This is a genomic window from Psychrobacter halotolerans (assembly GCF_039680845.1).
Classification (GTDB): domain Bacteria; phylum Pseudomonadota; class Gammaproteobacteria; order Pseudomonadales; family Moraxellaceae; genus Psychrobacter.
The window spans coordinates 609,210-724,552 of sequence record NZ_JBDKWD010000001.1 but is presented as its reverse complement, the minus strand read 5'-3'; the positions used below and the strand labels follow the sequence as shown (position 1 = coordinate 724,552).

107 protein-coding genes and 1 tRNA gene (2 of these 108 cut by a window edge) are annotated in these 115,343 nt (G+C 43.8%); 68 read left to right on the top strand and 40 right to left on the bottom strand.

What is annotated here, in order from left to right; all coding sequences use genetic code 11:
• The 4 genes from AAJP47_RS03150 to AAJP47_RS03135 all read left to right on the top strand — a co-directional run.
• Positions 1-25, top strand: the 3' portion of a protein-coding gene (locus AAJP47_RS03150) for an imelysin family protein (RefSeq protein WP_346716441.1). It extends 1,127 nt beyond the left edge of the window; 25 of the gene's 1,152 nt are visible here — the last part of the coding sequence; its start codon lies beyond the left edge, outside the window; it ends in the stop codon at positions 23-25.
• 3 nt (positions 26-28) lie between these two features.
• Entirely contained in the window at positions 29-1,651 is a 1,623-nt protein-coding gene (locus AAJP47_RS03145; protein WP_346716440.1) for a DUF1513 domain-containing protein, read from the top strand.
• 194 nt (positions 1,652-1,845) lie between these two features.
• The gene (locus tag AAJP47_RS03140; RefSeq protein WP_346716439.1) at positions 1,846-2,517 is read left to right on the top strand and encodes a M48 family metallopeptidase; all 672 of its coding nucleotides are present in this window, start codon (positions 1,846-1,848) and stop codon (positions 2,515-2,517) included.
• A gap of 200 nt (positions 2,518-2,717) precedes the next feature.
• A complete protein-coding gene (locus tag AAJP47_RS03135) occupies positions 2,718-3,323 on the top strand; it encodes a methyltransferase domain-containing protein (RefSeq protein WP_346716438.1) in 606 nt (201 codons plus the stop codon).
• Here the strand turns inward: AAJP47_RS03135 and AAJP47_RS03130 are convergent.
• Positions 3,298-3,972: an HD domain-containing protein gene (locus tag AAJP47_RS03130; protein ID WP_346716437.1), complete on the bottom strand. Its 675-nt coding sequence runs from the start codon at positions 3,970-3,972 to the stop codon at positions 3,298-3,300. The two genes, AAJP47_RS03135 and AAJP47_RS03130, sit on opposite strands and share 26 nt — an antisense overlap.
• 291 nt (positions 3,973-4,263) lie before the next feature.
• Entirely contained in the window at positions 4,264-5,172 is a 909-nt protein-coding gene (locus AAJP47_RS03125) for a hydrogen peroxide-inducible genes activator (protein ID WP_346716436.1), read from the bottom strand.
• 322 nt (positions 5,173-5,494) lie between these two features.
• Between AAJP47_RS03125 and ahpC the strand changes: the two genes are divergently transcribed.
• Positions 5,495-6,061 carry an alkyl hydroperoxide reductase subunit C gene (ahpC, locus tag AAJP47_RS03120; protein ID WP_346716435.1) on the top strand — a complete coding sequence of 189 codons (567 nt, stop codon included), beginning with the start codon at positions 5,495-5,497 and terminating at the stop codon, positions 6,059-6,061.
• Positions 6,062-6,479: 418 nt separating this feature from the next.
• On the top strand, positions 6,480-7,352 hold the full coding sequence (locus tag AAJP47_RS03115; protein WP_346716434.1) for an SDR family oxidoreductase: 873 nt from the start codon (positions 6,480-6,482) through the stop codon (positions 7,350-7,352).
• A gap of 141 nt (positions 7,353-7,493) precedes the next feature.
• On the opposite strand, the gene AAJP47_RS03110 is transcribed toward AAJP47_RS03115, so the two are convergent.
• Positions 7,494-7,745: an HP1242/YdcH family protein gene (locus tag AAJP47_RS03110; protein WP_346716433.1), complete on the bottom strand. Its 252-nt coding sequence runs from the start codon at positions 7,743-7,745 to the stop codon at positions 7,494-7,496.
• A gap of 495 nt (positions 7,746-8,240) precedes the next feature.
• On the opposite strand from AAJP47_RS03110, the gene ahpF reads away from it, so the two are divergent.
• Entirely contained in the window at positions 8,241-9,821 is a 1,581-nt protein-coding gene (gene ahpF / locus AAJP47_RS03105; protein WP_346716432.1) for an alkyl hydroperoxide reductase subunit F, read from the top strand.
• A 97-nt stretch (positions 9,822-9,918) separates the two neighbouring features.
• Here the strand turns inward: ahpF and AAJP47_RS03100 are convergent, their stop codons facing one another.
• Positions 9,919-10,662: a glutathione S-transferase gene (locus AAJP47_RS03100; protein WP_346716431.1), complete on the bottom strand. Its 744-nt coding sequence runs from the start codon at positions 10,660-10,662 to the stop codon at positions 9,919-9,921.
• Between the two features lie 186 nt (positions 10,663-10,848).
• Here AAJP47_RS03100 and AAJP47_RS03095 point away from each other — a divergent pair, with 186 nt between their 5' ends.
• Positions 10,849-11,709, top strand: coding sequence for a hypothetical protein (locus AAJP47_RS03095; RefSeq protein WP_346716430.1), 861 nt, complete (start codon positions 10,849-10,851; stop codon positions 11,707-11,709).
• Positions 11,710-11,730: 21 nt separating this feature from the next.
• On the top strand, positions 11,731-12,564 hold the full coding sequence (locus tag AAJP47_RS03090) for a hypothetical protein (RefSeq protein WP_346716429.1): 834 nt from the start codon (positions 11,731-11,733) through the stop codon (positions 12,562-12,564).
• A 160-nt stretch (positions 12,565-12,724) separates the two neighbouring features.
• On the opposite strand, the gene AAJP47_RS03085 is transcribed toward AAJP47_RS03090, so the two are convergent.
• The 3 genes from AAJP47_RS03085 to AAJP47_RS03075 form a co-directional block, all read right to left on the bottom strand.
• On the bottom strand, positions 12,725-13,057 hold the full coding sequence (locus AAJP47_RS03085; RefSeq protein WP_346716428.1) for a protein tyrosine phosphatase family protein: 333 nt from the start codon (positions 13,055-13,057) through the stop codon (positions 12,725-12,727).
• A gap of 220 nt (positions 13,058-13,277) precedes the next feature.
• Complete coding sequence (locus AAJP47_RS03080; RefSeq protein WP_346716427.1) at positions 13,278-13,604, bottom strand: protein tyrosine phosphatase family protein; 327 nt, start codon at positions 13,602-13,604, stop codon at positions 13,278-13,280.
• A 249-nt stretch (positions 13,605-13,853) separates the two neighbouring features.
• Positions 13,854-15,563 (bottom strand): SulP family inorganic anion transporter, encoded by a 1,710-nt coding sequence (locus tag AAJP47_RS03075; RefSeq protein WP_346716426.1) that lies wholly within the window; start codon positions 15,561-15,563, stop codon positions 13,854-13,856.
• Positions 15,564-15,991: 428 nt separating this feature from the next.
• Here AAJP47_RS03075 and AAJP47_RS03070 point away from each other — a divergent pair, with 428 nt between their 5' ends.
• Both AAJP47_RS03070 and trxC read left to right on the top strand, forming a co-directional pair.
• The gene (locus AAJP47_RS03070) at positions 15,992-16,861 is read left to right on the top strand and encodes an MBL fold metallo-hydrolase (RefSeq protein ID WP_346716425.1); all 870 of its coding nucleotides are present in this window, start codon (positions 15,992-15,994) and stop codon (positions 16,859-16,861) included.
• A gap of 45 nt (positions 16,862-16,906) precedes the next feature.
• The gene (gene trxC / locus AAJP47_RS03065; protein WP_346716424.1) at positions 16,907-17,344 is read left to right on the top strand and encodes a thioredoxin TrxC; all 438 of its coding nucleotides are present in this window, start codon (positions 16,907-16,909) and stop codon (positions 17,342-17,344) included.
• 169 nt (positions 17,345-17,513) lie between these two features.
• Here the strand turns inward: trxC and AAJP47_RS03060 are convergent, their stop codons facing one another.
• From AAJP47_RS03060 to AAJP47_RS03045, 4 genes are all read right to left on the bottom strand, one after another.
• Complete coding sequence (locus AAJP47_RS03060; protein WP_346716423.1) at positions 17,514-17,915, bottom strand: hypothetical protein; 402 nt, start codon at positions 17,913-17,915, stop codon at positions 17,514-17,516.
• A gap of 143 nt (positions 17,916-18,058) precedes the next feature.
• Entirely contained in the window at positions 18,059-18,418 is a 360-nt protein-coding gene (locus AAJP47_RS03055) for a SirB2 family protein (RefSeq protein ID WP_346716422.1), read from the bottom strand.
• Positions 18,419-18,518: 100 nt separating this feature from the next.
• Entirely contained in the window at positions 18,519-18,839 is a 321-nt protein-coding gene (locus AAJP47_RS03050; RefSeq protein WP_346716421.1) for a BolA family protein, read from the bottom strand.
• Positions 18,840-19,268: 429 nt separating this feature from the next.
• Positions 19,269-20,081 (bottom strand): M48 family metallopeptidase, encoded by an 813-nt coding sequence (locus tag AAJP47_RS03045; RefSeq protein ID WP_346716420.1) that lies wholly within the window; start codon positions 20,079-20,081, stop codon positions 19,269-19,271.
• Positions 20,082-20,723: 642 nt separating this feature from the next.
• Between AAJP47_RS03045 and AAJP47_RS03040 the strand changes: the two genes are divergently transcribed.
• The 5 genes from AAJP47_RS03040 to AAJP47_RS03020 all read left to right on the top strand — a co-directional run bounded on the left by AAJP47_RS03040 (position 20,724) and on the right by AAJP47_RS03020 (position 23,774).
• Positions 20,724-20,798 (top strand) — tRNA-Gly (locus tag AAJP47_RS03040).
• 734 nt (positions 20,799-21,532) lie between these two features.
• Positions 21,533-21,892, top strand: a complete 360-nt coding sequence (locus AAJP47_RS03035) for a hypothetical protein (protein WP_346716419.1) — start codon at positions 21,533-21,535, stop codon at positions 21,890-21,892.
• Between the two features lie 190 nt (positions 21,893-22,082).
• A complete protein-coding gene (locus tag AAJP47_RS03030) occupies positions 22,083-22,823 on the top strand; it encodes a BLUF domain-containing protein (protein WP_346716418.1) in 741 nt (246 codons plus the stop codon).
• Positions 22,824-22,827: 4 nt separating this feature from the next.
• Positions 22,828-23,361, top strand: coding sequence for a GTP-binding protein (locus tag AAJP47_RS03025; protein WP_346716417.1), 534 nt, complete (start codon positions 22,828-22,830; stop codon positions 23,359-23,361).
• An 8-nt stretch (positions 23,362-23,369) separates the two neighbouring features.
• Positions 23,370-23,774 (top strand): roadblock/LC7 domain-containing protein, encoded by a 405-nt coding sequence (locus AAJP47_RS03020; protein ID WP_346716416.1) that lies wholly within the window; start codon positions 23,370-23,372, stop codon positions 23,772-23,774.
• Positions 23,775-23,838: 64 nt separating this feature from the next.
• Here AAJP47_RS03020 and AAJP47_RS03015 read toward each other — a convergent pair whose 3' ends face one another.
• Positions 23,839-24,744 carry a LysR family transcriptional regulator gene (locus tag AAJP47_RS03015; protein ID WP_346716415.1) on the bottom strand — a complete coding sequence of 302 codons (906 nt, stop codon included), beginning with the start codon at positions 24,742-24,744 and terminating at the stop codon, positions 23,839-23,841.
• A 204-nt stretch (positions 24,745-24,948) separates the two neighbouring features.
• Between AAJP47_RS03015 and AAJP47_RS03010 the strand changes: the two genes are divergently transcribed.
• The 5 genes from AAJP47_RS03010 (at position 24,949) to AAJP47_RS02990 (ending at position 28,979) form a co-directional block, all read left to right on the top strand.
• The gene (locus AAJP47_RS03010; protein ID WP_346716414.1) at positions 24,949-25,194 is read left to right on the top strand and encodes a hypothetical protein; all 246 of its coding nucleotides are present in this window, start codon (positions 24,949-24,951) and stop codon (positions 25,192-25,194) included.
• Positions 25,195-25,231: 37 nt separating this feature from the next.
• Entirely contained in the window at positions 25,232-25,963 is a 732-nt protein-coding gene (locus tag AAJP47_RS03005; protein WP_346716569.1) for a YoaK family protein, read from the top strand.
• 247 nt (positions 25,964-26,210) lie between these two features.
• The gene (locus tag AAJP47_RS03000) at positions 26,211-26,924 is read left to right on the top strand and encodes a pirin family protein (protein ID WP_346716413.1); all 714 of its coding nucleotides are present in this window, start codon (positions 26,211-26,213) and stop codon (positions 26,922-26,924) included.
• Between the two features lie 309 nt (positions 26,925-27,233).
• Entirely contained in the window at positions 27,234-28,172 is a 939-nt protein-coding gene (locus tag AAJP47_RS02995; protein ID WP_346716412.1) for a pirin family protein, read from the top strand.
• Between the two features lie 195 nt (positions 28,173-28,367).
• Entirely contained in the window at positions 28,368-28,979 is a 612-nt protein-coding gene (locus AAJP47_RS02990; protein ID WP_346716411.1) for a nitroreductase family protein, read from the top strand.
• 108 nt (positions 28,980-29,087) lie between these two features.
• Here the strand turns inward: AAJP47_RS02990 and AAJP47_RS02985 are convergent, their stop codons facing one another.
• From AAJP47_RS02985 to nadR, 3 genes are all read right to left on the bottom strand, one after another.
• Positions 29,088-29,531, bottom strand: a complete 444-nt coding sequence (locus tag AAJP47_RS02985) for an Mpo1 family 2-hydroxy fatty acid dioxygenase (protein ID WP_346716410.1) — start codon at positions 29,529-29,531, stop codon at positions 29,088-29,090.
• Between the two features lie 373 nt (positions 29,532-29,904).
• The gene (pnuC, locus tag AAJP47_RS02980) at positions 29,905-30,645 is read right to left on the bottom strand and encodes a nicotinamide riboside transporter PnuC (RefSeq protein ID WP_346716409.1); all 741 of its coding nucleotides are present in this window, start codon (positions 30,643-30,645) and stop codon (positions 29,905-29,907) included.
• 43 nt (positions 30,646-30,688) lie between these two features.
• Positions 30,689-31,789: a multifunctional transcriptional regulator/nicotinamide-nucleotide adenylyltransferase/ribosylnicotinamide kinase NadR gene (nadR, locus tag AAJP47_RS02975; RefSeq protein WP_346716408.1), complete on the bottom strand. Its 1,101-nt coding sequence runs from the start codon at positions 31,787-31,789 to the stop codon at positions 30,689-30,691.
• A 538-nt stretch (positions 31,790-32,327) separates the two neighbouring features.
• Between nadR and AAJP47_RS02970 the strand changes: the two genes are divergently transcribed.
• The 4 genes from AAJP47_RS02970 (at position 32,328) to AAJP47_RS02955 (ending at position 36,684) form a co-directional block, all read left to right on the top strand.
• On the top strand, positions 32,328-32,540 hold the full coding sequence (locus tag AAJP47_RS02970) for a PspC domain-containing protein (RefSeq protein WP_346716407.1): 213 nt from the start codon (positions 32,328-32,330) through the stop codon (positions 32,538-32,540).
• A 426-nt stretch (positions 32,541-32,966) separates the two neighbouring features.
• Positions 32,967-33,956, top strand: coding sequence for a glycine--tRNA ligase subunit alpha (gene glyQ, locus AAJP47_RS02965; RefSeq protein ID WP_346716568.1), 990 nt, complete (start codon positions 32,967-32,969; stop codon positions 33,954-33,956).
• A gap of 9 nt (positions 33,957-33,965) precedes the next feature.
• Positions 33,966-36,059, top strand: a complete 2,094-nt coding sequence (glyS, locus tag AAJP47_RS02960) for a glycine--tRNA ligase subunit beta (RefSeq protein WP_346716406.1) — start codon at positions 33,966-33,968, stop codon at positions 36,057-36,059.
• A gap of 292 nt (positions 36,060-36,351) precedes the next feature.
• Positions 36,352-36,684 carry a hypothetical protein gene (locus tag AAJP47_RS02955; RefSeq protein WP_346716405.1) on the top strand — a complete coding sequence of 111 codons (333 nt, stop codon included), beginning with the start codon at positions 36,352-36,354 and terminating at the stop codon, positions 36,682-36,684.
• A gap of 78 nt (positions 36,685-36,762) precedes the next feature.
• Here AAJP47_RS02955 and AAJP47_RS02950 read toward each other — a convergent pair whose 3' ends face one another.
• Both AAJP47_RS02950 and AAJP47_RS02945 read right to left on the bottom strand, forming a co-directional pair.
• Positions 36,763-37,224, bottom strand: a complete 462-nt coding sequence (locus tag AAJP47_RS02950; RefSeq protein WP_346716404.1) for a cell division protein ZapA — start codon at positions 37,222-37,224, stop codon at positions 36,763-36,765.
• Positions 37,225-37,439: 215 nt separating this feature from the next.
• Entirely contained in the window at positions 37,440-37,880 is a 441-nt protein-coding gene (locus AAJP47_RS02945) for a hypothetical protein (RefSeq protein ID WP_346716403.1), read from the bottom strand.
• 212 nt (positions 37,881-38,092) lie between these two features.
• On the opposite strand from AAJP47_RS02945, the gene AAJP47_RS02940 reads away from it, so the two are divergent.
• The 7 genes from AAJP47_RS02940 (at position 38,093) to AAJP47_RS02910 (ending at position 45,049) form a co-directional block, all read left to right on the top strand.
• A complete protein-coding gene (locus AAJP47_RS02940; protein ID WP_346716402.1) occupies positions 38,093-38,746 on the top strand; it encodes a UPF0149 family protein in 654 nt (217 codons plus the stop codon).
• A gap of 200 nt (positions 38,747-38,946) precedes the next feature.
• Positions 38,947-39,429 carry a deaminase gene (locus tag AAJP47_RS02935; protein WP_346716401.1) on the top strand — a complete coding sequence of 161 codons (483 nt, stop codon included), beginning with the start codon at positions 38,947-38,949 and terminating at the stop codon, positions 39,427-39,429.
• 34 nt (positions 39,430-39,463) lie between these two features.
• Entirely contained in the window at positions 39,464-40,699 is a 1,236-nt protein-coding gene (argE, locus tag AAJP47_RS02930) for an acetylornithine deacetylase (RefSeq protein WP_346716400.1), read from the top strand.
• A 153-nt stretch (positions 40,700-40,852) separates the two neighbouring features.
• Positions 40,853-41,611, top strand: coding sequence for a LysE family translocator (locus tag AAJP47_RS02925; protein ID WP_346716399.1), 759 nt, complete (start codon positions 40,853-40,855; stop codon positions 41,609-41,611).
• A 795-nt stretch (positions 41,612-42,406) separates the two neighbouring features.
• Entirely contained in the window at positions 42,407-43,621 is a 1,215-nt protein-coding gene (locus tag AAJP47_RS02920; RefSeq protein ID WP_346716398.1) for an RtcB family protein, read from the top strand.
• 133 nt (positions 43,622-43,754) lie between these two features.
• Complete coding sequence (locus AAJP47_RS02915; protein WP_346716397.1) at positions 43,755-43,991, top strand: hypothetical protein; 237 nt, start codon at positions 43,755-43,757, stop codon at positions 43,989-43,991.
• Positions 43,992-44,209: 218 nt separating this feature from the next.
• Complete coding sequence (locus tag AAJP47_RS02910) at positions 44,210-45,049, top strand: SDR family oxidoreductase (RefSeq protein WP_346716396.1); 840 nt, start codon at positions 44,210-44,212, stop codon at positions 45,047-45,049.
• Positions 45,050-45,122: 73 nt separating this feature from the next.
• On the opposite strand, the gene miaB is transcribed toward AAJP47_RS02910, so the two are convergent.
• Positions 45,123-46,616, bottom strand: coding sequence for a tRNA (N6-isopentenyl adenosine(37)-C2)-methylthiotransferase MiaB (gene miaB / locus AAJP47_RS02905; protein ID WP_346716395.1), 1,494 nt, complete (start codon positions 46,614-46,616; stop codon positions 45,123-45,125).
• 355 nt (positions 46,617-46,971) lie between these two features.
• Between miaB and AAJP47_RS02900 the strand changes: the two genes are divergently transcribed.
• From AAJP47_RS02900 to AAJP47_RS02885, 4 genes are all read left to right on the top strand, one after another.
• On the top strand, positions 46,972-49,158 hold the full coding sequence (locus AAJP47_RS02900) for a lytic transglycosylase domain-containing protein (protein ID WP_346716394.1): 2,187 nt from the start codon (positions 46,972-46,974) through the stop codon (positions 49,156-49,158).
• Between the two features lie 653 nt (positions 49,159-49,811).
• Positions 49,812-50,432: a T2 family ribonuclease gene (locus tag AAJP47_RS02895; protein ID WP_346716393.1), complete on the top strand. Its 621-nt coding sequence runs from the start codon at positions 49,812-49,814 to the stop codon at positions 50,430-50,432.
• A gap of 334 nt (positions 50,433-50,766) precedes the next feature.
• Positions 50,767-51,756 carry a malate dehydrogenase gene (locus AAJP47_RS02890; RefSeq protein ID WP_346716392.1) on the top strand — a complete coding sequence of 330 codons (990 nt, stop codon included), beginning with the start codon at positions 50,767-50,769 and terminating at the stop codon, positions 51,754-51,756.
• Positions 51,757-51,990: 234 nt separating this feature from the next.
• Entirely contained in the window at positions 51,991-52,236 is a 246-nt protein-coding gene (locus AAJP47_RS02885; RefSeq protein ID WP_346716391.1) for a DUF2789 domain-containing protein, read from the top strand.
• Between the two features lie 86 nt (positions 52,237-52,322).
• Here AAJP47_RS02885 and ribF read toward each other — a convergent pair whose 3' ends face one another.
• A complete protein-coding gene (gene ribF, locus AAJP47_RS02880; protein WP_346716390.1) occupies positions 52,323-53,366 on the bottom strand; it encodes a bifunctional riboflavin kinase/FAD synthetase in 1,044 nt (347 codons plus the stop codon).
• Positions 53,367-53,555: 189 nt separating this feature from the next.
• Between ribF and AAJP47_RS02875 the strand changes: the two genes are divergently transcribed.
• Positions 53,556-54,194 (top strand): GNAT family N-acetyltransferase, encoded by a 639-nt coding sequence (locus tag AAJP47_RS02875; protein WP_346716389.1) that lies wholly within the window; start codon positions 53,556-53,558, stop codon positions 54,192-54,194.
• Positions 54,195-54,230: 36 nt separating this feature from the next.
• On the opposite strand, the gene AAJP47_RS02870 is transcribed toward AAJP47_RS02875, so the two are convergent.
• The 3 genes from AAJP47_RS02870 to ampD form a co-directional block, all read right to left on the bottom strand.
• Complete coding sequence (locus AAJP47_RS02870) at positions 54,231-54,857, bottom strand: hypothetical protein (RefSeq protein WP_346716388.1); 627 nt, start codon at positions 54,855-54,857, stop codon at positions 54,231-54,233.
• Between the two features lie 143 nt (positions 54,858-55,000).
• The gene (gene murJ, locus AAJP47_RS02865; protein WP_346716387.1) at positions 55,001-56,551 is read right to left on the bottom strand and encodes a murein biosynthesis integral membrane protein MurJ; all 1,551 of its coding nucleotides are present in this window, start codon (positions 56,549-56,551) and stop codon (positions 55,001-55,003) included.
• 136 nt (positions 56,552-56,687) lie between these two features.
• The gene (gene ampD / locus AAJP47_RS02860) at positions 56,688-57,278 is read right to left on the bottom strand and encodes a 1,6-anhydro-N-acetylmuramyl-L-alanine amidase AmpD (protein ID WP_346716386.1); all 591 of its coding nucleotides are present in this window, start codon (positions 57,276-57,278) and stop codon (positions 56,688-56,690) included.
• A 243-nt stretch (positions 57,279-57,521) separates the two neighbouring features.
• On the opposite strand from ampD, the gene AAJP47_RS02855 reads away from it, so the two are divergent.
• From AAJP47_RS02855 to lpxC, 12 genes are all read left to right on the top strand, one after another.
• Positions 57,522-59,648: an Lnb N-terminal periplasmic domain-containing protein gene (locus AAJP47_RS02855; RefSeq protein WP_346716385.1), complete on the top strand. Its 2,127-nt coding sequence runs from the start codon at positions 57,522-57,524 to the stop codon at positions 59,646-59,648.
• Positions 59,649-59,848: 200 nt separating this feature from the next.
• Complete coding sequence (locus AAJP47_RS02850) at positions 59,849-60,688, top strand: SDR family oxidoreductase (protein ID WP_346716384.1); 840 nt, start codon at positions 59,849-59,851, stop codon at positions 60,686-60,688.
• A 44-nt stretch (positions 60,689-60,732) separates the two neighbouring features.
• The gene (locus AAJP47_RS02845) at positions 60,733-61,728 is read left to right on the top strand and encodes a hypothetical protein (protein WP_346716383.1); all 996 of its coding nucleotides are present in this window, start codon (positions 60,733-60,735) and stop codon (positions 61,726-61,728) included.
• 61 nt (positions 61,729-61,789) lie between these two features.
• Positions 61,790-62,512 (top strand): orotate phosphoribosyltransferase, encoded by a 723-nt coding sequence (gene pyrE, locus AAJP47_RS02840; protein WP_497198670.1) that lies wholly within the window; start codon positions 61,790-61,792, stop codon positions 62,510-62,512.
• A gap of 266 nt (positions 62,513-62,778) precedes the next feature.
• Positions 62,779-63,750: a glutathione synthase gene (gene gshB / locus AAJP47_RS02835; protein ID WP_346716566.1), complete on the top strand. Its 972-nt coding sequence runs from the start codon at positions 62,779-62,781 to the stop codon at positions 63,748-63,750.
• A gap of 338 nt (positions 63,751-64,088) precedes the next feature.
• Complete coding sequence (gene murG, locus AAJP47_RS02830; RefSeq protein WP_346716382.1) at positions 64,089-65,174, top strand: undecaprenyldiphospho-muramoylpentapeptide beta-N-acetylglucosaminyltransferase; 1,086 nt, start codon at positions 64,089-64,091, stop codon at positions 65,172-65,174.
• A 97-nt stretch (positions 65,175-65,271) separates the two neighbouring features.
• On the top strand, positions 65,272-66,708 hold the full coding sequence (gene murC, locus AAJP47_RS02825) for a UDP-N-acetylmuramate--L-alanine ligase (RefSeq protein WP_346716381.1): 1,437 nt from the start codon (positions 65,272-65,274) through the stop codon (positions 66,706-66,708).
• A gap of 30 nt (positions 66,709-66,738) precedes the next feature.
• Positions 66,739-67,671 (top strand): D-alanine--D-alanine ligase, encoded by a 933-nt coding sequence (locus tag AAJP47_RS02820; protein WP_346716380.1) that lies wholly within the window; start codon positions 66,739-66,741, stop codon positions 67,669-67,671.
• Between the two features lie 674 nt (positions 67,672-68,345).
• Complete coding sequence (locus AAJP47_RS02815) at positions 68,346-69,140, top strand: cell division protein FtsQ/DivIB (RefSeq protein ID WP_346716379.1); 795 nt, start codon at positions 68,346-68,348, stop codon at positions 69,138-69,140.
• A gap of 217 nt (positions 69,141-69,357) precedes the next feature.
• Positions 69,358-70,650: a cell division protein FtsA gene (gene ftsA / locus AAJP47_RS02810; RefSeq protein ID WP_346716378.1), complete on the top strand. Its 1,293-nt coding sequence runs from the start codon at positions 69,358-69,360 to the stop codon at positions 70,648-70,650.
• Positions 70,651-70,903: 253 nt separating this feature from the next.
• A complete protein-coding gene (gene ftsZ, locus AAJP47_RS02805; RefSeq protein ID WP_346716377.1) occupies positions 70,904-72,103 on the top strand; it encodes a cell division protein FtsZ in 1,200 nt (399 codons plus the stop codon).
• Between the two features lie 351 nt (positions 72,104-72,454).
• Entirely contained in the window at positions 72,455-73,372 is a 918-nt protein-coding gene (gene lpxC, locus AAJP47_RS02800) for a UDP-3-O-acyl-N-acetylglucosamine deacetylase (RefSeq protein ID WP_346716376.1), read from the top strand.
• A 298-nt stretch (positions 73,373-73,670) separates the two neighbouring features.
• Here lpxC and AAJP47_RS02795 read toward each other — a convergent pair whose 3' ends face one another.
• Entirely contained in the window at positions 73,671-74,186 is a 516-nt protein-coding gene (locus AAJP47_RS02795) for a DciA family protein (RefSeq protein ID WP_346716375.1), read from the bottom strand.
• Between the two features lie 249 nt (positions 74,187-74,435).
• On the opposite strand from AAJP47_RS02795, the gene AAJP47_RS02790 reads away from it, so the two are divergent.
• Positions 74,436-75,164, top strand: coding sequence for a CHAP domain-containing protein (locus AAJP47_RS02790; protein WP_346716374.1), 729 nt, complete (start codon positions 74,436-74,438; stop codon positions 75,162-75,164).
• 266 nt (positions 75,165-75,430) lie between these two features.
• On the opposite strand, the gene AAJP47_RS02785 is transcribed toward AAJP47_RS02790, so the two are convergent.
• Together AAJP47_RS02785 and AAJP47_RS02780 are read right to left on the bottom strand one after the other, a co-directional pair.
• Entirely contained in the window at positions 75,431-76,180 is a 750-nt protein-coding gene (locus AAJP47_RS02785; protein ID WP_346716373.1) for a DOMON domain-containing protein, read from the bottom strand.
• A 238-nt stretch (positions 76,181-76,418) separates the two neighbouring features.
• On the bottom strand, positions 76,419-76,730 hold the full coding sequence (locus tag AAJP47_RS02780) for a YhbY family RNA-binding protein (protein WP_346716372.1): 312 nt from the start codon (positions 76,728-76,730) through the stop codon (positions 76,419-76,421).
• 631 nt (positions 76,731-77,361) lie between these two features.
• Here AAJP47_RS02780 and AAJP47_RS02775 point away from each other — a divergent pair.
• The 7 genes from AAJP47_RS02775 (at position 77,362) to AAJP47_RS02745 (ending at position 85,229) form a co-directional block, all read left to right on the top strand.
• Positions 77,362-77,994 carry an RlmE family RNA methyltransferase gene (locus AAJP47_RS02775; protein ID WP_346716371.1) on the top strand — a complete coding sequence of 211 codons (633 nt, stop codon included), beginning with the start codon at positions 77,362-77,364 and terminating at the stop codon, positions 77,992-77,994.
• Positions 77,995-78,392: 398 nt separating this feature from the next.
• Entirely contained in the window at positions 78,393-80,285 is a 1,893-nt protein-coding gene (gene ftsH / locus AAJP47_RS02770; protein WP_346716370.1) for an ATP-dependent zinc metalloprotease FtsH, read from the top strand.
• Between the two features lie 164 nt (positions 80,286-80,449).
• On the top strand, positions 80,450-81,346 hold the full coding sequence (gene folP, locus AAJP47_RS02765) for a dihydropteroate synthase (RefSeq protein WP_346716369.1): 897 nt from the start codon (positions 80,450-80,452) through the stop codon (positions 81,344-81,346).
• A gap of 330 nt (positions 81,347-81,676) precedes the next feature.
• Complete coding sequence (locus AAJP47_RS02760) at positions 81,677-81,958, top strand: FAD assembly factor SdhE (RefSeq protein ID WP_346716368.1); 282 nt, start codon at positions 81,677-81,679, stop codon at positions 81,956-81,958.
• Positions 81,959-82,146: 188 nt separating this feature from the next.
• Positions 82,147-82,605 (top strand): hypothetical protein, encoded by a 459-nt coding sequence (locus tag AAJP47_RS02755; protein WP_346716367.1) that lies wholly within the window; start codon positions 82,147-82,149, stop codon positions 82,603-82,605.
• Positions 82,606-82,775: 170 nt separating this feature from the next.
• Positions 82,776-83,489: a YidB family protein gene (locus tag AAJP47_RS02750; protein WP_346716366.1), complete on the top strand. Its 714-nt coding sequence runs from the start codon at positions 82,776-82,778 to the stop codon at positions 83,487-83,489.
• Positions 83,490-83,771: 282 nt separating this feature from the next.
• Positions 83,772-85,229: an anion permease gene (locus AAJP47_RS02745; protein WP_346716365.1), complete on the top strand. Its 1,458-nt coding sequence runs from the start codon at positions 83,772-83,774 to the stop codon at positions 85,227-85,229.
• Positions 85,230-85,418: 189 nt separating this feature from the next.
• On the opposite strand, the gene AAJP47_RS02740 is transcribed toward AAJP47_RS02745, so the two are convergent.
• From AAJP47_RS02740 to trmB, 3 genes are all read right to left on the bottom strand, one after another.
• Entirely contained in the window at positions 85,419-86,486 is a 1,068-nt protein-coding gene (locus AAJP47_RS02740) for a regulatory protein RecX (protein ID WP_346716364.1), read from the bottom strand.
• 40 nt (positions 86,487-86,526) lie between these two features.
• A complete protein-coding gene (gene recA / locus AAJP47_RS02735) occupies positions 86,527-87,585 on the bottom strand; it encodes a recombinase RecA (protein WP_346716363.1) in 1,059 nt (352 codons plus the stop codon).
• Positions 87,586-88,662: 1,077 nt separating this feature from the next.
• Positions 88,663-89,520 carry a tRNA (guanosine(46)-N7)-methyltransferase TrmB gene (gene trmB, locus AAJP47_RS02730; protein ID WP_346716362.1) on the bottom strand — a complete coding sequence of 286 codons (858 nt, stop codon included), beginning with the start codon at positions 89,518-89,520 and terminating at the stop codon, positions 88,663-88,665.
• 256 nt (positions 89,521-89,776) lie between these two features.
• Here trmB and AAJP47_RS02725 point away from each other — a divergent pair, with 256 nt between their 5' ends.
• Positions 89,777-90,706: a DUF2628 domain-containing protein gene (locus AAJP47_RS02725; RefSeq protein ID WP_346716565.1), complete on the top strand. Its 930-nt coding sequence runs from the start codon at positions 89,777-89,779 to the stop codon at positions 90,704-90,706.
• 233 nt (positions 90,707-90,939) lie between these two features.
• Here AAJP47_RS02725 and AAJP47_RS02720 read toward each other — a convergent pair whose 3' ends face one another.
• The 8 genes from AAJP47_RS02720 to gmk form a co-directional block, all read right to left on the bottom strand.
• On the bottom strand, positions 90,940-92,826 hold the full coding sequence (locus AAJP47_RS02720; protein ID WP_346716361.1) for a monovalent cation:proton antiporter-2 (CPA2) family protein: 1,887 nt from the start codon (positions 92,824-92,826) through the stop codon (positions 90,940-90,942).
• 111 nt (positions 92,827-92,937) lie between these two features.
• A complete protein-coding gene (locus tag AAJP47_RS02715; protein ID WP_346716360.1) occupies positions 92,938-93,642 on the bottom strand; it encodes a hypothetical protein in 705 nt (234 codons plus the stop codon).
• Between the two features lie 215 nt (positions 93,643-93,857).
• Positions 93,858-95,072, bottom strand: coding sequence for a cation diffusion facilitator family transporter (locus AAJP47_RS02710; protein WP_346716359.1), 1,215 nt, complete (start codon positions 95,070-95,072; stop codon positions 93,858-93,860).
• A gap of 329 nt (positions 95,073-95,401) precedes the next feature.
• Positions 95,402-97,699, bottom strand: coding sequence for a primosomal protein N' (locus tag AAJP47_RS02705; protein ID WP_346716358.1), 2,298 nt, complete (start codon positions 97,697-97,699; stop codon positions 95,402-95,404).
• 143 nt (positions 97,700-97,842) lie between these two features.
• Positions 97,843-98,223, bottom strand: a complete 381-nt coding sequence (locus AAJP47_RS02700; RefSeq protein WP_346716357.1) for a RidA family protein — start codon at positions 98,221-98,223, stop codon at positions 97,843-97,845.
• A gap of 191 nt (positions 98,224-98,414) precedes the next feature.
• Positions 98,415-100,613, bottom strand: coding sequence for a RelA/SpoT family protein (locus tag AAJP47_RS02695; RefSeq protein WP_346716356.1), 2,199 nt, complete (start codon positions 100,611-100,613; stop codon positions 98,415-98,417).
• Positions 100,614-101,002: 389 nt separating this feature from the next.
• The gene (gene rpoZ / locus AAJP47_RS02690) at positions 101,003-101,263 is read right to left on the bottom strand and encodes a DNA-directed RNA polymerase subunit omega (RefSeq protein ID WP_062845329.1); all 261 of its coding nucleotides are present in this window, start codon (positions 101,261-101,263) and stop codon (positions 101,003-101,005) included.
• Between the two features lie 339 nt (positions 101,264-101,602).
• Positions 101,603-102,229 carry a guanylate kinase gene (gene gmk / locus AAJP47_RS02685; RefSeq protein ID WP_346716355.1) on the bottom strand — a complete coding sequence of 209 codons (627 nt, stop codon included), beginning with the start codon at positions 102,227-102,229 and terminating at the stop codon, positions 101,603-101,605.
• A gap of 366 nt (positions 102,230-102,595) precedes the next feature.
• On the opposite strand from gmk, the gene ispH reads away from it, so the two are divergent.
• The 3 genes from ispH (at position 102,596) to AAJP47_RS02670 (ending at position 104,780) form a co-directional block, all read left to right on the top strand.
• Complete coding sequence (gene ispH, locus AAJP47_RS02680) at positions 102,596-103,552, top strand: 4-hydroxy-3-methylbut-2-enyl diphosphate reductase (RefSeq protein ID WP_346716354.1); 957 nt, start codon at positions 102,596-102,598, stop codon at positions 103,550-103,552.
• Between the two features lie 55 nt (positions 103,553-103,607).
• A complete protein-coding gene (locus tag AAJP47_RS02675) occupies positions 103,608-103,853 on the top strand; it encodes a hypothetical protein (protein WP_346716353.1) in 246 nt (81 codons plus the stop codon).
• Between the two features lie 111 nt (positions 103,854-103,964).
• A complete protein-coding gene (locus AAJP47_RS02670; protein WP_346716352.1) occupies positions 103,965-104,780 on the top strand; it encodes a thioesterase family protein in 816 nt (271 codons plus the stop codon).
• Positions 104,781-105,151: 371 nt separating this feature from the next.
• On the opposite strand, the gene AAJP47_RS02665 is transcribed toward AAJP47_RS02670, so the two are convergent.
• The 4 genes from AAJP47_RS02665 to AAJP47_RS02650 all read right to left on the bottom strand — a co-directional run bounded on the left by AAJP47_RS02665 (position 105,152) and on the right by AAJP47_RS02650 (position 108,294).
• Entirely contained in the window at positions 105,152-106,042 is an 891-nt protein-coding gene (locus AAJP47_RS02665) for a DMT family transporter (RefSeq protein ID WP_346716351.1), read from the bottom strand.
• A gap of 289 nt (positions 106,043-106,331) precedes the next feature.
• Positions 106,332-106,598, bottom strand: a complete 267-nt coding sequence (locus AAJP47_RS02660) for a cupin domain-containing protein (protein WP_346716350.1) — start codon at positions 106,596-106,598, stop codon at positions 106,332-106,334.
• Positions 106,599-106,850: 252 nt separating this feature from the next.
• Entirely contained in the window at positions 106,851-107,444 is a 594-nt protein-coding gene (locus AAJP47_RS02655) for a LysE family translocator (RefSeq protein WP_346716349.1), read from the bottom strand.
• A gap of 19 nt (positions 107,445-107,463) precedes the next feature.
• Positions 107,464-108,294, bottom strand: a complete 831-nt coding sequence (locus AAJP47_RS02650) for an AraC family transcriptional regulator (protein ID WP_346716348.1) — start codon at positions 108,292-108,294, stop codon at positions 107,464-107,466.
• A gap of 367 nt (positions 108,295-108,661) precedes the next feature.
• Between AAJP47_RS02650 and htpG the strand changes: the two genes are divergently transcribed.
• The 7 genes from htpG to AAJP47_RS02615 form a co-directional block, all read left to right on the top strand.
• Complete coding sequence (gene htpG / locus AAJP47_RS02645) at positions 108,662-110,623, top strand: molecular chaperone HtpG (RefSeq protein WP_346716347.1); 1,962 nt, start codon at positions 108,662-108,664, stop codon at positions 110,621-110,623.
• Between the two features lie 308 nt (positions 110,624-110,931).
• Positions 110,932-112,416, top strand: a complete 1,485-nt coding sequence (locus AAJP47_RS02640) for a C13 family peptidase (RefSeq protein ID WP_346716346.1) — start codon at positions 110,932-110,934, stop codon at positions 112,414-112,416.
• A 119-nt stretch (positions 112,417-112,535) separates the two neighbouring features.
• A complete protein-coding gene (gene fghA / locus AAJP47_RS02635) occupies positions 112,536-113,426 on the top strand; it encodes an S-formylglutathione hydrolase (RefSeq protein WP_346716345.1) in 891 nt (296 codons plus the stop codon).
• Positions 113,427-113,714: 288 nt separating this feature from the next.
• Positions 113,715-113,963, top strand: a complete 249-nt coding sequence (locus tag AAJP47_RS02630; protein WP_497198677.1) for a TIGR03643 family protein — start codon at positions 113,715-113,717, stop codon at positions 113,961-113,963.
• 124 nt (positions 113,964-114,087) lie between these two features.
• The gene (gene rpe, locus AAJP47_RS02625) at positions 114,088-114,780 is read left to right on the top strand and encodes a ribulose-phosphate 3-epimerase (RefSeq protein WP_346716344.1); all 693 of its coding nucleotides are present in this window, start codon (positions 114,088-114,090) and stop codon (positions 114,778-114,780) included.
• A gap of 58 nt (positions 114,781-114,838) precedes the next feature.
• Positions 114,839-115,177 carry a hypothetical protein gene (locus AAJP47_RS02620; protein WP_346716563.1) on the top strand — a complete coding sequence of 113 codons (339 nt, stop codon included), beginning with the start codon at positions 114,839-114,841 and terminating at the stop codon, positions 115,175-115,177.
• Positions 115,178-115,299: 122 nt separating this feature from the next.
• On the top strand, positions 115,300-115,343 hold the beginning of the coding sequence (locus AAJP47_RS02615) for a hypothetical protein (RefSeq protein ID WP_346716343.1). It continues 268 nt past the right edge of the window; the window shows 44 of its 312 coding nt (coding positions 1-44); the start codon lies at positions 115,300-115,302; its stop codon lies beyond the right edge, outside the window.

The window sequence follows — 115,343 nt, the reverse complement described above, 5'->3', positions numbered from 1 at the left end:
CTTTAATAGTACTGACGGCGATTAAAAAATGCAGACTCCTAAAACAAATTCCGCCGCATCAGTGAACAATCCTACTGCTCATGAGTCTAATTTAACGAGTGGGCGCGGCGTAAAAACCTTAACTCATGAACTACTGGTGACGTCTGTGTGGACGGCCATGGGGACGGCGGCATTGGTTAGCATTCATCATTGTTATCGCAAACAGCGGCAGCATGATGCAAGTGTGCAAGACTATGTGACTGGCATTCGCTCACAGCTCCCTCCAATGGCGTCAGCGTCTAAGCGAAGATTAACGCGCTTTCAGTATGCGTGTAGGCAAGCAACGACAGCGTGGCAACGCGCTTATGATACTGATTCGTTAGCGGACAACGGTAACGGTAGCGACAATAGTGTTGTTAACAATGACGTTATTGGTGTTAGCGCAATACAGTCCATCATTATAGCGCCGCGCCCTGTCTGCTGGGTCAGTGGCGTGGCTGCTATGCCAAAAAACAATGCAATGCCACAAGCTAAAAACGCTAAAAAAGCGAAAGACGACAATAGTGTAAACGAGTTTGGAGTCGTTGGTATCGATGCGGATCGGCAAATCGTTTGGCAAGCGACCATGCCAGAGCGTGTGCACGATATTGTTGTGCAGCCGACCAATATTCAAAAAGAGTATAGCCACAACAAGCATAGCCCCAACAAGTATAGTCACAATAACGATAAAACTCAAAGCCGCGACATCGTGGTCATGGGTCGTCGTCCCAGTGAGAAGTTTTGGGTATTAGAGGCCGCCTCAGGACAAGTGCAAGCTGCGATCAATGCTTCGGACAATCGCCATTTTTATGGTCATGCTTGCTACAGTCTCGATGGTAAATGGCTCTATGTGACCGAGAATGATACGATAAGCCTAGAGGGTAAAATCGGTCTTTATGATGCCAATCTCGGTTATAAAAAAATAGCAGAATTTGATTCGCACGGTATTGGGCCACATGAGTTGATCATGCATCCAGATGGCAAGACATTGATTATTGCCAATGGCGGTATCAAGACCGAGCAAGCCTCGCGTGAGGAGCTGAATTTAGATACCATGCGCCCATCGCTGGTTTATTTAGACCGTTACGATGGCACTTTACTTGAGCAAATCATACCTGAACACAATCAGATGAGCGTGCGTCATTTGGCGCTGCACGATAATGGTACCGTGATGATTGGCATTCAGTTCCAAGGAGATAAGCACATCAACGTGCCACTCGTACTGACTCATCAGCGCGGTGAAAGAGCATTTCGACCCTTAACCATGCCAAACAACCAGTGGCAACGCTTTCATCAATACATTGCCAGTGTGGCGGTGGATAGCGAGCATAACCAATTATGTGTGACCACACCGATAGGGGGCTGTGCCGCAACTTTTGATTTAAACACGTATGCTCTAATCGAGACGGTCAGTCTGCCAGATTGTGCAGGCGCTGCGGTGATATGTAAGACAAGCTATAATAATGAAACGTCAGGCTTTATTGTCAGTGATGGACAAGGTCAATTAACCACATTATCTGTGCGTAACATGTCAACGACCTCATCAAATTTGAGTAACGATAAAGGGCGTATACAGGTAGATAGCCTGCAACATAGCATGTCTTTTGATAACCATTTGCAAGCGTTACTATAGTCGATTCTAAATAAAACAGAACCATGATGTTGCAACGCGGAACTGGTATAAATTTTTCTTGCTTGCTGTGCCTGCGCAGACAGAGGCTGCGAAAAACCCATTCCAGTCCCGCTGTATTACTTCTATACTGAACTCACTATAGCAAACGAGACTGTGACAAGCACAGCAGGAGCAGCCAAATTAGGGAAAAGATGATGTTACAGGACAAGACCTCGATATTGACAGATGCCAAAGCGCGTCTTGCGCAAGCAGGTATTGAGTTGCAGCTGAGCAAAAAGCGCGTCAAAAATATCAATTTTCGTCTCAAGCCTTATACTTTGATGGTCTCTGTACCGAGATTTATCAGCAGCGCACAGATTGGACAAGTGGTTGCGAAACGTGTGCCGTGGGCGATTGCCAGCCATCCGCAAGTATTGGAACAATATCAACGCAAACAACAGCGCTCATCTGATGCTTTAAATGACGCTGCAAATAACGACAATCCATTGCTGTTATGGGGCAAGGCGCAACCTTTTGTGTTAAACCATGAGGAAAAAATAACGTACTATCGGCAACAGCTTTCTGACATCATGCCAGCACTGTTTGAAAAATGGCAGCCAATCGTTGGCGCTAGTGCCAATGAGATACGCTTGAAAAAAATGCACACACGCTGGGGCAGTTGTAATACGCGTGCGCGACGAATTTGGTTGTCCGTCTATCTGCCTGCTTATCCAATTGAATGCACCGAGTACGTCATCGTCCATGAGCTGTGCCATTTGCATCATGCCAATCACAGCCGCGCGTTTTGGCAAACGGTAGCGACAGCGATGCCTGACTATCAACGCTGGCATAATGTGCTGGCAGGTAAAACGGGGCAGTTAGATTAAAGGCAGTATCAGTATATAGTCAGTCCCAAATAAAAAGAGCACACCTATTATAACGCGCTACTGCAACAAATTTTTCTTGCTTGCTGTGCCTTCGCAGACAGAGGCGAGGCAAAATTTATCTCAGTAGCGCTGTATTTATTTTATGGTGGATCAACTATATAACTCATTTAAAATAAGATTTAATAAGACAAGGAGGTCGTATGGAGAAGGTCAATCAAGCCGAGTTTTGGCAGCAGCGCTATGAAACGGACAGCATTGGCTGGGATATGGGCGAGGTGTCGCCGCCGTTAAAAGCCTACATCGACCAATTGCCTGAGTCGGCTAAAGCACAAGCCATTTTAGTACCGGGCGCGGGCAACGCTTATGAAGTTGGCTACTTGCGTGAGCAAGGGTTTACCAACGTCACATTGGTTGATTTTGCGCAGTCGCCGATTGAGGCTTTTGCCAAGCGTTATCCTGACTTTCCCGCTGAGCATTTGATTTGTGCCGATTTTTTTACCTTATCGCCTGAGCAATATCAGTTTGATTGGATACTTGAGCAAACATTTTTTTGCGCGATAAATCCGCTCCGCCGTGATGAGTATGTCGAACAGATGGCGGCGCTACTGAAACCCAATGGCAGGTTAGTAGGTTTGCTCTTCGATAAAGCATTCGGACGAGATGAGCCACCGTTTGGCGGGACGAAAGAAGAGTACCAGCAGCGTTTTCAGCCGCATTTTGAGATTGAGATTATGGAGACCAGCTATAACTCCCATCCAGCGCGGCAGGGGAGTGAGCTATTTATTCAGATGCGCGTAAAAGCATGATTTCACGTTCGATATTTGCTCGAGCCTGTACGTCTAAGCGCTGATGGTAGTAATCAGTTAAATAAAGTGGTGAGTGCGCTAATAAAAATTTTAATACCTTGGTTCGACCGACTCGATAATCGGCGATAGGCACATGCGTATACTCGCAGCGTACCGCTTGCGCATAGCGTTCATACTCAGGCCAAGGCGCGCCTAAAATACTCAAATCCATATCCAACAAGTAAGCCGCATCACGCCGTCTTTGATTATTCGTTAATTCGCCAAGTTGATGCGTGGCGGTCATCATGATAAGCGCATAGACATAATGACATTGGTCATCTGACAAATAGCAATTTAGCTTATCTAGCATATAGTCGGCGCTTTTTTGCTCATTGTCTGAGCGTAGCGGATTGTATATGACATCATGATAGTACAGAGCCAAGGCTATCAAGTGCGGCTCACAAAGGTACTGGGCAATTTGTTCAAACTCTACCAACAGCTGCTGGAGATGGCGCAAGCTATGGTAAGCACGCTGGGTTTCGTTGTAGCGAGCAGCGATATCCAGCCACAGCGCTTGCGCTTCTGCTGGCGTGATCTCACTGTTCAACGCAAGCAGATGCTGCGCAAAACGATTGCCCAGATCGTTACTGATTTGCGAAGACTTGTTCATGACATACCTGTTTTTTTGTAACCCACCAGTAGAACCTGATAACCGTATGTACGGCTTTTATTTTGGCTCAACTATAACAGCGCGGTACATCCAGTTTTAAATAAAATAGATACGTTAATAATAACGTGAGACTGGTATAAATTTTTCTGGCGTGCTGCTAATACAGAGGCTGCGGAAAATTCATCCCAGTCTCACGGTCTCTCTTTCAAAGTGCATTGACTATAGTGTTTCTATAGTAAATCTACGCTGCCTTTTGAATAATTATAACTTACAACCATCTTTCATCTTATATCAACCGTTAGCCGCAGCCTCTTCAAACGCCTGTTTGAATACCTTGCCGAGTAAATTGACATCATCAACGCGGGCATAGTTCAGACGAGTGACAAAGGCAATGTGGCGGTGTGGCCCTTCTTCTGCCAGTGGCACGGCAACGGCATTTTGATTTTGCAAATGCAGTTGGTTCAGCGCCATTTCAGGCACTAATGTCGTGCCCATGTTGGCAAGCGCCATCTGAATCAGCGTATTGAGACTGGCATCAGAAAAGCTGGATTTCATTTGTGTGCGATCAAAGTGACAGACGGACAGCGTTTGGTCAGTCAAGCAATGACCTTCACCCAGTAGCATCAGATTGGCCGTTGCCAGCTCATCCGCATTAATGGTTTCAAGCGTTGCGTGGACGTCGTTCTTTGGAAAAACGGCAAAAAAGTCTTCATTCCAAAATTCAAAGCTGTGTAGACCATCGACTGGATAAGGCAGAGCGATAATAGCCGTGTCAATATGACCGTAACGCACCTGTTCGAGCAAGCGCTCCGTTTGCTGCTCAACGATGGTCATACGAAATTCAGGATACTGCGCTCGTAGTGCTGGCAATACTTTGGGCAATAAATACGGGGCAATAGTGGGAATAATTCCAACCGTCATCGGGTAAGCAAGCGGCGACTGATGACTGTGCGCGCGCGTGGTCAAGTCGTTCACTTCTGAAAACACCCGCTGCGCCCGCGTCAGAATATCTTCACCTATTGGTGTGATTAAGACCTGCTTGTTGTTACGCTCAAAAATCTGAGTGTCTAGTTGCTTTTCAAGCTCGGCGATACCTAAGCTCAAGGCAGACTGCGAGATATTGCAGTCTTCTGCTGCCCGTTTAAAATGACGGTGTTTGGCAACCGCTAATGCAAATTCAAGTTGACGTAAAGTAATCATAAGACCTCTTCTATTAATGGGCTTCCGATGCCATGTGTTATACGGGATATACGGGATATACGGATTTATTCGAGATATGCAGACGCTACCATGCGTGATCAAGGCTCTTAATAAAACCGTCATTTACCTGTAGTAAACTGATGATAAAAAGCTGAGATAATAGTTTAACAAGTTTAATAAAACAAAACATCACATTAAAAAGTTTTAACTGGATTAACCATGGAATTCGCGTATAGTTTGTCAGGTAGTCCAGAATACTAAAGGCTTTATAGTAATAGCCTAAAAATACATGACAATTAACTCAATTATAAAGGAGCCAATCATGGCGTCTATTATCAATCAAGAAATCCCAGAATTTTCAGCAGATGCGTATGTTAATGGTGAGTTCAAAACCATCACTTCAGAAGACGTGAAAGGTGGTTGGGCGATTTTCCTATTTTACCCAGCTGACTTTACTTTCGTTTGCCCAACTGAGCTTGAAGATATGGCCGCTCATTACGACGAGCTAAAAGGCCTAGGCGTAGAAGTATACTCAGTATCAACTGACACGCATTTCACGCATAAAGCATGGCATGATTCTTCAGATGCCATTGGTAAAGTAAACTACCCAATGATCGGTGATCCTACTGGTAAAATCACTCGTGGCTTCAACGTCATGATTGAGGAAGCAGGTTTGGCTGAGCGTGGTACATTCCTAGTAGATCCAGACGGTCTGATCCAAGTCGCTGAAATCCATGCAGGCGGTATCGGCCGTAGTGCAAAAGATATGCTACGTAAAGTAAAAGCAGCCCAGTACGTTCGTGAAAACGACGGCGAAGTTTGCCCAGCAGCTTGGGAACAAGGCGGCGATACGCTAAAGCCAAGTCTTGACCTAGTTGGTAAAATCTAAGCAGAAGAATACAAATAGCGATTCTGTAAAGATAGCTTTTGAAACTTAGATTTAAAGTATAAAAAAGACCCTATCAGTCATTACTGGTAGGGTCTTTTTTTTGATTCATTAAATAATTTTTTGTATACAAACTTACTCACATTACATAAATGACGTTAGTTATTAACATTATTTACTGTTCGTTTTATCTGGTTGTATTAATTACATCACTGTCACAATCTGTCACGCAAGACTATTCGAGTTTTTTTATCGTACCGCTATGCTATTAACAAAGGTTGATAAGAACGCCTTGGTTGTTTGAAAACGAAACAATCAAAAGCGCATAAAGGATATGAGAAATAAAACAACGCATATTTTTTTCAACGAGGCCTTTATGTAAATATCGATAATACAATCATGTTAATAAAAAGGAGTTATTATGAGTAATAATACGTCATCTCAGAACGATCGTCCAAAAGATCAGCAGCAGTCACTGCCTGGAACCCAGCAAGCGCAAATGCCAACCCCTGAAACCTTACCGCGTGACTACCCAAACGGTAAGCTGGCTGGAAAAGTAGCCGTTATCACTGGTGCTGACAGTGGTATCGGGCAAGCGGTTGCTATCTTATTTGCCAAAGAAGGCGCGGACGTCGTGGTCAGCTATCTATGTGAAGACGAAGATGCCAATAAGACCAAGCAGCATGTCGAGTCTTATGATCGACGCTGTGTTTTAGTGGCCTCAGACCTATCAAAAGAAGCCAATTGCAAAGACCTCATCGATAAAGCCATCTCTGAATTTGGTAAAATTGATATCTTGGTCAATAATGCAGCGTTGCAGATTGAGCAAAAGTCACTGACGGACATTAGTACCGAGCAGTTCGACAAAACCGTTCACACCAATTTTTACCCGCATTTTTGGTTAAGTAAATTTGCCCTGCCGCACATGAAAGCAGGAAGTAGCATTATTAATACCACATCGATTACTGCTTACCGCGGCGTCGCTTATTTAATGGATTATGCATCGACTAAAGGCGCAATTTTATCCTTTACTCGTGCATTAGCAACCAATTTGACCACTGAGAAAAAAGGCATTCGCGTCAACGGCGTGGCACCGGGGCCAATCTGGACACCCCTCATTGTGGCCTCATTCACGCCTGATGAAATCGAGAGCTTTGGGAAAGACAATCCGATGGGACGTCCCGGTCAGCCGTATGAGGTTGCGCCTGCCTATTTATACCTAGCAAGTGATGACGCAAGCTATGTCACAGGGCAGGTTATTCATGTGAATGGTGGCGAGATTATCGGGGGCTAAGTAGTCGATAGCTACATAGACAGTTATTGATTGACCGAAATTAATGAAAGATGAAAACAGCCGCTTATGTGTCAGTTAATGATTTAACGACACACATAAGCGGCTTTTTATTTAATGCCATATATATAAAAGGAGGAGAAGTTACTGGTTTAAGGCGTGAGATTTATTTTTTTCAATGGCTCTATAGATCTCATCTTTAAGATGCAACTTGCGCCATTTCATTTGTTCTATTTCTTCCTCACGGCTGGCATGTTGTATCACATCTTTTTCGAGCTGATTGATTTGCTGATCAAGCTGAGTATGCTCATCAAAAATGCTCGCAAAATGGCTGTCTGTTTGTCTAAGCTCAGCAATGATCTCTTTATTGTCTTGAAAGGTTTCTGTCTTTCTCATCTGGTCATCCTTGTTATGAGGCGCAGCGTTATGAGGCAGGGATCTGCGATAACGGATCGCGCATAGTCATTAAGATTTTTATGATTGTAAGACTTACCGTTTACTGAACCAAAAGACGACTTGGTTCAATAAGATACCGCTTTATGGCAGCAGAAAAAACGCTTATAAAAGCCCATCTGCCACCCGACTGACAAGGGGATTTTCCCAGCGGTCTCACTCGATTGTAGCGAAAAAATTAGCTAGATACTATGGCAATAATCAGTTAGTAAGTTTATATTTAATTAATTATACCTATTTATGATTGGTTTTATAAAACGTAAGATTTGAGTTTCTCAGCTTGCTCAAAGGCTTCCAACCTATGATAATAGTGACATTCAAGGGCATTATGTAGTTGCCTACAGAGTTTTAAACAAAACCATTAATAAGAAAGAATTCGCATTTAGGCGTGCAACATGACAGTTGCCGTTACATATCCAGTAATGAAGAGGAACAAACATGATAGATCAAGGTTTATTAGACGCGGTAAAGAGCTATAGCGAAAATATGACTCGTCCCATTACTTTTGTATTGGGTAGCGGTGAGCACAGCAAGCGCGCTGAATTGATCGACTTTTTGACTAAAATCGCCGGTACAACCGACAAAATCAATTTTGATAGTGCAGCAACCGATGACAGCTTACCAAGCCCAATTAGTTTTGCCGTTCGTAGTCATATCGATGGCACGCTGACGGATACCGGCATTGTCTTTAGTGGTATTCCAGGCGGTCACGAGTTTACGTCATTGATCTTGGCAATACTGCAAGCGGGTGGTCATACACTAAAGCTGGATGAAGGGGTTCAAAAGCTCATCAAACGCTTTAATAAGCCGCTACAGTTTCAGACGTATGTGTCATTGTCTTGCCATAGCTGTCCAGAAGTTGTGCAAGCCCTAAATCAATTTGCGCTACTTAACGACGATATCAGTAACGAGATGATCGATGGCGCGTTGTTCCAAGAACAAGTGGACGCCAATAACATTCAAGGCGTGCCAGCCGTATTCCTAAACGGTAAGCCGTTCGCTAATGGTAAAATTGACACCGCAAAATTGATTGAAAAGTTACAAGATCAATATCCTGACTTGTTAAGCGAAGCCAGTGAAGACGACGCTGAGCAATTAGAGCAACAAGATGTGACCATCATTGGTGCAGGCCCAGCAGGTGTGGCAGCCGCTATCTATACGGCTCGTAAAGGTCTAAAAGTGACCATGGTTGCTGATCGTATTGGTGGACAAGTAAAAGACACGCAAGACATTGAGAACTTAATCTCTGTGACGCTAACCACAGGTAGCGAGTTGTCTAACAACTTTGAAAAACACTTGCGCGAATACAACATCACTTTTAAAGAACACGTCAGCGTGAAAGAGATTGGTGAAACCAAAGATGAAAACTATCGCATTCATCTAAATACGGGTGAGACGTTTGAAACGCGCAGTATTATTCTAGCGACCGGGGCACAGTGGCGTAAGCTTGGTGTGCCGGGCGAAGAAGAAAACATCGGTCAAGGCGTGGCTTACTGTGCGCACTGTGATGGTCCATTCTTCAAAGGCAAAGAAGTTGCTGTCGTGGGCGGCGGTAACTCAGGTATCGAAGCGGCGCTTGATCTGGCGGGTATTGTCAAACATGTCACCGTGTTTGAGTTCGCAGAAGACCTAAAAGCAGATCAGGTGTTGATCAATAAAGCCAAAGAAAAGGCCAACATTGATATCATTACCAGTGCAGCAACGCAAGAGATCAAAGCCACGGACAATAAAGTCAGCTCTATTGTCTATGAAGACCGCAACACCAGTGAGACCAAAGAGCTTGAGCTGGCAGGGGTATTTGTCCAGATCGGTCTAGTGCCCAATACTGGATTTATCAAAGGGTTTGTCGATCTAAACCGTTTCGGTGAGATTGAGATTGATGAGCGCTGCCGTACAGATCGCAGAGGTATCTTTGCTTGTGGTGACGTGACCACGGTTCCATTTAAGCAAATTAATATTGCGATGGGCGAGGGTTCAAAAGCCGCATTATCAGCGTTTGAATACTTGGTTATGCAGTAAGTTATTTGTTTTTAGCTTTGATTTAGACTAAGAAGCCACCTCGTTTGAGGTGGCTTTTTTATTGTTCGCTATTAAAAAAAGGATTTTAGGCTACTGTTTAATCAGCCAACACACCTGTCACAGATACAATCTCACCAGCTTCATCTTCTGTAATAATTCGCGTCTCTTTTAACGCCGATTCAATCCAAACCTTCATGTGCGGATTATTTATCATCGTTTGGCAGTACTGCTGCGTCGTTGGTTGTAATGTCAAACCAGAGGCATTGGCGTAAGTTTGTAGTCGCAGTACCACAGGGGCGAAGAAAGCATCAGCAGCTGTGAACGCGCCAAACAAATAGCTGTCCGCTGAACGTTGTTTTAAACAATCAGCAAAGATGGCTTCAATACGAGCAATATCCGCTAAGCAAGCGTTACTTGGCTCTATTTTGGCCGCCGCTCGAATGTTCATTGGCATCTCATTACGAATACCTGTCATTCCTGAATGCATCTCTGCCACGATACTTTGACAATAGGCACTGTCTATTCTATGACGATTGTCGTCCTTATTTGCCTCTGATTTGAGATTACCTGTCCAAATGTCTTTGTCTGTCAAAAAACCATTGGCATATATAGCAATTGCTAACGTATCCCAAACGGTGACTTTGTGCTCGCCTTCACCGCACACGAGGACAGGGACTTTACCTATTGGCGTATGCTCTTTAAGTATTGGCAGTGCCGATGCATCAAACAGCTGGATGGGCTGCTCGTCAAATTCAATCTCAAAGGCTTTTAAGAGTAACCAAGCCCGCAACGACCAAGAAGAGTAGTTTTTATTACCAATAATCAAGAGAGGGGTTTGCATCGTCGTATCCTATATTTTTGCGAGAGTAGCGTTGTAGTATGCCGTCAAACTTGTTTGGAGGCTACGAGAAATATGGTATTCATTTTAGGAGGAAAGTAATTTTTCTAGGAAAAAAAATTTACAGCTTGTTAATTTATAAAAATTTACTTATGTTTGCTAATAAAATTATATAAGATAATTGAAAAAATGAAAATTACAGATAATTACTTCAATAGTAAGCTGAAAAACTTAACCAAATACCTAGTCTTTATACTGCTAATATTAAGTGTCAACAACGTTTATGCTGCGACTGTCGATGAAATTCTAGATAAATACTATCCCATCTATAATGAGATTAAACAGTGCCGAGGCATTGTTGCTAATAAAGGCTCTACAATCGATGAAGGTGTCTACCTAAAAAGTGGATACTGCATTGAAGTGGATAGACAATTACAAGTACAAACGAAGCAAGGCAAACGTTTATATCTATTAGTTATTGGAAATGTATCATTTGATAAAGAAGGCGGAAATGATTCTGGCTCTCATGCTGACACTGGACTGGTCGGTATGTTAGTCTTGAAGCCACAAGATGATGGCTGGGAAGTTGAGTATGCCAATCCTACAATGAATGCAGGCAGCTTTGGTAACGGATTAAAGGAATGGAAGCTGATACAAGTCGGCCCTGATCTGTGGGGGTTTATTAATATTCATAGTGACTCCCATTACATTCAGTCGTTTTCTGAGTATGTATTATTAGCGCCAGATCCCAAGTCAAAAAAAGTGATAGACAGTCATATTACAGCCAAAGTAACCATGGAAAACAATCCATTCGCACTATCGGGCTGTAGCAAAGATAAGAATATAGATTACTGTGCATGGATTAAAGCCAAACTCGGTATTGATAAGACGACAGTAGTTAATGGTTTTTACCCATTGGAAATAACGGTTAATGGCTATGAATATAACCATGACGGAACGAAAAAAAAGACCTATAACAATCAGGTCTACAAAATAAACTATAAACCAGAAAAAGGCTATCAAGTGCCTAAAGACTATCCAGTACAGTGATGTTATTCAATTGAGGTATGTATGGCGTACGCTAAATTACGTAGATCAACAATCAGTTTAAGATTACTTTTTAGTTTTGGATCATTAGGCTTTGCCACTCATACGGTTGCGGCTGATAGCGTGATGGATGTCTTAAAGCCTTATTACCCACTTTATAATGAAGCGTTACAGTGTCATGGTGTGATTGCACCGTCAGGTTCAGTAAATGGCTTAACAAATGAGCCAGACATGACAGGTTATTGTATCGATATTGATAGGCAGAAAGTGGTAGAAACTGATAAAGGTAAGCGGTTATATGTACTGGTAACGGGCGATATAAGATTTGATGATAATGGTAAAGGGCTAGAGTATGACGATATTCGATTTGATAACGGTTTAGCTGGCATGTTTGTATTAAAACCAAAAGGTAGTGGCTGGCAAGTTGAGTCAGCAAAACCTACTATAAGTGTTGGCAGTTTTGGTCGGGGGCTTTCTGACTGGCGCTTACAGAAACTCTCTCCTAACGCTTGGGGCTTTTTGAATCAACACAGCAACGCACTTCAAGGTTACTATAGTGATAGTCTTGTCATACTGACACCAGATGGACGCGATATTAGAGAGAGTTGGATAGGCACTCAATATAACAACGAAGACGCTGGAAAATGCGAAGACGATCTTTCCGAGTGCGATATTGTTAAAACGGTTTTTGCTATTGATACCAGTAAGACAATTAATGGGTTTTACCCACTAACAATGATTATTGATGGGCGAGTAAGAGGTAAGGTTTATAATAATGCTGTTTATCGTATCAACTATCAAAAGGATAAAGGCTATACTAGGCCGGAAAATTACCCTTTGAAAAATATGGGTTATTGATCTGAGATTAAACATAGAAATTCATTTAGCGGTCTACTAGCGCTATGTAACATAAAAATATCTAAGATCGTTATCGACTTGTTTATAACGAAAAACGCCCATCCAAAATCTGGACGGGCGTTTTTGTTTTTTAGGCGGTAAGACATTTTTTAGATTCGTCTTAGTCGTCTAACAAATCCATTTGCTTGGCGGCTTCATAAATACCATTTGAGCGATTGCCCGTACGGCAAAAGATTAACATGGGCTGCTCAGCTTGATTAAAGAAATCAGCAAATTCTTCGACGTGGGTTTGATTCAGCTCATTACCAGCAAAAGACACTTCTTTATAAGCAAGGCCTGCTTCTTTAGCAGCCGCTTCGATATCAGCGCTGGTCGGTTGATTTGGTTCTTCACCATCTGGACGATTATTGATAATGGTTTTAAAACCGTTTTCGGCAATCATCGGTACTTGGTCTGGGGTGATTTGTCCGGTAAAACTGACTTGATGACTCATAAGCGATCCTTGTTATGTTCTATGCTAAGCATTTTTTATATGAAAAAGAGATAAGTGGGTGCAACAGCACACTGTTTAAGCGTAATTTAAATACACCGTTTTCTAAAGACAAAGAACGTAAGTAATGTCACATAAACATTTTCACACAAGCATTGTCGCATAAGTATTTTCACATAAACATTGTCACGTGCATATTTTTAACTGAGTATGGTCGCTGTCTTTAGATCAGTCCTTGCATCAACGCACTTTGATAAAGCAGCTTGGCGCGTGCGCCTGTGCCGCAAAACATTAAGATGGGTTTGGGCATCGTACGATAAAAGTCGGCGAATTGCTCGACAGTTGCCATGCTTAAACGCTCATCGTCAAAAGGCAGATGATGGTAGGTCAAATTGGCTTCTTTAGTAGCGTGAGTAAAGTCACCGCTATTAGGCTGGGTTTCTGTCTCAGCATCAGGACGGATATTGAGTACAGAACGATAGCCAAGCTCAGCAATCTTGACACATTGGCTTGGATAAATTTGCTTGTATATGGTTAGATTATCGGTCATAAGTAAAGTCAGTTGCGTATATTAAAAGGCGTTTGGATATAGAATTAGATAGCTGATGGTAATTTTTAGAATCGCTTGTTTTTAAAACGATTTATCTTAAAAAGTTATCAAGTGCTATTTTTTTAAGTCTATTATGTTTAAAGCTTATAGTAATTTAGCATAACACAGCTTTCAACGTATCTGTATTTTGTCACAGACAACAATAATTATTATTGATTTAACCGCCTATCGTTATTCAAGTTACAAGTGTTAGGTCTCTTTTAACGCATTTACGGCATCCATGGTGCTCAAATACACATGCCCTGAAAGCTCAGTGATGATGGGGGTATTTTCAATAATGTCCATGACCGGGCCTTTGATAAAGCTAAAGTTTAAATACTTGTCTTGGCTCAAAAGCTCTTGGTTGAGGCTAATCAGCATCTCTTGTCCGGTGAGATCAATGTGATTAACTGCTGACATAATGAGGACAACCTCACGCGCTTTTGGATATTGCTGAGTAGCTTGCACCACGCGGTGATGAACAGATTCACTATTGCCAAAAAAGATACTTTCATCGACGCGCAGCATCAATAGATTGCTAAAGGTCACCACGTCATGACGGTTGATATTGCGAAAATGGCCAGTACCTGCCAGTTGACCAACGATAGCGACGTGCGGTTTGCTCGACTGCCAAATCAAGCTGGCGAATGACACCATAAGACCGATGACCAACCCTGTATTCAGCCCAAATATCAACACACCCACGAATGCTGACACAAAGCTGGCTGCATCTAAGCGGTCACGTTGCCAAGCGGCGCGCAAGGTTGTGATATCGATGAGACTGATAATAGAGGCCATGATGGTAGCACCCAGCAAGGCATAGGGCAGTGGTGCTAGGGCATTACCAAAGGCGATTAAAGCGGCGATCATGACCAGTACCGTGACCAGACTTGCCACGGGCGTTTTGGCACCTGAATCTGAATTAATCGCCGTTCGTGAAAATCCACCAGCGATGGTAAAGCTTTGAAAGAAACCACCCGCCATATTGGCCAGCCCCAATCCCGTCAGCTCACGGTTGGCATCAAATGTCTCACCGCGTAAGCGCGCATAGTTGTTGGCAACCGAACTACTAGATACAAAGATAATCAGCGCCATCAGTCCAGCACTCGGCAGCAAGTCTAGCGCTTCACCAAAATCTGGCACATAGGGCAGGGTAAAAGTCGGTAGTCCCTGCGGAATACCGCCAATCGTCGCCACACCATTCATAGTCCAATGTAAAATCACGCTAAGGATAATGGCGACAACAAGTAAAATCAGTGGAAATAAGCGCTCTGCCCATTTAGCATACGATGGAGATAACCAAGTCTGCCAAACCCATTGACTGCCGTAGCGATTGGCTACTAACAGCGCAAACGCAACCACGCCAATTAGTAACGTCAGCGGATGTAGCTGTCCGGCGTACCTTTGCATACTCGATAAATAACCGATCAAACCATTTCCTGCGATAGGAATAGCGGTCAGATATTTAAGCTGACTGACAAAAATCAAAACGGCGGCACCACTGATAAAACCTGCGGACACACCGCGGCTAATGAACTGCATGATCCAGCCAAGTTTTAGCCGACCTGCCAGCCACAATAGCATACCCACCATCAGCGACAGCAAACTTGCCATGAGCGCGTACTGCTGAACGCCTTGAGAGGCATAGGGATGCAAGCTGCTGGCCGTCATAATGGCAGTGATGGCGACAGGGCCTACCGCTTGGACATTGCTTGAGCCGATCCAAGCATAAACCATCACAGGTACGATGGCGGCATACAGTCCGTAGACAGGTGGTAACCCGGCCAGTACTGCATAACCCAAGCTTTGCGGAATGACCAGTACCCCAACCACCAAGCCTGCGATGACATCCGTTGGCAAGGATGACAACTGGTATTGACGTAACCAAGCGGGAATCAAACGGGTGGTAATAGAGGGCATAACAGGGTGTCTTCACAATAAAAAAAGGTTAACTACAACTACTCATAAAACCGATCAGCTTTTTGTCCGTCTTGGTATCGAAGGGCTAATAAAGCTAAGCCGTCATCTAGACAAAAGTATCTTAGCGTCAGATCATCCTAGCGTTAGAGTATCTTCAGTTAACATCGTTACTTAACACGCTTTAGGGCATCATCGCTTAGATGTTATAGTGGCGTTGCACGCTTTTAGAGAAAACAACGTGAACTATCCAAGATATTGACCTTCGTCGCCATTGACTGTCTTTTACATTATATAAATTGATAGCCCGTTTATCGATGCTTATATTGATTTATATCTATAAAAAAGCAAAAAGCGCGATTTAAAGGGTCATAGGGTAGGTCAGCATCTCTTAAATAACCAACATTTTATCTAAACGCAAAGAGGCCATCATGCAAGTTCATAGTTTCTTACATAGCGACACAGAAACCTATAGCCATGTACTCGCAGATGTACAACAACAAGTCTGTGCGATTATTGATCCAGTATTGGACTTTGATGCAAAATCAGGTCATACCAGCACTACTAGCGTTGATGAAGTCATTGCGTTTGTGCGCGAACATGGCTGGTCGCTGGCGTATATCATAGAGACCCACGCGCACGCCGACCATTTGTCCGCTGCTATACATGTAAAAGAAGCGCTGGGCGGTCAACTGGTTATCGGTCAGCATATCACTGACGTACAAAAAACGTTTAAGCAAATTTTTAACTTTGATATGAGTTTTCGCACCGATGCAAGCCAGTTCGATATTTTAACAGATGACGGCGACATATTGATGTTGGGTGATATTACCATCACTGCCATGTACGTACCTGGTCACACTCAAGCTGATATGGCGTATCTGGCGGTTGATGACAAAAAATCAGCGCTCTTTGTTGGTGATACCTTATTTGCGCCTGACGTTGGCACGGCTCGCTGTGATTTTCCAGGTGGCGATGCCAAAACCTTATATCAATCCATCCAAAAACTGCTGGCGCTTCCAGAAGATACGATGATCTACCTGTGTCATGACTATCCGAGTCAGGGTCGTAAACACTGTCCGACAACCACGGTGGCTGCCCAAAAAATGGGCAACATTCATGTCAAATCAGGTATTAATGAAGCAGAGTTTGTGCAAATGCGTGAGCGCCGCGATGCGACGTTAGCGATGCCGCGTTTGATCATTCCAGCGGTACAAGTCAATATCGACGCTGGTCACTTGCCACAGCCGGAGGACAATGGCGTCCGGTATTTAAAAGTCCCGCTTAATGTCCTTGAATAGCACATTTAGAATGCCTATTTATTATATTTGTAGAGGAGTGCTCTAATGAGTGAACAAAACGCACATCTAGTCTGTCCCCATTGCCAAGCGACCAATCGAATTCCGACGGCCAAGCTGAACGCTGCACCCAATTGCGGCAAATGTGGTCAGCACTTATTAATTGCGATGCCCTATGAGCTTAACGCGCAGACGGTCAATAAAGTCATTCAAAAAAATGATGTGCTGACGGTCGTTGATTTTTGGGCGAGCTGGTGTCAACCCTGTCTGATGATGGCGCCGCAATTTAAAGCGGCCGCCACTCAGTTACCGCAGGTGGTCTTTGCAAAAATACAAACGGACCAATATGAGCAAGCAGCAGCGCCTTACAATATTCGCAGCTTGCCCACCATGGTGGCTTTTAAAAATGGGAAAGAAGTTGCTCGGCAGTCAGGCGCGCTACCCACCGATCAAATTGTTCAATGGATACGCAGCTTAAACGCTTAACGCTATATTCACGCTTAAAAGCTTCAGCTTGGACAATTTAGACAATCACTATGAAAAAAGCCAATACGCTATGAATAACGTATTGGCTTTTTTATAAACATCATAATGAAAATTATTTGGTACGTGATACAACGGCACAGGATTTATAGCGCTTATTTATTATAAATCGCTATTCACCATAAATTTTAAGGCCATTGGCAAAGCTACAGCGTTGAATACGGGCAGATTGAACGATGGCATCACGCTCACCATACAGTCTTGAGAGTTTCGCATCACGCGCTTTGGTGTCATTGCTTTTACCAACCCCAAAACTGATGTTGGGTGAGATACCCCAACGTCCTGCTGACACGCCAACACCGACACCCGACGTAGATAAGGTTGATTGCTGATTGTTTGCATCGGCTACGTAACGATTGACTCGCGCATATTCTTGGCTCAGCGCCTGACAATCATAGTTTTGATACGTGCTTGGCGGTACATATTGCGGTGCGATATTACCAGTAGAGGCGCAGCCTGAAAGGCCGAAAACGCCAGCTATTGCCAGTAGTGTGCCTGTAGTAAGAGTTTTCATAGCGCCTCCATTAAGTAAAACGATGGTGTTTATAACCCATTAAGATAAAAATAACCTGATTAAGATATCGAGAATATATCGGTTACGCCCTATCTTTCAATGCCATCACTGTGACGATTTGTGCTGCTTTAAGAGACGGCTTGTTAAAACAAGTTGGCAGGCTTGGTAATGGCTAAAATCACAATACCGATATAAGCAATTGCCGCAATAAGAATGCCTGTCTTTCTTTGTCCTGCTGTCGCATTAGGATTAAAGGCTTTTATACTGGAGCTGATAGCCGCGATCAGCAAGATGATTTTGGCAAATACCCACTGCACAGGGGCGTTGGCACTTATAAGCTGCATAAGCATCACCGCGCCTGACACGATAATCAACGCATAGATAATGTGGTTGGCTATTTTGATGGCTTTTGGTGCTTGTCGATTGGTGCTCAACACCAAGTAGCTTTGATATAAGAACAATACAATGACGAGTACCGCCATGAGCATATGTAAGTGTTTCATTGACTATCGTTTCCTCTAAAATTGCAATTTGCCAGTGTATTGATAGCATAGAATGCTTGCTGTATCAGTCAAAATGACCAAGCGATATAGCGACAACTGGTTATTTATTTTGTCCAGCACATAATGGACTATCCGGGCTTTGACCTTGCCATTCTGTTGGGGTAAAGGCATGAATGGCCAACGCATGCACTTGTCCACCTTGTGACGTCAGTAACTCATTGACCAACTCATATACTAGCTGATGACGAGCAACCAATCGTTTGCCTTCAAAGGCATCACTAACAATGGTTAGCTTAAAATGGCTCTCTTTGCCGTCAAAATAACCTGCATGATTCATAGATTCATTGATCAGTTCTAGATGCTGTGGTTGCAGGGCTTGTAGTTCTTTATTAAGGGCATTGGCGGTAGGCGTGGTACTCATAACAATCCTTCAATGTGTGTGGCTAGATGATAGTAGTCAATTCATGACCGAAATCGTGTGCTTATTATAACAGACGCGATTGATATGACGGGGCGCTATTAGCTTGGGTGTATTGTCAATAACGATCTCAACCACCAGCGCAACTACGATCTGCTATAGTCAATCCACTATAAAAGAAATACAGTAATACTGGCGTCCATTTTGCGCCGCCTCTGTCAGCAACGGCACAGCAAGCGAGGGAAATGATTGCCAGTATCGCATGAGCATATGCGTATCTTTTTTATTTAGGACTGACGATATCAACACGATAATCACGATAAAAAAAAGCAGAGCACAATTGATTATTTGCACTCTGCTATTCTTATTTACAATATTTGTCCAAACGCTGAGCCGTATTTCAATATAAAACTTGCGTCAAGACAATGCTGATTAACGACGCGCCTTTTGGTAGAGCGGCATTACTTTGGGCATCAATGATTGCAAGTTGGCAATACGATTGCTGCTGGCAGGGTGAGTGCTTAAGAACTGTGGTGGCTCACCTTGACTGGCGCGCTGCATTTTCTGCCATAAGGTAACCGCCGCTTGTGGATTGTAGCCTGCACGTGCCATTAGCTCTAGACCGATTTGATCCGCTTCAGCTTCTTGGGTACGACTGTGGGGACGACTCAAGCCTAGGTCGCCAGCTACGTTTGCTAGATCCGCTTGACCTTGCGATAAGCCAAAGATACTAGCGGCAACACCTATACCAGTTTGTGTGGCGTACTCGCGCGAGAGACGCTCACGTGAATGCTCACGTAAAGCATGCGACATCTCGTGTCCCATAATCGCTGCAATCTCATCATCCGTTAAATTCAAACGATCGATAATGCCTGTGTAAAACATAATCTTACCGCCTGGAAGTACAAAGGCGTTTAGCTCATTAGATTTAATCGTGTGTACTTCCCATTGCCATTTTGCGGCATCTGGGCGATAGACACCCACTTGACCAATCAGACGATTAGAGATGTTTTTTAGGCGATTGAGCTGAGCGGTATTGGTATCAAGTACGCGCTGGTTTCTAGCGTCCTGTATTGTTTTAGCATAGCTTTGTGCAGACATTTGCAACACTTCTTCGCTCGAAACTAAGAGCAGTTGCTGGCGATCAACGCCAATGGCACCCGTGCCAGTCGTGCTCGAACAACCTGTCAACGTTAACGCCGATAAGGAGGCTGCCATCGCTGTGGTGGTCAATAATTTTTTCATGATAAGTATCCTCGCTAGAAATGATAAAATTAAAATTAAACAAAATGGGTATTGGTACAGTAGATAAAGAGGCCGTCTTTTATTAATATTCTACTCACAGGCATTGATCTACCAAAACAGTAAAATTTTACCTGAACTGTCAGTAAGCATAAGTATAATAATGTTAACAAGTCAAAACCAAGGCAGAAATCGTAACCGCACATCGTAATTTTGCAACAAGTCGGAAATAGGCATTATAGATAGGCAGGGTAATAGTGAGTTGTTTTTGAAGAGAAGTTGATTATCGCTCTATTAACTATTAACAACGGTATTACTATAACTGGTCCAAAACAATAGTGGTAAATACCGTCATCATGTTCTATTGGTTTCAATTTTATTAGCACGTCTTATTGAGATAGCGAGCATATTTCTGTCATGACTATAAATATTTCCATGATGGTTATAAATAAAGATAAAATGAATTGAGTGTTATAGATATTGTTAAATCAATAACTTAAGCTAATTTAGCTTAAACGTATAAAGATTGAACGACAATTTTGGCAATAAATTTTAAAAAAGGTGTTGACACCCGCAGAATATTTGCTAAAATAGCCAGCCTATCGAGACGTAGTCGTTGTTAACAACGGGACGATTTGATATTAAGCGGGAATAGCTCAGTGGTAGAGCATAACCTTGCCAAGGTTGGGGTCGAGAGTTCGAATCTCTTTTCCCGCTCCAAATATGGCTTGAAAAAGCGCAAAAAGCCTCACTTCTTATATTAGAAGTGAGGCTTTTTTTTGTGCGCGAAATTTGGCTTTGGCCAAATGATATATATTGATGTCACAAAACCTTTAACTATGGGCTTATTCTTACGTTATCTTTAATACTCGAATTTAACGTCACCTCTATACTTTTAAATTAATCAACAAATTTAAATGAACCAAAAAAACAACCCAAATCCCTCTCACTATTCTTAAAGATAACTTCATTTAGGAAGCTATTATTTAACTTTTTATAAGTGCTTTGTAAAACAACCTTTCTGCAAATTAATCAAATTTTTGAATGATTTTTTGAGCCAAATTCATTGACTCCATCACGTAAAAATCTTCTCTAGCAATGCTAAATAATTGTTATTCTCACATATTTTTGTCAGTTTCCTACTCAGTGGTCGTTATTTCCTCACGAGCGGTTAGGTACAAGTGTGCTCTAGTCTGATATATCGAATATAATGATGACGGCTACAGAAGGTAAACTCAGTTTACGAGTAGGTTATATTTTACGTACCAAAAAATACACTGAGTTAATATTATTTCACTATTATGAACGGCTTACGAATTTGGCTACTGGCTTAAGGTAAACTAATAAATTGAACAGTAATTAGTGCGCCAAATTCTTTGTATAGTCGGTAAGCGCAGAATGCCTTTTTTCATAAAATTATGTTATTCAAACAAACCAGCAAATAGGAACAAAGTATGTCAAATATTAATGAAGCTTTAGAAGAATTGATGACCCTTGACGGCGCAATGGGCGGCTGTATTGTCGACTATATGTCAGGTATGGTACTAGGTACGATCGGTGGCGGTGTTGATCTAGAGTTGGCAGCAGCAGGTAACTCACAAGTCGTAAAAGCGAAAGTTGCGACCATGAAATCACTTGATATCAAAGGTGAAGTTGAGGACATGCTAATCACGCTAGAGACGCAGCTACACATCATTCGTCCTACTGCAAATCATGAAGACTTATTCATCTACTTGGTACTTGATAAGTCAAAGGCTAACCTTGCACTAGCACGCCGTAAGGTAAAATCAGTAGAAAGTACACTAGAAATCTAAAGAGCCAGTTTGGCTAGAAAATGCTAGCCAACGAGTAATTTATATAGCCATTCTTATTGCTTACGATTTATCAAATAAGACTGGTCATAAGGTCATATTCGTTATGTATATATCGTACATAACGAATCTTATTTTCTGTACAGTTATAACAACTTAACTGACCTTTAACGTCTTATTAAGTGGTGGCAAAATGAAATGTATTGCATATGTCAGTAGAACGCCTGTCAGTGATCTTAGTATGCGCATGCCTACAGGGTTATCAGACATTATTAGCGTATCTCGTAAGCACAATCCAGAGTTAAACATTACTGGTATTATCTCTTATCGTCAAGGACAGTACCTTCAAGTGCTTGAGGGTCCTTCTACAGAAGTAGATAGGTTGATGGCAAAAATAGGGGTTGATCCTAGACATCAGGATATTTGGGTTTTTTTAAATAAAGACGTAACAAAACGTAGTTTCCAAAATTGGGGTGTTAGCGTATTTGATTTTGTTGATCAAGGTATCTTCTTTGAAACTTTCATTGAAGACAACAGAGCTATTATAAATGGCTTTGATGAGCAACAAAAAAGCCGTATTAAACCCTTTATTAATGTCACAGAAACAGACTCTGTCCTTGAGAGTCGTTTTGAAGGTAAAAACTTAAAGTTGCTAGCATGGCCAGATCTAAACAATCAAAGTAATCCTCAAATGATTATGGAGCTGTGCATCAAATTGACTAAGAAACCTTACCCATTTGATTTATTGGTACGCAGCGGTGAATTTGGTACGGTTGAGGAAGTCACAAAGATACTTAAAGATTTTGAACAACTGGGCATACTGAATGTCACGGAACCAGAAGCGCTAGAACCAGTACTAGAAGAACAAACCATCAGTGAAAAGAAGCCTAATAAGTTTTATGGCGCTATCAAAAAATTATTAGGAATGGGGTGAAAAATTGAATTATCAAAAGCTAGCTATTATCGGTGAGGTGGGCGCTGGGAAGACCCAGATGGTCAAAACGCTCAGTGAAATCAGCCCGTTCGAGACGGAGGCAAAATCCAGTGTCGATATTGGTAAAGAATTTACGACAGTAGGGATTGATTACGGGCGAATTAGCCTCTCTGATGATATGGCTCTCGGCCTATATGGCGTGCCCGGTCAAGAACGATTCTCTTTTTTATGGGAGTTCGTTAACAAGTCTTTGTGGGGTTTGCTTATTTTGATTAAGCATGGCGAGACGCCCGACTATGAAAATTTAGATAAATTATTACACTTTTTTGCACCAGAAAAAAATGAGACAACTTGTATTATCGGTATTACGCACTGCGAAGGTGCTGATAAATACAGTGTCGCTGCTCTTGGCCAAGAAATAAGAGTTATGTTGATGAAGCATAACGTGGTAGCGCCAGTGATCAGCACAGATCCTAGAAGCAGAGAGGCGGCCGTTTCTCTATTATCATTATTCAATACTCTCAATAACCAAGATTAGTGGTAGATATGACGACATCAAACGAAAAATCACCAGCCAAGACCGCGCTTTTACAACATATGAAAGCATTGTGTGAAGCCAATAGAGAAATCGTATTGGCCAGTCTGTGTACCACAGATGGCTTTCCGATCAGTTGCTTTTCAATCAGCGACCTGAGCAATCAAGCTGATAAGTTTGCGGCGATGAGTAGCACCCTAGCAGCGCTTAGTGACTCATCTGCCATGCAAATGAAGCAAGGCACGTGCGATATCACGATCGTTGAGGCGACTTCGGGAAACATCTTGTTTGTCAAAACAGACTATATTGGCAAACCTTGCGTCTTGACCGTGGTCGCTCAAAGTAAAATGTCGCTGGCTGAAGCAAGATATAAGACCAAAAAGCTGATCGGAGAAATTGCTGCAATTACTGAGTAGAAAAGTAAAGCAGCTGCTCATGACATTAGCCCATGATATTGTTAAGGCTGAGCGAATTGGTTGATCAAAAATTATCCCAGTATGGATTATCACCGAAACGCTCGGCGATAGAATCGATTAGGTAGCGGCAACGCTGGGACAAAAAGCGGTTTTTTGGATAAACGGCGTAAGCGCTAAGCGTCGGTAGCTCATATTGTTGAAGGATAGACACCAGCTCACCTTTCGCCAATTTTTGATAAGCAATAAAGGTCGGTATAAAGGTGATGCCGTGACCCTTTACGGCCAGATCGACCAAAAACTCCCCATTGGTGGCTTTAACCTTGGCGTTAATCGTGTGGCTGTGCTTTTTGCCTTGGGCATCGATGACTTCAAGGGTGCTTGTCTTGCCAAGACCATATTGCAAAAATTCATGATGCTCTAAATCTTTTAACGTCTCAGGTACGCCCATTTTACTCAAGTAATCAGGACTGGCGCAGAGTGCATAACGAATGAGTGCCAAGCGTTTTGCCTGATAGCTTGAGTCTTGTAGCTCTCTAATACGAATCGCCAATTCATACCCTTCTTCGATCAGATCAACGTGCCGATCAGAAAAATCCAACTCAAAATTAAGAGTGGGGTGCTGAGTGGCATACTCATCAATCACATCATTCAAATGCATAAGACCAAATGACAAAGGCGCAGTGATCTTTAAGGTGCCCTCAATACGGGTAGGTTCGTCACTGGCTTGCTCATTTAGCGTATCGACTGCATTTAATATATTGTTTACTTGCTGATAATACTGCTCACCCGCTTGGGTCAGATGCGATTGGCGCGTGGTTCGGCTGATAAGTTGACTGCCAAGCCGCGTCTCTAACTCTTTTAAACGACGACTGACAGCAGACTTGGCAATGTTTAACTGCTCTGCCGCTTTGGTGATGCTACCTGCTTCGACAATGCGTACAAACATTGCCATGTCCTCTAACTGTCCCATGTCTACTGCCTTATTCTTCTTCTAAAATATCTAGTTAAAACACGCTGCTAAAAAATTGTTCTAAAAACAAGAACTGACAATTGTAATTATTGAGGTTTATCCTGCGATAGTCAACGCTTATACTGCAAGCACGCTTGATTAAAGCATTTACCGACATCTGGTTTTAGTGCCATTTATTATCCTAAATAAGGAATCACTATCCCTATGAGCGCATCAATAAAAATTGCCTTAATCATTGATAGTTTGCGAAAAGAAACAATCAACCGTCAGGTTGTAGCATATATCGTGTCGCAAATGCTCGCAGCACCAATGAGGGTCAGCCCAGAGGTCTATCTTAGCGACGCAACAGATAGTTTGACGGAGGGGAGATGCGTCAGCGCACGCACCCAACCGTATCTACAAAAATTCATCGATGAGTTGGTTAAATTTGTAGGAAGTGCCAGTGCCTAACTCAATATCTGACCAGACCAATAACCATCAATCCAGTATGAGCAAGAGTAATCAAAACAACACTCAGGCTAATAATGAGTCACCGCCAAGTTTTTGGCAGCGTTATCGAGCGCCTGTCCTACTGACCGTGGTTGGCGGAGCGATTGATACCATTGGTTTTATCGCTTTATTTGGGTTTTTTACGGCTCATGTCACGGGCAACTTAGTGATGGCAGGTAGTGGATTGGTTAAAGGTGAGGATGGCTTATGGATTAAGCTGGCGGCCTTGCCATTGTTTGTGTTAACTGTGATGGTGACCAAGACTTTTATTGATAAGAGTCAAAAGCGCGAATTGATATTGAGTCACTTGTTCCTTGCTGAAGCGGCTTTTTTGATGGCATTTATGATCGCAGGTCTGTACTTTCAGCCTTTTACGGATGCAGGCAGTATTACTGTGGCATTGACAGGTGGCCTTGGTTTGATCGCGCTTGCGATACGCAACACGGCGAGTAAAACGTTGATCAAACATATGAGTCCGACGGTATTGATGACGGGCAACACCACGCAACTGGGTATTAATTTGACCGATTATGTGAACAATCGCACGCCTAAAAATGCCAAAAAACTGGGACATAGCGCTGCACTGGTGTTTAGCTTTTTGATTGGGGCTTTGGTTGGTGCGCTCTTATATCTTAAGCTGAGCTTTTGGGCAGTAGGATTGTTCGTGTTGCCAGTATTGTATTTGGCGCTCTTGGCACGTGATGAGTCGTTTTTGAGTGAGATAGGTTGAGAATAATTGGCCATTTTCTATTAGCTATTAATCATTTTCTATTAACCGTTGGCCATCGCCAACGTTTTAACACATGCTAAGCGCTGGTTAGGCAAACAGAATTGTTATTGTTCTATAAGGGAGAATAGTTAATTGCAAAAATGGACGTTTATCAATTTATAAACAACAAATATAATAACGCCATGGTTCAGAGAACCTTAAATAACAAGCGGTGAGTTTTTAACTCACGCATAAAAAAGGAGTTGTTATGAAGACAATCTACCATGCAGCAGACTCTCGCGGCGATGCCAACCACGGCTGGCTCAAAAGCAAGCACACTTTTAGTTTTGCCAATTACCACCATCCTGAGCGTATGGGGTTTGGTGCCTTACGTGTCATCAATGATGATTTCGTCATCGGCGGGCAAGGCTTTGGGAAGCACTCACATCGCGATATGGAAATTATCAGTATTCCGTTATCTGGTAAGCTTGCTCATGGCGATAATATTGGTAATGAAGGCATTATTGAAACGGGTGAAATCCAAGTTATGTCGGCAGGGACTGGCATCACGCATAGTGAAATGAATGGCGATGCTAGTGAGCCTGTTAAGTTTTTACAGATTTGGGTCATCCCTAACAAAATGAGCGTCAAGCCTCGTTATCAACAAGTTTGCATGACTGACATCATGCAACCGAACGAGTTCAATCAAGTGTTGTCACCCAGCGCTGACGATGCTGGCGTGTGGATTCATCAAAACGCTTGGTTCAGTATGGGTGATTTTGATAACGGTGTGACACAGACTTATCACCTAAAAGATGCGAGCAATGGCGCTTATATTTTCGTTATCAGTGGTACGGTAGTGGTCAATGGCAGCGTCTTAGAGACTCGGGATGGTCTGGGTGTTTGGGACACTGAAAGTTTTACCATGGACGTAGAAGCAGATGCCAAGGTGCTAGTTATGGAAGTACCAATGGCGTTTTAGAAATTTTTAGATAAGTTTAAGCCTTGTTAATGGTATTGCCATGATAGTTTGCTGCAAAGATAACCTTGCTTAGCTACTGATTCAAGCCATTGGTTGAGACAGCTATTAGCCCCAATGTTATAGTTGATCCTAAATAAACTGGATACAAGAAACGATAGAGCGAGACTGAAACCAATTTTTCTTGCTTGCTTGCTGTGCCTTCGCATACAGAGACATCAAAAAATGAGTCCCATTCTCGCTGTGCCTTTTTTATATTGGATTGACTATAGCGTTATGATGTACACCATTATTGAATAATAAGAGGTAACAATGACGATCAAAACCCTAAATCCAAGGCTGGCAAGTGTTGGCGGTATTCCAATCGCTCGATTGTTACCTAACAGAGGTCACCAACCAATTGGTGCATGGTGTTTTTTGGATCATGCCGGCCCTGTAGAATTTGACGAAGATGAGTCGGGTATACAAGTGGGTCGTCATCCGCACACTAATCTGCAAACCTTTAGTTGGATGTTAAATGGCGAGGTGCTGCACAGAGACAGTTTGGGCAATGAGCAAGTCATCGCCAAAAACCAAGTCAATGTCATGACCGCCGGTACGGGCCCAGCGCAAGGCATCAGCCATACCGAGCAAAGCATTTTTCCAAAGACGGGCGGCTCACCAGATGCCGCGCGTGGTCTTAGTATGGTACAGCTATGGATTGCGCTACCGACCGATCAACAAATCGAGCGCGGCTTCCATCATTATCCACAGCTGCCTACGTGGCGTGAGGATAGCGCTGAGATGATTCTTACCACAGGTCGTTATACCAGCGTGACAGGCGAGTATTATGAAGCGCCAACCATACAGTATTCAAAAATGATCGGTATCGATGTGAATTTTTTAGCAGATGGCGAGGTCACACTCAATTTAGAGCCAAATTTTGAATACGGTCTTTTGGTCATCGAAGGGAAGGTTGAATCTGAGGGCAGTACATGCGAAAAAGATCAATTGTTTCGCTTCTATGATTCGGATATTGCCCATAGCAGTGGTATCAAGCTGGCGGCAAAAAAAGGCACAAGACTGATGGTTATCGGCGGTGAGCCTTTAAATAATAAAGTGCTACTATGGTGGAATTTTGTCGCTGACAATAAACAAGAACTCGAGCAATCTATTATCGACTGGAACAATGGTCATAAGCGTTTTGGTGAGGTTGACTCGACTATGGAACGTCTACCCGCACCAGAGCTACCTAAAGGCTTCAAAGGTTAAAATAACCAAACATGATTTATTAATTTAACTTTTATAAGTTAGACTTTGGTTAAGTTATTTTACAAAAAAAGAATATAGGTTTGCATAAATTGCTACCATAATGGAGCAAATTCAAAGCACAGCCTTAAATTAATAAGTTAATTCTAATGATTAACCCGATTTAAATAATTTATATCAACAACGTGGAGCAATACTATGTCAGATCTAAAAACACTACAGAAATTAGCAGAAAAACGTCGTTCGATCTATGCGCTAAATGGTCAGTTGCCAGTCGCTAACGAAGAGGTTATTCAACTGGTTGAGCATGCTATTTTGCACACGCCATCATCGTTTAACTCACAGTCAACGCGCATCGTTGTATTGTTTGGTGAAGATCACAATAAGCTGTGGGACATGACGGAAGAGACGTTGCGTGTCATCGTCGGTGATGAAGAAGCGTTCCAATCAACCAAAGAAAAAATCGCTGGTTTTAGAAATGGCGCTGGTACTATCTTATTCTTTGAAGACCAAGCAGTCGTTAGAGGCATGCAAGAAGCGGCTCCTCTGTATGCAGAAAACTTCCCAGTGTGGGCAACGCAGACCAATGCCATGCATCAATATGTGATCTGGACAGCGCTGGCCAGTATCGAAGTCGGTGCAAATTTACAGCATTACAATCCTGTGATTGATGAAAGAGTGGCCAACACTTGGAACATCGATGAAAACTGGGAACTAAAAGCGCAAATGGTATTTGGCGGTATTGAGCAGCCAGCAGGCGACAAATCGTTCAAACCTGTTGAAGAGCGCATGAAAGTATTTGGTGCCTAACCAAACAGCTTGATGCAAATCAAAAAGCGCCACTCAGCCATGCGTTGAGTGGCGCTTTTTGTAGTATATTATAACGGTTGCAAGGCTCTTCTTTAAGATTGACGATAACTACTGCTTAGAGCGCATAAGACTGTTAGCCACCCATGCAGGGCCAATCAATAAAAATTGTAAATCTTCAAAGAATGACGGTTTTTTTCCTTCAATCTTATGACCGATAAACTGTCCAATCCAAGCCACAATAAAAATGCCCGCCCAGATTTTAAAGCCCCACGGCAATACTGCCATGATTGATAAACAAATAAGAATGAACATGCCCATTGCCAAAAACAGCGGGGTAGACAAACGCATATAAAACAACAATACCAAAGCGCTAAGCACAAGGGTAAACCAAACAGACAGTGACATACCCATACCAAGTAAACTGACAAAGATAGTCGGCACACAGAGCCAGTGGATTTTTTTGTTAATCAAGTTTTGATGACTGACCGCATACTCGCTGAGCCACTGCTCAAGTGTGCGTTTAGATAGTCGTTGTTGACGATTGCGAGACATACTAACCTCCTTGTTAGTAGATGACATAAGAAACAAACACTCACTATCCATAGTGAAAGGGTTCGTACTATCATTTGTAGCATTAATTGAGCCAATCTACCATGCTATCTGATAGACGGCGCAGTCAAATCCTAGCATTTCACCAATATTCTTGATGCCATCATCGTAACGTTTTTTCTAATTTTCTCAGCCTTTTTATGCCTTAATTTTTTGCTATCGTCGACTAACTTTACAAGTGATCCAAAGCGACTCGAATGAAGGTCACGCTGCCTTTGTATGAGCCGCAAGCAAGGCAAATTTATGCCAATCGCTTACGGCTATTCTTGTAGCTATTGAGGTAACAGTTAAGGTATCGATTTTAACAACCGTACGATTACAATCTTTGCGCTTGCTCACTGCGCTGCCATTCATAAAGACCGATAAAGGCATTTATTTGATAAATCATGGTTTGAATGGCAAAGATGTAATTGCCAGACATCAGATTGACGATGAGCCAGACAAAGTTAACCACAATCCATAACCACCAGTTGAACGAGTAGCGCAAAATCATCGCGGCCTGCGCCGTAATGGATAAGACAAATGCGATCACATTGATCCAAAAGAAAGAAATAAAGCCTAAGAATTTACTGTTGTCGTCTTCCACGACGACATAGCCATAGCTGGCTAATAAATTATTCACCGTGGGGAAAAGGGCAAGACCAATAATAATGAATATCGCTGTGATTAGCCAAACGGCTTTGTTGGCACTTTTTGGTATCATGTCACCATTGGGATCGGTATGCTTTGACCAATAAAAAATCCCATATACGTGCGTGAAGAAGTTAAAGAGTGGCGCCAGCATTAATCCCACAGCCCCAGAAGTGGCTTGTACAATGACTTCGCCGGAAGTTGCCGCCATGCCAAGGCCATTGCCCATGACGTTTTTGCGAAATGATAGGGACACCACGCAGAGCAGACCAACAAAAGAGACGCCCAAATAAAACATATCAAGCGTGGTGTGTTCTGTGGTCAGCCAAAAACCTGTGGATAAGGCCGCGACCCCACAAATGAACCAAATGACAATCCATTGCATCGCCCATTTTCCGGTGATGTTGTCTAATAGCTGAATACGCATGGCGCTTATTTCCTAAAGATAAGTATTAATGGTATGGTCTGTTTTATAGCGTTTTACCATATATATGTTGGTCGATAAACAATAATGCTTGTCGATAGCGTGCATCATAATCGGGCTGATCAATCATATGCGGTTGGATATGGTGACGGGCAAAAATGTCAATCAATCGCTGCTCAAAACGTCCACGTGCTTCAGGTGTCCCCAAAGAGCGCATCCCATCGTCAATCCATGGCGTATTGTTATCGAGCATGATCGTGTAATCTAGACGACACTCATCAATACACGCCGCCACAAAAGGATGGGTACGACCCTCATATTCTTCACAAAATGCTTGCGTGGTGACAAAATCCGTATCAATGATGGTGACAGGAGCGGTCGCATGGGCTACCGCTTCTCGGATGGCTTGGGCGTGATTGAGTACAATCGGTCCATAGTCGCTATATTGAAGCCCAACCTCGCTGCCGCCCAAATCTGTACCGACGTACAGTCGTCCCATCTCAAGCGCAAAGCTGGCGCCGTAATAGTTCGCTAGCTTATGTACCAGCGTGGTCTTACCTGAGCTTTCACCGCCAACGATGGCGACCGTTTTTGTATAGTTGCCACGTGCTTGTGGATGAATGGCTGACCAGTGAGCGATAGGGTTGCGAGAGATAGCATAAGAGTCAAATTCAGGTTGTAGCGGGGTCGTGACAACTTGCAAGCACAGCTGATCTCTAATATCACTCTTGGTGAGTGGATGGTTATCAGCCATGAACAACACCGTATCTGCAGGCAGTGCCAAGGCTTCTATCAAACGTCGCAATTTGTCATTGCTAACAGGCACATCAATGCTCATTCTATCAATACTAATTTTATCAATGCTTCTATCGATGCTAGCCTCGTCATTCACATTATCAAAGTGCTCGTGCAGGGGTAGCGTTATCTCATTGGTGGTATGAATATGAATGAACGGTAAATCTGCACAAGCCATCTGTAGCCAACGCGCTTTGTCTTGTAAGGTGATCGTAAAGTTTGGATGCGGCGATGGGTGCGCCGTGATAACAATATGTAAGCTCTTTGCTTGTCCTGCCGCATCCAATATGCTGCGCATCTGTCCCAAATGTAGGGGCTCAAAATGCCCAATCATCAATCCTGTGTCGTACATATTTGACCTCATTGTCGCTGTATTCCCACTCAGTTTTATAGTCAATCATTTATATTCGAGTGAGTTAACAGCATGGTATAAAGGTTCGAGACGATTTACAGGTAGGTTATTGTAAACATCGGTCTTATTTCATTATTTTTTAAAGCATTTTTATGGTGAATCATTTTTAAGACATAGGGTGTTTTATTGTTCATGAGTTAAGATAAACGCCCCTTATCTATTTGATTAAACTGATAATTAAGAGGAGAGAGGTAATTATTAAGTAAGATTTGAGCAACAAAAGCCAGTTTGAAACATTTTGAAATAACTATTTAAAATCAGCAGGTTATGAGGGGCTATGATAGATTGAAGCAAGTTTGCGTAGCATAAACTCACAAAGCACGTCTACATTTTAAACAGTTAAATATAAAATGGTTGATATAATTATTTGTAAGTTGCAAAGGGTTAGTATTTTTAAGCCATAACACAGAGCAAAAACACAAAGAAAAAACCAAGAATAATAAATACCAAAATAGTAAATAATAGAGAGGTAATTGATTTGTCTAAGTTAGCAAAATTACATCGCTCAGATAACCACAAAATGATCGCGGGTGTAATGGGCGGCATTGCAGAATATGTCGGTTGGTCGCCAACTTGGGTCAGAGTGTTGTTCGTTGTGATTTCCTCATTGAGCGCAGCAGTTCCCGGTATTTTAATTTATATTATCCTATGGATTATCATGCCCAAAGCCAATAATCAGTCTTATCAGTAAGCAGTAAGTTTTAGCAAAAATTGTAGTATTCGTTCAGAAGTAAAAGCTTGACCATGCAAGTCCTTCGAAAAATAAAAAGCCTGACTCATCAGGATAACAGAGATTTACTTTTCCTCCTGCCCAGATGTTAACGCATCTGGGTATTTTTTTGCTTAAGGATTTGGCAGCTTCTTATACGGCTATATAAGGGAAAATAAGACGTATCAGCAAGCATTTATACTTATAAAGCAAATTTAGTTAACGTAAATATGGATAAAATAGTCAATTTTTAGTAAGGTGAGCAGGCAAATAGAATCGTTGCCAAATAGGCGATACGAGTGCTATCAAAGGTTTATTTATTCATTCCACAGTGGCTTTACTATGAAAACCCAAACTATGACATCCGAAGCGACCATCCCGATGACACAAGACAAAGATTCCCAGCCAATGACCTTCCAAGATTTAATTCTCACCTTACAGAACTATTGGGCTGATAAGGGCTGCGTGGTTTTGCAGCCTTACGACATGGAAGTTGGTGCAGGTACTTTTCATACCGCAACGTTCTTACGCTCGTTAGGGCCTGAGCGTTGGAACGCCGCCTATGTACAGCCCTCACGCCGCCCAACTGATGGGCGCTACGGTGACAACCCAAACCGTCTCCAGCACTACTACCAGTTTCAAGTGGTGCTAAAACCCAATCCGCCCAATATTCAAGAGCTGTATTTGGACTCTCTAAAAGCGATTGGTATCGATCCTTTGGTGCATGACGTGCGTTTTGTTGAAGACAACTGGGAGTCGCCAACGCTTGGTGCGTGGGGTCTTGGTTGGGAGATTTGGCTAAACGGTATGGAAGTCACTCAGTTTACCTATTTCCAGCAAGTGGGCGGGATAGAGTGTTTCCCCGTCACAGGCGAGATCACTTATGGTCTTGAGCGCTTGGCAATGTATGTGCAAGGCGTCGATAGCGTTTATGACTTGGTGTGGGCAGATGGCGAGTTTGGCCGCGTGACTTACGGCGATGTGTTTCATCAAAATGAGGTGGAGCAGTCTACTTATAACTTTGAGCACGCTGATGTGCCCATGACGGGGCAGATGTTCGACTTTTATGAAGCGCAAGCAGATAAATTGGTCGACGCAGGCTTGCCACTACCGGCTTATGAGATGGTGTTAAAGGCCTCACATGCGTTTAACTTACTCGATGCACGCGGTGCCATTTCAGTCACTGAGCGTCAGCGCTTTATTTTGCGCGTCCGTACGCTAGCACGTAAGGTTGCTTTTGGTTATGTCGAAGCCCGTGCCAAGTTAGGTTTCCCATTGGCCGATGAGGCGCATCGTCAGGACGCCCTTGATAAGTATTTGCCAAAAGAAGCTGCTACAGAAGGCCTAGAACTAAAAACAGAAAATACCAACAATAACCAACCGACTGACAAGCAATAGGAGCATCCCATGAGTACTATTCTATTTGAACTGGGGTGTGAAGAATTACCTCCAAAAAGCCTAAAAACGCTACGTGATGCGCTACAAGCGAGCGTCACTGAGCAATTGCAAGAAGCAGAGATCACTTTTGACAATATCAAAGCCTTTGCCGCACCGCGTCGTTTGGCGATTCAGATTCAGGGCATTGGTGATAAGCAGCCAGACCGCACTGAGCAAAAACGAGGCCCTGCTATTAAGGCCGCTTTTGATAGCGACGGCAATCCAACGCGTGCTGCCATGGGCTTTGCCAAAGGCTTGGGCATTGATGCCAGCGAGCTTATGACCATTAACACCGACAAAGGTGACTATGTGGGCTATGAGCAAACCATTCATGGTCAAGCGACCACGACACTGTTACCTGCTATCTTCCAGACCGCACTGGATAATCTGCCGATTGCCAAACGCATGCGCTCAGGTGCTAGCCGCAACGAGTTTGTCCGTCCTGTACAGTGGGTCGTCTTGATGCAAGATGAGGCGGTGATTCATGCCATTATCCAAGGTCATCAAACGGGCACGCAAACGCGTGGTCATCGCTTCCACAGTCCTGACTATCACAACATTGCGCATGCCAATGACTATGAATCGCTGTTAGCCGATTTAAAAGTCGTGGCAGATTTTGATAAGCGTCAGACATTGATTAAGAATCAAGTCAAAGCGCTGGCAGACGAGGTCAACGCTGACCCAATTGTTCCGCAAGACTTGTTGGACGAAGTGACCGCCTTGGTCGATTTTCCAGTGGCGTTACGTGCAAGTTTTGAAGTACGCTTTTTACAAGTGCCGCAAGAAGCCCTTATCTCTACCATGCAAGCCGATCAAAAGTATTTTTGCTTAACGGACAAAGCGGGTAAGTTGCAGCCTTATTTTATCTTTATTACCAATATCGAATCCAAAGATCCCCAGCAAATCATCGAGGGCAACGAAAAAGTTGTGCGTCCACGTCTGGCTGATGCTGAGTTCTTCTTCTTACAAGATCAAAAACAGCCGTTGTTTGCACTCACAGAAAGCCTAAAAACGCGCGTATTCCAAGACAAGCTGGGTACGATTTGGGATAAGTCTGAGCGCATTGCCAAGCTGGCGGCCTTCATTGCGACTTTGATGCAGCAACAAGGTCGTGATATCAGCGTGGATGAAACGGCGCGTGCAGCGATATTGTCCAAAGCCGATTTGGCAAGCTCGTTGGTTGGCGAATATCCTGAATTGCAGGGTATCGCTGGTACTTACTACGCGCGCTTAGATGGTGAGACAGAAACCATCGCGGCAAGTTTAGAAGAGCAATATTTGCCCAAATTCAGTGGTGATGTGTTACCGCAGACGCCAATTGGTATCTGCTTGGCACTGGCAGATCGCTTGGATACCTTGGTCGGTATTTTTGCCATCGATCAAGCGCCAACGGGCTCAAAAGATCCGTTTAGCTTGCGTCGTTCAGCGATTGGTATTTTACGTATTTTGATTGAAAAGCAATTACCAATCAATCTGGTGGCATTGGTCGAACAAGCCATTAAAAACTATACCAGTGTCGAAGGCAGTAAGATTGCCAAAATGGGCGACACCTTCACCCAAGTGATGGCGTTTTTGAACTCACGTTATCGTGCTATGTACACTGAGCAAAGGGTTAGCGTTGATACCATCCAAGCGGTACAAGCGATCAACCCGCACATGCCACTCGATTTTGATCAGCGTATTCGGGCAGTACAAGCCTTTAGCGAGCTGTCACAAGCCTCAAAATTGGCGGATTCGAACAAACGCGTGGCCAATATATTGGCCAAATCAGAGATAAGCGTCGCTGATACCGTGGATGAAGCGCTACTGTCCGAGCCTGATGAGCAAAACTTGTACAATAGTGTGCGTCAAGCACAGACAGCGGTCGAGCCGCTTCTCGAACGTGCTGACTATACTCAAATCCTGCAAACGCTGGCCAGTTTGGATGAGCCATTGTCGCAGTTCTTTGAGAGTGTGATGGTCAATAGCGAAGATGCGGCGCTAAAAAACAATCGCTTAGCGTTGTTAAAGCAGGTGCGCGCGTTGTTCTTAACCGTCGCCGACATCAGTGAATTGCAGATATAATCGTCAAAAAACGGCGTAGGATAAGACAATCTCTCACCTATAAAAACTGGCTTATCAAGGCCAGTTTTTTGTTTTAAATTATACTTGAGCGACAATCAGTCCGTTACCGCAAACGCCTAAGCTGCACGCTTGTCCTGTCATTGTCCTGTCATTGTGCTGTCATCTTGATTGAGGGTTGCGCTATACTGTTAACAAGCATTGTTGAAAAGACCTGTTAAAACGTTTTGAATGAGAGCCAGCTAAGTGGCGATTATGTTGTATAGCGTTTATCCATAGCCAAAGGAGCACCGTCATGTTTGGCGTTATTATTATAATTCTCATTATCTGGGCGTCAATGTGGGCGTTTTATAAGTTTATGTACCCACGTCCGCCCAAAAGCATGATGCCCCAAAAAGGGGATGTGACCACGCCGCGCCAGTGTGATTTTTGTGGCAACAGTTTGGCAGAGTACCGCGGTGTTCTTGAAACCAAACCCAGCGTAGTATCAGAAGATTTAAGTACAGACAGCTCGATAATAGATGCCGAAAAGGGTCAGGATGTTGACAGCAATAAAACATTGTTTTTCTGCAATTATGAGCATCAAGCTGACTTCCATGCCGGCAAAACTTATAAGCCTTATGCGTAAGCAGGAGGATAATTGAATATAAAAAAGCGCTTAGCTTGCTCAGCTAGGCGCTTGTCTGTTGCACACTGTCACTTAAGCTTAAAGAATGGACTGAGCGTCTTTCATGATTTTATTGAGTAAGGCTTCAGACTGTTTGTCGTTTTGCACACGATCTTCATCGCTTCTTTGATTGGCATGAATTTTTTCATATAAGTTCAAGCAGCATAGGACGAGCAGGTTTTCTTGACTCAGGCTTGGCGCATCCTGTCTCAGATCCAGCGCGTAGTTATTGATATAAGCGACGGCCGAGCGTAGCTCTTCTTGCTCATGGACAGGACAATAGATAGGATAAGTGACGCCAGCTATCGCAATATCGACTTTTTTGATTTGGGGCTCAGGTGCGCTCTTGACACTTGGTTTAGCCTGAGCGGACAGCGTCGTTCCTGGGCTATTGGTAGCGACGGATTGTGATTTTGATTCAGTGTTTTGAGCTGGTGCAGTATTTTGAACCGCGGTGTTCGACGGTGTTTTGTCTAAAGGTTTGGTCTGGTCATCGGTCATGATAAATCCTACAATGTCTGGTCAGTAAAGTGAGTAATATAGTCAATCTAAAATAAAGGTGTTAGATGCGGTCATCATGTTCTACTAGAATAAATTTTCCCATTGGCTGTTCGCAGGCGTGACAGATGTTTCAAAAAATTCACCTTAGTAGAACCGTGCTATTTGTAAAATGGGCCGACTATATAAAATATTACTAGTGTGAATAAAGCCGTTAATTAACCTTCTGCTTGGTCAATACGGGTTAAACGTTTCAATACCACCTGTGTGCGCTCAGCGGCTAACTGATTCTTCTTTTGTAAGTCGTTATTTTTCTGTTTGATATCGTGATACCGCTGTCTTAATTCATTATTATGCTGCTGCAACTCGTTATTTTGTTGTTGTAATTGGCCGATTTGTTTTTGCAGCTTATCTTGCTCTTCACCAATCATATGATGCGCTTCTGCCAGACTTTGATAACGCTTATCGAGATCGTTTAAATGCTTTTTGGCATCGTCGCGTTCTTTTTGGCTGCTATTGAGCTTGGTCTTTAAGGTAGTCAGCTCTTCGGTATCGGTAACGGGATGTTGTTTGAGGCTGCTAAGTTCAGCACTGACAAGCTGATACTGCTTTTTGATGTCGAGTATCGTTTTTTCTAATAGTCTAAGTTGATCATACATAGTCAGTTTTTATCCTTAACAAGTAAGCGTGAATGAATTTTGTTCTCTGCGTTTAATAATGCCATAGGTGACCGCATAATATCTATATCAACAAAGTAATCGCACGTATTGGGCTCGCTCTTTTTACGGTTGGTGAGTGTCCTGTTTTTAAGGGCAAAGCGCTACGACCGTTTTTATTTTATAAGCAATAATTAATCATTAGGACATCTATTATGAATGACAATATCTCAGGCTGGAATACTTGGCTTACCGCTTTTGATGACTGGACGGATGTGTCCATCAGTGAGGTACATGGCTTGATGACGGGGCTGATGACGGCTTGCAATGCGCCCGATGAAAAAGTATGGGCGAAGGTATTTGAAGAGTTGAGTTTTGCGCCATTACCGGAGCCGGCATTGACCTTGTTAGCGGAAGAAGCGGAAGACACGGTGTTCCAACTTAAAGACAAAGACGATGCCTATTCGTACACGCCACTCGTCCCTGATGATGAACACGATTTATACGAGCGCGTGATAGCATTGAAACAGTGGGCAAACGGGTTTATGACGGGCTTTGGTATTACCGACTGTGGCCTCACCAGCGAAGAGAACGAGATGCTGTCGGATTTGGCTAAGATTGGTGCCATTCGCCTTGAAGATGATGAAGATTTTGAGGGTGGTGAAGAGTCGTATTTGTATATTTATGAGTTTGCACGCATGGTACCCGTGAGCTTTGCTACTCGTAAGCGCAAACCTGTCAAAGACATTGCACTTATCTCTGGACTAGCGATTAATGCCAAAACCACCAAAGAGTTACAAGCCGAAGGCAAATTACCCAAACCTATGCCGCCTGTCATTGATATTATGAACCAAAACAATCCGTCGTAGATGACGCGTTATATAGTTAACCCAAGACAAAAGATACAGACGTCAACTAGCAGGTTACATAGATAATTTTTTCTAACTGCTGTACAAGTTACTTGTCAGTGGCTTCGAAAAATTTATCTGAGCGGCGTTAGGTTCTTTTGAAAGTGAATCGGCTATATGATAAAGGTGTTCGGTAACAATAAGGTCAAATGGAGAGCGTGATGATAACTGATAATGATAGGCAACATCTGCGCCGCTGTATTGAGCTTGCCGCTGACGCGTTAGAAGCAGGCGATAAGCCATTCGGTAGTGTGTTGGTGGACGGTGAGGGTCAGATATTATATGAAGACCGTAACCGTGTGAATACCGTCGATGCGATGTATCATCCCGAAATTGCCATTGCAAAATGGGCGGCTCAAAACCTGTCGGTTGCTGCCCGTGCAAACGCAGTGGTGTATACCTCAGGTGAGCACTGTGCAATGTGCGCGGCGGCTCATGCTTGGGCTGGTCTTGGGCGTATCGTTTATATCAGCTCTGCAAAACAGTTAAGCGAATGGATGAGAGAGATGAATGTAGAGTCTTCCTCGCCAGTTGCCACTTTATCTATTCAAGAAGTAGCGCCGAATGTATCAGTGTTAGGTCCTATTGCAGGCTTAGATGAGGACGTCAAAGCGCTACAACAGCGCTCATTCCAACAAGCCTAGCCTTTTTATTTTAATATCGTGATAAGGATGTTTTATGACTATGAACAATACCAATGATAGTGCCAGTCAAACCAAGTCCGATACGGTTTACCCTGACCAAAGTATCGATTGGCTCACGCGTCTGATTGGGTTTGATACGGTCAGTCGCCACTCAAACTTAGCGCTTATTGAGGATGTGCAAACGTACTGTGAGCAATTGGGTTTGACAGTGGATTTGACTTTTAACGACGCCAAAAACAAAGCCAATTTATTTGTGACCGTAGCAGCTGGCGAAAATGCCGATCAAGTGGATAACGGTCTTGTACTGTCAGGGCACACGGATGTGGTGCCAGTCGATGGTCAAGAGTGGACGTCAGATCCCTTTACCGCAACGATTCGTGGCGATAAGTTATACGGACGCGGCGCTTGTGACATGAAAGGCTTCATCGCTTGTGCGTTGACGCTATTACCGAAGGCGGTGCAGTTATCAAATAGCGGTCAGCTACGTCGTCCCTTGCATCTCGCATTGTCGTTCGATGAAGAAGTGGGTTGCCTAGGTGCGCCATTGATATTGGCCGATCTAAACGCACGCGGTATCACCCCTGATTATTGCATCGTTGGGGAGCCGACCAATATGGCGATGGTCGTCGCACACAAGGGCATCGCGGTTTATCGATGCCGCGTCCATGGTAAGTCGGCGCATTCATCATTGACGGCGCAAGGCGTGAATGCCATCAGCTATGCCAGTCGTTTGATTGGCTATGTTGATACCTTGGCAGAAGAAATCAGTGGCCGCGAAGACAATGATGCTTTGTTTGATGTGCCGTATTCAACCTTATCGGTCGGCACTATACAAGGCGGTACAGCGACCAATATCGTGCCCAATCTGTGTGAGTTTACCTTTGACTATCGCAACTTGCCGCACATGACGCAAGACGATATCTTGACACCAATCAAAGCAAAGGTTGCAGAGCTGAGTGCGCAAATGCAGACGCGCGCGCCAGAGACGGGCATTGAGCTTGTGCAAGAAGAGAGCGTCCCTGCCATGACCGATAATGATAGCAGCGAGCTACAAGCGCTGATAGCGGCGCTAACGGGCGATGAAGAACGTCATAAAGTGGCTTATGCTACGGAAGGTGGTCAGTTTACCAATGCGGGTATTCCAACCATTATCTGTGGACCCGGTAGTATTGAGCAGGCTCATAAAGCCGATGAGTATGTGGCACTTAATGAAATTGAGCGCTGTGATGCCTTTTTACAGAAGCTATTGACCAGCTGTACGGTCAAGTAATCTTTGTAAAAACTAGACGTTCGTTTTGAATATAAGTTACTATAAAACCTACCAAAACACACCGTCTTGATGACGGTGTTTATTTTTTCGTGAAACTATTTCTAAGCTTGGTTTTTTAAGCTCAGATTTTAACAGTAAAGTAGGGGTTGGTTGATGTCTTGGCATCTGTTTGCGGTATTTTTTGCAAGTACATTTTTTGTCTCAGCGACCCCAGGTCCGAATATGTTACTGGCGTTTCAGTATGGTATGAATTATGGCGTCAAACGTACGTTGTGGACGCTGGCGGGTCTGAGTCTCGGTTTGTTTATTTTACTGCTCTCAACCTTATTAGGATTGGATGTCATCAGCCGTCAATCGCCTTGGCTATTGACCATTATCAAGGCTGTCGGCGCTGCCTACTTAATTTATTTGGGTATCAGCTCTTGGCGGGAGGCGGGCACAGGCAGCTTAATGGAAGATGCCCGCGAGATGAGCGAGGAGGTCGCTGCTGACTATCCTAGTACGATGCCGCCTGCAGACAGCTCGTCGTTGACCCCTGTGCCTGATGCCGCGCCCAAGCCGCGCTCACTCTCTAGTGCAGCGGTCAAAACGTCTCCTAGCAATACCACACTGTTCCGGACAGGGGTTTGGGTGTCTTTATCCAATCCAAAAGCCATTTTGTTCTTCGCCGCTTTTTTTCCTAAGTTCATTAATTTTAGTGCACCGCTTTGGCCACAATATGTCTTCTTGACCATAGGACTGTTCATGAGCGAAACCATTTGGCAGATTGTGTATACGCTGGGCGGTAAAAAGCTGGCAAGCTGGCTGGATGTTGGCAATCGCTTGGCTTGGCTCAATCGTGGTTGCGGTGTTATTTTTATATTAATTGCCGCTGCTTTATTGGCGGATGTTGTCAAAGATTTAATGGTTTAAAAAATATTATTTCTTATTTAAAAGTTAATTTAATGATAATTTTATAATATTTATCTATCAACCATTAAATAAATAGTTGACATAATTTTTTAAATCGTTATTATAAGCGCACTGGTTTGTATATTTAAATATAAACCAATTCAATTAATTCGCTATTGTCGCCCTGACAGTCGCCATAACCTACGGAGGAATCATCGTGTCCTATAGAACTATCAAGACGTTTTTAAAGTTTGGATGTATGAGAAGCATGACAGCAATGATGACTTCGAAAAGGTTTGGCTGAATCTCTACCTAGCTATCGGTTGATACAACTTTTACTAAGTATCAACGAATTTAACAAGTGGCTAACTGTACTGATTCACTCTATCTCCTTCTAAGTACGTTGCATCCAAAATAGTAACGCGATGTTGTCACAGCGCTTGTCCTAACTGACTGCGCTAAGCAACTTTGTGTCTGCTATTCTGCTTTTATATACCACTCTTTTATCGTACTGACCAATCAAATTGCTTAAGCCATTATTTGGCTAAGTATTTTCTGTGCGCTTATATTTATGCGTGGGTATTTTGATACGATAAAACCTTTCCTAAAAAACGTTCATAATAAAATGACCATATTTTCTATTGATTCTAATTAATAGAAACGCGTATTTTATTGTCTAAAATTTATTATTCACAAATTTATTTCTTATTAAACGTATCGTTTAATTGAGAGGAATAAGTAATGTCTAAAATTTTAAAAATGATTTAAAAAATAGGCCGTATGGTTTTAAAAATAAAAAAATGGAATTCATAAACAATGAGTATTCAATTAGTATTAAATAAAAACAGCAAGCATGGCGTCCCTGTCAAAATTTACACCACCGATATTGAGCAAGGCGCGATACAGCAATTACGCAATATGGCGCAGTTAGAGTTTGTCCATTCGCACATTGCGGTCATGCCCGATGTGCATGTCGGTAAAGGCGCGACCGTCGGTAGCGTGATTCCGACCAAGTCCGCCATTATTCCGGCGGCGGTCGGTGTCGATATTGGTTGCGGCATGAATGCGGTCCGTTTGTCACTGACGGCAAGCGATTTGCCTGATAGCTTAAAGGCACTGCGTTCTGTCGTCGAGCAACAAGTGCCGGTCGGCTTTAACATGCATCAGCAAATTCAAGCCAAAAACTCGACCCTTGATCCGCTGGGCAAGCGGCTCAAACCTATTACCGATAAGCATCCAGGTTTACTCAAAATGCTAAGAGGGTTTGAGCGTACGTGGGCAAAGCAGCTGGGCACGCTTGGCGGCGGCAATCATTTCATTGAGCTTTGCTTGGACGAAAACAACGATGTTTGGGTGATGCTACATTCGGGCAGTCGCGGTATTGGCAATTGTATCGGTCAGTATTTTATTAACCTTGCCAAAAAAGAGCGGCAATCGCGTTTTGGTCATGTACCAGATCGAGACTTGTCTTATTTTGCTGAAGGCTCAGACAGTTTTACCGATTATGTCGAGGCGGTGGGTTGGGCGCAGGATTACGCGCTAGAAAATCGTCGCGAGATGATGCGATTGGTGATTAAGTCGTTGCAATCGCCACAAGCAAAGTTGCCAAGATTTCAGCTTACCAAAGAAGCCATCAATTGCCATCATAACTATATCAATGAAGAGGTACATTTTGGCGAGCAGGTTTATGTGACGCGCAAAGGTGCGATCAGTGCTTACGCGGGAGAGCTTGGTATTATCCCCGGTTCTATGGGCGCAAAATCGTTTATTGTGCGTGGTCTGGGTAATGACGAGTCGTTTTGCTCGTGCTCACATGGGGCAGGGCGGCAAATGAGCCGAGGCAAAGCTGTGCGCGCGTTCACCATCGATGAGCTAAAGGCGCAAACCGATGGCGTCGAATGTCGTAAAGATAAAGGCGTTATCGATGAGATACCGGGCGCGTATAAAGACATTGATGAGGTGATGGCCAATCAAGCGGATTTGGTTGAAGTGGTGCATACATTGAAGCAAGTCATGTGTATTAAAGGTTAATACCAAGCCTGCAAATCCTCTTGGCATCGTCAAACTCGCTTAATGTACTAGATGTACAATTGGCACTCGTTTTCCTTGCTAAGACGATTTTCGGCATTGGTATCTAATAAGAATTAAAAGTATAGGTAACCATATGAGCTTAAAGCAAACCTTAAAAAAGGCCAAACAGATTGAGCGACAGTTAGAACAGCAATCTGCGACAGGTGCGCAGCACTCGCTAGGCACTGTCAAACCGCGTAATTATTTGGCGCTTGATCCGCTGTTGCGAAAAGGCGGTATTCACGAAAAAGAAGACATCGATATCGTTCGAAAAAAGCGTCGCCGCGAAACCAAGCAGCAATTACGGCAAATGGATTGGTTGGCAAAATAGGCGCAAGAAAAATTTTACGAGTTGCGCATTATCATTTTAGTTATTCACTTTAAGAAGCGTACGGTTCTACTGGGATAAATTTTACGAAGCATCTGTCACGCTCGCGAACAGCCAGCGAGAAAAATTTGTACCAGTAGAACATGATAACCTTGTCTACCACTTTTACTTTAGGTTGACTACATCTAGATCAAGATTGAACACATATAAAGGAGGATTTTATGAGATTACTTAATAAAGTGGCATTGGTCACAGGTTCGGCGCAGGGCATTGGCAAAGCGATTGCTGAACTTTTTGTCAGAGAAGGCGCAACGGTCCTATTCAGTGATATTAATGATGAGAAAGGGCGGCATGCTTGTCATGATGTTAATGAAAAGCGGCAACAATGGCATGGATCAAAGCCAGCAGAATACAGGCATTTGGATGTCTCAAGTGAGTGCGATTGGCAGAAAGCGGCGCAATATATTGAGCAGCAATACCAAGGCTTAGATATCTTAGTTAATAACGCGGGTATTACTGGATTTTTGGAGACTATAGGTGCTCATGATCCTGAACATTTGGATATGGCAAGTTGGCACAAGGTACATCAAGTCAATCTCGATGGCGTAGCGCTAGGTTGTAAGACCGCAATCGCGTTGATGAAAAATCGTCCAACCGATAAAAACGGTCACTCAAGTATTGTTAATATCTCTTCTCGCTCCGGCATGGTTGGCATTCCTTTAGCAGCCGCTTACGCCTCAAGTAAGGCGGGCGTCAGAAACCATAGCAAATCCGTCGCCTTATATTGTGCGCAAAATGGCTATGATATTCGCTGCAACTCCATCCATCCCGCCGCTATCTTTACGCCGATGTGGGATGCGATGTTAGGAGAAGGCAGTGCGCGAGCAGACGCGATCAAGGCAATTAGCAAAGACATCCCGCTCGGGTATATGGGCGATGTTATGGACGTGGCTTATGCGGCACTTTATTTGGCCAGTGATGAGTCAAAATACGTGACGGGCACTGAGCTGACGATTGATGGCGGTATTTTGGCAGGGAGCACCGCGACTCCTAATTTATAAATACATAAAAAAGGCCGTTCACTATCGTAGCGAACGGTCTTTTTCTTATTGGCTGATAATTCTATGGTAATGGTTAAGCCAATACCTCGATTAACTCACCTTTCACCATATGCGGGCTGACGAAATCAGTAATACGCACGCTGACGATTTTACCGAGCAACTCATTCATTTGCTCTTCGTTATACGGGAACATCACCGTACGCGTATTGTCTGCCGTACCGATTAAGCAATTAGGATGGCGATTGGCGATTTGTTCGACCAATACGCGAGTCGTGGTGCCGACCATTTCATGCGTTTTAGCAAGGGTTGAATCGACAATGACTTTTTGAAATTCAGCCAAACGCGCTTTTTTGGTGGTAAAGCTGACATCATCTGGCAATTCTGCCGCTGGCGTACCTGGACGCTTAGAGTAGATAAAGCTATAAGAGTGATCGAAGTTCAATTCTTTCGCCAAGTTCAAAGTATCTTGGAAGTCCTGATCCGTTTCACCGGGGAAGCCAATGATAAAGTCGCTAGACAAATGAATGTCAGGACGAATGGCTTTGAGCTTATTGATCTGATTAATATAAACATCAATGGTGTGGTTACGCTTCATGGCAGCAAGAATCGCGTTCGAGCCACTTTGTACTGGCAGATGCAAGTGTGATACCAGCTCTGGCAACTGCGCATAAGCATCGATAATGTCATCGGTGAACTCTAGCGGGTGGCTTGTGGTATAACGAATGCGCTCAACGCCATCGACGTGTGAGACATAATGCAATAGCTCAGCGAAACGGCAAATACTGCCATCGTCTTTTTCACCGCGATAGCCGTTGACGTTTTGACCCAACAGATTGATTTCTCGAATACCTTGTGCGGCAAGGCTATCAATCTCAGCGAGCACGTCATCAAGCGGGCGCGATAACTCTTCGCCGCGGGTATAAGGAACGACACAAAATGAGCAATATTTTGAGCAGCCTTCCATGATAGACACAAAGGCTTTATAACCTTCTACTCTAGGTTCTGGTAAAAAATCGAACTTTTCAATGCTGGGGAATGAGACATCGATAGTACCGATACGGTTCTTCGGTGAGATATTACGCTGCTCGTTTGATTGGTCATACAACTCTGGCAGACGGTGCAAGGTTTGCGGACCAAACACCATATCGACATACGGCGCGCGTTTTTGGATATTGTCGCCTTCTTGTGAGGCCACGCAGCCGCCCACACCAATGACGAGATCGGGACGTTTTTCTTTTAACTTGCGCCAGCGACCCAGCTCTGAAAAGACTTTTTCTTGTGCCTTTTCGCGAATAGAGCAGGTATTCATTAGTAATACATCGGCTTCATCGATATCGTGCGTCACTTCCATACCATGCGAATCGCCCAGCACGTCAAGCATCTTACCTGAGTCGTAAACATTCATCTGACAACCTTGGGTGGTGACAAACACCTTTTTGATAGCGGTTGTTTGGACAGGCGATTGAGCCGAACTGGGTTCTTTGAGTGTAGTAACAGCAGGCGCGACTGCGTTTGTTTCAGCAATAGCAGCGTCATTGGTACGGGGGTCGAATACAGTAACACTCATAAGGGTAAGTCCATGATTGACTAAAAATATAGCAGGGTAGCCGATTAACAGGTGGCGTATTTTATCACAACCCTTCACCAAAGTGAAAAAATAGCATGAGCAATTAGCAGTCACTACGATTGATTATTTATAACAGTATCAATTATTTACTTGTCTGAGTAGCCCTTTTCACCAAAAAGCACTGTTACGGCCATCTCGTTATCACTTCTATGTTACACCGCACTATCGTATTTATTAGCAAAAGGTAAAGGGGATGGTTGAAAGTGCAACGATTATAGTATGATAAGTTTCATAAGCTTAGCGGTATTTAACAAATCGCTATTCACAGGTGGGAATCATAATAAAGAGAGTCAGTATGACAAAGTCGCGTGTTGCTCATAGCATCCAGCAAAAAGACAGTACTAAGAACAAAGCATCGATCAAGCAAAATGGCGATTCAAAGTGTGCCAAAGTAAGTACGCTGCGGGTCAGTGCCCTAAGTGTGGCGACTGCTGTCAGTGCATTGGGATTTTCGCAAGTGGCTTGTGCGGAATTGACATGGGGCGAAGATAAAGAAAGCTACCAGCAAGAAGGCAGTTATCAACCTGAGAGTTATCAGCAAGACAGCTATCAAACAGGCAGCTACCAACAAGACAACAGCGTAAGCTCATTTACAGCTGCCGCTATTGCCGCCGATCGCGGCGATGTCAATGCACTCTATGGTTATGAGCAAGCGATGAGTGGCGGTCTGTTTGCGATGTATCCCACGTACTGGCGTATGAATTTGGATCTTAATTCGCAAAGCCCAGCGGCCGTCTCGCAGTTTGTGCGTCAATATCCAGATACGGTCATGGCAGAAAAACTGGTCACTGACTATGCCGAGACCAAAGCGGGCGCCAATGATTATGCATCCGTACGTCAAGTGGCAAACCTGATCACCAATGCTGATGCCACCGAACGCTGCGCTATTGGGCTTGGGTTCAATAACGGCGGCGACACCATGCGCGCCATGGCAGCGAAGTCTGAGGTGTGGCTGACGACGCTCAAGCAGCCAGCCCTATGTGATCAATTAGCGATGGAGATGAATAACAACCCGCTGATTAGTAATCAAGATCGCGCGTCTCGTCTCAAACGTATGTTGCGTAAAGGCAAAACGGGCGACATTATGGCGTTATCATCGCGCCTTGGTACGCCCATTGCTTATTCAGCATTGAGTGAGATTCAGCTAAATCCTTCTGCGTATTTTAGCCGTTTTGGTCGTGAACCTGCCAATCAGATGAATCAATACCTCTACCTGTATGCGATGGGCCGCGTGGCGGATAAATCTTATCGAGAAGCAGCGTTACAGTTGGATTTTGATATCAAGCAAGACAATCAGCGTTCAGTTAAACTGTTGAATGATGAGACCCGCCGCTACGCTTATCGCATCATTGGGGTTAAGCGCATGAACTATAATACCGATGATGGCTTCAATGCAGAGGCCGTTGATTGGTTCCGTAATAGTTTAGACGATGATTTTAACTTTGAAGAAGCAGAAGACTACGCCATGGCAGCGATTCGTTTTGGTCGTTGGGACGATGTGGTGGAAGCCATCTCAAAAATGGACGCGGATACCCAAAGAGAGAGTCAGTGGCAGTATTGGTTAGCACGAGCTTATGAGCAATCAAGCGATGCTAATAAACGCAATACTGCCAAAAAAATGTATCAGAACTTGGCAAAAAGTAATGAATATTACGGTCTGATGGCAAAAGACAAGATCGGTCAGCGTTTTGATGCCAGCCGTTTGGGCGGTAATAATTTGCCGAACGTCAGTCCTGCTGATCGCGCCCGTGTCATGCAAGATGGCAGCTTTGCGCGTGCTTTTGCTTTATACAATGCGGATGCCAGCCGTGCCTATGCTAACCGCGAATGGAACTGGGCGGTGAAGCAAGCTCGTGACAAGCGTGATGAAAACTTGATTATTGCTGCCGCTCGTCAAGCCTATGATATGGGCTGGCTTGATCGTGCAATTTATGCGATTGACAATACCGACAGAGTAGACAGCTTGGCGTTATCGCATCCGATGCCGCACCAAGATGCCGTGGTACGTTACAGTCAGTCAGCAGGTATTGATCCGGCGTGGGCTTATGGCATTATGCGTCAAGAGAGCCGCTTTGTGACTTCGGCGCGCTCGAACGTCGGTGCCAGTGGTTTGATGCAAGTCATGCCTGACACAGCAAAATATATCGCTCGCAACTTAGGCGAGACATACAGCGCCAGCCGAGCCAATAGTGGCGATACCAATATCCGTTATGGAACGTGGTACATGGGCGATATTTTGGGTAAGTTAAACCGTCAACCCGTATTGGCGACAGCAGGCTACAACGCGGGTCCTAACAATGCGAAGCGTTGGCAACCTGAGTACGGTTCATTGGCGGCGGATCAATACGTAGAAACAATCGCTTTCCCTGAAACGCGCAACTATGTAAAACATGTCATGGAAAATGCCACTATTTATAGTAGTCTTTTGGGCCGTGGTCAACCAATCAGTGAGCGTATGGGAACCATCCCTGCTACGTTTTAGACAACTGATAGCCAAGTATAAAAAACCCATCAACGAGCAGTCGTTAATGGGTTTTTTTATAAGCTAATGTAGTATGACGTCAGTCGGACGCTTATAGGCGCTAAAAACCACTTTGTTTGTTGAACGTGATTTATCGCGTAACGTCAAAATCCACAAGAGATTGCAATGATGATTGAGCATTCCTGAAGTCTTTAAGAGATATTTACGTTTCTGCTATAGATTAAAAAAAACGGTTTGCTACCATTGCATCTAGTAATGCCTGTATTTTAGTATATATGTTTTAGTACATACATTATTACCTATAACTGGTATCTATATTTTTTATGAGCGCTATTCTTAGTTTTAGGTAAGTTGCTACTGTTAGCGCTGCGATCTAAGTGATAGTTCATGTTTTATCTTTGTTAAATGTCTTCACCCTTATGATCAAAAAATATCTCAATCTGTCTCTATGCTCTAAAATTGGTCCTCCTTCATCTATTCAGATGCAGATGCGCTCATCCGTGGACCTGACACCGAATTTAAGCCGAGCAAAAATACCAACATCAACCAAACTAACTAAGTGTTCATTGACCAAGCTTTCACTCATTAAGCGCTCAAACCGACCTCAGTCGGTACTAATAAATAAGACATATATAAAAACCCTTAATAAAATTATGGGTATAGGTGCATTAGTGGTGCTACAGGGCATTGCGCTTATGCCAGCACAGGCTGCTAGTACTGCAAAAACAGGACAGCGCGTATTGATGGTTGAGATGACACCAGCCCTATGCAGCATACAGCCAACACGGGCACGTATGCGCCAATGTTTAGAAGGGTATTCATTGACGGTATCAGGATTAGATATGGGGTATGGTGAGCGCTGCGGACGTGGCAGTGATCCTCGCTTGACACCACTACAATTGAAAGTGGTCAACCGCGTCATGCCAGATACCACTGTACGTAGCCAAGCGTGGCAGCGCTATGGTGTTTGTGGACCACTGAGTGCCAGTAGTTACTTCCGTCAGATTACCAACTACGCAGGCGAACTAAAATTGCCGTCTGAATTAAATACTGGCAACAGCTATACGGTTTCTAAATCTCGTTTTATCAATCAAATGACTCGTCTCAATGAAGGTATGTCCTCTGGCAGTATTGATCTAATCTGTCAAACCGGTAGTCGCCGTCAATTGACTTTGACTGACATTCATGTGTGCTATGAAGGTAGCAGTTTTGGTACTTGTCAAAATGTGATAGACAGTTGTGGCAGCAAATTCGTCATTTCGGGTGGTCAGTAGTTTTTCAAGTCTAGCGTTACATTTATTTCTGACTGCCCGTTTCTCTCGCATTCTTTGTTACATTTTTAGAAAATTGCTCAAAAAGCCCAGTGCGTATAAATACTGGTCTAGGCTGGTTTATTTGGGTTTTTAACCTCAACTATTTAATCAATTTGAGCGCATGGTTGTATAAAATGTAACAATATAATCCATAGTAGGCTGTTTATTGTATCTAGACGATTTGCTGAACGAAGTGCTACACTAGCTCTCGGTTTATGGCTGCTGTCATGCAGCAAACAACTCGATATCTCAAATGACAATCGAGAATTATATAATCATAATTAGGGAGTATTCCATGTCAATGAAACAGCCTTTACGTGTTGCCGTCACTGGTGCCGCTGGTAATATCAGCTACGCGATGCTATTTCGTATTGCTTCTGGCGAGATGCTAGGTAAAGATCAGCCAGTTATTTTGCAATTACTTGAAATCACACCAGCTCTTGACGCCCTAAAGGGTGTGGTTATGGAATTAGAAGACTGTGCGTTCCCATTGCTGGCTGGTATTGTTCAAACTGATGATGCAACGGTTGCCTTTAAAGACATCGACTATGCTTTATTGGTCGGCGCGCGTCCTCGTGGTCCAGGTATGGAGCGTAAAGACTTGCTAGAAGCCAACGCTGCGATTTTCTCAGCACAAGGTAAAGCATTGAATGATGTGGCAAGCCGCGACGTAAAAGTATTGGTCGTCGGTAACCCTGCCAATACCAACGCTTTGATCGCTCAGCGCAATGCACCAGATCTTGATCCACGTAACTTCACAGCAATGACTCGTTTGGATCATAACCGTGCGATGGCTCAGTTGGCTGACAAAACTGATAGCACGGTCAATGACATCAAGAACATGACCATCTGGGGTAACCACTCATCAACTCAGTATCCAGATTTGACAGCTTGTACCGTAAACGGCAAGCCAGCACTAGATTTGGTTGATCGCGATTGGTACGAAAACACCTACATCCCAGAAGTACAACAACGCGGTGCTGCTATCATTAAAGCACGCGGTGCCTCTTCTGCCGCTTCTGCTGCCAACGCTGCCATCGCTCACATGCGTACATGGGCGCTAGGTACTGACGAAAACGATTGGGTATCGATGGGTGTTTATTCAAACGGCGAATACGGCATTGCAGAGGGTTTAATCTACTCATTCCCTTGTACTTGTAGCAATGGCGACTGGTCTATCGTAGACGGCGTTGATGTGTCATCAGACTTCTCAAAAGAGAAGATGGCTGCCACTGAGCAAGAGCTTAGCGAAGAGCGTGATGCAGTTGCACACTTACTACCGTAAGTCACTTACTCACTAGCTTGCTAAAGCTTGTGAATAAAAAGCCCTCCTAAATGCGAGGGCTTTTTTATGTCTATAAAGAAAACTTTTCAATAGTCATCGCTTATCATTCGTTAACACAATTGATAACGTTAGATTAACGTTGATTAACAGCTTTTGCGATAAAGCTTGCTACAATAAATGGGTTACATTAAATAATCAGTATAATCAAACTGGCACCATTTAAGGAGAAATTGTATGTTGGGTGAACCTGAATATAGTATGAATGAGTTATTTGCACAGCTAGGGTTGGACAGCTCTGATGAAGCCATTAATAGCTTTATTGAAAAGAATCAAATGGCAAAAGAAGAAAAGCTAACAGAGTCTCCTATTTGGACAGAGAATCAACGTGCTTTCTTACAAGAAGAATGGAGTAAGGATGCGGCATGGGTAGAAACCATCGATGAATTGAACGTGCGTTTACATCCGCATTATGAGGCTTAATAAGTAAATAGAGCTTATAAAGGCTCTATTAAAAAACCCACAAGCCGTTTAGGTTGTGGGTTTTTTATTGATTAATCCAATGTGTTTTAATCATTGTCCTGTTTTGAGCGCCACTCAAGTAAGTCGGCAACGTCTTGGTGAATACCAGCTTTGAGCGCTTCTAAGCCATCATAGCGTCGTTCGCCATGCAAATAGTGCAAAAACCGTACTTGGAGCGTGAGACCATACAAATCTGCTTGTAGCTCTGGGAAATGCACTTCCAAGCGCCAGCTGTTTGTTTGGTCAACGGAAGGTCTGGTACCAATGTTGGCAGTTCCAAACAAGCTGTCTGCACGCAGACCCGCGACACCCGCCTTACCAGTAGGAGCATGAGCGGATAAGCCATTGGCAATCACATTCCCTTTATCATCGAGACTGACGACATCCACCGCAAAGATACCATGTAGAGCGGGCTTTAAGCGATCCAAATCAATATTGGCGGTGGGAAAGTTCATGGTGCGACCAATTTTATCACCACCAACGACCAATCCTGTCATGGCATAATCGCGTCCGAGCAACGTATTGGCAGCATCTATGTCGCCTGCCAGCAATAGGTCACGAATGCGCGTCGAGCTAATACGAACCGCGTTAGCGCTATCATCTGTAATTGTGTCTAAATTGGTTACCTGTAAGCCGTAGTTTCTCAAAAACTGGCTGTCACCGATGCGGTCATGCCCGAAGCGAAAGTCATCGCCCAATACTAGCGCTTTGACGTTTAAGCGCAAGGCCAATATATCGGCAAACGCTTGAGCAGATAGCGAGCGAAAGTCTTCATCAAAACTGGCGACGATCAAAGTTTCTACGCCATGTTCCGCTAGCAATGCTTGCTTTTCTGCCAGATTGGTTAGGCGGGCAGGAGCCGTATCTGGGGCAAAAAATTCACGCGGCTGTGGTTCAAATATCATGACTGCCGCGCCAAGATTTTGTGCATTTGCAATCTTGCGAACTTGGGTTAACATGGCTTGATGACCCAGATGGACACCGTCGAAGTTACCAATAGTAAGTACGCAGGGCGCCAGCTTGGTTGCGCCAGTCTCGGTAGACAAAACACTGGATGACGCAATCAGTTGCTCAAGAAAATAGGTGTTCATAAATTTTCAGCTATGATAAATAAGAAAAAGACACAACCATACTAAACATTGATGTGTCTAAAATCAGCCATTATAAAGTAAAATGACCGTACTAACATCCTATAGTCTGCTCAGCAGATGAGTAGGATTTACTTTGCCTTGCCATTTTAAGCGCACTATTAATCACGCCACTATGCCTTTGGAGATTTTATGTCCGATGTTGCCACCGATAGCTTATGCCCTAAATCATCAATAGATAGGTTAAACGATCAATTTATGGTACAGCGTGCCAGTCACCATGATTTACCCGAAATCTTGGCCATTTATAACCAGACTATTGCAGGCAAGCAGGCAACAGCCAATCTTGCTGAAGTCACATGTGAGGAGCGAAAAGACTGGTTTGAGGAGCATCTAAACAGTCCAACGCGCCCTATTTATATCGTCAGAGCGGCCGCAAAAACCACAAAAAGTAGCGAGCAGTCCGCAGCATCAGACTTATCACCAATCGTCGCATGGGGCAGCTTTAGTGATCTTTACGCGCGGACGGCATATCATATCAGTACTGAGATTAGTATTTATTTAAACAAAGCAAATCACGGTCAGGGACTTGGCAGCTTATTGACTCGCTGGATGCTTACGCAAGCACCGAGCCTTGGTATCCACAATGTGATTGCACTTGTTTTTGCTCATAACCAGCCAAGCTTAGGATTGTTCCGTAAGCTTGGGTTTGAGCAGTGGGGATATATGCCAAAAGTGTGTGATATGCAAGGTTTCATCGCTGATGTGGTCATGCTGGGCAAAACGGTAACGCCAGAGTCAGACGTAACGACAACAGACCCTACGCTGTAAAATAAAAGCCACATCAGACAGGGATAATAAAACAACTTAGCCCAAGATTTTCCATTGACCGCCTATCTTTTGTAGCTCATAAGTCAAAGGAGCTGGATCACTTTGTCCTTTTAACATCAGCTCACCTACGATAGTCGCACGGGTTTTATCATCATTATAGTTGGTATCAGTGATGGTAACGCCGTCGACGGTTTGCTGAAAAGCGGATTGAGTCTTGGCAAGTTCTTGCTCGAAGTTTGCCATATCTACTTTATAATAAGTAGCGGCTTGCTTTACATCACCGTAATAAAGGCTGTCCAGTGCTTGCTTAACCGTGTCTTCAGGTGTGCCCGCTTGCGTGGGATTGGTGACTAAGCTTTTTTGCTTACTAGTGGCGGTCAATGGTTCATCACCATTAGCGGTGGCTTGCTCTGTACCGCTATCTGTCACTGCCACACTATCCATATTATCAGTCTCGATGACATCGGTTTGAGTAGTGTCGTCAGTCGTTCCCGTCGCCGCTGCGTCATCGCTGGTGCTCACGGTATCGGTATTCTCTGTTCCTACATTGTCTGCTTCTACAGTATCATTATTACTACAGCCACTTAACAGTAGCCCAGTACTCAAAAGAGTGGTCACACAGAGCATGGATAAGCGTGATAAGGGTAGCGGCTTAGTTGTCATCTCGAACCTCAATTGTCAGTTATTTATGAATGCTTGATTATGACAATTATTTGCCTCGTAAGTTGTCAATTCTCATACTAAGCTTGTTTTGGTTTGGTAAGCCTCTCTTTATTCGCTGATACCACTTAACCCATTTACTTGTCTTAGCCATGTTTGAGATGGCGCGGACGGAAGCCAGTTGCTAATAATACCGCACCATAAACCAGCGCACCCACCGCACACATGATAAGTAGCGCCGCTATACGTCGCCATTGGGCATCATCGGTTGGAAAGTAGGGCAACATAACATAAAGCACGGCAACCATAGCGATCGTCGAAACTGCAAACTGCGTAAACAGCTTTTTCCAGTGGCTGCCAAAGCGGTAAATCCCGCGCTTATGCAAAAAGTAATATAACAAGCCTGCGTTGACAAAGGATGCGCCTGTGGTGGCCAGAGCCAAACCACCATGCAATGGCATGTCTAAGAAGTAGAATATGCCAATAAAAATAACGCTAAAAACCATATTGGCAAAAACTGAGACAATACCGATTTTTACAGGGGTTCTGGTATCTTGACGTGCAAAAAAAGCGGGCGCAAAGATTTTTATCATCATAAAGCCTAAGATACCACCGGACATACTACGCAATGCCAAGGAGCTCATTTGTGCATCGCGTAAAGTGAACTCACCGCGCAAAAATAGCGCCTGCATCAGAACATCTGCCAGTATAAAGAGAGCAGCCGAAGCGGGGATACCCACCAAGATAATTAAGCGCGCAGCCCAATCGATGGTTTTTTTAAAGCTAACATCGTCCTTTTGTGCTTCACTTTTCGATAAGCTTGGCAAGATCACCGTACCAATCGCCACCCCAATCAATCCTAATGGTAGCTCACTCATACGCTCTGCGGCATATAGCCAAGAAACCGAGCCGCCAATCATTAATGATGCAAATACCGTGTTTAATAATAGATTAATCTGAGTGACCGACACGCCAAAAATAGCTGGGAGCATAAGCTTTAAAATACGGCGCACACCTTCGTGCTGAAAATCAACTTTTGGGGCAACCAACAGTTTTTGTTGCCATAATTGTGGCAACTGAATCAATAGCTGGAGCAAACCTGCGATAGCAACGGCGTAGCCAAGCGCCATAATGGGAATATCAAACATGGGGGCAAAAATCAGCGCACCACCGATCATACATAAATTCAATAGCACAGGGGCAAACGCAGGAGCGGCAAAGCGCCCATAGCTTTGTAGAATACCACTTGCAAAAGCGGTCATAGAAATAAATAGCAGGTAGGGGAAGGTCAAACGCAGCAATTCAGCGGTGATGGCGAATTTATCAGGTTGATCGGCAAAGCCTGGCGCAAACAAGGTCACTACCCAAGGCGCGATCAGAATGACCACCACCGTCAGCATGGACAAAATCAGTAGCAAGGCACCTGACGTTCGACTGACCAAAATTTGTACTTGTTGCAGACTGTACTTTTCTTTGTATTCAGAGAGCACCGGAACGAAGGCTTGACTAAAGGCACCTTCGGCAAACAGACGCCGTAAAAAATTGGGGATTTTGAAGGCAACCAAAAAGGCATCCATCAAGCCGCCCGCGCCAAATACACCTAACAATACGACATCGCGTACCAACCCTAAAATACGAGACAGCATGGTCATACTACTGACAACCATGGTTGAGCGAAATAACCGACTTTTTGCCATGTGAACCTATTTTGCTAATTTATTTACTAAGGGTTGTGTGCTGATTGACGGGTGTCGAAAAACTGATGAATTATAGCACTTTCAACTCTGAGATAAATGGATTGGATGTGGAAATGCGAGAGACCAACAGCAATCGTTATTGGTTCAAGTTTTTGGCAATAAGCTCACGCAGTTTTGGCCATTCAAAATAATCTCCAGGGTCGGTTTTACGGTTTGGGGCAATATCACTATGACCAGTCAGATGTCGCCGCGTTTTAGGATAAGCCTTATATATAGTGGTAATCACTTGTGCAAGTGTCTCGTATTGTTCGGCGCTAAAGGACACAAAATCTGACCCTTCAAGCTCAATACCAATGCTATAATCATTACAGTCAGGACGACCCAGATAGCTTGATCTACCAGCATGCCACGCCCGCTCCTCAAAGTTGACAAATTGCGTGACGCTACCGTCACGTTCAATGAACAAGTGGGCCGACACTTCAGCGCCTTGAATGGTTTGGAAGTACGGGTGGGCATTCCAGTCCAATTGATTGGTAAACAAGGCTTTAACATAATGAACGCCGTCAGCGCCACACGCACCAAACTCATCGGGCGGTAAGCTGATATTATGAATGACAATGGTATCAATGCTGATATTTATAGGCCTTTTATTATAGTTTGGGGAAGTAAGCCAAGTAGCCATTGATAATCGACCATCGTTGATAGTCATGGGTGCAGCTTGTGACATAATATTCTCTTTTATTGGTGTAGTAGCAAATACACGGCTAATGTGTTTATCTAAGCGTTTTTTATAAGTGATTATAAAGACAGTGTAGTCAAAACGGTTTTAAGTCAAAGCAGTCTAAGAGGTCTAAGTAAAAGCAGTCTTTCAAACACATCAAACGTGCCAGTTGACGACTCAGCAAGTATTGTTGATTCGCCCTAATCGCGCGATCAGCGTGTGAACCATAACGTGTGAGGTATTACCCCCATGTCTATAAAGCCCCGCTCTTTATCGCTAAATTGTACCTTAACCAAAATTGGTCAGCCAACACGTTTGCCACTGACGCTTGCAGGATTGCTCTTCACAGCACAAGCGCAGGCTTTGTTGCCGACACCGCTATCAGTCGTGACGACAGACGAATTGACATCTACACCGCAGACTATAGAGACGGCTAATACCGCGCTGGACAGTGGTGTGCAAGATGATGCCCCCACCAATAAGAGCGGCACAGCTGATCAGTTATTAGCCCAGTGGCGCGAGCAGGCAAAAACAGAGAATCTGGCTCAGCATACAACATGGCGGCGCTTATTGTACTTCCTTGATGACCAAAAGCAGGGCATTGGAAAAAATAAAAACGCCAGCGTCATCGATGACCCCGACTTTTTTTTGAGTGAAAACGGACAGCGTGATTCAGGGGCAGAGCTCGATAGGACGCTGGTTGCACTCGCTGATAAACTGGCAATGGTTGATGCAGTGGTTAATAGTAACGCGGCGTCAAAGCAAGATAGCAATTCGGTAATGTGTCGTTTTCCAGCCCGTGTTCATTGGCTGAGCGAAATGTTACAGATTAATCAGGCAGACTTGCAAGCCGATTGTCCAGAGCTGGATGCATGGACTCAGAAGCTCCCCCCTGAGCAACTGTCCATTATGTTTGCGCAAGAATACTTGGACAATCCTACCTCAGCTTTTGCCCATACGTTATTACGTATCGATTCAAAGGCGAGCGCGGCTGATCCAAGCCAAATTCAATACGCCCATGCTCTCAATTATACCGTGGACGGTAACCCTTCAGATCCTTTTGCCTTGTATGCCGTCAAATCTATCGTGGGTAGCTATGACGGTATTATTGAAATCGATCCTTATCCAGAAAAATTCGCCAAATATTTACAAGATGACGAGCGTGATGCGTGGACGTATCAGCTAAATCTGGCGCCAAGCGAGGTGAAACAAATCATACGGCACGTTTGGGAAACCAAGGATTTAGAGATTCCCTATTATTTTGCCACCGATAACTGCGCCTCTGAGATTTTACGTTTGATAGATGTGGTACGCCCGCAGCAGCACTTATTAAGCCAGCTACCGCATGTTGTCATTCCATCAGATGTCGTGCAATTACTGAATAATGAAAGTCTGTTGGCAAGCACTACCTACACACCTGCGGATAGCACATTACGTCAAGCGCAGCTTAATGAGAGTAAGCAGCAGCGTGAACAATTAGGCTATCATAATAATGCCAAACAGACCGTCAAGGAAATTAAATCGGCCCAGCTAAATCCTGTATCGAGTATCTCCGCCGCCGATCAGACATTATTGCCGCGAGCGATAGCGGTGTCGGACAACAATCCAATAGATAGGCACCCGTTGCAACTTGGTCAGATTGGTATTGGTCAACGCGGTGATTATAACTATATCGATCTTGGATTGCGGGCAGGCTATCATGATACCCTCGATCGTCCTTCAGGCTTTGCGCAGTTTTTTGATTTAGAAGGCGCAGCTGCGACCTTACGTCTGTACGATAAGGATGACAAAAGGGGCAGTAATAATAGCGCCAATCAACCAAACAGCGTGGTCTTACAAAACGTCACCTTGGTACGTGGACGCTCGTTTAACCCTATTAATTCTGCCAAAAAAGGCAAAACATGGGGCGCGGCGATAGAGGCGACGCGCGTCAATGATGGCTCACAGCAAGAGGGTGATAATCACTTGGTGGGCAGTTTTGGCTATGAGACAGGCTGGTCGTGGGCGTTTGGCACGCCTAGAGAAAATACGGGTGAGATGCCGCCGCAGCTATGCTACACCTTTTTGTCAGGAACGGCGCAAGCAGGTCGCGGTCTCAATAAAGGCTTTCGTGTGGGTACGGGCGTGAACGCAGGCTGTCGTTATCAGATTAACAATCAGTTACGCGCGCAGGCTGAATTGCAACTGCCATATTGGTATCATGGCAGCAGCGATGAACCCGATGTCCGTGGTCATTATTGGCAGCCGATATCGACGTTAGGCTTACAGTACGATATTGATAAGAAGCAAGCATTGCGCCTTAATGCCAACTATGAATGGCAAGATCGCGTTGATGCCAATGAAGACGTACAGCTATCGTATAGACGATACTTTTAAACATTTAGCTTTTAGACGTTTGGCTTTGATAGTTGATACTAAATAAAGTCGAGACACAATACTATAACGCGAGGCTGGGATAAATTTTTTGCAGTCTCTGTCTGCGCAGGCACAGCATGCAAGAAAAGTTTATCCCAGTCTCGTTGATTCTTGTCTAGGTTGATTTGACTATAGACGTTTGGTAAAGGTAAGGAGGCAGTATGAGCACTCAAAAGTTCCTGATTGTCGGTCAAGGTGATATTGGTTTACCAGTAACCAATAAGCTTGCACAAGATCACTCAACCGTCACTGGGTTGGCCCGTGGTGATCGTCAGGATTATGTATTGGATGATAAAGCGGCGTTTATGCAAGCTGACGCGTTGACGCTCAATGCCGAACAGATGCAAGACTTTACCCATATTGCGATTATCGTAACGCCTGATGAGTATTCGGCCAGTGGCTACCAAAATAGCTATTTGGCGATTAATCAGCATTTTGCCCAACTTGCCGATCAGTTGATAAACCTTGAACGTATTGTCTTTATTTCATCAACGGGTGTTTATGGTCAAGACAGTGGCGAATGGATTGATGAAACCACTGTGCCATTGACGCCTGAGCGTGAAGCGTCAAAAGTTATTCTACAAGCCGAACAAGCGCTGCAACAAGGTTTTGGAGACAAAGCGATTGTGATTCGTCCTAGCGGTATCTATGGACGCGACCGCCTGATGCGTGTGAAGAAAGCCAAAGAACCACAAAAAGAGCCAATCGCCGCCGCGCATTGGAGCAATCGTATTATGGATCGTGACTTGGTCAATATCATCGCCAATGTCTTGACCTGCGATACCCCAAAGTCTGTTTATTTAGCGACTGACTATAGACCCGTCACGACGTTCGAGCTGACCACATGGCTTAGTAAACAACTTGATGAAACGCCTCCTGATCTAGATCATGAAAAGACCGCCGTCACAGGAAAACGCCTACACAGCAACATTCCATTAGCTTGGTTAGATTATCCTGATTGGCAAATAGGTTACCGTGATATCTTGCGCCACCAAGCGTAAGCGCGTTGTTTGATTTTTTACATTTTACCGTTTAGGGAGATTTCATGACTCAGCATTCGACTTCTGACGATCGCGTACCCAATGCTGACTTTATGGTAGTAGGCGGTAAGCTAATAGACAGTAATGCTGAAGCGTCTGTTTTGCCTGATAGCAAGCAGCCTGCCATTGTCCATCCCAACTTTGACCCTAACCAGTCTCCTATTGATCCCGCTCGGCCACTAACTGATATTCCAGAACCGATGCGCCGTCTAAATGTCCAACTGCGTAGACTGTATGGTCAATCAGTACGATTTTATCAACCGCTTGAGTCTACTCTATCTAAATGGGCCCTGATTGCATCAGAGACATTGGCTGAGCACCTGTCGCTGTTAGAGGCAGCACAGCTTGTCAAATTGCCCGCCAGCTTTTATCAAAACCATAGTGAGCAGCCGCTATTGTCACCATTACACGAGATGACATTATTGGATATGGTAGACATACAGCAGGCAATTCGTGCGTATCCTGCCTTGCATCGTTATGGTTTTAATGCTGTTAAAGTGCCTGCAAAAGCGGTCAAAGATACGGACAAACGGGCTAAAAATGCACCGCTGTCTTTGCGCGCCTTGACCAAGCATTATAATCCAGACGAGTTGCTTAATAGTCTTTATGCGGACGATTGGCAAGTGATTTTACAGCCGCAACAGTTTGAGACAGGCGAGGGCAGTTTGGCCACCGACATCATGGCTTGTAGCGCCGCTCTTCATGCATTAAAGCAGTGCAGTACACGCAAAAGTATCAATGAGCGTTATAGCGCCGCCCAAATCTGCCAACACATACGCAGTTATGTCCTTAGTCAAGTTATCCTTGAGCCCGCGCAGCGACATGCGTATCGCCAAATACGGATTTTTGCAGGTCATGTCATTGTTGCTGCGTACCATTTGGGCTGGGAGATACAAGTTCGAGCAGATGGTCAGTGCTATTTTAATGTGTCGTCGCGCAATGGTTTGTTGGCCCGTTATCCCAATATGCAAGATTATGATATCAATGGTTGGTCAAGCTGATCAGGAATGCGTACAATAACGCCAATTTTTTGCCCTTCTTTTTGCTAATAGGAATGCCATCATGCCCAACGTTCAAAACGCTCAGCGTCTTCAAAATCCTCAAAATGCGGATTTTTCCTCTCACGCTTTTATCCAAATGGCCTTAGACAATCAAGTGCTCAAATTTGGTGAGTTTGTGCTCAAATCTGGTCGTATTAGCCCGTATTTTTTTAATGCAGGTTTGCTTGCCAGCGGTGAGATGTTATCGCTATTAGCGCGCGGTTATGCAGATGCCTTGGCTGAACAACTAAGTGCCACAAACAATGATGCCAACGAGCAAGAGCTGGTTATCTTTGGCGCCGCCTATAAAGGCATTCCGTTTGTGGCAGCAACCGCACAAGCATTGTGGCTGCATCACGGTATCAATGCCAAATGGGGTTACAACCGTAAAGAAGCCAAAACGCATGGTGAGGGCGGCAACCTAGTAGGCGCTGATGTCAATGGTAAAGCGGTTTGGGTACTTGACGATGTCATTACCGCAGGCACTGCCATGCGTGAGGTGGTTGAGATTTTAGAACAAGCAGGCGCACGCGTTGCCGGTATTCTTGTGGCGCTTGATCGTAAAGAAAAAGGACAAGCTGAGCATTCCGCGATTCAAGAGCTGGCGTCGACATTACAAGTACCAGTGCGTGCGCTTGTCGATATCGATGATTTGATCCACTATTTGGCAGATGAAACCAGCCTACATAAAGATGCGACCCAACTTGCAAAAATGCAGCATTATCGTGAGCAGTATGGCGTATAGTTTGTTGTAGAACGTTTTACAAGCGACGCTTTTAGAGGGAGATGAAATGTATCCTCTGACGGAGTCGCTTATATAGTTAATCCAAAACAAAAGTGCTACCTACCGTCATAACGTTCTACGGGTCTAAATTTTTCTCACTGGCTGTTCGCAAGCGTGACAGAGGCTTCAAAAAATTCATCCCAGTAGAACCGTACTCTTTTTAAAATGGATAGACTATATTTGTCTATTTTAATACAACGTAAGTGAGCTTTTCTATGAGTCAAACAATGAGCCAAAAAACCCAAGAAAAATCTTTAAACATACTCATTATTATGGACCCGATTGAGCGGGTTAATTATAAAAAAGACACCAGCTTAGCCATGATGTGGTCGGCTCAAGATCGGGGACACCGTCTGGGCTACTGCCAGATTCATGATTTGTGGTTAAACCGTGGCGAGCTGATGGTCGACACGCAGCCTGTGACCGTCAAACGTGATCCGCAAGATTTTTATACGCTAGGCGAGAAGTCCACCGCGTCAGTGAGTGAGTATGATGTCATTTTAATGCGTAAAGATCCGCCGTTTGACATGCGCTTTATTTATGCCACTTATATGCTCGATCATGCCAAAGCGGCAGGGGTGCTCGTGGTCAATGACCCACAAGCGATTCGTGACTGTAATGAGAAGTTGTTTGCCACTTGGTTCAGCGGTTATATGAGCCCAACGATTGTGACCAGCAAGCAGGCGCACATTCGTCATTTTATCACTGAGCAGCAAGACGTCATTGTCAAACCGTTAGATGGTATGGGCGGCACAGGAATTTTTCGCCTAACAGCGGACAGTCCCAATATTGGCGCAACGCTTGAGATGCTAACCCAGCTTGAGACGCTGCCGATTATGGCACAGCGTTATTTGCCAGAAATCGTCGATGGCGACAAGCGTGTTTTAATCGTCGATGGTGTGGTGGTTGATTATAGTTTGGCGCGTATTCCAAGCAAAGGCGAGACACGTGGTAATTTAGCCGCTGGTGGTAGTGGCGTTGCAATGCCGTTAACGGATATCGAACGTCAAGTGGCAGAAGTGGTGGCACCGATTGTAAAAGAGAAAGGTTTGATGTTTGTTGGTTTGGACTTGATTGGTGGCCGGATCACTGAGATCAATGTCACCAGTCCAACTTGTGTACGCGAGATTGACGATCAGTGCGGTACTGATATTGCCACAGACTTTATCATTGCTATTGAGAATAAGTTGGCGATCTGAGCGATATTGTATTTGAACAACGCGAAATGATAGAGTGAGGTATCACTAAAGGCTTAGCACCATTCAAAAAAATAAGCGTGCTAAGCTATTTTAATGACGTTTATTAAACGTCGCCGAGAGTGCTGATTCTATCGTCGCTTCGCGGTATTTATGAAAACCAAGCTGCGATGGCTCACAGCTTGGATTTTTATTATTGACGCTGCATAAAGTACTGTCTATCAGCCAATGATTTACTCTATACTATGCGGGCTTTTACTGGGTCATCCTCTGTCAAGGCAGCAAAGGGTTATGGGACAATAAGTCCTTCATATCAATAAAGAAAAGATAGGCAAGCGTTTATGAAAACACCGCATATACTAATGATGGCTGCTGGTACGGGCGGGCACGTGTTTCCAGCGTTGGCCGTGAGCGAGGAGTTAACCCAGCGCGGTGCAGTTATCCATTGGCTAGGCACGCCAAATGGTATGGAAAATGGTCTGGTTGAGCCGGTAGGTTATCGTTTTCATGCGATTGATATGCAAGGACTGCGCGGTAAAGGCGTTGGCCGCTTGCTAAAGCTGCCTGTCACGTTATTGTCAGCGACCATGGCTGCGGTCAAAGTTATTCGCAGCAATCAGATTGATGTGGTGGTTGGTTTTGGCGGTTATGTAACCGCGCCAGGCGGTATCGCGGCGCGGCTAACAAAAACGCCGCTGATTATTCATGAGCAAAATGCGATTGCTGGCATGAGTAATCGCTATTTATCAAAAATGGCGACCAAAGTGTTACAAGCATTTGAGCATACCTTTGCTCATAGTGAGCTCAATACCAAGATTGAGACCGTGGGTAACCCTGTGCGCAACACCATTACTGGTGTGGCTGAGCCTACTGTTCGCTACGATGTCAATGATGACTCAGCGCTCAGACTGTTGGTTGTTGGTGGATCGCTAGGCGCTCAAGTATTGAATGATACGGTGCCAAAGGCGCTGGCATTATTAGAGCGTCCTTTTGAGGTACGTCATCAGTGTGGTCGCAATAATGAGACTGCAACACAAGCCGCTTATGATGCCGAAGATTTAAGTAAGCACCAGTATGTGGTACAACCCTTTATCGATGACATGGCCGCTGCGTATAATTGGGCGGATGTCATCGTGTGCCGCGCTGGGGCGTTGACCGTTACCGAAATTCAAAACGTTGGTATCGCTGCTATCTTTGTGCCGCTGCCGCATGCCGTGGACGACCATCAAACAGCCAATGCTCGCACGCTGACCAAGCATGACGCTGCGATTTTGTTACCGCAGTCTGAGCTCACACCGCAGCGGTTGAGTGATGAGCTGAGTGCCCTTGGTCGCCGTACCTGTTTAGAGATGGCAAGAAAAGGTCATGCGCTTGCCAATCGCCATGCCAGTAAGCACGTTGCTGATATTATTTGGCAAACTTTATAGTGATAGCGATAGTTTATAACGGCTGTCCGTGACGGCTGTTATAAGCTGTGGTTTTAATTTTCTACCTTTTATTCGTCCTTAATAAAGAGAAATCCTTATGTCTACCTCTGCAAAAGCTCTACCCAAGCGTTTGATTGAAATACCAGAGATGCGCCGCATTCAGCATTTGCATTTTATTGGTATTGGTGGCTCGGGCATGTGCGGTATTGCAGAAGTAATGAACAACCAAGGCTATCAGGTCAGTGGTTCCGACATTGCTGATAGTGTGGTTACTCGTCGCCTAGAGCAGATTGGTATTAAAATCTCAATCGGTCATGACTCAAAAAACATCGCCAATGCGGATGTTATTGTCGTGTCATCAGCGATAGATCGTAGCAATCCTGAGGTAAAAGCGGCTCTTGAAGCGCGTCTGCCAGTGGTACGCCGTGCTGACATGCTGGGTGAATTAATGCGCTACCGTCATGGTATTGCAGTGGCTGGTGCTCATGGTAAGACCACCACGACCAGCCTGCTCACCACCATGATGGCAGAAGGACAACTTGATCCGACGTATGTGATCGGTGGCAAGCTCAACGCGTCTGGTAAAAATGCCGCGCTTGGCAGTAGTCGTTTTCTGGTGGCAGAAGCAGATGAGTCGGATGCGTCTTTTTTATCACTACGTCCGATGGCCGCCATTGTCACCAATATCGATCAAGATCATATGGAAACCTATGGCAACAGCTTTGATAATTTAAAAGCGGCTTACATCCAGTTTTTGCACAATATGCCGTTTTATGGCTTAGCCGTGGTTTGCGGTGATGATCCAGATTTATATGCAATGATTGACGATATCGGTCGTCCTGTCCTTACCTTTGGTCTTGAGCCATTTAACGATGTCCAAGGCGTCGATTTGGTGACCGAAGGCACAAGGACGCATTTCACCGTACTGCGCCGTGACCGTGATCCGCTACGTTTGACGTTGAACATTCCGGGTACACACAATGTCTATAATGCACTTGCTGCGATTACTATGGCAACGGATGAAGGCGTAGATGATGAAGCGATTAAACGTGCGCTACAGAAGTTTCAAGGAGTCGGTCGCCGCTTTGAGCAGCACGCCTGTGTCGAGATTAAAGATGGCAATGTGTTGTTAATTGATGATTACGGTCATCATCCAAAAGAAGTCGATGCCACTATTAAAGCGGCGCGTCAAAGTTTCCCTGATCGCCGTTTGGTGATGCTGTTCCAGCCGCATCGTTATAGCCGCACGCGTGACTGCTTTGATGATTTTGTCGAAGTGCTATCGAGCGTCGATGAGCTGCTACTATTAGAGGTATACTCAGCAGGTGAAAGTCCGATTGCAGGCGCTGATACCAAAGCATTGGCACGTAGTATTCGGGTGCGCGGTGAGGTTGAGCCGACCATCATAGATAAAAACAACCTTGCGCCTGTGATGCAACGCTTGCTAAAGTCAAACGACCTGCTTATTACGCAAGGCGCGGGTAATGTGGGACAAATAGCCATCGATTTGGCTGCTAACAACCTTTATATTTAGTAAGCTAAAAGACTTTTAGGAGCCATTCTCATGACGTCAAATAACTCACAAAAAAACCCAGCTCAATTTGGCAAAGTTGCCGTCGTCTATGGCGGTAATGGTAATGAGCGTAGCGTGTCGTTGGACAGTGGGGCAGCAGTATTGCAAGCGCTACAAAACCAAGGCGTGGATGCTACCCATTTCGATCCCAAAGACCAAGATATCACTGATCTACGAGCGTATGATCGCGTGTTCAATGTCTTGCACGGTCGCGGCGGTGAAGATGGCTTGCTGCAAGGTGTCTTGCAATGGTTCAATATTCCGCAGACAGGGTCAGGTATCTTAGCCTCGGCGCTAGGAATGGACAAAGTACGTACCAAACAGTTATGGCAAGGCTGCGGTCTATCAACAGCGCCGTTTTCATTATTGACCGCTGATACCGATTGGCAGCAAGTGGTCAATACCCTCGGATTGCCACTGATTATCAAACCCGTGCATGAAGGCTCTAGCATTGGCATGACCAAGGTCAATCATCTTGACGAGCTGCCTGCGGCTTATGCAACGGCAGTAAAATGCGGTGATGCCGTCATGGCTGAGCGCTGGATTACGGGTCGTGAGTTTACTATTGTCATTATCGATGATGAAGCTTATCCCATTATTCGTCTTGAACCGGCTGACATCACCAATTTTTATGATTTTGATGCCAAGTACAACCGTAACGATACCAGCTATTACATTCCGTGCGGGTTGAATGAAGCGGATGAAAAGCATCTCCAAGCCTTAAGTCTTGCCGCTTTTCGCGCGGTTGATGCAAAAGGTTGGGGCCGTATTGATGCCATGCAAGATGAAGCAGGCAACTTTTGGTTGCTTGAGATCAATACCGTACCGGGTATGACTAGCCACAGTTTGGTTCCGATGGCAGCCAAGGCTCGCGGCATGGACTTTGATACGTTGTGCTGGCACATTTTGTCGCAAACGTTGTAAAAGAGATACAGCGGGACTGGGATAAAACCTCTATCGGCTCTGTCAGCAGCGGCAAAGTAAGTAAGAGAAATTTCTACCAATCCCGCGCTATGCTGTAGGGTCATGTTGTTTATTATCGATGATACCTATTTTAAAAAAACAACTTTTAAGCCACCGTCTTTAAAAAACAGCCTTTGAGAAACAGGCTCTAAGCAACCATTGTTAATTCTTTTTATAAAGAAGTGGGCCACTTTTATAAATATTGGTTTAAACAAATACGTCATAAACCGCCTGAAAAACAATGTTTAAACGTTTGTGTATAAATGAATAATAGATAATAAAAGCAAGTCAATGTGTCACTAAAGCTGCTATACCACAGCGTCGTGTAAACTTGTGTAAATTCGCTGTCGCTATGATGTGTTAGGCTATTGTTTGAACATAAAATACGTTAATATTGTAATTCTGGGTCTGTTTTAGTGATACTTATGTCTTATGTTTTAAATGAATACTTCTTATAAGTAATTCATCCTTTGAGAAAAATGTTACGCTTAAATAATAGTAACGGTTTTATTTAAGCCGTTTTGGTCAAAGACTCTGATAGTATATCGGTTCAACAGGCCCCTGCAAAAAATTTGCAGATTTATATCAATAACCAGCATGATCCGTTCTATGCAAATGAAGAGGCAAAGGTCGTTATGGCTCAAACTGTCAACGAGGTAACTGACTTAATGAGTGATAAAGCCGATCGCCCAAAAACCAAACGCCAAGTACCGACTGCGCTCAAATATTTCTTTATGGTCTTGGTTTTAGGATTGCTTGTATTGATATTGGCAATGGGTGGCAAAGCATTACGTGACGCGCCTCCGGCCGCTATTTATGTTAGTAATAAAGGTTTGACGGTTACTCAGTATCGCTCACTACAGCAGGTCATGAATCAGCAAAAGGTCAGCAGTTTTTTTACCTCAGACCTACAAGCCCTAAGAGACATTGCTACAAGTTTGGCGTGGGTTGATCAAGTGAGCGTCTCGCGTGACTGGCAACGCGGTATTGTGATTACTGCGCTACCGAAGCAGGCGGTAGCCAATTTCGGTACAGAACGTTTGGTTGATGCCAAGGGTGTTGTTTTTATTCCTGCGGATAATAAAGATTTGACGCAAGAACGCTTTGCAACTTTACAAGGTGAGATCGCACAAGCGCCTGTCATTATGCAGCAAATGCAGCAAGTTAATGATTGGTACGCGCCCCTTGGTATGCAGGTTGAGGATATTATCTTGTCTCCAAGAATGACTTGGCTAATTCGTTTTGATAATGGTTTACGTGTCATTGTTGATAATGAAAATACCGCGCAAAAGCTGCTGAATTTGAGTCAGCTACTCGGTAATCAGCTAAAAAGTCGCCGAGACGAGATGCAGTCTATCGATTTACGTTATAAGAATGGCTTCACGATTGCTTGGAACGTTTCTCAGTCAGAGAGTGATGAGTCGAAGTAGGGTTAGTAGCTAGTGGTTTTTATAACGTAGCGTCTGTAGATAGTGATTATAAAATGGTTATAAAAAGCAATAAGCAAATACTAAGAAGATTTAGCGTGTTGGGTTTGATAGTGTGTAGCAATGAATATACAACATCATCGCGTACCAATAGCGCTTTTTTAATGATTTAATGGGAACATCATCTGGTTTCCTATTTAGCGATAATTTGTCTGGTAACATGAAAAATACTGAAAATCTGGTTGTTGTCCATTTGAGTGCCACGGCGGTTTATGTCGTTATTGGCAATGTTGTCTCTGCAAAAGACATTCGTATTTTGGGCGTAGGGCAAGTTAAAAACAGCGATTTTTATCAAGGTCAAATAAAGCACCGCGAACGTCTGCAAGGCGCGATCAAACAAGCGATTCAAGAAGCCGAAGATACAGCAAATTGCCGAGTACATAGCGTGTGGCTAACACTGGCCACCCCTGAGTTGTCTAGCAAAAACAGTGCAGGTGAGGTGCGAGTAGAAGACGACGCGGTACGTGCCAAAGATATGGTGCAAGCATTGTCCAATGCCAAATCTCAGGATCTGTCATCAGACTATTACTTGATGCACTGCTGCCAGCAAGGTATCTACGTCGATGAGCAAGACTTTATGGTCGACGATGCGATCGAGATGATGGCACACAATATCACTGTGATGTATCACTTAATGATGATGCCCGTCTCCAGCCGTCAGAACATCCAAAAATTGCTGCAAAGCTGTGATGTCGGTATCGACCACATTGTTTTTGATGCCGTGACCAGTGCCGAGTACAGTTTGATGAGTGACGAGCGTCAGCAAGGCGTTTGCCTAGTAGATATCGGTGCCAGTACGACCAGTATCTGTGTCTATAAAGAAAATAAGCTGATTTTTACTCATTGTATCGCGACTGGTAGCCACGAAGTCACGATGGATATCTCAGCGGACTTTGGTATTTCGATGATTGAAGCGGAAAAGCTGAAAAAGACCCATGGTACGGTCGACGTCAATAGCGTTGATCCAAGCTCATTCTTTATTTTTAAGCCGCAAGGGTCAAATGATGAGATTAATATTGGTGTCTATAACCTAGCACGCATTATTGAGGCGCGTTATGTTCAGATATTCACCGAGGTGGCTCGTCAATTGCATGAAGCTGATCTGATAGGCTATATTGACAAAGGGATTGTGTTGACTGGCGGCGGTAGTGTCATCAAAGGGATGATACCTTTTGCCAAAAAGCTGCTGAAAATGCCAGTGGTGTTGACCAATACGCATCCTGCGATCAGTGCTTACAATCATTTTGATAATGATGAGTCCTTTAAACAACTGAATATTCAAGTCAATGATCGCGCTTATCAAACCGCGTTTGGTACACTTTTATATAGTCAAAGTGAGCAGTTCCGCCGTAGTGAAAAAAGCGAGCCTGAGGCGATTCAAAAAAATCGCGTGACGGGTGTTTTTCAAAATGCAGGGCAACGTTTTGCCAGCGTGCTAAAGAAGATTTTGTAACCCTATTTTAGTTTTATAAGATATATACTTAAAAGATTGATCCTTTGTAAAATGCAAGCAAATGATTTGATCTAAAGTGAAGTAATAGTAATAACTTGATCGGCGATGACATATTTTGTCTAAACTGAACGATTTAAGCCATAGCCCTGTTTTATTTAAATACATTTATATATATAGTGTGTCGATAGCGTATTTTACGAGTGCGCTACCACGTATCGACCACTAAGCTATTTGCAACTGGAGAATCTTTTTTATGTCAAAATACACCATGCCAGATGATAACCAGCTTCAAAATAACGGCCAAGCAAGCTTCACTGTATTCGGTGTGGGTGGTGGTGGCGGTAATGCGGTTGAGCATATGGTACAACAAGGAATTAGAGGTGTAACCTTTGTCTGTGCTAATACAGACAAACAAGCGCTTGATCGGCTGACGGCTCCGCACAAACTACAACTGGGCGCAAAAACAAATCGTGGTCTAGGCGCAGGTGCCAATCCAGAAGTTGGACGTGAAGCAGCAGAAAGCGAAGAAGAAGCCATCCGTGGATTGCTTGAGCATTCTGACATGGTATTTATTACCGCAGGTATGGGCGGTGGTACTGGGACAGGCGCAGCGCCAGTGGTTGCTCGTATTGCCAAAGAAATGGAAGTTCTGACAGTAGCAGTGGTGACCACCCCCTTTAAGTTTGAAGGTGGCAAGCGCATCAAAGCTGCTAAAGCCGGTATTGAGCAATTGACCAACTTTGTAGATTCTATCATTACGATTCCCAATGATAAATTGATGAGTGTTTATGGCAATATCTCTATGCAAGATGCTTTTAAGAAAGCGGATGATGTTTTGTTGCATGCCGTTCAAGGGATTGCTGAGACCATTGCTAGCGAAGGTATGATCAACATCGATTTCAATGATATTCGTACGGCGATGACCGCCAAAGGTCATGCGATGATGGGTATTGGCCGCGCAAGCGGTGATGATCGTGCGCGTCAAGCGACCGAAAAAGCCATCAGATCGCCATTACTTGATGACTTGCGTTTGGAAAATGCCAAAGGTCTATTGGTCAACGTTATTTCTTCTGAGTCTTTGTCTTTGGATGAAATGAGTAAAATCAGTGCAATCGTGGAAGAAATCACTGACATCGACGATGCTCATATTTTCTACGGTTCTGTCATTGATGAAAAAATGGGAGATGACTTGCATGTGACCGTTATCGCAACAGGTTTGACCTTAGATGAAAATGCGGGTCAAGAGCCTGAAGCAGTTGAGCAGCCAGTGCCTTCTGTAAATAGCACACAACCTGTCGACCCTAACGTACATACCAGTGCATTGAACAGTCAAAAGCAGTCTCAAGCTCAAATGTACCAAGACAGCGCCACACGCGCGAGTACACCTCAAGAGCAGCCTAAAACGAAAACGAACAGCATTCAAGACTATTTAAAGCGCCAACAAAACAAATAGTCTTCAACTAGCTTAACGCAAAGAAGCCAGCGCTCAGTCGCTGGCTTTTTAGTGTTCGGGCATAAAACATGCTCTTTTATGGATGAATCGACAAGCATAAATAGGCAAGATGTTTCAAGAATTCGTCACTAAATTGACATACAAGTTTGTATAAAGAGGTGAGATTTTACAATTTTCGCGCGTTTATATAGAAACAATTGGGTTAAAAAAAGCCAGTGATAGTGACAATGGAGCAACGATAAGCGTTATCAATCAAGGAGATAAGTAAATTAAAGAATTTTAACTATAGCGAACTAGGGGTCGGTAATGATACACTATGGCAATTGTAACAAAATATGTGAGAAGACAGTTATGAACCAAAGAACCCTAAAAACTGCGATTGCTGTTACAGGTACTGGTCTCCATAGTGGTCAGCCTGTTGACTTAGAGTTTTATCCGCAGCCAGTGGATACTGGTATTGTTTTCGAGCGCTCTGATATTATAGGTAGCGAGCCTATTCCAGCCAGTGCTTTTTTAGTACAAGACACCATGATGTCATCAAACTTAGTATTTGGTGGCACACGAGTTGGTACGGTCGAACATTTACTAAGCGCGATCGCTGGACTCGGAATAGACAATCTTTTGATTCGTGTCTCTGCGTCAGAGATACCTATCATGGATGGTAGTGCAGCGCCTTTTGTTGGGCTGTTACTAAATGCTGGAATTTGTGAGCAAGAAGCGGCCAAGAAGTTTATTAAGATCGTCAGACCTGTGCGTGTAAAAGTAGACGATAAGTGGGCGGAGCTGCGTCCATATGAGGGTTTTGAGCTAAATTTTGAAATCGATTTTGATCATCCCGCCATTGATAAGAATTTTCAGCATGCCCAATTGCAGTTTTCTACGCAAAACTTCATCGAGCAGTTGAGCTCAGCACGTACGTTTGGTTTCTTACGTGATATTGAAACCATGCGTCAGAACAACTTAGCACTCGGTGGTAGTATGGACAATGCTATCGTTATAGATGAAGCCAATATTTTGAATGAAGAAGGCCTGCGTTTTAATGATGAGTTTGTTCGCCATAAAATTCTAGATGCGTTAGGAGATTTATATCTGATTGGCTATCCAATTTTGGGTCGTTTTAATGCTTATAAATCTGGTCATGCGCTTAACAACTTGTTAGTGCGTGAGATATTGTCCGATCATAATAACTTTGAAATTGTAACTTTTGATGACAATGTAACCTGTCCTATTAAATATTTACCCTTAGAAGGTTTGGCTGTTGAAGGATAAATACAGGAATATACACGAAGTATCGAAACATTTACGTAATATTACATTATCTGGCTATAATTACATTCTTATAATATTCTGATTTTAGGATTTATCGTTCAGAATAGTTTGTAAGTTTGGCCTTAAGCTAGATGGAACAAAAGCTGTAGGCAATTTCTAAATCATCTGTTGGTCCCATTCATCACTTGAATGCGGCCAACAGATGATTTTTTTTGTTTGTAGCATTACAAAATCCCAGCGGTTTCAGTCAATTATCATGTTTTTATTTACATAACTTTACATAGGTACAGAAGGATTTTTAATCATTTATTAAGCGCAAAAGGGCTTTTTTGAGCTTTTCATCGGTGGTGACATGCTCTGCAGCCTGTGATATAGTCCTTTTTGTGTTTTGGCTAAGGGCTTTATTTTCATTGGCTGCAAGCGATTTTGAATTGATTGCTGATAATGATGAAGCAGGTTTAGTCAAGGAGTTATCAGCTGAGGTTTTAGCGACAATAACGCGAATTTGCTTGAGTTGTTTAAATGTAATTGACTGCTCAGCCAAAACTCGCAAGTAAGCACTTTGTAAATAGCGGATATGATTAGCAGCAGTTGTGGATTCTACGCTGAGTATAAGTTGCTCAGAGGTAAGACCAACTACCCAACAGGTATTAAGGATTTCCTCAGGTAGACAATCTATTAACAGCTCTTTTACTTCGTTAGTCGCTTTTATATACAGCCGCATGTTATCAGCAAGTGTTTGAGGTAGCGCACTACCAGCAAAAGCTTGATGATCGATAAGCTGGGCAAGCCGATTAGGTTGTTTTTTTGACATCGTAATGACTCATCAGTAGGTGACAACAGCGATATTCAAGATAAATAGACTAATACTGGTGTATAGCAGACGATTTGCAAGATATTTGACTAACCTAATAATGATATCAGCGTTAGTCACTATAAAAGAAAGAGCAGGCTGTTGTAACAAGGATTTTATCATGTTTGGTTCGTGATGATGTCCTCTAAATTAATTGATGCTTTGTCATGGATGACGAGCGGTCTTGTATTAACAATAGGTAGTAAATTTATGAAACAAGCTTTATTGATTTTGTCAGTATTGGGAATGGGTATAGCACAGACGAGTGGTGCTGTCGAAACAACCTTTCAACCGAATAATACCTTGAGTCATACCATTACAAATATTTCTACTTCTGCGAACTACGGTTCTAGTCGCAACATCTATAGCACTAACAGTGGTGCTCATGTATACAGCAACGACGAAATCAGTCAAGCCATCGATAATTTAAGTGCTCATGCCAAACAAAAAGAATATCAGCTTGCCTCTTTAACCAGTCGCTTGTCTTATGAGCAACGTCAGCAGCAAGCCAGTCGCACGCCTGACAGATACTCTGCTCCTGCTATCGCCGCCGCCAATGCATCACGAGTGGCGCTGTCTAGAAGCTCTGGTTACTGTGCTCGCTACGTTCGCAAAGCATTACAATCAGCTGGTTATGAATTTACCCCTAATGCCTCAGCTTATCAGTACGCCTCACGCGGTACGCTTGCCCAAGCAGGCTTCACCAAAATAAGCAATGATACACAGCCGCAAGTTGGTGATGTTGTTGTGTTCAATCGCAGCTCAGGCCGTCCACATGGTCATATCCAAATTTTTGATGGCAATGATTGGGTATCTGATTTCCGTCAAAACGGCATCAATCCTTATAGTGGCGCTCACAGCTATACGACATGGCGTGACTCGCAATACGTTGATGATGCATCAGATCGTGGTATCTACCTTGCCATGGCTGACAAATAAAGTACTGACGAATAAAGTACTGACGAATAAAGTACTGATAGATCAAGTACTAATAAATCAAGAACCGTTCATTAAGGAACCAATAAATATCAGATTGTTAACGTACCTTTAAGTGATTTTTAGACAAACCGTTTTCTCCAAGTTCAGTAATGCTCTTTTGACATTACTGAGCTTTTTTTTAGGCTTAAAATCCTAGATTTCCGGCAAGACTTACAAAATGATATTTTAGCTTGTTTGAAACTGGAGTTTAGAAACTCTTGGGACGATCAAGCTTTAAATTTCGTCCAATGATGGCGGTTGTGAAAATCAGGTGGGGAAGCGTGCTCTGGCGCAAAGAACAAAGTGGTGTTATCGAGTTTCAGGATGACGCAAGGATGGATGTACTCAATAGTCGTATTATTGAGCGCATATTGTTGATTGGGTAACTCAGTCAAACGCACGCCAAAACGCCGCTCATAGTGTAAACGCCTAGAAGTTGTTGATGATTGATTATATAAACTTATCCAATCAATACTTGCAAGCGTGTGTCCGTCTGCTTGGTACAGAGGGGTAGGCGGTAATGTCGCAGGCTGACGATAACGATCAAACTTATAAAGCGCATAACGGCCATCTGGACTGGCATTGATTTCAATATAAGCGTCTGTCTGACCAGCGCGGTTCCTCTCATCTTTTATCAAACCATTGGTTGTTGAGTCACCTTTTATCAAATCGCCTTTGATCAAATCGTCCTCTATCAAGTCACCTGCGATAAAACACTCAAGGCAACTTTTCTCCCATAAATAATCAGAAAACCCAACCTGCGCTGCTTGCCAAGCTGGCCAATCGAGTTGAGCGGCTAAAGTCTCTGAAGGAAGTGTCACGTGATAGGTCAACTGTAAATGCAATGTTGGCTGTTGCACAATGTCGGCGCTTACATGGACGCGGATATGATGTAGCTCATCAATGGTTACGCCAAGTTGACGCGCATCGTTTGCTATCGTCTCAGTGGCAATGCAGAGAGTAAAGGTTTGGTTCATAGTCTGATCACACTCAAAAATAATAAGAGAAAAGTTTGCCCGCCTTGTCATTGAGTGCGACAAAACAGGTAAATCTTAATCAGTAGGCAATATAAAAGCCGCGTGCAAGAGGCAGCGCGGCTTTTATACGTTAAAGTAGCTACTAAATAGTTACTGTTTACTAGTCACTGTTTGCTAAGCTGAAATTTGACTACTATCTAACCCATGATAGTAGAAATTTACTTAATACTATAACGGTTTACTGCGCGTGACGTGATAGGTTAGACAGTTTTGGGTTAGCATTCGGGTTTTGACGCATTAATAATGCCATACGACCGATTGAATGGATCAAAGACGCATTGGCCGCTTTTGCCAGCTCAGCACCAATAACGTCGCGCTCTTCTTTAGTGCCTGCTGGTAGTTTGATTTTAATGAGCTCATGATCAGTTAACGCACGATCAATCTCCTCTGTGATCGTTGGCGTAATGCCCTTGTTGCCGATCATGACGATAGGTTTGAGCTCGTGACCAATGCCTCGTAGGCGTTTGATTGTAGCGTTGTCGAGTTCCATAGTGTTTCCAAATATTGATAAAAATTAAAAGAGGGTGTTAATAAGCGTAGTCAATGACCATTATAGATAATCTGCGGGTATCTTGCATGAGATCAGCAGGATTTTGCACGATTTTACGTGATGGAAATGTTAAACTGAATATTTGGTCACATTATAAACGCTACTGCTCTATAAAGCAGTGTTTTCGCCAATAGAATTTGACCATTTTGGAATAATCAGACGAACCAAGTATTTAATTGGTGCTCTGTGCAAAATAATTGAACATATATTCGACCTGTTTAATGACACAATAGCTATAGTTGATTCATTTCAAAAGCTAGAATCCATTCATTTTAAAATAGTAAGGTTCTATTCAAAAAATCGTACCAGTAAAACGTGATTATTGTTTACAGTCGATGTACTTTGAAAGCAATACAGTAAGACTGGGATGAATTTTTTGCAGCTTCTGTATTAGCAGTACGCAAGGAAAATTTATACCAGTCGCACGTGACTATTAAGGTATCAATTTTATTTAACGTATCGATTTTATTTCGAACTGCCTATATATCAATTCTTTTGGATTGAATATATTCAAAAAGCCGCTATTTAATGAGCAGGTATGAGTATTTAGAAAGTAAGAGGAGCAGGTATTTTGGCCACACGTATTGAAAACAAAAAATTGTCAAAAAGTAGCAGTGCTTGGATGAAAGAGCATATTGACGACCATTATGTGCAAAAGGCTCAAAAAGAGGGTTATCGCGCTCGGGCGGCTTATAAACTATTAGAAATTAATGAAAAAACCAATCTGATTAAAAAAGGCATGACGGTTGTAGACTTGGGTAGTGCGCCCGGTAGTTGGTCACAAGTCGCCAGTCAATTGGTGGGTGAAAAGGGAGTGTTGATTGCTTCTGATATTTTACCGATGGATGCACTCGCCGATGTGACCTTTATTCAGGGAGACTTTCGTGAGGCTGATGTGTTTGAATCCATCATGGCAGAAGTCGGTGATAGACAAGTCGATGTGGTATTGTCTGACATGGCACCTAACACAGCAGGCAATAGTGCCATTGATCAGCCGCGTATGATGTACTTATGCGAGCTTGCTGTAGACTTTGCTTTGGCAACCTTACCGCAAGGTGGCGCGCTTATTATGAAAGTGTTTCAGGGCGAAGGAATGCAAGAATTACGCAAGCAGATGCAGAATGATTTTAGTAAAATTCGTAGTATCAAACCTGGCGCTTCTCGGTCCCGTTCAAAAGAGATGTTTTGGATTGCTATTAAATAGTTTTCAATTCAATAGGTTATGGCCATTGTAAGCGAAATAATGCGTCTCCATAACCTGTATCAATCGATGCGCTAAAACCGATACAATCGTTAACTGAATAAACGTAAAACTTGCTTGAATTATGCAGGACAGCACCACATATCATGGTATATTAACTTTGTTTTAAGCATAAGTTTTAGACAAAGTCGTCTGATAGTAAGCGCTTCATACGTTCATCTGTGATAGATTTATAGATAATAATGACGAATAACTTTTTGAATCGGATCTATGTCAGCCTATTAGCTGCTTAATTCTGAATCGAGTTTTTGATATCAATATTTTTATTAAAAATGAGCCATACGTTTATAGACGTCACGTGTTTAGTAAACACACCAATAAGTAAGGGATGGGAATAACTAGTGAGCGACATGGTAAAAAATACCTTATTGTGGCTGGTGGTAATCGGCGTTTTAGTGCTGGTGTTTAGCGGCTTTGATCAATCATCTGAGCCGGATAGCCTTAACTACTCTGAGTTTGTGACCGCGGTGTCAGAAAACCAAGTAGCCAGCGTTGAAATCGACGGCGAGCAGATCACCGGCGAGAAGAAAAATGGCTCATCTTTTGAGACCATTAGACCAGCTGTGTCAGATGACCAGCTAATGCCAATGCTACGTGAGAACCAAGTCGAAGTCCAAGGAACGGCACCTAAGCGTCAAAGCGTATTAATGCAACTATTAATAGCCAGCTTCCCAATTCTATTGATTATTGGTCTGTTCTTATTCTTCATGCGTAACATGCAAGGCGGCGCGGGCGGTAAAGGCGGCGGTCCGATGAGTTTTGGTAAATCAAAAGCCAAAATGCTGACTGAGGATCAAATCAAAGTCAATTTTGAAGACGTGGCAGGCTGTGAAGAAGCCAAAGAAGAAGTGGTAGAGGTAGTAGACTTCTTACGCGATCCTGATAAGTTCACCAAACTTGGCGCGACCATTCCACGTGGTATTTTGATGGTAGGTCCACCAGGTACCGGTAAAACGCTATTGGCACGCGCCATTGCGGGCGAAGCCAAAGTACCATTCTTTTCAATCTCAGGTTCTGATTTTGTTGAAATGTTCGTCGGTGTTGGCGCCTCGCGTGTACGTGACATGTTCGAACAGGCCAAGAAGAGCGCACCTTGTATCATCTTTATTGATGAGATTGATGCGGTCGGTCGTCATCGTGGCTCTGGTACAGGCGGCGGTAACGATGAGCGTGAGCAAACCTTGAACCAGTTACTGGTTGAGATGGATGGTTTTGAAGGTAATGAAGGCGTCATCATCATTGCTGCGACTAACCGCGCTGATGTACTCGATAGAGCGCTGCTGCGTCCAGGTCGTTTTGACCGTCAAGTGCAAGTCGGTTTGCCCGATATCAAAGGCCGTGAGCAAATTTTAAAAGTGCATTTGAAAAAGCTACCGAATACGCTTGGTGTGGATGCAAGCTCTCTTGCTCGCGGTACGCCAGGATTTAGTGGCGCGCAGCTGGCTAACCTTGTTAACGAAGCGGCCTTATTTGCGGCGCGTCGTAACAAGAACAGCGTCGATATGAATGACTTTGAAGATGCCAAAGACAAGCTGTACATGGGTCCTGAGCGTAAATCAATGGTAATACGCGAAGAAGAGCGCCGTGCTACCGCTTACCATGAAGCGGGTCACGCCTTGGTTGCGGAGCTACTACCTGGTACTGACCCTGTGCATAAAGTCACTATCATGCCGCGTGGTTTTGCGCTTGGTGTGACTTGGCAGTTGCCCGAACATGATCAGACCAGCATGTATAAGTCAAAAATGCTTAGTGACATTGCTATTTTGTTCGGTGGTCGTATCGCTGAAGAGGTCTTTATTCATCAAATGTCTACAGGCGCTTCAAACGACTTTGAACGTGCAACAAAAATGGCACGGGCCATGGTGACAAAATACGGTATGTCGGATGCGCTTGGTATCATGGTCTACGAAGATGATGATAACTCGCAAAACTACTTTGGTGGTGGACGTACGATTTCAGAAGCCACTCAGCAAAAAGTCGATGATGAAGTACGTCGTATGTTAGAAGAGCAGTATGATATCGCGCGTGAGTTGATTGAAGGCAATCAAGAAAAAATGCATGCGATGGTTGATGCTCTGATGAAATGGGAAACCATTGATCGTGACCAGTTGCAAGATATTTTGGCAGGTGAAGATCCTCGTCCACCACGAGTGTATCAACACAATGAAGTGAACCTATCGAAAAACGATATCAAAACGACGGGTTCATTACCACCGCCATTGCCGGCAATGTAGTTTGCTAATATTTGATAGAAAAAGCCCTTTTTAATAAAGGGCTTTTTTATTGCGCTCATTTTCTGAAGGATTTAGGACAGAATAGGTTTTACTGGTATCATTAGCCTAACCTAAAAGATAACCATTAAAATGGTTCTATAAAATCGTTTTTTATTGGATTGATGATGTCACTATTTCAGCCGTTACCGACTTATAAAGTATCAAGCCGTGATAAGACCTTGGATCTATCACAGCCGCACGTTATGGGCATTCTAAATGTCACGCCAGATTCATTTTCTGATGGCGGGCAGTTTACGGCTATCGATAAAGCGGTTGCCCATTGTCAAAAACTGATGCAAGAAGGAGCTACCATCATCGATATTGGCGGCGAATCTACTCGGCCAAATGCAGATGCGGTAGCGACTAGCGATGAGCTGCAACGAGTCGTGCCAGTGGTTCAAGCAATCAGGCAACAGTGCGGAAATGACATTTGGTTATCGATTGATACCAGCAATCCGGCAGTGATGCAGGCCGCTTTTGACGCTGGGGCTGACATCTGGAATGATGTACGAGCACTCAAACGAGAAGGAGCGACTGCATTGGCCGCTAAGCTTGATATACCAATCATGCTTATGCATATGCGCGGAGAGCCGACAACAATGAACAATTTGGCGCAATATGAGGATGTGGTCAACGAGGTAAGCTCAGAGCTAGTAGCCCGTATTGAAGCGGTCATAAGTTTGGGTGTTAAGCGTGAAAACATCATTATCGATCCAGGCTTTGGTTTTGCTAAAAACTATGACCATCATTGTGCGCTGCTAAGTCATCTTGATAGCTTACAATCGCTGAAACTGCCAATGATGTTTGGCATATCGCGTAAGCGCTTTTTGGCACAAGTCCTGACTAACAGTGGCGTTGCCGCATTGACGACGACCAAAGCGGTCGAGCGCGATGCAGTCGGCGTGGCTGCGGGCATTTTTGCGCTACAGCAAGGGGCTTGCATCATTCGTACCCATAATGTGGCCATGACGCAACAAGCAGTGGCCTTATGGAGTCAGCTATCTGCTTATAGTTATCGATAGTACGCTTATCGCTATTGTTAGCAACGCCGTAGCCAGCAAGAAAAATTTTACCAGTCCTGTATCATAGTGCCGTGTATCGACTTTATTGAATATCGACTAGAGTGTCGGTTTAATACCTGCTGCTAAAGGTTATAATCTAATACTATATAGTCGGCGCTCATTCTCTGTATCTGTTTTAAATTAACCTGACTAATAACTTCTAAAACCCGACTAACAACCCCTAAAACCTGGCCAACAATCCTATAAGCACAATTTTAAAACCCATCTGTCACTTTTATAGTTTTATTAACTACGACATCGACAACCATTTACACGAGTGAGAATATCATTATGACCAACCCAGCTCAGCCAGAACCAACCAACGAACAACGTCGCATTATTTATCAAGCACGCCGTGGATTAAAAGAGTTAGACTTTTATATCGATCCGTATGTGAAAGAGCTGTATCTAACCGCTGACCCAGTTGAACAAGAAACATTTGCGCAAATGCTCACTCATGAAGACCCTGACTTGTTGGATTATTTTACCAATCAGAATCGTCCAGAAGACGAGTCTATTTGGGCGTTGGTTAATAAAATCAAAACATGGCGTCATACCAAATCATTGATGTAGTGATGAGTGGTTCGAGTCTAAATGGCAATGTACGATCGTCAATCCAAAATATAAATGATACATATCGTGATAATCGTTTACTGGTATGAATTTTTTCATTGGCTACTCGTAAGGATGACAAAGTTTGCAAAACACTTATCTCGGCAGAACCGTATTCTTTTAGGTTAACGTTTTTTAGGGGCTCACTGATGACTTTATCAACCTCGTTACGTATTGATACGGCAATTCAGTCCACCAGCTTCTTACGTCTGCTAATGTATAGCGGCTTAGCCAGCATAATGATCATACTGGCTTGGCTCACATCACTGGTATTATGGCAATATGTGCTTATCTTCACAGTAGCCGCAGCAGTGATAAGTTATTTAGCATTATCAAGACCCATACTGCTACACCTTAGCCAGCCGCCATTGAACCACCGAGTCGATAAACACTGGCAGCTCCTAATGCGCACAGGACGCGGTGATGAGTTATGGCAAGCACAATTAACCGCTATTCATCGCTATCGCCGGATAATAGTGATTGAGTTTCTCATTGAAGAGCCTTATCAGCGCCCCTTATCCGTGACGGTATTTCGTGACCAAGTCAGTCCTAATCAGTGGCGCGAATTGTGTATTTTAGCCAATGTCTCCTCCGATAAAACGGCATAAATATCCGCGTCTGTCTTTTATTAACGCCAGTGCTTCTATTCTTAGCTTACGAACACCTACATGTCATAACAAAATAGTTATCTCGGTGATGAAACAGATTTGTTATATTGCAAGGCAAGCGTAAGATAGAAAAACCGACGATAATAATAGTACAATAACAGGAGTAGGACATGAGTCTATTAGGGAATTTAGTCAGCCAAGTTGCTCGTAGTGCGATGAACCCAGAAGATGCACAGCGTAACCCCGTAAACCAACCTGTCAACCCACGCCGTACAGGTGGTTTGGGCGATATATTGGGCAGTGTACTAGGAGGCGGTAACCAAGCGGGTGGCTATAATCCGCGTCAGTATGATCGTCAGCCAGATAGCGGCTTTGGTTTGGATGACATTATAGGGGGTCTTACTGGTGCCAATCAGCGCGGCGGTAAGAGTACAGGTTCTGGTGGTTTAGGAGATATCTTAGGCAGTGTGTTAGGTGGTCAAACTACCAGAAATAGAGCCGGAGGCAAAGGCATGCTGATTGCGATATTGATGCCGATGGTATTGAGCTGGATTAGAAATAATGGGGGCGTGAGTGGCGCGCTGTCCAAGATTACTGGCATGGGTCATGAACAACAAGCCCGCTCTTGGATGAGTAATCAAGAAAACAATGACAATCTTGATCCAAATGAAATCAATCGGTTATTTGATGAAAACGAGATTCAACAAGTTGCTGCTAGTACCGGCGCAAATGAAGTAGAAGTACGTCAAGGTTTGGCTGAATTATTGCCTGAAGTGATGAACCAATTAACGCCAAATGGTAACTTAGATAACGAAGCTGAGGCCAATGCAGAGATTGATCAAATCATGAGCCAATTGTCCAATCGTTTAAATACCTTGAAGTAACTGCTTAGAGCAATAAAAACAGGGATTGAGCCAAAATATCATTAAGGAAGAGTACGTTGAATAACGTGCTCTTTTTTTGTGTTTAAAATAGCTTATCTATCGCCACTGTTAGTGTTTAATTTCCTTAATCTAAATACATATGTTAAAAATGGTTAATAGTCGTAAAACCATTATACAAACCTTATAAAATGTTTATTAATTTCCCCAACTTTGTTTGATAGTATTTGCGCTGATGAGAGTAAGTTATCAGGTACTATCAATAGACGATAAGGACAGTGACGTATGCCTTTTAAACCTATCCAAGCCGCTATTGCCATCTTAGTTGGTTTGCTTATTTGGTTTGTTATTCCCGTTCCAACAGGCGTGACGCCTGAAGCATGGCACATGTTGGCCTTATTTATTGCCACCATTGTCGCCATCATTGGCAAGGTTTTGCCCATTGGTGCGATTGCCATTATTGCCGTCACGCTGGTGGCACTGACAGGGGTAACCAGTGATAGTCCCAAACAAGCCATCAGCGACGCGTTGTCCAGCTATTCAAGTCCATTGATTTGGTTGATTGGTATCGCAGTGATGATATCGCGAGGATTGATAAAAACGGGCTTGGGTCGGCGTATTGCTTATTACTTTATCTCTATTTTTGGTAAAAAAACCATCGGTGTGGCGTACTCTTTAACCGCCGCTGAATTGATGGTTGCACCCATAACTCCCTCTAATACCGCGCGTGGTGGTGGTATTATTCACCCTATTATGAAGTCTATTGCCCACAGCTTCCATTCGACGCCAGAAGAGGGGACGCAGAATAAAATGGGTCGCTATTTGGCGATGGTCAATTATCACGCCAATCCTATTACGTCTGGTATGTTTATTACGGCCACGGCACCAAACCCGTTAGTTGTCGACTTGGTTAATAAAGCCACAGGCGGTGACATTCAATTGTCATGGACGACGTGGGCGGTGGCCATGTTTGTGCCAGGTATGCTGTGTTTGATCATCATGCCATTGGTTATTTATCTGATTTATCCGCCAGATGTCAAAGTGACTCCCGATGCCAAAGGCTTTGCAAAGGACAATTTGGCAGAAATGGGACAAATAAGCCGCCAAGAAAAAATCATGCTGGGTGTATTTGCTCTGATGTTGCTATTGTGGGCAAACATTCCTGCCCTGATTTTAGGTGAACCGTACAGTGTTGATGCCACCACGACCGCTTTTATCGGTCTGACAACTTTAATATTAACAGGCGTATTGACGTGGGACGATATCCTAAAAGAGAAATCAGCATGGGATACTATTATTTGGTTTGGCGCACTTATTATGATGGCGGCGTATCTGAATGAGCTTGGTTTGATTGGCTGGTTTTCAGGCCGTATTGAGTCACTCATTGGCACGACTGGGTTTGGTTGGATAGGTGCCGTGACGATTTTGACCTTGGTTTATCTCTACATACATTATTTTTTCGCCAGTACGACAGCACACATCACTGCATTGTTTGCCGCTTTTTATGCCGTCGGTTTAACCTTAGGAGCGCCGCCGATGTTGTACGCACTCATTTTGGCGGCAGCAGGTAATATTATGATGACGTTGACGCATTATGCGACTGGTACGGCGCCCGTTATTTTTAACTCAGGCTATGTGACATTGAGAGAATGGTGGAGCATCGGCGCGATCATGAGTGTGGTTAACTTAGTTATTTGGATTGGGGCTGGACTGATTTGGTGGAAGGTGCTTGGTTATTATTAATTAATCAGTCAATATGATACTGTCCATGAGCAGTTATAGGCAGTTCAAGACAAAATTGATACGTCAGTAACCACAGCGACTGGAAAGAATTTTCCTTGCGTACTGCTAATACAGAGACGGCGCAAAATTCATCCCAGTCGCTTTTAAAGTGAATCGACCATATTAACTTGAAGCAGCAGTTAAACGTATTTAAAAGCGTTCGTCTAGTGTGTCTAATGTATAGTTGAGCGCGTCAAAACAAACATCAGTATTAAATCCTCGGTATTGTAAGAATCGCAGCTGGCGTGCTTTGTCTTTTTGTTCCGTTGGTATGTCGTCCCCATACTTTTTAGTGCGGGCAACGACGGCCAATTTTAGCCAATCAACTCCTTCAACTAAGTTGTTATGACTGTCGTCTACAAACTCACTGAACTCCTCCGATTCGCTATTTGCCATATCGATTAGCTCATCAATGTTACTTGGCATGGCGATTTTTTTCTGATAGAACGCTTGCTTGATACGGCTACGGCCACGCCCTTTACGAATATTTTCGCGGATCAGCATCAGCGTGGTACGGTAATCACTTTGGTAGCCTTTTTCTTCAAACTCGTCCAAAAGCGCATCAATTTTTTCTAGGTCTTGCTCTTTGTCAATCAGCTTTTGTTTAAGCTCAGCTTTGCCATACTCCCGCCGCGACAAGTAATAAAACGCCAACCAACGTAAGCGACTTTCGGCTTTGATCGCATCAATATCTGCTTGTCGTTGCTCAGGTGTGCGTAAATAGGCCTTGAGGGCGGCGGGTAGGTTGTCAGTCTCACTGTTCGTCTCACCATCATCGGCGGCTTTTAATGCAAGTGAGTTTGGATCATCTGCTGTATGGGATTCAGTCTCAGCATCGCTGTCTGCACTATGAACGTCATGCTTTACCTCTGCCAACATTTCCTTGATGCTTTGGGCTTCAGGTGGCTGGTAAACAGGCGCATCGCTAGGCTCAGCTATGAAGTTAGCGGCTGGATGGAAACGTTTTTTACGCTTTTTATTTTTCGATGTTTTTTTACGATGGGGGATAGATTCATGGCTCGATACGGTCTCGTCTACAGAGTCGCTCGTTGCAGCAGAGTCTTTGTCTAGATAAGGCACGCGCTTGGCTATTTGCTGGGTTTTTTTTTGCGCGTCTTGATAGGAGGGTTTAGAAGGTTTTTGTCGCTTATTATCGACGGCACTCGCTGAGTCGGTATCCGACTCAGCGAGTATTTCAGCCAATGTTTTAATTTTCATAATAAATGATAACTATTGATAGTAATGAATTATCAAAGGGTTATTGTACAGGCTCAGGAGCTAATTCTGCATTAGTCTCATCTGATTCTTCAGCCTTTTTACTCTTTTTGGTGCCAAGTTTTTCGTCACGAATCTTATCTTCGATCTCTTTAGCAATGGCTGGGTTTTCTTTCAAAAACAGCACAGAGTTGGCTTTACCTTGACCGATCTTTTCATCGCCATAGCTATACCAAGAGCCAGCTTTACCAACTGCGCCAATCTCAACACCCAAGTCAATGACTTCGGCCAAATGGTTGGTGCCTTCGCCGTAGGTAATCTCGAACTCTGCTTGGCGGAATGGAGGTGCCATTTTGTTTTTGATGACCTTGACGCGCGTTTGGTTACCAATGATCTCATCACCGTTTTTGACCGCACCAATACGGCGAATATCCATACGCACTGACGCGTAGAATTTAAGCGCATTACCACCAGTTGTGGTCTCAGGACTACCGAACATAACACCGATTTTCATACGAATCTGGTTAATGAACACGACCATACAGTTCGAACGTTTGGCGTTACCAGTGATCTTACGTAAAGCTTGGCTCATCAGACGTGCTTGTAGACCCATGTGTGAGTCACCCATTTCGCCCTCAATCTCTGCACGCGGCGTCAACGCAGCGACTGAGTCAATAACGATCATATCGATGGCACCAGAGCGTACCAACATATCAGTAATCTCAAGCGCTTGTTCGCCGTTATCAGGCTGTGAGAGCAATAGATCATCTGTATTGACGCCCAGTTTGCGCGCATAGACAGGATCAAGCGCGTGCTCGGCATCGATAAAGGCACAAGTACCGCCTTGTTTTTGACATTCGGCAATGGCTTGCAAGGTCATGGTGGTTTTACCAGAGCTTTCAGGGCCATAAATCTCAACGATACGGCCTTTTGGTAGACCGCCAATGCCAAGGGCAATATCCAAACCCAATGAACCCGTTGACACCACATCGGCATCAAGAATGGCTGAGTCATCACCCAAGTGCATGATCGTATTTTTACCAAATTGCTTTTCAATTTGACCTAAGGCTGCTTTAAGGGCTTTGGCTTTATTGTCGTCCATTCTGGACTCCTTATTTGTAATGATGGATTTGGCGTTGTTACTTTCTATGTTATAAGTAGAGTATGGTTGCTATAAAAAATGCGGGTTAGATAGAGCAGACGATTATGTAGAGACTTTTATGTGAAAAAACAAAAAGCGGTCAAGCAACCAAAAGCGGTTAAGACAATAAAATAGTCTGACTAAAAAACAGGGAATAACATCTATGTGTAGTCAGCGATATCTAATATATCACGCTACTATACAGTAAAATTGAATTGTACGAAAAGTAAAAATAAGTTCATAGTTGATAGGATTGCTCTTGATGCTTTAATTATCCATTGATCATTACCACCAGTGCTTTTCTATCAGACTATCGATTAGATGAGGCAATTATAACAAAATCCAATAGCATTATAGCGCGTCAGATCATGCTAAACGACATTGGTTGTCGCCTGATTAAAGCAGATTATGTGATGAAACTATTTAGTAGAAAAGAGTAATTTCGAACAGCAAAATGGCATAGCTTGTCAATAGATTTTTGAGTTGTCCACAACGAATAAAATGTCTAAATTTTAGTATTGTGAAACATGGTTAACTAAAAGAAAATTTTTAAAAAATAATAGAAATTATTTTCTATCCTTAAATATGAGGATTAAGTTATTGATTTTCAATGGTTTTTAAATTGTATAAAAAATGAACGATTTTACCTAGTCCTTTATGTTATCTAGGGAAAAACTTGTCAAGTGGTGACTTATACACAGGGTTATCCACAGCTTATGGGGAGAACTCATCTAGCCCTTATAGCATCGATGTTTGCGCGGATAAGGGTTATCAAGGAATATAGAAAAAATGTCTTTAGTAAGCGCTTAACAAGACATAAACGTCGAAAAATTGCTCAAAAAGCGCTATGTTTCACATATGACAGTACTGTGAATTTTTTTAAATAAAAATGTTTATCGCTTGCAGAATAAGGGATAGAGCGGCCGAATATACTAATGTTACTTTTGTAAAGCGAAAATTTACCAGTTCGCAAACATAAAAAAACGGCTAAACAATTTAGCCGCTTCCCAATGGGTAATCAAAAACGCACCGTCAATGTCAGTCTTTAATGTAGATCAAATCCCACACGCCATGTCCTCGCTCCAAACCACGTCGCTCAAATTTAGTCATTGGACGAAAGTCAGGACGGTCAGTAAAATTACCCGCGCCCGCTTGATTGGTTAAACCTGCAAAATTGTCTAAAACCTCAACCATCCAAAAAGCATAGTGCTCCCAATCGGTGGCGGTATGAAACCAGCCGCCTTGCTTTAAGCTCCGCGTGACGATAGTCATGCGCTCTGGACTGACAAAACGACGTTTATAGTGACGCTTTTTTTGCCATGGATCAGGGAAATAAAGCTGGATACGATCGATATGGTTTTCTGGTAACTGTTTTAGCAGTTGAATGGCATCCCCATTGATGATTTTAACATTGGTTAAACCTTGCGTACCGGCCATGTAAGCGCATTTCCCAATACCCGGCTCATGCACTTCAACGCCAACGAAATTACGTGTAGGCTCTGCTGCTGCCATCTCGATGAATGAATCACCCAGACCAAAACCAATCTCCAAGGTAAGCGGCGCTTCGCTACCGTTAGGACTATCAGCAAATAGTGTCCGCAGGTTATCGATACCTTCTAGGTTGCCATCACCAAAGCTATTATTAACCAAATACTCAGCAAACTCTGGATCTGTTAGCGCCAACTCGGCATTCTTATTCATGTGGGTGCGTCGTTTCATGAAGGTGTTAACGATGCGCAAGTGCTTATCGGAGCTCGGCTCTGTTTCCGTATTGGTTTCTATGTTGTTGTCTATGTTGGTGTGGGTGTCGATGGTTGCGTTAGGGCTATTTAGGTTTTGCTCATCACTGGTAGGGGTACTAGTGGCGTTGTCATTGATATCAGAATGTGAACTCATAGGATTAATAAGGCTTAATAGGTGAGTGAGGTTGGGTCATTATAAGTCAAATCTATACAACTGTGAACGTACAATCCGACTTTAGCAAGTTTACTGCTACGCCTATGATTTCTCTAACCTATACAGGAACTCTGACGTTATCATATAATAGAGCGTGTTGCCCATTCACAAATCTGCACTGTCAGTGCCATGGTTGAATGAGCAACACGCCCCAATCGTTGCTAGAGAATTTTTTAAGACAAACGAGCGTACTGCCATGTTATTTATTGAGACGGATTCGCCGCCACCCTTCTATCAAGATCAACTGACCCCTGCCAAGCGCAAGCAGTTGGATCAATGGTTTATTGGTCATCGCACTCAGCGCTATTATCTTAAACGCTTTGAGCAATTTGATCGGCAAGGATATCTGTCGCCAAAATGGCACTGGGCCGCATTTTTTGTGACCTTTCCTTGGCTGCTATACCGTAAACGTTATATGGATGCCATTGTATATAGCGTAGCAGGGTGGTCATTTATTCAGCTCAATATTGCCATCATATTGGTCATGTTTGAGTTTGTAGCGATGTCTTATATTCCAGATGCGTATCAAATGGCCACACGAATAGGCATTGCTGCATTGATTTGGCTGTTTTGGTCGTTTATGGTGGCACGCTGGACGGACGCCTACTATTATCGGATGGCACGACGTGAGATTGCCGATGCTATCAATGACTATCCGCGAGATGAGGCAGCACAAAAAGCACATTTGCGCCGAGAAGGCGGAGTCAGTTTGTTTGGTTTGGGCTTGGGGTTTGGACTGTTTGCCTTCGCGTTGATGGTGATTAAGATGCAGTTTTTACCCATCATTGCCAAACCAAAAGCAAATGAGGTGCTGTTTGATGCCTATGACACAGCTAAAACGGCGCAAAACCGCGTGGCGCTGACTTATCGTCAAACAGGGCAATGTCCCACTAACTTGCCTTTAAATATGGGAACGCAACAAGTACGTATTGATATCGATACCAACGCTGCGGGTGTCGCAGAAACGGATTGTACCGTTATTGCCACCATTCAAAACGTCAAATTTCCGATACGCTACTTAAATGATCAAACGCTGGTCTTTCATCATCTGCCCGGCACTGACAATTGGAACTGTGTGAGCTCTTTGAATAAAAGGCTCGCGCCTCAAGGCTGTAACGCTGATTAGTCAGAACGACCATACTTTAGAGCGACAATATAGTAAGATCATTAACAAAAAGAGTCAGCATGACTGGGATGAATTTTTATACTCACTATCAGCAACGGCATAGCCGATAAGAAAAATTTGTACCAGCCACACGTGGTAGTGTCGTAGATCGACCATACCTTAAAGTGAAAAGGCTTAAAGTGAAAAGCCTTAAATCACGATCTCTTAAAGTACCAACGATCTAAGGTGAACGCTTATTTTTTAATATCATTATCAAGCTCGTTTTTATCCTTGACGGGTACGGCTTGGCTTCTTAACGTATCGTAAAAATCGCTCAAGTCCATTTTGCGGGCTTTATCAATGTCTTCATCAAATAGACTCTCAAGCTCTGCCATCGCTGATTGTGCGGATTCTATCATGCTGGCTTCATCGTCATAGATGGCTTGTTGACGCTCAATCAAGTCATCATCATAATCACGGAATGTTTGTACTGTTTCTCGTGCTTTTTCTGGCGAGATACCGAGCAGCTGTAGTGATTCACGTGACATATCTAACGACGACAAATAGGTCTCACGCCAAATGTGACGTACACCAACTTCTCGCAAACGATAATAGTGCTGACGATCACGAGCGCGGGCCAATACAATCATGTCTGGGTAGTTTTTACGCAAATATTGAGCGGTGGTGATGGAGCGCTCTAAGTCATCAATAGCGAGGATAAAGATGCGTGCTTTTTTGATGCCCGCGGCACGTAATATCTCAGGGTTTTTTGGGTCACCATAATAGACTTGGTTACCAAATTTGCGCACGAAATCCACGCGATTGGCAGAGCGTTCAATGGCGGTGAATTCGATATTGTGCATGCGCAGTACCCGACCAATGATCTGACCGACTCGCCCAAACCCAGCGATAATGACCTGATGCTCGTGGTCTGGAATGGTGTCGTACTCGCGGCTTGGCTTGCTTTTGGCAAATAGGGGTTCGCCCACTTTTTCTAATAATAAAAACGCCAGTGGCGTCAATGCCATAGAAATGGTGACAATGAGGTTGAGGGTATTAGCAAGCTCTGGTCGTAGCACGTTTTGCGCTGTCGCCACACTGAACAAGACAAAAGCAAACTCACCGCCTTGCGCCAAGGTAACGCCTAACCTGATACTGGTCGGCCAGCGATTGCCCAATACTTTAGCAATCGCTGCAATGACGCCGAATTTGATAAACATCAGCGCCATGGCACAGCCAATAATAAAGACGGGTTTTTCTAAAATGAGTTTGACGTCGGTTAGCATACCGACTGACATAAAGAACAATCCCAGTAGTAACCCTTTAAAAGGCTCGATACTGGCTTCTAGCTCATGACGATACTCAGAATCCGCCAGTAGTACGCCGGTCAAAAATGCACCGAGCGCCATCGATAGACCGATCTGACCCATCAAGATAGAGACACCCATGACGATAAATAGAGCAACGGCAGTCAGTAATTCTGAAGCTCCGCTTGAGGCGACAAATTTAAAAAATGGCCGGATGATATAACGACTGGCAAAAATGAGTCCGGCAAACACGGCAAACACTTTACCAAAATAAAGCAAATCGTAGGTTTGTTCACGCACGCCGGACAGAAATGGGATAACAGCCAATAGAGGAATAACAGCGATATCTTGGAACAGTAAAATCGTAAATGCTTCACGGCCATGGGTGCTTGAAAGCTGTTGTTTTTCAGTCAGGATCTGTAGCACAAAAGCGGTAGAAGAGAGCGCAAGACCAAAGCCAACGATAAACGCTGTGTCTAGTTGTAGCGGGAAAAAGTGATGCAACAGCATCATTAATAGTGTGCCAGTCAAACCGACTTGCAGACCACCCAGTACAAATATCGAACGACGCAGCGCCCACAATCTCGATGGTTGCAGCTCAAGTCCGATAATAAATAACAGCATGACCACGCCAAACTCAGAAAAGTGCAACAAGCTCTCAGCATCGCCTGCCACATCTAGGGCACTGGGTCCCAATATCAGTCCGGTAATGAGGTAACCTAATACTGTCGCAATACCAAAGCGCTTGCCAAGTGGAACAAAGAGCAGCGCTGCGCCCAAGAAAATAGTAGCTTGTAACATCAAATTTGGTGAGCCGGCGGCGGCAGCGAACATCTTGTATCCTCAAGGGTGGTAGTAAAGTAAGCAATATAAAGTGAAAAAATAGCAAATTGACAAAGTAGTAAAATGGCTCACGTTGACGTCATGATGTGGCATCGAGGTGAGTTATTTTTTACGGTAAATTTTCCAAATGCCATTGTCGGCAAGTGGGTTGTTATAAGCATCGTTACGGCGTTTACGCGGGGTTTGGCGACTGTCGACAATCTTAAAATCGGGCAGGGCATGTACGATGAGGCCCGTACGATAAAAGCGTACCCGCTCAGGCTCTAACATCTCGCCTTTATTATCACGGCAAAAAACATACGCTCGCAGATCAATAAATTCACGGTGCGCCACCAAACGTGCTTCATCATCATTATCAAATACGGCTGACATACGCGCAATTTCATCCGCCGTATAGTCACCGCATTTATCAGTCAAAGCACCGACCGAGCCAAAGCTTTTAGATTCTTTGGCGCGCGTTTTGGTCAGATGCAAACGTTGAACATGATAGATGAACTGCGGTATCTCAAGGCTGGCAGGCAGCGGCAAATAATCAGGCGGCAGATTGGCAGCAGGATAAAAAGCCAACGCGCGCGCAAGTAGTGGCTGCCAGCGCTGCTGATAGGCCTGAACTTCGGCTAAGTTGCCTTCATAAATAGGCATGTCGCGAATTTGACGTAAAATATCAGGTGGAAATTGCTCATGACGAAAGCTGGCAATGTCTTCTTGCAGCGTCGATAGCAAGACTTTGGCGTGTTTTTTGCCATCCTTTGACGCAGGGTCTTCGATATGGTCTGGTGCGACAAAGGGCGCTGAGCGTTTAGACATGATAAAAGGCCACCATTGAGGATGAATGAAGCGTTTAGGCCTTAAGTATACAGAATTTATAGTAAAAATATGGCAGCGCGGCTGATTTTTTCAGCGTTTTTAACATGCTATTACAATGATAAAGACTAATGTGATATGGCTTAATGCAATATTTTTTCTATTATAGGTACATTTTTATTTATATCATTCCTAATGGTTATTTTTAGAAGCCACTTCTAATGACTATGTCCCATATGATTATTGGTATCAGTGGTGTGCTCTGAGATATCGCACACTAAAGCGTTACTATGCGTTTTAATTTGCGGGTGCGACCAGCTCTCGACCTGAATTGTGGCATGATGAATACCCAACGCTAGCAGTCTTTGCTCAAGATCGGTAATCAATATGCTTGATTCGTGAATGCTCATGTCTCCAGCGACAACGATATGGCAAGATAAGGCATTTAAGCCACTTGTGATGCTCCAAACGTGAAGATCATGGACGGCTTTTACCTGTACATGAGACCGTAGTTTTTGTTCGATATCAACCAAAGAGATATTGGCAGGTGTGCCTTCCATTAAGATATGGACGGAATGGCGGACGACGCGATAACCACTGAATAATATAAGTATGGCAACAATCACTGAAGCGACAGCGTCAGCCCATACCCAGCCGAATCCCATCATTAATAAGGCGGCAATAATGGCCGCTACAGACCCAAGCAAATCACTTAATACGTGTAAGTAAGCACTTTGCATATTAAGATTGACAGGCTTTTTATTATTAGCCTCTTTATGATCATCTGACTTGGCGTCATTTGCTCCGCGACTGTGCTCATGGTTGTGTCCATGACTATGGTTATGACTATGTTCATCATGATTATGCTCATCATGGCTATGTTGGCTTCTATGCATAAGCCACGCCACCAGAATATTGACCAGCATACCAATCGTTGCGATGACCAGCATGCCTTGAGTGGCAATCTCAGGCGGTGAGTTAAAGCGTTTAATCGCCTCATAAAAAATCATAAGAGCGATGACAATGAGCGTCGCCCCATTCACGGTCGCAACCAAAATCTCAAAGCGCTTATAGCCAAACGTCTTTTGGTGAGTGGCGGCTTTTTCGCCAATCTTAAACGCCATCAAGGTCGCGCCAAGTGCGATGGCATCGCTTAACATGTGACCGGCGTCAGACAGTAGCGCCAAGCTTCCTGTGAGCCAGCCACCAATGGCTTCAATAAACATATAGCCAGTAATGATAGCAAAGCTGATAAGCAGCGTTCGTTGATAACCTTTTGTGTCTCTTGAATTCACCGACGGTACGATATTTTTATCATGACCATCATCATGTTCAATATGATCGTTTTGATCACTGTGCGTATAGTCATGCGTATCAGTAGCATGCCGATGAGTAAGGTTATCTGATGGGGCGTTTGAATCTTCTGGCGTCATAGCAACACTCAAATTCACGGATATGGAATGGGATACTCTGTATTTATTCTATAAAAAGTAGTGAGGGGCTTTTAGTCGCGATAGCTAAGGCTAATCAATGGCTATAAATGTAACATAACAAAGAATGCGAAGTTGTAGTGGGGGCGTAAAATTAAAAAATGAGTATATAGTCATTAATTGTCCGGTCACTATAAAAAACACAGCGCGATTGGAATAAATGCTTTGCCACCCCTGTTAATAACAGCACCGCAAGCAGAAAATGTTTTACTAGTATGCATTACAATACTATTTATTCTTTTTATCGAATATATAAGTTTATCGTTATTAGACTACCAGCCAACAGGGTCAACATCCAAAGTAAGCTTGAGATACTTGGCGCTCGGTAACGTCTGCACAGGCTGCCACCATTGACTTAAGACATGATGCAACTGCCGTCGATCTTTGGCCAAGAGCAGAAGCTGGGCATGATAGCGGCTGTTCTTTTTACTCATCGGTGCATCAATAGGCCCAAGTACGGCCAAATTATGATTACTGGGTAAAAGGGCGATCGCGTCTTTGAGTGCTTGAGTGGTGGCCGCCATTGTTTTGCCTTCGCAGCGTATGAGCGCTGCATAGCTGTGCGGCGGTAACCCCATCATTTTGCGTTCTTGCAGCAACTCACGCGCAAACGACAGATAACCACCTTTGACCAGCTTTAACAGTAGCTCATTGTCAGGCTGTAGCGTTTGTATCAGCACGCGACCAGCTTTGTCGCCACGACCAGCACGGCCAGCCACCTGTATCATCAACTGAGCGGTATGCTCAGGCGAGCGAAAATCGGCGGATAAAAACCCGCGATCTGCATTGGGTAGACAAACTAGGGTGACGTTAGGGAAGTGATGGCCTTTCGCGACCATTTGCGTACCGACTAAGATGGCAGGCTTGCCTTCATTGATACGCTGATAAATCTTCTCCCAGCTGTCTTTTAGTCTCGTCGTATCGCGATCGATTTGAATGATGGGGTAAAGGACTTTACTGGTTTGTGGGTTGGCAAAAATGGCGTGTAAGTTTTCGCTCAGTCTGGTGGTGCCCATGCCTTTGGCATCTAAATTCTGACTGCCACAATCAGGACAAACCGTGGGAATGTAAGCTTGCCAATCACAGTGATGACATTTCAAATAAGAGTGGCTTGAGTAAGCGTTTTGTTGCGCTTGGCTAGCGTAATGGACGGTTAAATGTGCGTCACAGCGCGGGCAATCAGCTTGCCAGCCGCACGCTTTGCACAATAAAACAGGTGCATAACCGCGACGGTTTAAAAAGATCAATACTTGATCGCCAGCTTCTAGTGTCTGCCGTATCGCCCCAATCAGCGTATCCGTTAGTCCTGTATCATAGCGTTCGCCATCGTCTGTACTTTGCTGATGGGTGCTTTGGAGACGCGCATCGATGAGCTGCATGGGCGCAGGCTTGGCGTTGCCAGGTCGCGTCAGTAGTTGGTACTCCGACAGCTTGTCATCATCGACCAGCTTTAGGTGTTCAAGAGAAGGAGTCGCTGTACCCAGCACGACTGGTATATGGTGTTGCAAACCGCGATACAGCGCGACATCGGCGGCATGATAACGCAGCGTATCTTGCTGCTTATATGAGCCGTCATGCGCTTCATCGACAACAATAAGACCCAAATTGGCAAAGGGATACAGCACCGCTGAGCGCGTACCGATGATGATTTGTGCGTGACCGGTGCGGCAATCTTGCCAGCCTTGTAGGCGGTGAGTATTGTTCATTCCTGAATGCAGTAGGACGATATGGGCGGCAAAGCGACTGGCAAAGCGCGCGCGTGTTTGCGGTGTCAAACCGATCTCTGGTACTAAAATTAAAACCTGCTTTCCCGCTTCTAAAACCGTTTGCATCGCTTGCAGATAGACCTCAGTCTTGCCGCTGCCCGTGATACCGTTTAATAAAAATCCCTCGTAGCGCTGGGCTTCATGTGCCGCAATGATCGCGTCCACTGCAAGCTGCTGTTCCGTATTTAAATCAAGCGGCATTTTTGCCAATTTGACAGGCGAGGGCGCCTGTTTGGACTCAATATAACGTTCGATAAGTCCTTTTTCTTCAAGCGTTTTTAGAAAGCTTCGCTGCATTCCCTCCAGTAATAAAACGTCTTCGCTAGCGCCGCGCTCGCCATGCAGCTTAAGCATATCAAACTGCTGCTTTTGCTTTTTGGCATTGGCATGAAAATCATCATCAGTGATGTGCGGCAAAATTCGCCAATGCGTAATCAGCAGATCCAAGGGTTTGCCTTGACGAACCAAGCTTGGCAGGATAACAGCTAAGACATCGCCGAGTGGATAGTGATAATAACGGGCAAGCCAATTGGCAAGCGTTAACATACTATCGTCTAAAATTGGGTCAGCATCCAAGCATTTATTAATGGGTTTTAGCTTATTGAGAGGCACGCTGCTATCTGCTTCAGAAAGATGAGCCACGACGATACCGATTAAAGTCTGACGCCCAAATGACACCTCCACCCGAGTGCCAATTTGTGGCATCCGTGTTGAAATAGCATTTGGCAGAGCGCTTGTATCTGCTGGTAGGCGATAGTCAAAGACACGATAAAGGGGGACGGGCAGAGCAACTTGTACCAACATAAAATGCACCCAGCGTCTTTGGATAAGTAGATAATGAAAAGGACATAATAATAAGCCCAAATATGGCTATTTGGGCTTACTTTAAAAAAAGCTGTTTTGATAAAAGGTTTTAACTTAAGTCTTTGAGCATTGATATGTCAGCGTTATTCAATATAAAGAATCGACTCAATCTCAACCACACCACCTTTTGGTAGAGCGGCAACTTGCACGGCTGCACGGGCAGGATATGGCTCACTTAAATTGGCCATAAACACTTCATTCAACGCTGCAAAATCATTTAAGTCAGTCAATGACACATTGAACTTAACCACGTCTTTTAAACTGCCACCAGCTGCTTCACAGATGGCCTTGATGTTTTCAAATACTTGTTTGGCTTGGGCTTCAAAGCCTTCCCTTAATTCCATCGTTTCAGGGTCAAAACCAAGCTGTCCTGAGATATAGACGGTGTTACCAACTTTTACCGCTTGTGAATAAGTGCCAACGGCTGCTGGTGCTTTGTCTGTTTGGATGGTTTGACGGGTCATATCATGTCCTTTTTATATTTTTCTGGTTTGGGTTTTAACGCGGAACGTTTGTATCGGTTCATAATCAAAAAACAGTTTATCACTATTTTAAGGTTTTCTAAATTTTAAGGTTTTCTAAATTTTGAGGCTTTCTAAAAAGTTCTCAATCAGCGATTTAAGCCTATTAAAACGTGATTAAACCGCTGTTTTTGCTATAACTGGTATAAGCGCATAATGTTGGGAAAACCAAGCAATGAGCGTAGATCGCGAATGCCTTGGGCTAAGTGGTTGCGACTGCGCACAATGACATGGATGACGGTATCACTGTTACGAACATCAATCGTTTCGACCCCAATATTTAACTGACGTAAATGATAGATGACTTCTGTGATTTGCTCATCGCTTAGAGATATAGACAGTTTTAAATAAGCTGGAAAGCGAATTTTACCGTTGTTCTTAACATCATGCTCGTCTGATTCGCCTTGTTTTACGGCTTTATCATTGCGCCAGCGCAGTTGAATGACTTGATAAGGATTGTCTTTGCGAATGTCGTCGATAGAGAAACATTTATGTCGATGCGCGACCAGACCGTGACGGGATAAATGACCAACGATAGGATCGCCATATATCGGATGGCAACAATTAGCAAAATCCAGCTCCACACCTGAGGCGTTGACAATCAGCTGCTGCGGCTGGGTCATATCTTCGCTGTGCTCTTTCGCCTGTATGTCGTTGACCTCATCGCTAAACAAGCGGGTGACCACCAATTGCGGTAACAAGGTACCAGAGCTAATTTGCTCAAATAACGCGTCTTTTTCTGTCAGTCCGCGCCACTCAGTAAGGTTTTTCCAGTCACTTTCCGTCAAGTCATCCAAGCTTTTTTGGTACGTTTTAAGGGCGCGATCCAATGCTTGTTGCCCATGATGCTGCTTGTCTGAAATTGACAAGTCTTTAAACCAGCGTAAAATCTCCTCGCGAGCTTTGTTGGTGGCCACAAACCCCAGCCATTCAGCTTTTGGTTCTGAGTGGCTGTTCACTTCAATCTCAATAGATTGTCCGTTTTTGACCACGGTGCCCAGTTTTGCCGGCTTACCATCGATATTGGCACCAACCGCTACGTTACCCACCATCGGTCCAACCGTGTAAGCGAAGTCAAGCGCTGTTGAGCCTTGCGGTAACTCGTAGGCGCGACCTTGCGGACTGTAACAGATGATCTTACTAGAGTGCAGATAGTCCATCAGCTCATTGATAGTAGAGACCGCCGCCGAGAAGTCGGGACTGTTTTGATCCAAGTTGTCCTCATCGACCAGCTCTTTCATATTGCGTAACGAAGCTTGAATGACTGACTGACTCACTTCAGACGCATGCTCTGCGCCAATGACCCCAAGTCGTGCCGCGCTTTGCATTTGCTTGGTCAAAATAGTCACTTTGACCACATCGTTGTCACGCTCATAGATGAGGGTCAGTGACTGGTTGCCGCCGGGTAGCGGCCGGCGAATATTGTCAGCGATATGACTGTCATCAATTTGATATTTTTTGATCAGATAATAAGCCAGCTTGTCACAGGCTTCGATATTATCAAGAACAATCTCAAACGCATAGTGTCGCAGTAGGGCGTTGATCTCGCCGCGATTACGGAAAAATTGACGGTAGATGACCACGCGATTGTCCAAAACTTTAACCAGCCCATTCAATTCTAGGTTGTTGAGGACGATACTCAAATAACGATGAATGGCTTCTCTTTGAAAGTTGCGCCCAAGACCGTGCTGCAAGAGCTTATCAGATATCTTGCTATACATATCAGAATCAAGGTTGCGGTAACAAAGCACCTCGATATAATCAGCGATGTCATTAAGACCCATCAAGCGGGCAAATGGCACATAAAAATCTAAGGTTTCTTGAGCAGTGGTGCGCTGTTTCTCAGGGCGTACGGCATCAAGCGTGGACATATTGTGTAGTCGGTCGGCAAGCTTAATAATCAAGACGCGTGGATCGGCCAAGGTCGCGGTCAAGATCTTGTGAAACGTAGCGGCTTTATTTTGTTGCTTATTATGCGAAGAGGATTTGAGCTTGGTCACACCATCGACCAGCCTTGATACAACTTTGCCATAACGCTGCTCAAGCTGCTCGTCGCTCACCTCCGTATCTTCGACGGTGTCATGTAAAATCGCGGCAATAATGGTATCGCGATCTAGGCGAAATCCTGCCAATATCTCAGCCACGGCAATGGGATGCGTGATATAAGGTTCGCCTGATTTACGCTTGTCTTTAATGTGCGCCATATCACCGAACTCACAAGCGTCAATAATGTCACGGCGTTCAGCAGCCGTGAGGTAACCTACTGAACGCAGTAAGTTATATTGAGCCTCATCGACCAGATGATGACTGAGTTTGGGTAAGGTTTGACTCATAAAGCAACGATCCTATTTTTCATGACCTGTCTTCTAAGCGAGCGATGAAAGTAATAACGATGAAGTTAATAAATAAATAATGACTGAGTGCTGATCTATTATACAAAAGCCCAAGCAGAAAAAGCCAACCATGGACAGATCAGATTCTAATTAATCGTAAATTGCTTTCAATGTCAACTGCTAAGCAAACAGGCGCTATAAAAACCTAAAGATTCTTACCGGGCGGTATGTTCTAAGTTATAAATGGTGACTAAACCTGTCATAACAAGACAGTTACAACCAAAAAACCACAGCCTATGCTGTGGTCTCTATCGTCATTATGTATGAAAATGATCAAGCAATTGTGCGCTTTATCATTCTTATACAACAGACCTTATCAAAGCGTTTTACTAAAAGCTATGATCGCCTGACAGTGCCAAATCTAACGAGCTGGTGGCAAAATGGTGCTCTGGCTGGTTTAAGATATCGCGTGTGATTTTGCCTGCCGCAATTTCACGTAAAGCCAATACCGTTGGCTTGTCGTTATCGACGCTAACCAATGGCTCAGCAATACCTTTGGCCAACTGACGAGCGCGTTTGCTTGCCACTAAAATCAACTCAAAGCGATTATCAACGTTATCTAAACAATCTTCAATCGTCACTCGTGCCATAAATAGCTACCTCGGTTGTTTTTATGAATAATGAAGATGCGTCATCACTCAATAAAAATAATATCAAAAATATAAAAAAGGAATAGCTGGACATTATAGCATTTTTTGCTCAGTCGCGTAGCGGCTTTTTATATAGTTGATTCTAAATAAAGTGGATACAAGAAAGGATAGAGCGAGACTGGAACCAATTTTTCTTGCTTGCTGTGCCTTCGCCGACAGAGGCATCAAAAAATAAGTCCCATTCTCGCTGTGCCTTTTTTATATTGGATTGACTATATTCACTTGTCGGTCTCATTTGTCAAACCAGCGACCAAGGATAATCGAAACTCTCTTGCCAGCTTACTCGTCAGGTTTATCGCTAAGCAAATTGCTGATAGTGCGATGATGACGTTGCTGCTGGCGTTTTAGCGTCTGTCTGTCAGCCACGATAATGGATTTTAGCTCCGTCAACGCGACTTCGAAATTGTCATTGATAATAACAAAGTCAAAATGTACATACTGCGCCATTTCAGTCACTGCGCCAGCCAGACGTTGCTCGATGACCTCAATCGTGTCTTGCCCTCGAGTCGATAGGCGCTGACGTAAGGTTGCAATACTTGGCGGCAAAATAAAAATCATTATCGCATCAGTGAATATTTTTTTGACTTGGAGCGCCCCTTGCCAGTCAATCTCCAAGATAACATCAACGCCAGCTTCTAGCTGCGTGCGAACACTTTGCTCTGACGTACCATAATAGTTACCAAACACCTCCGCATGTTCCAAAAACTGGTGTGCACCGATGGCACTCACAAAGCTATCGACGTCAGTAAAGTGATAATGATGCCCATCAATCTCGCCAGGACGCGGCTTGCGGGTAGTATGAGAGACACTGACAGTCAAGTCATTGGTCGTGGCAAGTAACTGCTTTACCAATGAAGTCTTGCCGGTACCAGAGGCGGCGGTAATAATAAATAATGAACCTGTCATACAGTGTGTCCTAATAAAGTGTGTCCTAACCAAAGGCTAAAAAGTGTGCGAGTGAATGACAAAAGGGTGGTAAAAATAAAAAACGCCATCATGTATGGCAATAGCAATTGAAGTCGATGCGGTATTATAAACTGCTTTTGGCGCTTTTATTTTAATTAACGTCATTTCTACCCAAGGGGCTGGCATGTTAAGGCTTTCTTATAAAATGTCAAAACAATATCACAATGCTGGTATTGAAGACTTCGGTATTTTCAAGGGCAATAAAAGCAAATTATGCTAAAGTAGAGCTCTGCTTTTACCCCAACGATTGAATGGAAGCTTTTTAAATAAGCTTTAATTATAAATTATCTAATGATAGGCCTGCTTATGCAAATTTATCTTGCCAACCCACGTGGATTTTGTGCTGGTGTGGACCGTGCGATTGCGATTGTGAATGAAGCATTGACACGTTTTGAGCCACCCATTTATGTTCGTCATGAGGTGGTACATAATAAGTTTGTCGTTTCCGACTTGGCAAATCGCGGTGCCGTGTTCGTTGAGGAACTTGACGAAGTCCCAGACGGTTCTATTGTGATTTTTTCGGCGCATGGCGTATCAAAAGCGGTGGAAGACGAAGCTGAGCGCCGTGATTTGACAGTATTTGATGCCACCTGTCCGCTGGTTACCAAAGTCCATATCGAAGTCGCCAAATTTGCGCAAGAGGGTATGGATGCCGTATTGATTGGTCATGCCGGTCACCCTGAAGTTGAAGGCACCATGGGGCGTTTTAATCGTCGTCATGGCGGTCAGATTCATCTTGTTGAAGACGAAAATGATGTCAAAGCGCTGACCGTACAAGACGCCGAGCGTTTGGCATTTGTCACTCAAACCACCTTATCCATGGATGACACCGCGCGCGTCATCGATGCGTTACGTGATAAGTTTCCCAGCATTCAAGGGCCGCGCAAAGATGACATCTGTTATGCCACGCAAAACCGCCAAGATGCGGTAAAAGATCTCGCCAGTCGCTGTGAAGTGGTCTTAGTGGTCGGTTCGCCAAACTCGTCAAACTCCAATCGTTTGCGTGAGTTGGCTGAGCGTATGAGCTGCCGTGCGTATCTGATTGACAATGCCAGTGAGATGCAGCGCAGTTGGCTCGATGGGGTGCAGAGTATTGGGGTAACGGCTGGTGCGTCCGCCCCTGAAGTATTGATTCAAGAAGTATTACAACAGTTGCAAGATTGGGGCGGCGATTTGCCGAGTGAGCTGTCAGGCATTGAGGAAAATGTAACGTTTAGTCTGCCCAAAGCGTTGCGTATCCCCGTCACACAGGTGGGTAGATAACAAGTGGGTAGATAGCGCAATCGGTGTTTATCATTATCTAGATGGGTCAGTTAGCATGAAAAAACAAAAAACCAAGTTTGTACTGGCAGAAGCCACTTTGGACGAAGTGAACAAGCAGCTAAAAATAAATATGTTTGTCATTGGCTTGATTGCTTTAATACTTCTGTTAAATGTCGCGCATTTTATGCAGAGCTATCGTCCTTTTTATGGGATGCTTGTCGTCCTTATGGTTTTTTTATTGTTTGTGATTATAAAAAGTCGCAATGTCTTGAACTTGAGAAAACAAGAATTGACCCGCTAGTCGATATTCATGAGTCAAAATTACGGTGCTTTTTACAGTCATATCTTATTGCCGTCAAAATTTAGCCCATAAAACCAATGAGCAAAACTGAGTACAAGAACAAGGAAGGTCATGTCAGCTTATTACACTTTTATCAAACGCGAACAGCAAAACGATGGTGTCAGTGTGGCGCACTATCAACCCACCCATCATGCACAAGGCGCTTGGAACGAACATGAGCAGCACATGGCGCCAGCGACAGGCCTACTTACGGCTGAGCTAAATAACTATGCACCGCAAGCTAACATGCGCATCGCGCGCATCAGCCTTGATATTTTGGGGCTGATACCGCTTGATGACTTTACCGTGACCACACGCTGTATTCGACCGGGCAAGACCATTGAGTTGATTGAGGCAGTTATGAGCAGCCGTGGTCGCGATGCGATCATTGCCCGAGCGTGGCGACTGATAACGCAAGATACCAGCGCGATTGCAGGGCTTGAGGATCAACAAGCGGTGCGTCAACCTGAGGATTTACCAGCGTGGGAGGGTATGAAAGGCTGGCCGGGTGGATTTATTGAAAGCGTGCGTTTGGTGACAGACGAGCAGCGTCGCCCTGGTCGCGGTATGATTTGGATCACCAATGATGTCGAGATGATCGAAGGCATGCCTACGAGCGATCTAGTGCATCTGTTGGGTATGGTGGATACCGCCAACGGTGTGGTGCCACGGGTTGGTCTTGGTTTGTCAAAACTGGAATGGATGTTTCCTAATACCGACTTACAAATCCATATGCACCGCGCGCCGCAAGGTCGCTGGCTGGGATTAGAGGCAGTGCAGCAATATGGCGATGACGGCATTGGCTTAACCAGTGCCGTGCTGCATGACACACATGGCCCTTTTGGTCGTAGTGAGCAGATTCTGACCATTCGACCGATGCCTCGTTAAAAATAAGCCATTATTTAGCTGTTAATTTTAAAAAACGAAACGATATGTTGTAATCAATTAATTATACAAATATCTGAAAATTGGTTGTAATAGTACCTAACAAGACAATGCCAATCGACATAGAGGTTACGATGAAAACACATATTGGTTTTTCAAAAAAACTGACGACTATCTGGGAGTTATTGATAGAAGTTTATTCAGAATAGCTGCTTATGCTTTGACGCTTGTATAAGCAAATGAGTGATACTAGAACACCGCCTTGGTAGACAAGCGCGGTGTTTTTTATTGAATACAGATCTTAACGCTTGAAATTTTTTAGCGCGCCCCTATTAGTATAAGCAGCTTAGCGGTATTTAAAACGTCCTAATTATTTAATCAATATTTTTTTCTTTAAGTCTATAAATTTTACCTTTTACATTACTGAGCAATAAAATAATTGTTAATATGATGACAAGTACAAGTTCTTTAATAGTCACGGTATAGCTATCAGACAATGCCATCAATACAAAACATAGTATTGGTATTAACGGCATAAAGTTAGAGGTCTGACTTGAGCCAATTTTTTTAATTGAAGACTGTAGTAAGAACAGTGGAATAATGCTACTGGTTAAAGCTATATATATAAACAACAGCATATTATCTGTTGAAACTTGGGTATAAGTTCCCTTGTATATACTGTAGCAGCCACATACTATGGCCACTAGAATAAATCGTGCAGCTAACACTTGAGACGTTTGAATCTCTGTTTTCTTATGAAGCTCAGAAGTTTTTTTCATATATATAGCTGCAAACGCCGAAGATAACAACGTTAACGAAATACCTAATAATAGTGCATTTGTATTGCTATTAGACACCATTGCTGCTATTCCTAACGATATAACAACCACAGCAATTTGTTTAATAAGGACTTTATCAATTTTAAGACTTAATAAATTAGTGAATAAAGGGATGCTAGAAAAAAATACAATGACGTATGTTATTGGTGGTACGTATTGCATCACAACAAATGCTGATAAAGTATTAACCAAAGTAGAGAAGTTTATTACACCAAAGTCTTTTTTTCTCGCCACGAAAATATTAAAAATTTCGCCTATTTTCCTGAAATTTAATAAAGCGAAAAATAGTAGAGAAATACTAAAAGTAATAAATGTTGAGGTAATGGGATCGATACTTTCTACTGCTTCAGACATTAATACGAAGGACAATGCAGATACAAGACAGAAAAATAATGCCTCTTTGCTATTTTTTATTAATTTAAACAAACCTTATACTCCCTAATAATATGTCTCTTTATGCTCAATACGTAATCCTTTGCATCAAATGCTTAGTGATATGCAGTACCGGGGAGCGCGAAAGACTAAATCAGGTAGACCAAGCATGCTTAGTCTTGAAGAAAAAATACTACTAGCGCTTACGTATTGTGGCGTGAGTATTGAACGCTGTACCACATCAATTGGACAGTCATCATCGTTGATGCGACTGAAACTCCAATTGAGTGTCCAAAAAAATCAAAGATGCTAAAGTTTTTATCAAAAAATATTTTTACAAACCTTAAATTCTTGGCTTAAGTGAAGCTTCTCTATCTGAGTTGCCAGAATTCGGTTCGCCTTTGGGTTCAATCAACAAAACCTTTACCTCATGCTCAGCTCTTGGTCGGTGTGATACGCCTTTTGGGACTATGAACAATTCTCCAGCTTTGACAAGGCGGGAAGATTCTCCTTCAATATCCATGAACATCTCACCTTCTAGCACATAAAAAAAGTCATCCGTATCTTCGTGCTTATGAAAAGAATACTCTCCTTGGAATTTTACTACCATCACTTCATTCTGATTATAATCTGCTAAGACATGCGGGTCCTAGTGACTTGAGAATAAAGCTAGCTTTTCTTTAAGGTTGATGGTTTTCATTACTTTTCCTTTCAATTGGTAAACAGAGTTATCTTACAACTCCTTGATTTTACAGCTCACTTAAATCATTACAGATAATATATATCTATTACAGCGGCAAGAAGAAACACAAGACAAGTCTGTACTATAGCCATAACAAATAATATTATTATGGTACGTGTCTTAAATAAAAAGCTGCTTATGCGCGATATCGATTGCGACAAATACCAGCAGTCCTGCCATAACAAGATTAAACCATTTAAAATATTTAGGGTTTTCAATGCGACTCCCAATGGTACGTCCTAGTAGGGCATAGCTTGCTGGTGCACCAACTGCTAGGATTGCTAAAATAAAAGAAATATAAAAAATAGCACTGCCCGATATATTCGCTGCTGGGAATTGTATGGTAGTAATAGGCAGCGTGGCGGCAAGCCCTTTAGGATTGAGCAGTTGTATAAATAAGCCATTGGCATACGATAAAGATTTTTTGGACGTCTGTTCTTGTCCTAATGTCACATTGGCAAAGGCAATTTTGACAGCAATATATAGAATATAAAGGCAGCCTGCCGTACTGATAAAAGGGAGGGCGCTTGCTGGTATGAATGTTAATCCTGCATAGCCTAAGACCAAAAATAGAATCAGCATAGCGCTGCCAACCCCAAGGAAAAACCCAATGTGAGACTGTACCTTATTGTCCATACCGCTTTTTAAGCCAAGCAAGTTGACAGGCCCAGGACTATACATAATACCAATGGCATATAAGAATATTTCTAACATAAAGATGTCCAAAAAAGAGCTATAAAGAGAGTTGGCGTTGATACTGTTTGATGGTGATGCCAAACACGCGTTTGAAATGTCTGTTTAGATGACTGTTGTCAGAAAAACCTGCATCAAGCGCGACGCGGGAAGCTGCAAAACCCAGTTCGATATATTGCCTTGCCAGATTGACGCGGCAGTTGATGACATACTGGTACGGCGTCAGCCCAAACTGCTGATTGAACAGTCGAATAAAATGATATTTGGACATGTTGGCCGCTGCTGCTATCGCATCAATCGAGAGATCCTCCGCAAGGTTTGCCCAGATATAATCTTTTGCTCGTATCAATAAGCTGTCTTTGCGAGAAGATAAGTTAAAGGTATCGACTGTACGGCCTGAATGCCTAAGTAATGAGTGAGCAATATTAAACAGAACTTGCTCGGTCTCGATGGCGCTTGATTGATGGTAGCTAATCATTTGTTTGAGCAGCAGCACGTAGCGAGCAAGCGCGGCATCAGCCAGCAACGTGCTTTTGAGTCTGGGCGTTTCATTGGTTTGGTGTCCGAGGGCTTGAAACAAAGGCTGCAACTCGTTTGGATGTACGTATAACATGACGTACTCTAACTGCTCGCCTATGCCAGAGTGACCATCGTGCACCTCGTCTGGACTAAAAACAATCACGCCGCCAGCAGGACTTCTATGAAAGGCATTTTGACAAAAAAAATCTTGGCGTCCTTTGAGCGTCACACCGATTGAATACTCCTCATGCGCGTGTTTCGAATACGAAAAATCACTCATTTTTGCATCAAGTAAAGTAAATTGATTGGATGCATTGTCTTTAATGTATCGAAACTGATTGAGTTGCTTCACGTATCTGCTCTCCTGCCGCTTACTGTCTTTTTATTATACAAACCTATGTAAAAAAAAACTGGAACAAAATTGCGCGATATAATAATGGTGCTTTTAACTGGTAACCTCGATATTGAAAAGTAGGTCAAGTTGAGGTGTGGTCGTTATAGACATCGTATGTGCTAAAGCGTTCAAAGGTTGTGGTCCGTCAGTTTAAAAAAATGAATGCTAAACAGATAGTGACGCTTGAAATTTTTTGCTACGCCCCTATTAGTATAAGCAGCTTAGTAATATTCAAAACGGCGGTTTATCATAGCCGTTTTAGTACGTTTCAATAGAATCACCGCTATCTTAGAATAATTTTCTAACACCATTAAAGGAGTTTTTTATGAGTGAAGCAACTCAAGCTGAAGGTCTAAATCCAGAATTAAAAAAACACACCTTTGAGGCAGAAGTGGCGCAGTTGCTGCATCTAGTGACGCATTCGCTATATTCTAATGCCGATATTTTCGTCCGTGAGCTGGTGTCTAACGCTTCTGATGCGTGCGACAAATTGCGCTTTGAAGCCACCAATGATGACAGCCTTTATGAAAATGATGGTGAACTGCGTATCCGTATCGCCGTCGATGAAGAGGCCAAAACCATTACCTTTACCGATAATGGTATCGGCATGAATGAAACCGATGCGATTGAAAACTTGGGTACAATTGCCAAATCAGGCACCAAAGCATTTTTGGACAAACTGTCTGAATCACAAAAACAAGACGGTCAATTGATCGGACAGTTTGGTGTTGGTTTTTATTCAGGTTTTATTGTGGCCGATACCATCAGTGTGGAATCACGTAAAGCGGGCGAGCCTGCGGACAAAGGCGTGCGCTGGGTATCAGATGGGACAGGTAGCTTTACCGTTGAGCCGATCAATAAAGCCGCGCGTGGCACCGCCATTACTTTGCATCTAAAAGAAGAATATAGCGAGGGCGAAGACAGCTATCTTGATCGCGCTCGAATCAAGCGTTTGGTGAATAAATATTCAGACCATATCAGCTTGCCGATTCAAATGCGTAAAGAAATTTGGCAAGAAGACGTCGTCGATGACGAGAATGACGACACGCCAGCGGGCGGCGAGATGGTACTGACCGATGAGTGGGAAACCATCAATAAAGCCAGCGCGCTATGGACACGCGCAGCGTCTGAAGTGGAAGATGACGAGTATGTCGATTTCTACAAAAACATCACCTATGACATGGATGCGCCGCTAACTTGGACGCACAACCGTGTTGAAGGTCGCGTACAATATACGCAATTGCTATATATCCCCAAAAAAGCGCCTGTCGATCTATACACGCGCGAGCAGCAGCACGGTCTAAAGCTGTATGTCAAACGTGTTTTTATTATGGACGAAGCTGAGCAGCTGCTACCGATGTACTTGCGTTTTGTGAAAGGCGTGATCGATTCAGCAGACTTGCCATTGAACGTCAGCCGTGAGCTGTTACAAGAGTCGCGTGATGTAAAATCCATTCGTGATGGTAATGCACGCCGTATTTTGACCTTGTTATCAAGCTTGGCCAATAGCGAAGACAGCGATAAGCAAGAAAAATTCGCTGAGTTCTACGCAGAGTTTGGCGATGTGATCAAAGAAGGTCTTGGCGAAGACATGGGCAATCAAGAGCGTATTGCCAAATTGCTGCGTTATGCGACCAGCACACAAGATGGCCTTAAAACCAGCTTTGAAGATTATAAAGGTCGTATGGTCGAGGGCCAAAAAGCCATCTATTATCTGACAGCGGATAACTTGGCAGCGGCAAAAAATAGCCCGCAGCTTGAGCTATTTAAGAAAAAAGGCATTGAAGTTATCTTGATGACCAGCCGCGTTGACGAATGGGCGATGAACTTCTTGACCCAGTTTGATGAAACGCCGCTACAGAACATCGCCAAAGGCGCGGTAGATTTGGGCGACTTGCAAGATGAGACCGAAAAAGCGGAAGCAGAGAAGGCACAAGAAACCTTAAAGCCAGTCGTTGATAAGTTAAAAACGGCGTTGGGCGAGCGTGCTAAAGACGTGAAAGTGTCAACGCGCCTGGTTGACAGCCCAGCGTGCTTGGTGGTTGGCGAAGGTGAGTTATCACCGCAAATGATCCAAATGCTCAAGCAAATGGGGCAGGATGTACCAGAGAGCAAACCCACACTTGAGGTTAACCCTGATCATCCACTAATCAAAAAGTTAGAAAGCAGTGAGCAGTTCGATGATTTGGCGCAAGTGATTTTTGACCAAGCATTGCTCGCTGATGGTGGACAATTAGAAGATCCAGCGGCTTATTTAAAGCGTGTCAATGAGCTATTAATGAGATAATATATTGCATTGCATCAAAAAGGAGATCTTGGCTACAAGGTCTTCTTTTTTTTGTCTGAGTTTTCGTAAATTTTACAAATCAGCCTTATCGTCTTAACCGACAATCCGTTACAATCGCGATAGATTAGCGAGCTAGACTGTTGGTTTGTGTCATTCGCTATTTATCACCATTTCCTAGTGAATTAAATATAAAATTGATGTCTGTATGCCATGCAAAAGTTATAAATTAATGACATTAAGCGGCTATAACGTTACGGCATTGATCGTTGGCTCACTTTATTTTTTTGACTGGATAGAGGTCTAAGTCTTTGTCACTTGCGTCTTTAAAAACCGTATCCCTTCAGCGCTTTTCACTCAATTTCGCTGCCAATATTATCGCCACCTTGTGGATGCTAGTTGGCTCAACCCGCGCGTTTTCTTGGGTGAAGCCGACCTTTATTCAGTTTGCTGTATTTGCGCTATTAGCGCTTGGCAGCAATGTGCTTTTTTCATGGCTAGCCGCTGAGAGCGGCAGTCTCTTTAATGAGCAAGGGTTGGTCAGCTATTTGATTTGGCCCATGATTATTTTATTGGGCGGCATTATTTTGGCACGGCGCGCGGGCAATCAGTCGCTACTGTTTGTGCCCGTGGTCTTATGGTTGGTTGCCGACACATTATCAGCGTTACTACAAAGCTTGATGCAATTGTTAGGCAGTTACGGCTGGCTGCCTGATTGGAGTTATTCGTTTCTACCGATTTTGTTTTTGGTGCTGTTTTTATGGCAGACGCTGGCGTTATTGTGGATTTTTTCGCGTCGCCTGCGGATACCCTGGTGGGAGCGAATCATTGTACTGGTCGGCGCGGTGGCGCTCTTGACGATTTGGCAACGTAATGTCGCGGATCAGCCAATTTTTAAACAAATCCCTGTAGAGCCTGTATTAGAAGAAGCGGCCTTTTATGAGCAGCCCCGATTGTTGCAGCAAGCTTTAAATAGCATTGACCCGAGCGTCTCGGGCAGGACGGACTGGTATTTTATGGGTGTGGCAGGATTCTCTGGACAGGATGTTTTTCGTTCGGAGATTAATAAAGTGCGCGAGTTATTTGATGTGCGTTTTGGCACCAGCGGTCATTCTTTGTCCCTGATTAATAATACCTATAGCTGGCTTGATGAGCCAATCGCAACCAAGACCAGTATTCTGCGTGGCCTAAAAAGAATTGGTCAGCAGATGAATGCGGACGAGGACGTGCTATTTCTTACTTTATCATCACACGGCAATACAGACATCGTTCAACTGGCCAATCCGCCACTGGCGATGGATAATCTAGATGCTGCATGGTTACGGGAAGCGTTAGATGCTTCCGGCATTCGCTGGCGTGTGATTGTGGTGTCGGCTTGTTATTCAGGCTCGTTTATTGATGATTTGGCCTCTCCAACCACCGTGGTGATTACCGCCTCTGCTGCTGATAAGCCATCGTTCGGATGTACCAATACTGCTGAAATGACGTATTTTGGGCAAGCGTTCTTTGCTGAGAGTCTGCGAAACAATACCAGTTTTGAAGCCGCTTTCAAGGATGCAAGAGTGCGTGTTCATGAGCGCGAAAATGCCATGGGATTTGAACCATCGGAGCCGCAAATGGCCGTTGGTAGCCTTATGGAGACGGCACTTCCAGCGTTCGAGCAGGTGTTGTTTGATAAAACGCGGCCGCCCGTGGCGTCTACCATTGAGTCCAACAATACGGCCATCAATATACTACCGGCGGGCACGGCTCGTCAGCCTCAGCCAGTCGATAACGCCGCGCCCACAGCTGATTAATATTTCAATATGATTTGAGGTTTTAAAGATACCTTTATTGCCTAACCATTAAAGATTAAAGACGACAGGTTCTTTATCAATTGCCTTATCATTTATTTTAGATAAAAAGGATGTCACTCATGAATAATTCTTATAACCACAGTTTGTCTGTTAATACCAAGCTTACCCAAAAAAGTGTGAACCGCTGCTTTAATGGTGAACAGCATTATTATCGTCATCAATCAGCTGCGACCAAAACACCGATGACATTCAGTATTTATATGCCTGATGAAGCGCTATCGGGGCAGCTTTGCCCCGCCATTTTATACCTGTCAGGATTGACCTGTAGTGCAGATAACGTCACCCACAAAGGCCATTTTCAACAAAAATGTAGCGAGCTTGGTATTATCTTTATCGCACCTGATACATCGCCGCGTAGTGATGCTGATATTGAAGTAGCCGACGATGAGCGTTATTTTGTCGGACAAGGCGCGGGTTACTATGTCGATGCTAAAGAGGCGCCATGGGCTGAGCATTTCAATATGGAAACCTATATTGTTGAGGAGTTGTACGATCTATTACGCGCCGAATTCCCAATCAGTACGATGGGTATCATGGGACACTCAATGGGTGGACACGGCTCCTTGCTATTAGGGTTTAAGCACCCCAGTAAGTTTATTAGTGTCTCCGCCATGTCACCGGTTTGCTCGGCGAGTGAGTCCTCATGGGGTCAAAAAGCGTACACTGAATACTTTGGTGATGACAAAACCTTGTGGGAGAAGGCTGATGCCTCAAAAGTAATTGCCAAATTAGGTCGGCAGTATGCCAGTATTTTGGTGGATCAAGGCGGTGCAGATGAGTTCTTTTTAGAGGGACACTTGCAAACGTCAAAGCTGCAAGAAGCTTGTGAGAAAGCCAAACAGCCATTGACGCTGCGCTACCATGCTGGACATGATCACAGTTATTATTTTATTCAAAGTATGATAACTGACCATATTGAGCATCATTGGCATATGGCCCAGCTCAATTAGGACAAACCCTCGCATTTGCTGTGATGTTTTTATCGCATATTTATTTTTTAAAAGGTCAGTCTTATGGCAAGTTATCAGGATTTAACCAGCAAAAATGTTGCCCAGCCCTCATCAGGTTCTGGCGCTGCTGAGTCTACGCTTGCTACCATGCAAGCGGATATGGACGCGGCATTAAAAGATAAACAGCAGACCAGTACGAATACAGAGGCTGATTTAGAGAGTAAGCTGCCACGTTTGGCCCAATCAGATGATAGGATCGCCCAATCAGTCAATGAAGCTGGCGCGCGCGTGTTGAGCGAGGAACAAGTCTCACGAGTGATAGAGATGGCATGGGAAGACAGAACGCCATTTGGCGCGATAGAGCATAGCTATGGTTTGGCTGAGCCTGACGTCATTAAGCTGATGCGCCAAGAGTTAAAGCCATCGTCTTTTAAGTTATGGCGTGAGCGAGTAACCAATCGTGCCACCAAACATCAAGCAAAACGAGAGTTTGAGGTTGGCCGAGCGTATTGCAAAACGCAGTATAAACCGCGCTAGTGATGTAATAATAAATAGCACTGTTTTTATTACCTAAAAAACGCGATGGCCAATTCTTTTTTCCTTTATCGGTGTTTTCTTTAAACCTAAAAATTTCTTTAAACCTAAATTAGGTAGCTTTATTATGATTAGTTCTTCTAAACCTTATCTTATCGCCCCTTCGATTCTGTCAGCTGATTTTGCGCGTTTGGGTGAAGAGGTAGAAAAAGTACTAGAGTCGGGTGCCGATGTGATTCATTTTGATGTAATGGACAATCATTACGTGCCCAATCTGACGTTTGGTAGTATGATTTGTAAAGCGCTACGTGATTATGGAATTGATGCGCCGATTGACGTCCATCTGATGGTGTCTCCTGTCGATAGCATGATTGAGCAGTTTTTAGAGGCGGGTGCCAGTATTATCACCTTCCATCCAGAAGCCAGTGCCCATGTTGATCGCTCCTTACAATTGATTAAAGATGGCGGGGCAGAATGTGGTTTGGTGTTGAATCCCGCCACTCCTCTACATTATTTGGATCACGTCATGGACAAAGTTGATCAAATATTGCTCATGAGTGTCAACCCTGGGTATGGTGGTCAGTCATTTATCGACAGTACCTTAGATAAAGTGCGCCAAGTCCGTCAGCGTATCATTGCTAGTGGTCGAGCCATCAGATTGGAAGTGGATGGCGGTATTAAAGCCAGTAACATTCGTGCCGTTGCCGAAGCGGGGGCAGATATGTTTGTCGCAGGCTCTGCGATATTTAATCAAGAAGATTACAAAGCGGCTATCGATGCCATGCGCCAAGAGCTAACGCTGGCAAATACTGATCAGTAACCGACACTCTGCATAGTGTTAAGTGACGTAAAGGTGAAATATGGACGCAGAAAAATCAATGAACTCCTCAGCACTGTCCGAACCAGTCAAACGTACTGAGACAAAACGCAGTTTGGTACCGAAAGGCATTACTATTGGCCTAGCAATCTTTGCGCTGGTGCTCAGCCTTGCTGGTTATGGATTTCGTCTGATGGTTGGTGATGATGTTGGTACGGTGCTGCGTCATGCTGCCGTTATCGTGCCTACCTTTGTGCTTGGCATTCCACTGTTTTTTTGGCTTGGTTCCCGAGTAGTCAACAAGGTTAAAGGTCTGAACATTGAGACAAGAAACGCGTTGACGCTTGGCTGGTTGACTGCCTGTGTGGCGATGCTATGGTTGATGGGCTCATATAGCTAAAGTCTCTAACACTACCAGCACTATTCATTGATAAATACAGCGTTGTAGACTTTTTATCAGTCAACTTTTAAACCTTTTTTTAATGATTAAGCCATGCGCCACTTACATGGCTGGAATTTTATATGCGAATCGTACCAACCAGTATTGCCAACATTATTTATCCAAA

Coding starts and splice junctions, on each gene's coding strand:
- AAJP47_RS03145 (WP_346716440.1), top strand. CDS start 29: ATGCAGACTCCTAAAACAAATTCCGCCGCATCAGTGAACAATCCTACT.
- AAJP47_RS03140 (WP_346716439.1), top strand. CDS start 1,846: ATGTTACAGGACAAGACCTCGATATTGACAGATGCCAAAGCGCGTCTT.
- AAJP47_RS03135 (WP_346716438.1), top strand. CDS start 2,718: ATGGAGAAGGTCAATCAAGCCGAGTTTTGGCAGCAGCGCTATGAAACG.
- AAJP47_RS03130 (WP_346716437.1), bottom strand. CDS start 3,972: ATGAACAAGTCTTCGCAAATCAGTAACGATCTGGGCAATCGTTTTGCG.
- AAJP47_RS03125 (WP_346716436.1), bottom strand. CDS start 5,172: ATGATTACTTTACGTCAACTTGAATTTGCATTAGCGGTTGCCAAACAC.
- ahpC (WP_346716435.1), top strand. CDS start 5,495: ATGGCGTCTATTATCAATCAAGAAATCCCAGAATTTTCAGCAGATGCG.
- AAJP47_RS03115 (WP_346716434.1), top strand. CDS start 6,480: ATGAGTAATAATACGTCATCTCAGAACGATCGTCCAAAAGATCAGCAG.
- AAJP47_RS03110 (WP_346716433.1), bottom strand. CDS start 7,745: ATGAGAAAGACAGAAACCTTTCAAGACAATAAAGAGATCATTGCTGAG.
- ahpF (WP_346716432.1), top strand. CDS start 8,241: ATGATAGATCAAGGTTTATTAGACGCGGTAAAGAGCTATAGCGAAAAT.
- AAJP47_RS03100 (WP_346716431.1), bottom strand. CDS start 10,662: ATGCAAACCCCTCTCTTGATTATTGGTAATAAAAACTACTCTTCTTGG.
- AAJP47_RS03095 (WP_346716430.1), top strand. CDS start 10,849: ATGAAAATTACAGATAATTACTTCAATAGTAAGCTGAAAAACTTAACC.
- AAJP47_RS03090 (WP_346716429.1), top strand. CDS start 11,731: ATGGCGTACGCTAAATTACGTAGATCAACAATCAGTTTAAGATTACTT.
- AAJP47_RS03085 (WP_346716428.1), bottom strand. CDS start 13,057: ATGAGTCATCAAGTCAGTTTTACCGGACAAATCACCCCAGACCAAGTA.
- AAJP47_RS03080 (WP_346716427.1), bottom strand. CDS start 13,604: ATGACCGATAATCTAACCATATACAAGCAAATTTATCCAAGCCAATGT.
- AAJP47_RS03075 (WP_346716426.1), bottom strand. CDS start 15,563: ATGCCCTCTATTACCACCCGTTTGATTCCCGCTTGGTTACGTCAATAC.
- AAJP47_RS03070 (WP_346716425.1), top strand. CDS start 15,992: ATGCAAGTTCATAGTTTCTTACATAGCGACACAGAAACCTATAGCCAT.
- trxC (WP_346716424.1), top strand. CDS start 16,907: ATGAGTGAACAAAACGCACATCTAGTCTGTCCCCATTGCCAAGCGACC.
- AAJP47_RS03060 (WP_346716423.1), bottom strand. CDS start 17,915: ATGAAAACTCTTACTACAGGCACACTACTGGCAATAGCTGGCGTTTTC.
- AAJP47_RS03055 (WP_346716422.1), bottom strand. CDS start 18,418: ATGAAACACTTACATATGCTCATGGCGGTACTCGTCATTGTATTGTTC.
- AAJP47_RS03050 (WP_346716421.1), bottom strand. CDS start 18,839: ATGAGTACCACGCCTACCGCCAATGCCCTTAATAAAGAACTACAAGCC.
- AAJP47_RS03045 (WP_346716420.1), bottom strand. CDS start 20,081: ATGAAAAAATTATTGACCACCACAGCGATGGCAGCCTCCTTATCGGCG.
- AAJP47_RS03035 (WP_346716419.1), top strand. CDS start 21,533: ATGTCAAATATTAATGAAGCTTTAGAAGAATTGATGACCCTTGACGGC.
- AAJP47_RS03030 (WP_346716418.1), top strand. CDS start 22,083: ATGAAATGTATTGCATATGTCAGTAGAACGCCTGTCAGTGATCTTAGT.
- AAJP47_RS03020 (WP_346716416.1), top strand. CDS start 23,370: ATGACGACATCAAACGAAAAATCACCAGCCAAGACCGCGCTTTTACAA.
- AAJP47_RS03015 (WP_346716415.1), bottom strand. CDS start 24,744: ATGGGACAGTTAGAGGACATGGCAATGTTTGTACGCATTGTCGAAGCA.
- AAJP47_RS03010 (WP_346716414.1), top strand. CDS start 24,949: ATGAGCGCATCAATAAAAATTGCCTTAATCATTGATAGTTTGCGAAAA.
- AAJP47_RS03005 (WP_346716569.1), top strand. CDS start 25,232: ATGAGCAAGAGTAATCAAAACAACACTCAGGCTAATAATGAGTCACCG.
- AAJP47_RS03000 (WP_346716413.1), top strand. CDS start 26,211: ATGAAGACAATCTACCATGCAGCAGACTCTCGCGGCGATGCCAACCAC.
- AAJP47_RS02995 (WP_346716412.1), top strand. CDS start 27,234: ATGACGATCAAAACCCTAAATCCAAGGCTGGCAAGTGTTGGCGGTATT.
- AAJP47_RS02990 (WP_346716411.1), top strand. CDS start 28,368: ATGTCAGATCTAAAAACACTACAGAAATTAGCAGAAAAACGTCGTTCG.
- AAJP47_RS02985 (WP_346716410.1), bottom strand. CDS start 29,531: ATGTCTCGCAATCGTCAACAACGACTATCTAAACGCACACTTGAGCAG.
- pnuC (WP_346716409.1), bottom strand. CDS start 30,645: ATGCGTATTCAGCTATTAGACAACATCACCGGAAAATGGGCGATGCAA.
- nadR (WP_346716408.1), bottom strand. CDS start 31,789: ATGTACGACACAGGATTGATGATTGGGCATTTTGAGCCCCTACATTTG.
- glyQ (WP_346716568.1), top strand. CDS start 32,967: ATGACCTTCCAAGATTTAATTCTCACCTTACAGAACTATTGGGCTGAT.
- glyS (WP_346716406.1), top strand. CDS start 33,966: ATGAGTACTATTCTATTTGAACTGGGGTGTGAAGAATTACCTCCAAAA.
- AAJP47_RS02955 (WP_346716405.1), top strand. CDS start 36,352: ATGTTTGGCGTTATTATTATAATTCTCATTATCTGGGCGTCAATGTGG.
- AAJP47_RS02950 (WP_346716404.1), bottom strand. CDS start 37,224: ATGACCGATGACCAGACCAAACCTTTAGACAAAACACCGTCGAACACC.
- AAJP47_RS02945 (WP_346716403.1), bottom strand. CDS start 37,880: ATGTATGATCAACTTAGACTATTAGAAAAAACGATACTCGACATCAAA.
- AAJP47_RS02940 (WP_346716402.1), top strand. CDS start 38,093: ATGAATGACAATATCTCAGGCTGGAATACTTGGCTTACCGCTTTTGAT.
- AAJP47_RS02935 (WP_346716401.1), top strand. CDS start 38,947: ATGATAACTGATAATGATAGGCAACATCTGCGCCGCTGTATTGAGCTT.
- argE (WP_346716400.1), top strand. CDS start 39,464: ATGACTATGAACAATACCAATGATAGTGCCAGTCAAACCAAGTCCGAT.
- AAJP47_RS02925 (WP_346716399.1), top strand. CDS start 40,853: ATGTCTTGGCATCTGTTTGCGGTATTTTTTGCAAGTACATTTTTTGTC.
- AAJP47_RS02920 (WP_346716398.1), top strand. CDS start 42,407: ATGAGTATTCAATTAGTATTAAATAAAAACAGCAAGCATGGCGTCCCT.
- AAJP47_RS02915 (WP_346716397.1), top strand. CDS start 43,755: ATGAGCTTAAAGCAAACCTTAAAAAAGGCCAAACAGATTGAGCGACAG.
- AAJP47_RS02910 (WP_346716396.1), top strand. CDS start 44,210: ATGAGATTACTTAATAAAGTGGCATTGGTCACAGGTTCGGCGCAGGGC.
- miaB (WP_346716395.1), bottom strand. CDS start 46,616: ATGAGTGTTACTGTATTCGACCCCCGTACCAATGACGCTGCTATTGCT.
- AAJP47_RS02900 (WP_346716394.1), top strand. CDS start 46,972: ATGACAAAGTCGCGTGTTGCTCATAGCATCCAGCAAAAAGACAGTACT.
- AAJP47_RS02895 (WP_346716393.1), top strand. CDS start 49,812: ATGGGTATAGGTGCATTAGTGGTGCTACAGGGCATTGCGCTTATGCCA.
- AAJP47_RS02890 (WP_346716392.1), top strand. CDS start 50,767: ATGTCAATGAAACAGCCTTTACGTGTTGCCGTCACTGGTGCCGCTGGT.
- AAJP47_RS02885 (WP_346716391.1), top strand. CDS start 51,991: ATGTTGGGTGAACCTGAATATAGTATGAATGAGTTATTTGCACAGCTA.
- ribF (WP_346716390.1), bottom strand. CDS start 53,366: ATGAACACCTATTTTCTTGAGCAACTGATTGCGTCATCCAGTGTTTTG.
- AAJP47_RS02875 (WP_346716389.1), top strand. CDS start 53,556: ATGTCCGATGTTGCCACCGATAGCTTATGCCCTAAATCATCAATAGAT.
- AAJP47_RS02870 (WP_346716388.1), bottom strand. CDS start 54,857: ATGACAACTAAGCCGCTACCCTTATCACGCTTATCCATGCTCTGTGTG.
- murJ (WP_346716387.1), bottom strand. CDS start 56,551: ATGGCAAAAAGTCGGTTATTTCGCTCAACCATGGTTGTCAGTAGTATG.
- ampD (WP_346716386.1), bottom strand. CDS start 57,278: ATGTCACAAGCTGCACCCATGACTATCAACGATGGTCGATTATCAATG.
- AAJP47_RS02855 (WP_346716385.1), top strand. CDS start 57,522: ATGTCTATAAAGCCCCGCTCTTTATCGCTAAATTGTACCTTAACCAAA.
- AAJP47_RS02850 (WP_346716384.1), top strand. CDS start 59,849: ATGAGCACTCAAAAGTTCCTGATTGTCGGTCAAGGTGATATTGGTTTA.
- AAJP47_RS02845 (WP_346716383.1), top strand. CDS start 60,733: ATGACTCAGCATTCGACTTCTGACGATCGCGTACCCAATGCTGACTTT.
- pyrE (WP_497198670.1), top strand. CDS start 61,790: ATGCCCAACGTTCAAAACGCTCAGCGTCTTCAAAATCCTCAAAATGCG.
- gshB (WP_346716566.1), top strand. CDS start 62,779: ATGAGCCAAAAAACCCAAGAAAAATCTTTAAACATACTCATTATTATG.
- murG (WP_346716382.1), top strand. CDS start 64,089: ATGAAAACACCGCATATACTAATGATGGCTGCTGGTACGGGCGGGCAC.
- murC (WP_346716381.1), top strand. CDS start 65,272: ATGTCTACCTCTGCAAAAGCTCTACCCAAGCGTTTGATTGAAATACCA.
- AAJP47_RS02820 (WP_346716380.1), top strand. CDS start 66,739: ATGACGTCAAATAACTCACAAAAAAACCCAGCTCAATTTGGCAAAGTT.
- AAJP47_RS02815 (WP_346716379.1), top strand. CDS start 68,346: ATGGCTCAAACTGTCAACGAGGTAACTGACTTAATGAGTGATAAAGCC.
- ftsA (WP_346716378.1), top strand. CDS start 69,358: ATGAAAAATACTGAAAATCTGGTTGTTGTCCATTTGAGTGCCACGGCG.
- ftsZ (WP_346716377.1), top strand. CDS start 70,904: ATGTCAAAATACACCATGCCAGATGATAACCAGCTTCAAAATAACGGC.
- lpxC (WP_346716376.1), top strand. CDS start 72,455: ATGAACCAAAGAACCCTAAAAACTGCGATTGCTGTTACAGGTACTGGT.
- AAJP47_RS02795 (WP_346716375.1), bottom strand. CDS start 74,186: ATGTCAAAAAAACAACCTAATCGGCTTGCCCAGCTTATCGATCATCAA.
- AAJP47_RS02790 (WP_346716374.1), top strand. CDS start 74,436: ATGAAACAAGCTTTATTGATTTTGTCAGTATTGGGAATGGGTATAGCA.
- AAJP47_RS02785 (WP_346716373.1), bottom strand. CDS start 76,180: ATGAACCAAACCTTTACTCTCTGCATTGCCACTGAGACGATAGCAAAC.
- AAJP47_RS02780 (WP_346716372.1), bottom strand. CDS start 76,730: ATGGAACTCGACAACGCTACAATCAAACGCCTACGAGGCATTGGTCAC.
- folP (WP_346716369.1), top strand. CDS start 80,450: ATGTCACTATTTCAGCCGTTACCGACTTATAAAGTATCAAGCCGTGAT.
- AAJP47_RS02760 (WP_346716368.1), top strand. CDS start 81,677: ATGACCAACCCAGCTCAGCCAGAACCAACCAACGAACAACGTCGCATT.
- AAJP47_RS02755 (WP_346716367.1), top strand. CDS start 82,147: ATGACTTTATCAACCTCGTTACGTATTGATACGGCAATTCAGTCCACC.
- AAJP47_RS02750 (WP_346716366.1), top strand. CDS start 82,776: ATGAGTCTATTAGGGAATTTAGTCAGCCAAGTTGCTCGTAGTGCGATG.
- AAJP47_RS02745 (WP_346716365.1), top strand. CDS start 83,772: ATGCCTTTTAAACCTATCCAAGCCGCTATTGCCATCTTAGTTGGTTTG.
- AAJP47_RS02740 (WP_346716364.1), bottom strand. CDS start 86,486: ATGAAAATTAAAACATTGGCTGAAATACTCGCTGAGTCGGATACCGAC.
- recA (WP_346716363.1), bottom strand. CDS start 87,585: ATGGACGACAATAAAGCCAAAGCCCTTAAAGCAGCCTTAGGTCAAATT.
- trmB (WP_346716362.1), bottom strand. CDS start 89,520: ATGAGTTCACATTCTGATATCAATGACAACGCCACTAGTACCCCTACC.
- AAJP47_RS02725 (WP_346716565.1), top strand. CDS start 89,777: ATGTTATTTATTGAGACGGATTCGCCGCCACCCTTCTATCAAGATCAA.
- AAJP47_RS02720 (WP_346716361.1), bottom strand. CDS start 92,826: ATGTTCGCTGCCGCCGCCGGCTCACCAAATTTGATGTTACAAGCTACT.
- AAJP47_RS02715 (WP_346716360.1), bottom strand. CDS start 93,642: ATGTCTAAACGCTCAGCGCCCTTTGTCGCACCAGACCATATCGAAGAC.
- AAJP47_RS02710 (WP_346716359.1), bottom strand. CDS start 95,072: ATGACGCCAGAAGATTCAAACGCCCCATCAGATAACCTTACTCATCGG.
- AAJP47_RS02705 (WP_346716358.1), bottom strand. CDS start 97,699: ATGTTGGTACAAGTTGCTCTGCCCGTCCCCCTTTATCGTGTCTTTGAC.
- AAJP47_RS02700 (WP_346716357.1), bottom strand. CDS start 98,223: ATGACCCGTCAAACCATCCAAACAGACAAAGCACCAGCAGCCGTTGGC.
- AAJP47_RS02695 (WP_346716356.1), bottom strand. CDS start 100,613: ATGAGTCAAACCTTACCCAAACTCAGTCATCATCTGGTCGATGAGGCT.
- rpoZ (WP_062845329.1), bottom strand. CDS start 101,263: ATGGCACGAGTGACGATTGAAGATTGTTTAGATAACGTTGATAATCGC.
- gmk (WP_346716355.1), bottom strand. CDS start 102,229: ATGACAGGTTCATTATTTATTATTACCGCCGCCTCTGGTACCGGCAAG.
- ispH (WP_346716354.1), top strand. CDS start 102,596: ATGCAAATTTATCTTGCCAACCCACGTGGATTTTGTGCTGGTGTGGAC.
- AAJP47_RS02675 (WP_346716353.1), top strand. CDS start 103,608: ATGAAAAAACAAAAAACCAAGTTTGTACTGGCAGAAGCCACTTTGGAC.
- AAJP47_RS02670 (WP_346716352.1), top strand. CDS start 103,965: ATGTCAGCTTATTACACTTTTATCAAACGCGAACAGCAAAACGATGGT.
- AAJP47_RS02660 (WP_346716350.1), bottom strand. CDS start 106,598: ATGGTAGTAAAATTCCAAGGAGAGTATTCTTTTCATAAGCACGAAGAT.
- AAJP47_RS02655 (WP_346716349.1), bottom strand. CDS start 107,444: ATGTTAGAAATATTCTTATATGCCATTGGTATTATGTATAGTCCTGGG.
- htpG (WP_346716347.1), top strand. CDS start 108,662: ATGAGTGAAGCAACTCAAGCTGAAGGTCTAAATCCAGAATTAAAAAAA.
- fghA (WP_346716345.1), top strand. CDS start 112,536: ATGAATAATTCTTATAACCACAGTTTGTCTGTTAATACCAAGCTTACC.
- rpe (WP_346716344.1), top strand. CDS start 114,088: ATGATTAGTTCTTCTAAACCTTATCTTATCGCCCCTTCGATTCTGTCA.
- AAJP47_RS02620 (WP_346716563.1), top strand. CDS start 114,839: ATGAACTCCTCAGCACTGTCCGAACCAGTCAAACGTACTGAGACAAAA.